The sequence below is a fragment of the Methanobrevibacter sp. YE315 genome, from assembly GCF_001548675.1.
Taxonomy (GTDB): Archaea; Methanobacteriota; Methanobacteria; order Methanobacteriales; family Methanobacteriaceae; genus Methanocatella.
The window spans coordinates 230,686-346,028 of the sequence record NZ_CP010834.1 but is presented as its reverse complement, the minus strand read 5'-3'; the positions used below and the strand labels follow the sequence as shown (position 1 = coordinate 346,028).

The 115,343-nt window shown below is 35.2% G+C and carries 77 protein-coding genes and 1 pseudogene (2 of these 78 only partly in view); 24 read left to right on the top strand and 54 right to left on the bottom strand.

Annotated features, from left to right (window positions below):
* Nucleotides 1-1,282: the 3' portion of a prephenate dehydrogenase gene (locus TL18_RS01415; protein ID WP_067040292.1), read on the top strand. It extends 26 nt beyond the left edge of the window; only the last 1,282 of its 1,308 coding nucleotides appear in the window; its start codon lies off the left edge, out of view; its stop codon occupies nucleotides 1,280-1,282.
* A gap of 313 nt (nucleotides 1,283-1,595) precedes the next feature.
* Nucleotides 1,596-3,794, top strand: coding sequence for a CDC48 family AAA ATPase (locus TL18_RS01410; protein WP_067040289.1), 2,199 nt, complete (start codon nucleotides 1,596-1,598; stop codon nucleotides 3,792-3,794).
* A 162-nt stretch (nucleotides 3,795-3,956) separates the two neighbouring features.
* Here TL18_RS01410 and TL18_RS01405 read toward each other — a convergent pair whose 3' ends face one another.
* Both TL18_RS01405 and TL18_RS01400 read right to left on the bottom strand, forming a co-directional pair.
* Nucleotides 3,957-4,613 carry a 3'-5' exonuclease gene (locus tag TL18_RS01405; protein WP_067040285.1) on the bottom strand — a complete coding sequence of 219 codons (657 nt, stop codon included), beginning with the start codon at nucleotides 4,611-4,613 and terminating at the stop codon, nucleotides 3,957-3,959.
* Nucleotides 4,614-4,622: 9 nt separating this feature from the next.
* The gene (locus TL18_RS01400) at nucleotides 4,623-5,477 is read right to left on the bottom strand and encodes a methanogenesis marker 8 protein (RefSeq protein WP_067040282.1); all 855 of its coding nucleotides are present in this window, start codon (nucleotides 5,475-5,477) and stop codon (nucleotides 4,623-4,625) included.
* Nucleotides 5,478-5,678: 201 nt separating this feature from the next.
* Between TL18_RS01400 and thiC the strand changes: the two genes are divergently transcribed.
* On the top strand, nucleotides 5,679-6,953 hold the full coding sequence (gene thiC, locus TL18_RS01395) for a phosphomethylpyrimidine synthase (RefSeq protein WP_067045314.1): 1,275 nt from the start codon (nucleotides 5,679-5,681) through the stop codon (nucleotides 6,951-6,953).
* Complete coding sequence (locus tag TL18_RS01390; protein WP_067040279.1) at nucleotides 6,953-8,611, top strand: ATP-dependent DNA ligase; 1,659 nt, start codon at nucleotides 6,953-6,955, stop codon at nucleotides 8,609-8,611. Before thiC ends, TL18_RS01390 begins: the two co-directional genes overlap by 1 nt.
* Here TL18_RS01390 and TL18_RS01385 read toward each other — a convergent pair.
* Nucleotides 8,608-9,240, bottom strand: coding sequence for a queuosine precursor transporter (locus tag TL18_RS01385; RefSeq protein ID WP_067040276.1), 633 nt, complete (start codon nucleotides 9,238-9,240; stop codon nucleotides 8,608-8,610). The two genes, TL18_RS01390 and TL18_RS01385, sit on opposite strands and share 4 nt — an antisense overlap.
* Nucleotides 9,241-9,324: 84 nt before the next feature.
* Here TL18_RS01385 and TL18_RS01380 point away from each other — a divergent pair, with 84 nt between their 5' ends.
* Nucleotides 9,325-9,723 carry an exodeoxyribonuclease VII large subunit gene (locus tag TL18_RS01380; protein ID WP_067040272.1) on the top strand — a complete coding sequence of 133 codons (399 nt, stop codon included), beginning with the start codon at nucleotides 9,325-9,327 and terminating at the stop codon, nucleotides 9,721-9,723.
* A 36-nt stretch (nucleotides 9,724-9,759) separates the two neighbouring features.
* Nucleotides 9,760-11,151: a phosphoglucosamine mutase gene (glmM, locus tag TL18_RS01375; RefSeq protein ID WP_067040269.1), complete on the top strand. Its 1,392-nt coding sequence runs from the start codon at nucleotides 9,760-9,762 to the stop codon at nucleotides 11,149-11,151.
* Nucleotides 11,152-11,323: 172 nt separating this feature from the next.
* Here the strand turns inward: glmM (TL18_RS01375) and TL18_RS01370 are convergent, their stop codons facing one another.
* From TL18_RS01370 to glmU, 5 genes are read right to left on the bottom strand one after another with little or no spacing between them, the layout of a single operon-like run.
* The gene (locus tag TL18_RS01370; RefSeq protein WP_067040266.1) at nucleotides 11,324-12,460 is read right to left on the bottom strand and encodes a tetratricopeptide repeat protein; all 1,137 of its coding nucleotides are present in this window, start codon (nucleotides 12,458-12,460) and stop codon (nucleotides 11,324-11,326) included.
* Nucleotides 12,461-12,473: 13 nt separating this feature from the next.
* On the bottom strand, nucleotides 12,474-13,178 hold the full coding sequence (locus TL18_RS01365) for an anaerobic ribonucleoside-triphosphate reductase activating protein (protein WP_067040263.1): 705 nt from the start codon (nucleotides 13,176-13,178) through the stop codon (nucleotides 12,474-12,476).
* Nucleotides 13,178-14,278 (bottom strand): histidinol-phosphate transaminase, encoded by a 1,101-nt coding sequence (hisC, locus tag TL18_RS01360; RefSeq protein WP_067040260.1) that lies wholly within the window; start codon nucleotides 14,276-14,278, stop codon nucleotides 13,178-13,180. The genes TL18_RS01365 and hisC overlap by 1 nt, the downstream gene beginning before the upstream one ends.
* A 3-nt stretch (nucleotides 14,279-14,281) precedes the next feature.
* Nucleotides 14,282-14,764: a gamma carbonic anhydrase family protein gene (locus TL18_RS01355; protein WP_067040257.1), complete on the bottom strand. Its 483-nt coding sequence runs from the start codon at nucleotides 14,762-14,764 to the stop codon at nucleotides 14,282-14,284.
* A 12-nt stretch (nucleotides 14,765-14,776) separates the two neighbouring features.
* Nucleotides 14,777-16,066 carry a bifunctional sugar-1-phosphate nucleotidylyltransferase/acetyltransferase gene (gene glmU / locus TL18_RS01350; RefSeq protein ID WP_082706312.1) on the bottom strand — a complete coding sequence of 430 codons (1,290 nt, stop codon included), beginning with the start codon at nucleotides 16,064-16,066 and terminating at the stop codon, nucleotides 14,777-14,779.
* Nucleotides 16,067-16,221: 155 nt separating this feature from the next.
* On the opposite strand from glmU, the gene TL18_RS01345 reads away from it, so the two are divergent.
* From TL18_RS01345 to TL18_RS01335, 3 genes are all read left to right on the top strand, one after another.
* Nucleotides 16,222-16,389 carry a rubredoxin gene (locus tag TL18_RS01345; RefSeq protein WP_067040251.1) on the top strand — a complete coding sequence of 56 codons (168 nt, stop codon included), beginning with the start codon at nucleotides 16,222-16,224 and terminating at the stop codon, nucleotides 16,387-16,389.
* A gap of 247 nt (nucleotides 16,390-16,636) precedes the next feature.
* Nucleotides 16,637-17,440: a DUF2207 family protein gene (locus TL18_RS01340; protein ID WP_067040249.1), complete on the top strand. Its 804-nt coding sequence runs from the start codon at nucleotides 16,637-16,639 to the stop codon at nucleotides 17,438-17,440.
* A 166-nt stretch (nucleotides 17,441-17,606) separates the two neighbouring features.
* Nucleotides 17,607-17,924, top strand: a complete 318-nt coding sequence (locus TL18_RS01335; RefSeq protein ID WP_067040246.1) for a TfoX/Sxy family protein — start codon at nucleotides 17,607-17,609, stop codon at nucleotides 17,922-17,924.
* Between the two features lie 236 nt (nucleotides 17,925-18,160).
* Here TL18_RS01335 and glmM (TL18_RS01330) read toward each other — a convergent pair whose 3' ends face one another.
* The 14 genes from glmM (TL18_RS01330) to TL18_RS01260 all read right to left on the bottom strand — a co-directional run bounded on the left by glmM (TL18_RS01330) (nucleotide 18,161) and on the right by TL18_RS01260 (nucleotide 72,513).
* Nucleotides 18,161-19,498, bottom strand: a complete 1,338-nt coding sequence (glmM, locus tag TL18_RS01330) for a phosphoglucosamine mutase (RefSeq protein ID WP_067040243.1) — start codon at nucleotides 19,496-19,498, stop codon at nucleotides 18,161-18,163.
* A gap of 8 nt (nucleotides 19,499-19,506) precedes the next feature.
* Entirely contained in the window at nucleotides 19,507-20,745 is a 1,239-nt protein-coding gene (locus TL18_RS01325) for a 2,3-bisphosphoglycerate-independent phosphoglycerate mutase (RefSeq protein WP_067040240.1), read from the bottom strand.
* A gap of 105 nt (nucleotides 20,746-20,850) precedes the next feature.
* Nucleotides 20,851-21,546, bottom strand: coding sequence for a TIGR00297 family protein (locus tag TL18_RS01320; protein WP_082706311.1), 696 nt, complete (start codon nucleotides 21,544-21,546; stop codon nucleotides 20,851-20,853).
* A 306-nt stretch (nucleotides 21,547-21,852) separates the two neighbouring features.
* A complete protein-coding gene (locus TL18_RS10895; RefSeq protein WP_067040237.1) occupies nucleotides 21,853-46,614 on the bottom strand; it encodes an Ig-like domain-containing protein in 24,762 nt (8,253 codons plus the stop codon).
* A gap of 538 nt (nucleotides 46,615-47,152) precedes the next feature.
* On the bottom strand, nucleotides 47,153-64,651 hold the full coding sequence (locus TL18_RS01310) for an Ig-like domain-containing protein (RefSeq protein ID WP_067040233.1): 17,499 nt from the start codon (nucleotides 64,649-64,651) through the stop codon (nucleotides 47,153-47,155).
* A 336-nt stretch (nucleotides 64,652-64,987) separates the two neighbouring features.
* Complete coding sequence (locus TL18_RS01305; RefSeq protein ID WP_067040230.1) at nucleotides 64,988-65,569, bottom strand: 30S ribosomal protein S3ae; 582 nt, start codon at nucleotides 65,567-65,569, stop codon at nucleotides 64,988-64,990.
* A 429-nt stretch (nucleotides 65,570-65,998) separates the two neighbouring features.
* Nucleotides 65,999-66,319: a NifB/NifX family molybdenum-iron cluster-binding protein gene (locus TL18_RS01300; protein WP_067040227.1), complete on the bottom strand. Its 321-nt coding sequence runs from the start codon at nucleotides 66,317-66,319 to the stop codon at nucleotides 65,999-66,001.
* Between the two features lie 14 nt (nucleotides 66,320-66,333).
* The gene (gene mtnP / locus TL18_RS01295; protein WP_067040224.1) at nucleotides 66,334-67,089 is read right to left on the bottom strand and encodes an S-methyl-5'-thioadenosine phosphorylase; all 756 of its coding nucleotides are present in this window, start codon (nucleotides 67,087-67,089) and stop codon (nucleotides 66,334-66,336) included.
* Nucleotides 67,090-67,093: 4 nt separating this feature from the next.
* Nucleotides 67,094-68,542, bottom strand: coding sequence for an RtcB family protein (locus TL18_RS01290; RefSeq protein ID WP_067040221.1), 1,449 nt, complete (start codon nucleotides 68,540-68,542; stop codon nucleotides 67,094-67,096).
* Nucleotides 68,543-68,630: 88 nt separating this feature from the next.
* Nucleotides 68,631-68,951 (bottom strand): hypothetical protein, encoded by a 321-nt coding sequence (locus TL18_RS01285; RefSeq protein WP_156064487.1) that lies wholly within the window; start codon nucleotides 68,949-68,951, stop codon nucleotides 68,631-68,633.
* A 34-nt stretch (nucleotides 68,952-68,985) separates the two neighbouring features.
* Nucleotides 68,986-69,399: an archease gene (locus TL18_RS01280; protein WP_067040216.1), complete on the bottom strand. Its 414-nt coding sequence runs from the start codon at nucleotides 69,397-69,399 to the stop codon at nucleotides 68,986-68,988.
* A 378-nt stretch (nucleotides 69,400-69,777) separates the two neighbouring features.
* Nucleotides 69,778-70,896 carry an ORC1-type DNA replication protein gene (locus TL18_RS01270; protein ID WP_067040210.1) on the bottom strand — a complete coding sequence of 373 codons (1,119 nt, stop codon included), beginning with the start codon at nucleotides 70,894-70,896 and terminating at the stop codon, nucleotides 69,778-69,780.
* 27 nt (nucleotides 70,897-70,923) lie between these two features.
* Complete coding sequence (locus TL18_RS01265; protein ID WP_067040208.1) at nucleotides 70,924-71,643, bottom strand: 6-hydroxymethylpterin diphosphokinase MptE-like protein; 720 nt, start codon at nucleotides 71,641-71,643, stop codon at nucleotides 70,924-70,926.
* Between the two features lie 201 nt (nucleotides 71,644-71,844).
* Nucleotides 71,845-72,513, bottom strand: a complete 669-nt coding sequence (locus TL18_RS01260; protein WP_067040205.1) for a YitT family protein — start codon at nucleotides 72,511-72,513, stop codon at nucleotides 71,845-71,847.
* Nucleotides 72,514-72,840: 327 nt separating this feature from the next.
* Between TL18_RS01260 and TL18_RS01255 the strand changes: the two genes are divergently transcribed.
* The 4 genes from TL18_RS01255 (at nucleotide 72,841) to TL18_RS01240 (ending at nucleotide 75,746) form a co-directional block, all read left to right on the top strand.
* Nucleotides 72,841-73,983 carry an alanine--glyoxylate aminotransferase family protein gene (locus TL18_RS01255; RefSeq protein ID WP_067040202.1) on the top strand — a complete coding sequence of 381 codons (1,143 nt, stop codon included), beginning with the start codon at nucleotides 72,841-72,843 and terminating at the stop codon, nucleotides 73,981-73,983.
* A 503-nt stretch (nucleotides 73,984-74,486) separates the two neighbouring features.
* Nucleotides 74,487-74,906: a GerW family sporulation protein gene (locus tag TL18_RS01250; RefSeq protein WP_067040200.1), complete on the top strand. Its 420-nt coding sequence runs from the start codon at nucleotides 74,487-74,489 to the stop codon at nucleotides 74,904-74,906.
* A gap of 131 nt (nucleotides 74,907-75,037) precedes the next feature.
* Nucleotides 75,038-75,502, top strand: a complete 465-nt coding sequence (locus tag TL18_RS10890) for a DUF2953 domain-containing protein (RefSeq protein WP_197031829.1) — start codon at nucleotides 75,038-75,040, stop codon at nucleotides 75,500-75,502.
* Entirely contained in the window at nucleotides 75,495-75,746 is a 252-nt protein-coding gene (locus TL18_RS01240; RefSeq protein ID WP_067040194.1) for a hypothetical protein, read from the top strand. The genes TL18_RS10890 and TL18_RS01240 overlap by 8 nt, the downstream gene beginning before the upstream one ends.
* Before the next feature lie 2 nt (nucleotides 75,747-75,748).
* Here TL18_RS01240 and TL18_RS01235 read toward each other — a convergent pair whose 3' ends face one another.
* Nucleotides 75,749-77,281: a thiamine pyrophosphate-binding protein gene (locus TL18_RS01235; protein ID WP_067040191.1), complete on the bottom strand. Its 1,533-nt coding sequence runs from the start codon at nucleotides 77,279-77,281 to the stop codon at nucleotides 75,749-75,751.
* A complete protein-coding gene (locus TL18_RS01230; protein WP_067040189.1) occupies nucleotides 77,278-77,736 on the bottom strand; it encodes a deoxyuridine 5'-triphosphate nucleotidohydrolase in 459 nt (152 codons plus the stop codon). The genes TL18_RS01235 and TL18_RS01230 overlap by 4 nt, the downstream gene beginning before the upstream one ends.
* A gap of 64 nt (nucleotides 77,737-77,800) precedes the next feature.
* Between TL18_RS01230 and dmpI the strand changes: the two genes are divergently transcribed.
* Nucleotides 77,801-77,989, top strand: a complete 189-nt coding sequence (dmpI, locus tag TL18_RS01225; RefSeq protein WP_067040186.1) for a 4-oxalocrotonate tautomerase DmpI — start codon at nucleotides 77,801-77,803, stop codon at nucleotides 77,987-77,989.
* Between the two features lie 14 nt (nucleotides 77,990-78,003).
* Here the strand turns inward: dmpI and TL18_RS01220 are convergent, their stop codons facing one another.
* The 3 genes from TL18_RS01220 to TL18_RS01210 form a co-directional block, all read right to left on the bottom strand.
* Entirely contained in the window at nucleotides 78,004-78,942 is a 939-nt protein-coding gene (locus TL18_RS01220) for a hypothetical protein (protein WP_156064483.1), read from the bottom strand.
* Between the two features lie 88 nt (nucleotides 78,943-79,030).
* The gene (locus TL18_RS01215) at nucleotides 79,031-82,606 is read right to left on the bottom strand and encodes an Ig-like domain-containing protein (RefSeq protein WP_231483622.1); all 3,576 of its coding nucleotides are present in this window, start codon (nucleotides 82,604-82,606) and stop codon (nucleotides 79,031-79,033) included.
* An 810-nt stretch (nucleotides 82,607-83,416) separates the two neighbouring features.
* A complete protein-coding gene (locus tag TL18_RS01210; RefSeq protein ID WP_067040177.1) occupies nucleotides 83,417-83,599 on the bottom strand; it encodes a MarR family transcriptional regulator in 183 nt (60 codons plus the stop codon).
* Nucleotides 83,600-83,739: 140 nt separating this feature from the next.
* On the opposite strand from TL18_RS01210, the gene TL18_RS01205 reads away from it, so the two are divergent.
* Entirely contained in the window at nucleotides 83,740-84,648 is a 909-nt protein-coding gene (locus TL18_RS01205; RefSeq protein ID WP_067040175.1) for a hypothetical protein, read from the top strand.
* Between the two features lie 49 nt (nucleotides 84,649-84,697).
* Here TL18_RS01205 and TL18_RS01200 read toward each other — a convergent pair whose 3' ends face one another.
* Nucleotides 84,698-85,123, bottom strand: a complete 426-nt coding sequence (locus TL18_RS01200; protein WP_067040172.1) for a hypothetical protein — start codon at nucleotides 85,121-85,123, stop codon at nucleotides 84,698-84,700.
* A 369-nt stretch (nucleotides 85,124-85,492) separates the two neighbouring features.
* Here TL18_RS01200 and TL18_RS01195 point away from each other — a divergent pair, with 369 nt between their 5' ends.
* Together TL18_RS01195 and TL18_RS01190 are read left to right on the top strand one after the other, a co-directional pair.
* A complete protein-coding gene (locus tag TL18_RS01195) occupies nucleotides 85,493-86,191 on the top strand; it encodes a hypothetical protein (protein ID WP_067040169.1) in 699 nt (232 codons plus the stop codon).
* 10 nt (nucleotides 86,192-86,201) lie between these two features.
* Nucleotides 86,202-86,417, top strand: coding sequence for a hypothetical protein (locus tag TL18_RS01190; protein WP_067040166.1), 216 nt, complete (start codon nucleotides 86,202-86,204; stop codon nucleotides 86,415-86,417).
* Nucleotides 86,418-86,584: 167 nt separating this feature from the next.
* On the opposite strand, the gene TL18_RS01185 is transcribed toward TL18_RS01190, so the two are convergent.
* A complete protein-coding gene (locus TL18_RS01185) occupies nucleotides 86,585-88,039 on the bottom strand; it encodes a sodium-dependent transporter (RefSeq protein WP_067040163.1) in 1,455 nt (484 codons plus the stop codon).
* Between the two features lie 50 nt (nucleotides 88,040-88,089).
* Between TL18_RS01185 and TL18_RS01180 the strand changes: the two genes are divergently transcribed.
* Nucleotides 88,090-88,467: a DUF4258 domain-containing protein gene (locus TL18_RS01180; protein WP_067040160.1), complete on the top strand. Its 378-nt coding sequence runs from the start codon at nucleotides 88,090-88,092 to the stop codon at nucleotides 88,465-88,467.
* Between the two features lie 42 nt (nucleotides 88,468-88,509).
* Here the strand turns inward: TL18_RS01180 and TL18_RS01175 are convergent, their stop codons facing one another.
* The 21 genes and pseudogenes from TL18_RS01175 to TL18_RS01080 all read right to left on the bottom strand — a co-directional run bounded on the left by TL18_RS01175 (nucleotide 88,510) and on the right by TL18_RS01080 (nucleotide 106,306).
* Nucleotides 88,510-89,568 (bottom strand): CapA family protein, encoded by a 1,059-nt coding sequence (locus tag TL18_RS01175; RefSeq protein ID WP_067040157.1) that lies wholly within the window; start codon nucleotides 89,566-89,568, stop codon nucleotides 88,510-88,512.
* A 3-nt stretch (nucleotides 89,569-89,571) separates the two neighbouring features.
* Nucleotides 89,572-91,092: a signal recognition particle-docking protein FtsY gene (gene ftsY / locus TL18_RS01170; RefSeq protein ID WP_067040155.1), complete on the bottom strand. Its 1,521-nt coding sequence runs from the start codon at nucleotides 91,090-91,092 to the stop codon at nucleotides 89,572-89,574.
* 177 nt (nucleotides 91,093-91,269) lie between these two features.
* Nucleotides 91,270-91,701: a prefoldin subunit alpha gene (gene pfdA / locus TL18_RS01165; RefSeq protein ID WP_067040152.1), complete on the bottom strand. Its 432-nt coding sequence runs from the start codon at nucleotides 91,699-91,701 to the stop codon at nucleotides 91,270-91,272.
* A gap of 19 nt (nucleotides 91,702-91,720) precedes the next feature.
* A complete protein-coding gene (rpl18a, locus tag TL18_RS01160; RefSeq protein WP_067040150.1) occupies nucleotides 91,721-91,945 on the bottom strand; it encodes a 50S ribosomal protein L18Ae in 225 nt (74 codons plus the stop codon).
* Nucleotides 91,946-91,969: 24 nt separating this feature from the next.
* The gene (locus tag TL18_RS01155) at nucleotides 91,970-92,644 is read right to left on the bottom strand and encodes a translation initiation factor IF-6 (protein WP_067040148.1); all 675 of its coding nucleotides are present in this window, start codon (nucleotides 92,642-92,644) and stop codon (nucleotides 91,970-91,972) included.
* A gap of 42 nt (nucleotides 92,645-92,686) precedes the next feature.
* On the bottom strand, nucleotides 92,687-92,932 hold the full coding sequence (locus tag TL18_RS01150; RefSeq protein ID WP_067040145.1) for a 50S ribosomal protein L31e: 246 nt from the start codon (nucleotides 92,930-92,932) through the stop codon (nucleotides 92,687-92,689).
* Between the two features lie 12 nt (nucleotides 92,933-92,944).
* Nucleotides 92,945-93,100, bottom strand: a complete 156-nt coding sequence (locus TL18_RS01145) for a 50S ribosomal protein L39e (protein WP_004032463.1) — start codon at nucleotides 93,098-93,100, stop codon at nucleotides 92,945-92,947.
* A gap of 26 nt (nucleotides 93,101-93,126) precedes the next feature.
* A complete protein-coding gene (locus tag TL18_RS01140; protein ID WP_067045309.1) occupies nucleotides 93,127-93,711 on the bottom strand; it encodes a hypothetical protein in 585 nt (194 codons plus the stop codon).
* Between the two features lie 5 nt (nucleotides 93,712-93,716).
* Nucleotides 93,717-94,073, bottom strand: a complete 357-nt coding sequence (locus TL18_RS01135) for a DNA-binding protein (RefSeq protein WP_067040142.1) — start codon at nucleotides 94,071-94,073, stop codon at nucleotides 93,717-93,719.
* A 328-nt stretch (nucleotides 94,074-94,401) separates the two neighbouring features.
* Nucleotides 94,402-94,836 (bottom strand): annotated as a pseudogene (locus tag TL18_RS01130) (30S ribosomal protein S19e); the annotation flags it as partial.
* A 96-nt stretch (nucleotides 94,837-94,932) separates the two neighbouring features.
* Complete coding sequence (locus TL18_RS01125) at nucleotides 94,933-95,190, bottom strand: YhbY family RNA-binding protein (RefSeq protein WP_067040139.1); 258 nt, start codon at nucleotides 95,188-95,190, stop codon at nucleotides 94,933-94,935.
* A complete protein-coding gene (locus TL18_RS01120) occupies nucleotides 95,159-95,524 on the bottom strand; it encodes a ribonuclease P protein component 4 (RefSeq protein ID WP_067040135.1) in 366 nt (121 codons plus the stop codon). The genes TL18_RS01125 and TL18_RS01120 overlap by 32 nt, the downstream gene beginning before the upstream one ends.
* Nucleotides 95,525-95,730: 206 nt before the next feature.
* Nucleotides 95,731-96,126 (bottom strand): type II toxin-antitoxin system VapC family toxin, encoded by a 396-nt coding sequence (locus tag TL18_RS01115; protein ID WP_067040132.1) that lies wholly within the window; start codon nucleotides 96,124-96,126, stop codon nucleotides 95,731-95,733.
* A 30-nt stretch (nucleotides 96,127-96,156) separates the two neighbouring features.
* A complete protein-coding gene (locus TL18_RS01110; protein ID WP_156064480.1) occupies nucleotides 96,157-96,396 on the bottom strand; it encodes a hypothetical protein in 240 nt (79 codons plus the stop codon).
* Nucleotides 96,397-96,782: 386 nt separating this feature from the next.
* Nucleotides 96,783-97,328, bottom strand: coding sequence for an adenylate kinase family protein (locus tag TL18_RS01105; RefSeq protein ID WP_067040126.1), 546 nt, complete (start codon nucleotides 97,326-97,328; stop codon nucleotides 96,783-96,785).
* Between the two features lie 18 nt (nucleotides 97,329-97,346).
* The gene (locus tag TL18_RS01100) at nucleotides 97,347-98,441 is read right to left on the bottom strand and encodes a GTP-binding protein (RefSeq protein WP_067040123.1); all 1,095 of its coding nucleotides are present in this window, start codon (nucleotides 98,439-98,441) and stop codon (nucleotides 97,347-97,349) included.
* Nucleotides 98,442-98,494: 53 nt separating this feature from the next.
* Nucleotides 98,495-101,194: an STT3 domain-containing protein gene (locus TL18_RS01095; RefSeq protein WP_067040121.1), complete on the bottom strand. Its 2,700-nt coding sequence runs from the start codon at nucleotides 101,192-101,194 to the stop codon at nucleotides 98,495-98,497.
* A 326-nt stretch (nucleotides 101,195-101,520) separates the two neighbouring features.
* A complete protein-coding gene (gene topA, locus TL18_RS01090) occupies nucleotides 101,521-103,677 on the bottom strand; it encodes a DNA topoisomerase I (RefSeq protein ID WP_067040117.1) in 2,157 nt (718 codons plus the stop codon).
* Nucleotides 103,678-103,795: 118 nt separating this feature from the next.
* A complete protein-coding gene (locus tag TL18_RS11060) occupies nucleotides 103,796-103,942 on the bottom strand; it encodes a hypothetical protein (RefSeq protein ID WP_197031828.1) in 147 nt (48 codons plus the stop codon).
* Nucleotides 103,943-103,981: 39 nt separating this feature from the next.
* Nucleotides 103,982-105,748, bottom strand: coding sequence for a phosphoserine phosphatase SerB (gene serB, locus TL18_RS01085; protein WP_067040114.1), 1,767 nt, complete (start codon nucleotides 105,746-105,748; stop codon nucleotides 103,982-103,984).
* A 12-nt stretch (nucleotides 105,749-105,760) separates the two neighbouring features.
* Nucleotides 105,761-106,306 (bottom strand): TATA-box-binding protein, encoded by a 546-nt coding sequence (locus tag TL18_RS01080; protein ID WP_067040110.1) that lies wholly within the window; start codon nucleotides 106,304-106,306, stop codon nucleotides 105,761-105,763.
* 507 nt (nucleotides 106,307-106,813) lie between these two features.
* Here TL18_RS01080 and TL18_RS01075 point away from each other — a divergent pair.
* From TL18_RS01075 to fen, 6 genes are read left to right on the top strand one after another with little or no spacing between them, the layout of a single operon-like run.
* On the top strand, nucleotides 106,814-107,770 hold the full coding sequence (locus TL18_RS01075; protein WP_067040107.1) for a glycosyltransferase family 2 protein: 957 nt from the start codon (nucleotides 106,814-106,816) through the stop codon (nucleotides 107,768-107,770).
* 15 nt (nucleotides 107,771-107,785) lie between these two features.
* A complete protein-coding gene (cyaB, locus tag TL18_RS01070; protein ID WP_067040104.1) occupies nucleotides 107,786-108,334 on the top strand; it encodes a class IV adenylate cyclase in 549 nt (182 codons plus the stop codon).
* Between the two features lie 50 nt (nucleotides 108,335-108,384).
* A complete protein-coding gene (locus tag TL18_RS01065) occupies nucleotides 108,385-109,554 on the top strand; it encodes a homocitrate synthase family protein (protein ID WP_067040101.1) in 1,170 nt (389 codons plus the stop codon).
* A gap of 6 nt (nucleotides 109,555-109,560) precedes the next feature.
* Nucleotides 109,561-110,814 carry a homoaconitase large subunit gene (gene hacA, locus TL18_RS01060; RefSeq protein ID WP_067040098.1) on the top strand — a complete coding sequence of 418 codons (1,254 nt, stop codon included), beginning with the start codon at nucleotides 109,561-109,563 and terminating at the stop codon, nucleotides 110,812-110,814.
* 9 nt (nucleotides 110,815-110,823) lie between these two features.
* Nucleotides 110,824-111,387, top strand: a complete 564-nt coding sequence (locus TL18_RS01055) for a chorismate lyase (protein WP_067040095.1) — start codon at nucleotides 110,824-110,826, stop codon at nucleotides 111,385-111,387.
* A gap of 9 nt (nucleotides 111,388-111,396) precedes the next feature.
* The gene (fen, locus tag TL18_RS01050; protein WP_067040092.1) at nucleotides 111,397-112,380 is read left to right on the top strand and encodes a flap endonuclease-1; all 984 of its coding nucleotides are present in this window, start codon (nucleotides 111,397-111,399) and stop codon (nucleotides 112,378-112,380) included.
* Between the two features lie 57 nt (nucleotides 112,381-112,437).
* Here fen and TL18_RS01045 read toward each other — a convergent pair whose 3' ends face one another.
* The 4 genes from TL18_RS01045 to TL18_RS01030 all read right to left on the bottom strand — a co-directional run.
* On the bottom strand, nucleotides 112,438-113,088 hold the full coding sequence (locus tag TL18_RS01045; protein WP_067040089.1) for a DUF2119 domain-containing protein: 651 nt from the start codon (nucleotides 113,086-113,088) through the stop codon (nucleotides 112,438-112,440).
* A gap of 21 nt (nucleotides 113,089-113,109) precedes the next feature.
* Nucleotides 113,110-114,360 (bottom strand): adenosylhomocysteinase, encoded by a 1,251-nt coding sequence (locus tag TL18_RS01040; RefSeq protein WP_067040087.1) that lies wholly within the window; start codon nucleotides 114,358-114,360, stop codon nucleotides 113,110-113,112.
* A gap of 137 nt (nucleotides 114,361-114,497) precedes the next feature.
* A complete protein-coding gene (locus TL18_RS01035) occupies nucleotides 114,498-114,881 on the bottom strand; it encodes a hypothetical protein (RefSeq protein WP_067040084.1) in 384 nt (127 codons plus the stop codon).
* 415 nt (nucleotides 114,882-115,296) lie between these two features.
* A protein-coding gene (locus TL18_RS01030; protein WP_067040081.1) for a hypothetical protein crosses the window boundary here: on the bottom strand, nucleotides 115,297-115,343 show its final stretch. The gene runs 340 nt beyond the window's last position; only the last 47 of its 387 coding nucleotides appear in the window; its start codon lies beyond the right edge, outside the window; the stop codon is at nucleotides 115,297-115,299.

Genomic DNA, 115,343 nt, shown 5'->3' with positions numbered 1-115,343 from the left:
TGGAGGTAGTGACGGTTTAGGTAAAACCCTCATCTACTATTTTAGAGACGAATTTAATGTATTTATAACCGGAAGAGACCATAAGAAAGGTAAAACAGTAGCGGAAGAGTTGAATGTTAACTATATTGAATCAAATGTTGATTTGGCAAATATCTGTGACATATTGGTAATTTCCGTGCCTATCAACCATGCTTCAGATGTCATACGGGAAGTTGCCCCGTTCATGAAAGAGGGGAGCCTGATGGTTGATGTGACTTCCGTTAAAGAGGAACCGTCTAAAACAATGGCAGAAGTACTGCCCGAAACTATCGAATACATCCCAACACACCCTATTTTTGGTCCTAGAACAACTGATTTGAACAACCAGGTTATTGTTCTTACACCAGACAAGAAAGGTAAATGGTATGATAAGGTTTATAGATACCTTGAAAGCAAAAATATGAGAATAATTGAGACTACAGCTCAAAAACATGATTATATGATGAGTATTGTCCAAGTTTTAACCCACTTTTCATTCATTTCAACAGCTTCAACAATCGAGAAACTGAAAGTCGATTTGTCTGAAACCGAAGATTATGAAAGTCCCATCTACAACCTCATGATAGATATGATTGCCCGTATTGTTGCTCAAAATCCATACTTAACATACTACATCCAATCCATGAACGATAACGGCCCGAAAATCAGAAATACTTTCGCCGATGCCGTGCTCGAACTAAGGGATATTATCAATAATAAGGATGATGAGAAGTTTGTTGAAATTGCAATTAAGGCAACAAAACATATGGGTGATATTAAAAACGCTTTAGGTAGAAGTGATAAAGCAATTAGTGCACTGAATTTTGAATTTAAATATCTAAACAATTCTATTGGTGAGGAAATTGGTCTAAAACATATTTATTCAGGAAAAATACATGTTGGAATCCTTGAAGATTTAGACAATAAAACCGCATACCTCAATACCGGCAAAGAAATCAAGCCGTTCCGTATAGCTAATATCAGAATCTTAACTAAAAATGAACTTCATAATTGGAAAGTGAAAAATCTGAAAAAGACCGAGTCCATCAGCTGCGTGTTTACAAAGAACGTTCAGGTTGAAACCATAATAAAAACCGTTCTGCATAACAACAACATTATCAGCTGTGAATTGACCGATGAGTACAATGGCCCTCAAATAGATGATGATTGCATCAGTTTAACTTTCAAAATCACTGCAATAAGTAAAGAAGACATTGAAGATGTGAAAAAGCTATTCACTGGCTTTGGCGGAATCATAAGATAAATTGTTTTATACAATACGAACTAATGTTAAAGTGTCATAAAGTAATTAAATTTTTAAATCGACTATAACACTTTAACTTTCACTTATTTTATAAAAAAATATTTAATATAAATTTTATAAATCAATTAGAAATATTTAATCCTTTTTAGATTAAATAAGCTTTTTTTAAGGATAATTTAAAAACTCACAAAACCGAAACGTTTATATAGTAAAACATACACAGTATATCTGTCAATAAACTTACAAAAAGTTAATAAAAGATTGACGCAAATAACAATTATTACATCACAGCCATAAAAAAGGAGATGATATCATGGCAAAAAATGAAATTACTCTAAAAGTTGCAGAAGCAATTTCCCAAAAAGATGTTGGTCAAGGAGTCGCAAGACTTGATCCAAACGTAATGGATGACTTGAACATCAAAGAAAGGGACTTAATAGAAATCGTAGGAGAAAAAAGAACTGCAGCTATCGCTCTTCCTTCCCAAACCGATATTGGACTTGGAGTTATCAGAATTGACGGATTAGTACGTAAAAACTCAGGAGCAACTATCGGTGGAGAAGTCACAGTTAAAAAAACTAAAGCAACAGAAGCTAAAAAAGTTGTTTTAGCTCCAATTGAAAATAACATCCGTGTACAAGGAGATGTACGTGGTTTATTTGCAGGCAAAGTAATGGTGCAAGGAGATATCATTGGATCACAAATTAGAGCCCCAAAACCAAGTATGAACATGAGTTTCGGCAGCCTGTTTGATGAATTAATGGACTTCACACCTACAATGAAAGAAATCAAATTCGCAGTAATATCAACCAACCCAAAAGACATTGTAATCGTTGGTCCAAATACTGAAGTACAACTCCATGAAAGCCCGGTTGATGTAAGCAAAATCGAAGGAGTAGGAAATCTTGTAGATGTAAGCTACGAAGATATCGGCGGTCTTAAAGATGAAGTTAAAAAAGTAAGGGAAATGATTGAAATTCCTCTTAAAAGACCGGAACTCTTTGAAAAATTAGGTATTGCACCTCCAAAAGGAGTATTGATGCACGGCCCACCAGGTACCGGAAAAACATTACTTGCAAAAGCAGTAGCTAGCGAAAGTGATGCTCACTTCATTGCAATAAACGGACCTGAAATCATGAGCAAATATGTGGGCGGATCTGAAGAAAACCTAAGAGAATATTTCGAAGAAGCAGAAGAAAATTCTCCTTCAATCATATTTATCGATGAACTCGATGCAATTGCACCAAAAAGAGAAGAAACCAATGGAGAAGTTGAAAGAAGAACCGTTGCTCAACTTCTAACATTGATGGATGGTCTTAAATCCCGTGGCCAAGTAGTAGTGATTGGTGCAACTAACAGACCAGATTCTCTCGACCCAGCACTCAGGAGACCTGGAAGATTCGACCGTGAAATAGAAATCGGAGTACCTGATTCTGAAGAAAGAAAAGAGGTACTTGAAATCCACACAAGAAACATGCCTCTTGCAGAAGACGTAGATTTGGACAAAATTGCAAATACAACTCATGGATTTGTAGGAGCAGATCTCGAATCATTATGTAAAGAAGCTGCAATGAGAGTTGTTAGAAGAATCTTGCCGGAAATCCAAAACGATGAAGAGATTCCTGAAGAAGTAATGAAAAAAATAGTGGTTACTGGTGACGATTTCAAATCAGCACAAAAAGAAATTCAACCTTCCGCTTTAAGAGAAGTTCTCGTGCAAATCCCAGATATCAAATGGGATGATGTAGGTGGCCTTGACGATGTCAAACAGGAACTTAAAGAAGCTGTTGAATGGCCATTAAAACACCCTGATACCTTCCAACGCTTAGGAATAAGGCCTCCAAAAGGAACCTTGCTTTATGGAATTCCAGGAACCGGAAAAACATTATTAGCAAAAGCAGTAGCTAGCGAAAGTGAAGCAAACTTCATCTCAGTAAAAGGACCTGAACTTCTATCAAAATGGGTCGGGGAATCTGAAAAAGGCGTCAGAGAAGTATTTAGAAAAGCGAAACAAGCAGCACCAACAGTGATCTTTTTCGACGAAATTGATGCAATAGCCAGTGCACGTAGCGGAAATGACGCTGACAGCGGTGTAACTAAAAGAGTTGTAAACCAACTATTAACCGAAATGGACGGTTTAGAAGAACTTGAAGACGTAGCAATCATTGCTGCCACCAACAGACCAGACATTTTAGATGCTGGACTTATGAGACCTGGAAGATTTGACAGACACATCCAAGTTAAAGAACCTGATGAAGAAGCAAGAATTTCAATCTTTAAAGTCCACACTAAAAATATGCCGTTAGCAAAAGATGTTGACCTCAAAAAATTGGCAAAACACACCGATGGATATGTTGGTGCTGACATTGAAGCAGTTTGCAGAGAAGCAGCAATGTTGACTTTAAGAGAAAACCTCGAAGCTAATGAAATTCCATATAAATACTTTAAAGAAGCAATCGATAAAGTGAAACCTGGAAATAACCAGGAAGAACAGTTAGTTCAATACATGTAGGAAGAAAGTCCACAATTTCTTCCTTCTCTCTGTTATCTCTTTAAAAGAATTCTGACCATATTTAGGGAAAGATACAGAAATCTTTCCCAACCTCCATCTTATATAATTTCTCCACAAATGGGAAGATATGGAATCTTCCCACAACCTCTATAAAATTTAATGTTACTTTCTTGGAAGAATATCACTCGGATTGACTATCCTATTATTAAAATACTGTTTTTTATACTCTATAAATGGGAATCTTACCCCTTCAACACCATATTTGGGGTTAAAACCAAATATATTAATATATTCAACCAGATCATCACGTTCATTCCTTAAGGCTATTGTCACATTGCGCAGTGCTTTTGTATCGCCAATAGCCCTGTGAAAATTAACTGGTTCAACACCGTAATATTCTACAGCATCTATTAGCTTATGAGGATACTTCTTTCTGTCTTTAAGTACAGTCAATGTATCCAGCCAATAAACATTTTTTACAATGTCAAAAGCGTCATCGGGAAAATGTCTTTGCAGCAGACTGAAGACAAATGACAAATCGAATTGACAGTTATGAGCAATCATCAATGTTCCTGGAGTTAATCTGTCTGCAATATCCTCTGCAACCCTTTTTTCATCCAATCCCTCATTTTTCAACATGTCGTTTGTAATGCTGGTGATTTGGGTGATTCTTGGATGAATTGCCTTTCCGATATTTACAAACTCATCATAACATTCAGTTATAACGCCGTCTTCAACCGTAAGCATGGCAAGTTCAATGATTTCACAGTCCCTACAGTTCAATCCGGAAGTTTCAGTATCAAAAAATATCACTTTCATATTAACACTTTAAATCAATTTATATGGCATATCATCTTTATTTCTTGGATAATCATTAGTGGTTAGGGGTTTTCCTATCTTTTTAAGTCTATTATCCAATAATTCGCGCCCATCTTCACTTGCACAGAATATTGGAACCTTCAAACCATAATAATATGGCTGATATTTATCAGCATAATCCGAAATAGCTTTTGATGCACATGCTGTTACGATATCTGCATTGTCAAAAAGCATTTTAACTTCATCGGGACTTGCACCTGTCGTATGGGCAACGAAAATATAGACATTTACATCATCATCAACAGGATAATTTCTAATTTCCTCAATCATCGGTGAAGGAAGTATTGTTATTGCAATATTCTTAAATCCTTTATCTAAAGCCAATTTCAGACCTTCCAACTGATTCAATTCTGCAGTTTCAGGATTCAACACTACACTGCCCTTATCTTCAAGATTTTTAATGACTTCAGGTATTGGTGTTGTGCTTATAAGACCTGATACTCTTGCCCCTACGCCCTGTACAACACGGGGATTTGTCATGATTACTGTTCCGGATCCTTCACATGCCCCTACAACACAATCGATATTGCCGTTTTCCATGTTAGTTTTAAGGATTTCAGATATTCCTACAGTCACCACATCATCCATTTCAATTATCCTTTGAGGTGTGCACATTCCGAAGTCCTTTATTCTGAAATTAATGTTTTTTCGTATGAATTCCTCATTTAATTCCTCCACCCCATGCATCGCATGAAACATTGGGCAGTATTTAACATCTGAAGAACCCACTTCTGTTATTTCTCCGTTTTCGATAACTACATGAACTTTTCCGAGTGCTTCAATTACATGTTTATCCTTAGCCATATAACCACCAGTGATATTAGTTTTTGTCAAAATGATAAAAAAAGATATTGGTAAAAAAAATTGGTCTTCTGTCCAAATGGCCCATTTTCTTGAAAAAGAAAGTAATTTTTTACTTTTAAACAGTATTTTTAAACAAAGAATAACTTCTATATATTAAGAAAAACAATAATATTAATGATTAGTCAATTGTGAGGGATGAATTTGACTCAAAAAAGCGAAGCTCGAAAAGGCAATATCACTCCCGAAATGGAGTTTGTTGCCGAATATGAAAATATAGACGTGAATAAAATAGCTAAATTAATCGATAAAGGATTAGTTGTAATTCCTAAAAATATAAACGGACATTCAAAACCTTGCGGTATTGGCGAAGGATTGAAAACCAAAATTAATGCAAATATAGGATCATCATCTAAAATTGATGATATTGAACTTGAAATAAATAAGGCGAAACTAGCACAGGAATATGGTGCCGATGCTTTAATGGACTTGTCAACTGGTTCTGACTTGAAATTATTTAGAAAAAAAATCATGGATGCGGTAGAAATTTGCATTGGAACCGTGCCAATCTATGAAGCCGGAGTTGTCACTTTAGGCAAGAATAAGGAAATAATCGACATGGACCCTGACGATATTTTCAAGGCCATTGAAAATCAGGCAAAAGAAGGAGTGGACTTTATGACACTCCATTGCGGAATTACCAAAGATCTGGTTCAAAAACTAAAAGATGCAAACAGAATGATGGGCATTGTAAGCCGTGGAGGAACATTCATGGCTTCTTGGATTAACCATAACGATATGGAAAACCCATTATACGAAAATTACGATTATCTACTTGAATTATCCTATGAATACGACATCACATTATCATTAGGTGATGGCTTAAGGCCCGGTTGTTTAGCGGACGCAAGCGACATCCCTCAAATTCAAGAGCTTGTAAACCTTGGAGGCCTTGTTAAAAGAGCCCAAGATGCCAATGTGCAGGTTATGGTGGAAGGCCCCGGCCATATGCCATTAAATCAAATCAAGGCAAATATGGAAATTCAAAAAACAGTTTGTCACGGAGCCCCCTTTTATGTTTTAGGACCTCTTGTAACTGACATTGCACCCGGCTATGACCACATTACCGGAGCAATAGGTGGAGCAATAGCTGCAACTGCAGGCGCTAATTTCCTGTGTTATGTCACCCCTGCCGAACACCTGTCCCTTCCTAGCTTGGAAGATGTTAAGGAAGGAGTCATCGCATCAAAAATTGCAGCGGAAGCTGCTGATGTGGCAAAAGGCTTAGACTCAGCATGGACTCGTGAAAAAGCCATGGCAAAAGCCCGCAGAGAATTCGATTGGGAAAAACAATTTGAATTGGCATTAGACAAATCCAAACCAAGAACCTACAGGGACAAATGTGAACTTGACGATAATGAAATGTGTGCAATGTGTGGAGAATATTGTGCAGTAAAAATAGCTAAAGGCGATTTTTAATGAAATACCAAGAATTAGTAGATGTCTACTCAGCTTTAGAGGCAACTACAAAAAGACTAGAGAAAACTGAAATAATAGCGGAATACCTGAAAAAATTGGATTCAGATACCATTGAAAAAGTAGGACTTCTAATTTTAGGTGCCGTATTTCCAGCTTGGAGTTCAGAAGAAATTGGAATTGGCGGAAAATTAGTGGAAAGAGCAGTTGCAGAAGCTGTTGGAACTACACCCTCCACAGTTGAAGATGCAGTTCGTGATGAAGGAGATATTGGGCTAGCATGCGTCAAATTATATGCTAAAAAATCCCAAATGACCTTTTTCTCACAGCCTTTAACAATCGACTTTGTCTTCAATAGCTTGCGCAAATTATCCACAATCAGCGGTTCAAGATCCACCAATCGTAAAATAGCAATCTTATTAGAGTTATTAAGTCAGGCAAGTGCAACAGAAGCCAAATACTTAACCCGTACCATTACTGAAGAATTAAGAATCGGTGTAGGGGACGGAGTGGTCCGGGATGCAATAGCACAGGCATTTGACATTGATAAGGCCATTGTTGAAAGAGCACAAATGCTTACAAACGATTTTTCAGTGGTTGCAAGAACCGCAAAAGAAGAAGGTAGTGCAGGTTTAGAAAAACTTAATCTAACCCCCGGAACACCTGTCAAGCCAATGCTGGCGCAGCTTGCACCCCCATTGAATGAGATTATTCCTGAAATGGGTATGGCAATCTGTGATACAAAATATGACGGCATCAGGCTGCAGGTTCATAGAAGCGGTGATGAAATCAACATATTTACCCGCAGGCTCGAAAACATCACACATGCCCTTCCAGAAATCGTTGAGCTATTTGATGAGCATTTACCTCATGAGGACTATATTGTGGAAGGTGAAGTGATAGCTACAAGAAACGGCAAGCCCCTGCCTTTCCAAAACATATTGCATCGTGTCAGAAGAAAATACAATGTTGAAGAAGCAATGGAAAATGTCCCATTAAAATTATACTTATTTGACGTGCTTTACTATAAAGTTCCAATGATTGACGAACCTTTAAAAACAAGAAGGGAAGTGTTGGAAGAAATTGTTGACGTTTCTGTCGATGAAATGAATCTAAGCAACATGATTATTGGAACAGAAGACAACATCCCCGAAATCCAAGAGTTGTTCGAAACATCAATACAGGAAGGTCATGAAGGAATAATGATAAAGGATTCCACCGCACCATATATTCCTGGACTTAGAGGCAAAAAAATGCTTAAATTCAAAGCGGAACCTGAAACCTTAGATATGGTTGTCATTGGAGGAACCTACGGTAAAGGTAAAAGAGGAGACTTTGTCGGGTCATACCTAGTGGCTTTAAGGGATGAAAATGATGATTTTAAAAGTGTGGCTTATGCCGCAACAGGTCTTGATGATGCCACTTTAGAATATCTGACCGGGAAAATGAAAGAAATTGAAATCTCAACAAAGGGAAAGGAAATTATTGTCGAGCCAAAAATAGTCCTGGAAATCGCATTTTCAGAAATCGTCGAATCTCCTGAATATGAAACCGGATACTCCTTGAGATTCCCTGTTGTTAAAAATATAAGAAAAGATAAAGGTCCGATGGATGCGGACACTGTTGAGAGGTTAATTTCCATGTACAATACTGGAAATTAAATCTCAGGCAATTTTTTAACATTGGTGATTACTATTCTTGTAATAGGATAAACAATAATCTCATATATTGTCTTGAACAATGCTTGAACTACAATCATCATCACCAATGCCTCCAAAGGCATTGTTCCAACAAATCCGATTATGATAAATATAATTGCATCCAAACCTTCGCCGAATAATGTTGATACGATGCATCTGAAAAATAGCTTGTCATCATCCCATTTTTTAAGATAAACCATTGTCTTTGCATTGACGATGGATCCGACCAGGTATGCTGCGAAGCTGGCAATCAATAATCTAAATGTTGACCCTAAAACAATGCTGAAAGCCTGTGAATTTTCAAAAAATGCCGGTGCCGGAAGCCAAATTGTAACATTATAACAGATGACAGCAATCAGATTCATGAAAAACCCAAGCAATATTACGCGACGGGCATTATCATAACCATAAACTTCAGCAAGCACATCATTAACAATGTAAATAATAGGAAATATCATTACGCCACAAGGCAATATGAATGAAAAGAAATCGAATGTCTTTCCTGCAATGATATTTGAAATAATCAGACATGCAGTGAAAACACCCGCCAACATTGCATATAATTCCGTTTTAGTCAAATTTTCAAACATGATTATACTATATTTTTAATTATAAATAAATTTTACAAGTTTAAATCCTATAAGCTATTTCTACTTTGAATATCAATTAAAAATATGGAAATTACAGATGATAAACTATTGAAAATAGCTTTAATAACCTCTCTTATTGGAATAATCGGACTAATCCTATTTACTCCAACGATTGAAGTTAAAAAAGTGGATATCTCAGATATCACAAGGTCCATGATTGACGAAAAGATATGTATTAATGGAGTTATAACCGACATTTCACAGTCAAGCTCAAAAAGCAATTATTTTTTAACCATCAACGATGGTGAAAGCCAAATAACCCTAATCATATTCGAAAAGCAGGTAGCTGAAATTCAATCAAAAAACTTGGATATTGAGGACTTTAAAGACCGTAAAGTTGAGGTTACAGGAACGGTCACGGAATACAAATCCAATTTAGAATTGATTTTATCCAGTGGAGACAGTTTAAGAATTATTGTCTAAGCATATATTTTTATTTAAAAAAATTCAAAAATAATAATGATAAACAAATTAGGGATTTTAAATATGTCTGATAAAAAAAGATTATTTGGAACATTTGGAGTTAGAAGAACAGCTAATGATGTTTTAACTCCTGAATTCGCATCTAGACTTGCGGCTTGTTATGGTTCACAGATTCAAGGAACAGTTGCTGTAGGAGGAGACACCAGAACCTCAACACCTATGCTAAAAGAAGCTGTAAAAGCAGGACTTTTATCTTCTGGTTGTGATGTTGTGGATTTAGGAATACTTCCAACACCAGGTGTTCAATTTGCGGTTCGTAAATATTACAACGGGGGAGTTATGATTACCGCTTCACATAATCCTCCAATGTATAACGGAATTAAATTTTTAGATGAGGATGGAATCGGAATTGCAGAAGATATGGAACTTGCAATTGAAAGATTATACTTCGATGAAGAACCTATCAGAGTCGAATATTCTAAAATCGGAGAAATATACAATAACGACAAAATAATCGAGGAATACGTTGATGAAGCAATATCTAAAGTGGATGCTGAAGCAATCAGAAACGCTAAATTAAAGGTTGTTCTAGACTGTGGATGTGGAGCAGGCTGTTATACCGCACCTTATCTAATTCAAAAGTTAGGCTGTGAATTAACAACACTGCATTGCCAAGCTGATGGATTTTTCCCGGGACGTGACCCTGAACCGATTGAAGAAAACTTAAGCGATTTAATAACTGTAGTAAAGGAATTGAATGCGGACATCGGTATTGCTCATGACGGAGATGCTGATAGAACCATCTGCATCGATGAGAATGGAAATTTCGTTTTGGGAGATAAGACATTTACCCTTGTTGAAAAGCAGATGCTTAAAGAGAATAACGGAGGCACTATCGTCACTACTGTTGCAACATCCCAAGCTATATATGATGTTGCAGAGGAATACAACGGGAATGTAATAGCTACTGCAGTTGGAGACCTGCTTGTAGCACGTAAACTTAAAGATGAAGATGGATTATTCGGTGGAGAAGAAAACGGAGGCTTGATTTTCCCGGACTTCGTTTATGGAAGAGATGCCGTGATGACCGTTGCCAAAATATTGGAAATCATTGCTAAAGAGAAAAAGACACTATCTGAACTGGTTTGTGAACTTCCGGTTTATTATGCCAAAAAGATGAAAATCGAATGTCCTGATGATCAAAAAGAGTTTGTTATGTCAAGCATTGCAGAAGAGATTCAAAAAACAACTGATTTCGAATTAGATCTTACTGACGGTGTTAAAATTCTAAAAGAAGATGGTTGGGTAATCATAAGACCATCTGGAACTGAACCGATATTCAGATGCTTTGCCGAGTCAGATTCCCAGCAGAAGGCTGATGAAATGACAGAATGGGGAATCAGTTTAATTAAAAAATATAAAAAATAAATGAATCAAAAACCATCACCGATTCATTGCCATTAAATTGAAAATAGAATGGATTAAAATTACTTTTGCAACTATGCTTTTGATTTAATCACAGTTATCTTTAAAATATTAATAGCTGCAACACCAATCATTAAAATAAAAATTGCAAACATATATGGAATGATAAAAATAGTTAAAAATATTCCAAACATTCTTCTTTTAAGAAAAATGCATCCTCATTATCAGGATTTCTAAGCAATACCATATTGAAACTATCAACAGCTTCTTCAAATTGACCTAATTCCATTAAAACAACACCTTTATTCAATAAAAAGTCAATATTATATTTTTCCAAAGATATTGCCTTATTAAAACATTCCAAAGCCTCATCAAGCTTTCCCAAATCAATATATGCATTGCCCATCCTATTGATTGCTGAAGCATCCATTTCAGAATCATCCAAACATACTTCAACTGCCTTATCGAAAGATTCGATAGCTTCCTCAAGCATTCCCATGTCAGTTAACAGATTGCCGCGGGAGTTCCACACTTCAGGATTTTCGCCGTCGATAACAATGAGCTTATCATAAACTTTTAAAGCATCATCATATCTGCCAAGCATTTCTAAAATAAAACCTCTCCAATACAACACTATCGGACTGCTTGGCCTGTAATTATATGCAATATTGCTGATTTTTAATGCCTCATTAATATTTCCGGAATTTAGAAGAGCAATAGCCTTGTTATTTAAGATATAAATGTTATCCGGCTCTATTTCCAAAGCCTTATCATAACATTCAATGGCTTCAATGAATTTTCCGAGCCTGGAGAGATTATCTCCCTGCTTGTTAAGCAGATAGACATCATGAGGGTCAAGCCTCAAAGCGGCGTCATAACACATTGTGGATTTATCGAACTTACCGCTGTCAAAAAGGATGTCTGCACGTTTAGTAATCATTGCCTTTTCATCAATCTTGTCGCCTTTCCAATCATCTATGTTGATTTTTTCAAAATATATAATCTGAAACTTTTCATTAGGATCAATTCTTCCGCCGTACATCTTTTTGAATTCTCTAAGCATGTCATCGGAATCTTTAAAACCCTCTTCACGGGCCAATTCGTCATTACCTAAAATTTCCTCAAATGAAATGTCTTCAATAGCTGTGACAAAAGCTTCAAAAATCTTCATTTTTTCTTTGGAAACCAAATTCCAATAGCAATAAAGTCTGTCTCCAACTTTAAGCGGTGTCTTCCATGCTTTACGTATAGTTCTGGTTTTCTTACCAGTGATAACATCAATATCATTGCTTGAAAATGATAAAATTGGCATTTATGACACTCCCTTAAATTATCTGTTCTCCGAATTCACCTGATTTGACCTTAACAATCCCGTCGAAATATGGTTTGATCTCTTCAGCTAACTTAACCAGATCATGAGGATTGGGAACCTCAACTTTTTCCAAAGCCGGATCCAAGACGTTCTTATTTCTAAATTGTTGAATAGTATATATATCAGCATTAATTTCATCGACTAAATTAATAATATCCTTTTTTGTATGCAATGTCGGAACAAAGGTTGTCCTAGCTTCCAAATGAACTCCTGCCTGATTAATCAATTCCATTGATTTTTTAACTTCAAAGCCCACATTGGCTCCGGTGATTTTCCTGTATTTTGAAAATGTGGTTTTAACATCCAAAGAAATGAAATCAAGCAAATCCAAATCCAATATCCTTTTCAGGTTATCCGGATAGATTCCGCTTGTATCAAGTTTTGTCTTCAATCCTATTTGACGCACATATTTTAAAATATCAATAACGGCATCCACCTGAACCAATGGCTCTCCGCCAGAAATTACAACCGCGTCTAAAAAATCAGCTGAGGAATCGATTTCATGTTTAACTTTTTCAAATGACCATTCTGTATTGTCATCCAAAAGTTCAACATTGTGGCAATATCTGCATGCCAATGGGCATTTTGACATGAAAATAACTAAAGACATATTTCCATGGAATTCAACAGAAGATATTACAGTTCCTCCAATATACATTAGCTTAAAACCTCTTTTAAAATATCAATGAATTTTTTGTCATCTTCAAGGGTGCAGATGCTAATCCTAATCCAATACTCATCCAAACCTTTAAATGAAGTACAATCCCTCACTATAATTCCTTTTTTCATGAGTTCCAAAGCCAATTCACTAGCTGTAAACCCAGTGTCCTTTACACGAATCAATATAAAGTTAGATTTAGACGGGAACGGATCTAATCCATCGATTTTTGACACTTCATCATATAGATACTGTCTTGATTCTATTCCTTTCCTGATTGATTCTTCAATGTAATCCTTATCCCTAAAAGTGTTGAGTGCAGCTGCAAAAGACAATCTTGTAAGAGAAAATACCGGTTTGATCCTGTGCATATACTCAATGATTTCCGCACATGCCAAGCCATAACCAATCCTCATTCCTGCAAGACCCAATACTTTAGACATTGTACGAATGATGAAAATATTATCAAATTCATTAATCAAATCCTTATTGGTAACTTCAGAATATTCAAAGTAAGCTTCATCAATAACAATTAGAACATCCTTGTTTTTGGAAGCGATTTCCTTTAATGTTTCTTTATCGATTAATGTGCCTGTAGGGTTGTTTGGACTGCACAGGAAAATCATTTTGGTCTTGTCACTAATGGCCTGATTGATTGAATCTACATCCAGCCCATTTTTTTCCAAATCCCATTTTGCATAGACAGGAATTGCACCGTATTGCTTTAATAAATATTCATAGTACATATAAGACGGTAAAGGAACAATGAACTCATCACCATTATCAATGAATGTCTTTGCTAAAACATCAATGATTTCATCAGCTCCATCCCCACCGATAATTACCTGCGAATCGTCAACTCCAGAATATTTGGCAATTTCTGAAACCAGCTCATGTAATTGTGATTCAGGATATCTGTTTATTGAATTAATCTCCTTTTTAATAGCTTCCAATGCTTTAGGAGAAGGACCCCATGGATTTTCATTGGATCCTAATTTAATAATATCCTCTTTTTTTAGATTGAAATCCTTTGCAATCTCATCTTGAGACCTTCCCGGAACATAGGAATCCATTTCATCTACAATTTTCCTTGCTTTCATGATTTAATCTTCCTTATACTGTTTAGAAAGTTTAACGTAATTATCTGCATTGTTCTGAATAAGTTCAACTTGTTCAGGAGTTAACTCTTTAATAGCTTTGGCCGGAACGCCTAAAATTAAACTTCCTTCGGGGAATTCTTTTCCTTCACTTACGACGGCCCCCGCACCTACAATTGAATTTTTAGAGATGTGTGCGCCGTTAAGAACTGTTGCATTCATCCCAATTAAAACATTGTCATCCAATTTGCATCCATGGACAACAGCACCATGACCAACAGAAACGTTTTTGCCTATTTCAACTGGAAATCCTTTAGTACAGTGTACGACACAATTATCCTGGACATTTGAATTGTCACCAATAGTTATTGAGTCTGTGTCCCCTCTAATTACGGCACCATGCCATACAGAGACATTTTCACCTAATTCAACATCACCTAATACCTGTGCGCCTGGGCATATTACAATAGAGTCTTTTTTATTTTCCATAATATCGCCGATTTATTTCTTTTTTGCATTTTTATCTTGTATAATATGATTCTGTTTTACCAATACTCTTGTATCGGAGGGTACATCATCATACAACAAAACCCCTGAACCTATAGTGGAATTGAATCCTACTTTTACACCCGGTGAAAAACTAGAATTGATTCCTGTTTTGACTGAATCGCCAATAATTGATCCGAGTTTGCGTCTTCCACTATCAATCATTTGATTTTTGATTTTGGTCTTTACAGACCTGTTATCGAAACGTAAGTTTGCAATGTTGGTTCCTGCAGCTATGTTACAATTGGAACCGATTACTGAGTCTCCGACATAACTCAAATGGCTTACATTTGTATTTTCCATAATAATGGAATTTTTAATTTCCACAGCATTTCCTACATGAACATTGTCTCCGAAGTAAGAATTGCCACGAATATAGGAGTTTGGTCCGATATCGCAATCTTTTCCTATGTAAACATTACCTTCAATGTATACTCCAGCCCTGATAATGCTGCCTTCATCTAAAAATATTTCACCATGAATGTGAGCTCCTTCTTCAATTTTTCCCTTAATTTCTGTTTTAAGCTCACTGATTAAAGCTTCATTAACTTCAATTAATTCCCATGGCCTTCCCACATCAATCCAATCTTTACTTGTTTTATGGCCAATTACTTTTTTGCCTTCCTTGATTTGCATACTTACTGAGTCGGTGATTTCATATTCGCCTCTTTCAGAGAGTTCTGTTCTTTTAATCTTTTCAAAAATATCCTTATTGAAAACATATATTCCCGCATTGACAAGATTGCTTGGAGCTTCCTCTTTTTTAGGCTTTTCGACAATGCTTTTTATGTTTCCGTCTTCAATTTCGACTACTCCGAAAGCGGACGGGTCGTCAACTTCAGTTAAAAGCATCAATGTATCCGGACACATATAATTGTATTTTTTGATGATTTCATTGATGATTTCATTGTCCAAAATAATATCACCATTCAATACAATCAAACTATCTTCAATAAAATCTTCCCCATAGGAAATTGCATTGGCTGTTCCTAAGAAATCTTTCTGTGTTTTATAAGTTATTCTAACACCAAAATCGCTACCGTCACCGAAGTAATCTCTAACCATCTCTTCTTTATAACGAACGATTAATAAAATATCCTTAATTCCATTATCTCTCAAGGATTCAATATTATATTGCATAATTGGTTTTCCAGCAACCGGCAACATGGTCTTAGGCTTTGTAAGTGTTAATGGCCTCATCCTAGACCCTTCACCGGCGCTTAAAATAATCGCTTTCACTTTAATTATCCCCTTGAAAATTTCTAATATTATTATATGTTTAACTCTCTTATTATTAATTAACTTTCCTAAAATTAAATGACTAATTATAAATAATAGTTGAAATATACTAGAACCATATTAGCTATGCTGATAAACAATAAAAAAAGGAGATTATTAAAATGACTGTATATGTTTGTTTACACTGTGAATACAGATTCGACACAGAAAAAGGTGACCCTTCATACAACATCCCTGCTGGAGCAACTCCTGCAGATATGCCAGATGACTGGGTATGCCCAGAATGTGCTGCTCTTGGAAAAGACGCATTCATTGTAGAAGAAGAATAGATTTCTTCTTCTCAAAATTTTTATTCTTCTTTTTTTTTACTTTTAGAAATTGATTAAAAACTTATTTTCAATTTAACCATCGTATAACCCTTGCCAAAATATCAACTTTATGGAATGTCATTTATTCTACATTTTAAGATGCAAGTTATCGCTTACATTCGAAAAACTATATAAATAAGATTGTAAAAATTAAATAATAGGCAAAATACATCAATATTCAAAAAAGAAAAACATTAAGGCGATTAAAATGTTAGGTTTAGGCAAAAAAAATTTAGACAACGAAGACGTAAAAAATCCTCCAAGCGATGATTCATATCCAATAATCAGCACATTATATTCAAAAAACAATAAAATAACCGTGAACACATTATCACTTACAATACTTGATTTAATCAACAAAAACCAAATCAAATGTGAAATTGACTTGAATGAATCGTATAATGTCGGCAAAAAGTTAACCCAAGACGATATGGAAGTCATGAAGAAGATAACCCTCAGGATAGCCAATAAAGGTGAATTGAAAACTTCCGAAACAATAGCCATCAATCTGCTTAAGACCATAAATAAGAATAAGAAATTCAACTTGAAGAACATGGCAAAGCAAAGCAACAATACTGCAAACGCAAACAAATTTGAAAAAGACTTTGTTGAATATGTTAAAGCCTTAAAAAATGAAAATGGCTACGACGATGGAAATTACAGGAATCTTTTGGAAAACGGCAAACTAACAAAAGAGGGAAAAGAAGCTAAAAAATCATGGAACAACTTCAAGGATTACCTGAAATCCGAAGAATTGACCGGAAAATATCCACCCGAATCAGCTGAAGAAAATTCCTCACAGATAATCTACGGATCATGCTTTGACATTGAAAAAGATGCGCTGAAACTGAGGGAAAATAATACAAATCTGACTGATTTTATCGATAAGGACGGATACAAATTATTGAATATAATATTCAACAATGCATTATCAAATGTCAGTAAAAAATCAAAAGGCACAGGAATATTTTACGGAGTAAACGATAAATACACCATACCTGGCGGAGGATAAACTCCTCCAATTGCCAATTGAAAAGAAAACCATCATCTCTAAAACAAAAATTATTTGGTGCAGACCAGTATTATACCAATTTTTAAATGACCATCTAAAACATTGCCCCAAGCTTATTAATTATTAAGATAATAAATTAAAATTGTTTTTAAAGGGGATTTGAATCATGACATCAAGTAAAGAATATCTGGATTACATATTAGATCAGTTGTCAGACCTAGACGACATATCTTATAGGGCAATGATGGGAGAATACATTATTTACTATCATGGCAAGATTGTCGGAGGCATCTACGATGACCGCTTCCTTGTCAAACCCGTAAAATCAGCAATAGAGATGATGCCCGATGCAAATAGGGAATTGCCCTATGAAGGTGCAAAAGAAATGCTGCTTGTCGATGACATAGAAAATAGGGAGTTTCTAAAAGAACTGATTGAAGCAATGTATGAAGAGCTTCCCGCTGCAAAGAAAAGGCGCAAATGACTTGAAATTACTGGAAACAAAAACTTCAAAAAAAAGAGAATTGGATAGTCTATTCCAATTTATTCAAAACCTATTCAAGACTTTATTTTCCAAAAAACATCGGAAATTAACTTTGGAAAACTCGATTTTATCGCACGTATTTTAGTCAAAAAACCCATTTATACCTTAAAACATTATATCAATGTTTAAAACAAGCTATATTTAAAAAAAAGTAATTTTGAAGATGAAAATCATCTTCATAAGTTTTCATTGATTATTTTTACACATGTCTCTTTAATCTCTTCTGCCCTTTCAGCGTCACGAGATTCTAAAGTTATTCTAATGTAATCTTCAGTTCCTGAAGGCCTTACCAAAACCCAGCTGTCATCTTCGAATGTTAATCTGACTCCATCAAGAGGATTGACTTCTACAATATCATCGAATGCATCAGTCAATAGCTCTTCCATGTTTTCCATCACTTTAACTTTAGCTTCTTTGGAGCAGGTTATTTTTTCACGGATATTCGGATAAGACGGAATCTGTTCCAATAGTTCAGATAGCTTGCCGTCCCTTGAAACGATTTCTGCCATTCTCAATCCTGAAAGAATTCCGTCAGGACACATGCAGAAGTCCGGGTGCAGCCAAGTTCCTGAAGGTTCTCCACCAAAGGCCGCATTTTCCTCGATAATCACTTCAGCAACATTCACATCACCTACAGGTGTTCTTAATACTCTTCCTTTTACGGATTCGTCCATACACAAACCTGCATCTACGGTTGTTACGATGTCTCCGTCGAACTCTTTTGAAATCAATGCTAAAAGTGAATCGAACGGTGATACATTACCTTTTTCATCAACGGTAATCATTCTGTCAGCATCTCCGTCATGGGCTACTCCCAAATCAGCGCCGATAGCTACAACTGTTTTCATTAGGGTCTGTAAGTTTTCTTCATTCGGTTCAGGGTTTCTTCCTGGGAAAAATCCGTCAGGCTGTGAATTTAAGGTTGTTACTTCGCATCCTGCTTTTCTGAATACTAAAGGTGATATTTCGCTTCCTGCACCGGATGCACAGTCAATGACCACTTTCAAGCCTTCTTTAATATCGACCATATTTACCAAATCATCGACATACTGGCCTTTGATTTCTTCGTTGACATTTAATTTTCCGACCTTATCCCATGACACTGAAATATAAGATTTATTTGCATAGATTTCTTCGATTTCGGCTTCTTGAACTGCGGTATATGCCATCCCATTTTTATTCCATAACTTAATTCCGTTGTACTGTGAAGGATTATGGGAAGCTGTTAGCATGATTCCCGCATCAGCACCTAATTTTTCGGTAGCATATCCGACTAAAGGGGTTGGAACCATACCTATTTTAATCACATTAACTCCGCTTTCAAGCAATCCTGCGCAAATAGCCTGGTCGAGCATTTCATTTGTTGTTCTTGTATCGTGACCTAAAACCACTGTACCATTGTTTCCCAAATAATAGGCTAATGATTTACCTACGTTCAATGCAAGTTCACAGGTCACTTCAGAACCTATCAATCCTCTTATTCCGGATGTTCCAAATAGTTTTTTCGCTGCCATATTCTCACCTATGCACCGAATTTATGAGCATAATTCATTAAGTCCATCATTATATTCATCACATCTGATCCTCTGATTCTGTTGAGTCCTCCTTTTGCACATGCCCTTTCGGAGAATTCACAAACATCATCAACCCTTACTTCAGGACCTCTGATTAATACAGGTACTGGGTCTCCAGAGTGGTTCATTACAGAAATTGGAGTTGAATGGTCAGCTGTTAAGTAGATATAAACATCCTCAAGTTTTATCAGTTCGCTCATGACTACTTCGTCAACTTTCTCTATGAATTCCTTTTTCTCTATGGTTTGGCCGTCGTGACCTGCTTCGTCAGCCCCGTCAATGTTTATCAGGAAAAAGTCATGGTCTGAATTTTTTACTTGGTCTATGATGGTATCTCTGATGTTATACAAGTTTGTGTCAATTCCGCCGGTCACATCTTCCATTTCAATAATGTCCATTCCTGCAAATCTTCCGATTCCCATGATAAGTCCGGTTTCTGCAATGCATGCTGAATTTATTTCATATTTGTCGTTTAACTGTTCGACAACCGGCACTTCTCCTGCACCACGAGGAATGACAACGTTCGCTGGCGGTTTGCCTTCTTCAATTCTTTTTAAGTTAACTGGGTGATCTTTAACCATTTCATAAGTTTTTTTGACTAATTTGTTCAAGATGTCTGCGGTTCTTGCCGCTTCAGGTGTGTCGTCTAAAGCCCTTACTTCTTTAGGCTTATTGCCTTCCACTTTAGGGTCTGCATCGCTTACTTTATCGGAGAGTCCTTCTCCCCTTAAAACTAAAACTGCCCTGTGGCCTGTGGATTCTTTGAAAATAATTTTAATGTCAGGATAGTCCTCTAAAACCATCTTATTCAATTCTTCAACTATCTCTTTAGTGCCTTCTTTGATTCTTCCGGCACGCCTGTCAGTTACAATAAAATCCTCATCTGCTGTTGAAAAGTTGCATCTGAATGCAATATCTCCCGGAAGCACTTCCAATCCGACACCATTTGCCTCAAACGGACCCCTTCCAGTATATACTTCATAAGGATTGTAGCCTAAAATAGATAAATGTGCGGTGTCACTTCCAGGGATGATTCCCGGAGCTATTGAATCCATAATACCTGTAATTCCTTCTTCAGCCATTTTATCCATATTTGGAGTATTAGCTGCTTCCAAAGGAGTTTTATTACCAAATTCTTTAATTGGACGGTCACCCATACCATCCATAATTAAAATAATTCCTTTCATAAATATCACCTAATAGATTATACTAATATAATTTTTATTTTTAGTAGTTATATAATTTATTTAAAAACTAGATTAAAATTCTAAATTGAACTTTAGAAAAAAAAGTTACATTAATAAGATTCCAACGAGAGCGCCAACAACTGTTGCAATCAAATTCACATGTTCGTTGGTCAACAAGTTCCTATTTTCAAAAAGAGCACCTAAAATACTGTCCATAAAGCAGCCCACAGTACCTGAAATTATAGAAACCAGGATTGCAGTCAAAGGATTTGGAATAATGCCTAAAAAGTAAGCGGCAATCCCGATAATTGCTGCACCGACCATACCTGCTGCAGTTCCCAATGTTGATACCGCCCCATTAGTTCCAGGATCCACCTTCTGCAATGTAGTAATCAAACGTGGCTGATATAAAACACCGATTTCAGAAGCTAGCGTATCTGCTGTTGCAGTTGCAATTGCACCTATAAACCCTCCTACAAGAGGGGAATAGAATCCTCCAAAAGCGGCCATAAAACAAGCGACAACACCGTTTGATATAACATTTTTAGAAGTCCTTCTGCCTTCAAACTCCCCTAAAGACATTTTATATTTTTTTGAATATTTTGTGGCGAACAATGACATTACAAGAAACAGGACAATTAACAGCAACCAGTTTGCCCCAGCCGAAAATATGATTACAATGCCCATTATAACCATTACGGCGGCACCAACCAAATCCAAAGATTTTCTTTTATAGGTTATTGCTGCTAAAATAAATAAGAGGATAACATAAATCCAATTAACCATCATTGATTCAACCATACTACCACAACATCCACTATTAATTATATGTTTAAAAGAATATAAAAGTATTAGTTAATTTTAATAAATATCTGACAAAGTTTTAACAAAGGACAACCACCCACCACAATCCAAAAACGGGTCAAAATTAGATTATCATTTAATTAAAAATACGAATGAAAATTTTAAATATAATCACATGACCTTAATAATTATCAAACATCCTTTTAATTAAATATAGGTATTAATTAGAAATAATGAAAAAATAATTTGGTAATCTACATGAATTGATATAATTTCTTAAAAAAAAGAAAAAATTAAGAAAAATTATTTCTTAAATCTTCTGATTTGAGTTGATCCGATAGCTAATATGACCAACAGCAATACGAATATTGGGTTACCTGTTGCATGTTTAGTCAAGTCAACAGCATTACCACTGTCCGCATCACTTCCATTCGGACTTGGACTTGGGCTTGGAGAGTCTTTGTTGTGAACTTGAATATCGGTTATTGTCTCATTGGCGTCGTATTTTTTATCACCGGAATATGATACGATAACTTTGTGGTCGCCTTCAGGCAAATCAGGAATGACAAATACCGCTTTACCGTCACTTACTTCTTCGGTGTACTCTTTACCTTCAATATTGATTGTGACTGTGCCGGTTGCATCACTTGGAAGATTTACAACAACTGTAGCGTCATCTCCTTGGTAGATATCGTCGCCAGTAGCTTGAATAGGTGTTGCGACTTTGGTTACTGTGAATTGGGTTGTTGTTGTGCTTGGCAAGTATTTTCCATCACCTTCATAAGTCACGGTTGCATCGTATTCTCCGCTTGGAAGTTCCGGAATGACAACTTTAGCTTTGCCGTTTACGATTGTTCCGTAGTATCCTACGCCATTAATGTCAACCAATACACGACCGGTTGCATCGCTAGGAACAATGACTGTAATAACCTCATCATTTCCAACACTAATGTTTTTACTGGAAGCTTCCACAGTTGATTCGCATTTGGATACAATGAACTGACCGGTTGTTGAATTTCCAACATAATTCTCATCACCATCATACATGACAGCAACAGTCTTATTACCCGCCTCTAATCCATCAACATTAAATACAGCCTTACCACCTTCAATTTCAGCAGTATAAGACTTACCATTGATTTCAATAGTTACAGTACCAGTAGCACCATCAGGAAGAGTTACGGTAACAACAGCAGTATCACCAACATTAATATCATCCACCTCAACACTAATCGGAGTATCATATTTCGGAATTGTTACTTTTGAGTCTTCCACTTGTGGCTCATGAGAACCGTCACCGGAGTAGATAACTTCAATGTCATGAGTTCCAGGAGTCTCGTTAGTCAAATCAATAACAGCCCTGCCGTTTTCAACAGGAGCGGTGTAAGTATTATTTCCAACATTAATGGTCACATTACCGGTAGCGCCGCATGGCAGATCCACAACGACTGTTCCGTTGCCTAAATCAGTGACATCCATATTTGTAGCTTTTCTTAATACTTTGAATGTTGTTTCATTAGTGCTTGGCAAGTATTTGTCATCACCATTGTATCTTGCACTTACAACGTATTCTCCTTTAGGCAATCCAGAAATAACTAATTTACCATTGCCTCCGCTTACGGCAACTGAATATTTATCACCAGCAGAACTGCTTAATGAACCATCATCTAAATTAAAGTTATAAGCTTCACCATCTATGAGAATAGTTACGGTTCCGGTTGCATCAGAAGGAACTGAAAGGGTAATAACCTCATTATCGCCAACATAAATGTCTTCTGCTTCTGGAATGACAAATGATTCTACTTTATCTACTTTGAAGGTAGTGCTGTTTGAGCTTGGCAAGTATTTATCATCACCAGGGTATGTTACAGTTACATTGTAAACACCGCTAGGTATACGAGGAATTTGCGCTGTACCTGTACCGTTGGTTACGTTTACATAGTATCCCACACCATCAATGTCAATCAATACTTGACCTGTAGCATCTTTTGGAACGGTTACTGTTACAGTCACATTATCTCCAACATTGCTGTCATCTATTGTAGCTGACACTTCAGATTCACATTTGGATACAGTGAAGTTAGCAGTTGTGTGGTTTGCGAGATATTTATCATCACCAGGATATTCAATAGCTATGGTTTTAGTTCCGTCAGTTAAAGCAGGAACTTCAAATACAGCTTTGCCGCCTTTAATCTCTTCAGTGTATTTCACACCATCAACTTCAATAGTCACATTACCAGTAGCATCTTCAGGAACATTAACTGTAATTACTGCGGTGTCTCCGACTTTGCAATCATCCACATCAACGGAAATTGGAGTTTCAACTTTAGGAATTGTTGCAGTTGAAGTGGTATTTGTACCTGTGTGGTTTTCGTCACCGGAGTAAATCACTTCAATGTCATGAGTTCCAGGAGTCTCATTATCCAATGTAATTGTAGCAACACCGTTTTCAACGGTAGCATTGTAAGTATTATTTCCAACTTTGATTGTTACATTTCCTGTAGCATTGTCAGGAACAACAACGACAACAGTGCCGTTACCTTGATCAATCACAATAAGCTCATCAGTTGGAGCTTTAGATACCTCTAAAATAGTAGAGCTGTTGCTTGGTGCATATTTATCATCGCCACTATAAATCACATCAACAGTATGATTGCCAGCTTCAAGGCCAGGAACAACTACGATAGCCTTACCGCCAGACACATTTGCCACATACGGTTTGCCATCAATTGTAACTGTTACATTACCTGTAGCATCACTTGGAACAGTCACTTCAATAACCGCATTATCACCATAAGTAATGTTATCAACTTTAACAGATACATCTGAAGGAAGATTACTAACATCAACAGAATCGGACACTACATCAGATTCCGTGTATTTGTCATCACCAGGATATCTGGCCTCAACATCATGACTTCCACCAGTTAAATTAAAGAGCACTAAACGTCCTTTACCATCAGTGACATTTACATAGTATCCTACACCATCCACATCAATAAGTACAGTTTTTGTTGCATCTTCAGGCACTTCAACATCAATAGTTAGAGTATCGCCATCTAAAGTTGGATTAACTTTGATTTCAGGAGTTACTTTGGATACAGTGAAGTTAGCGGTTGTGTGGTTTCCAAGATATGTGTCATCACCAGGATAGTCAACAGCAATAGTTTTATTTCCAGCAGTCAAGTTATCAATTTCAAATACTGCTTTACCGTTTTTAATCTCTTCAGTGTATTTTACACCATCAATTTCAATGGTTACATTACTTGTAGCGTTTTCAGGAACATTAACAGTGATTACTGCAGTATCACCAACTTTTATGTCATCCACATCAATAGACATTGGGGTTTCAACTTTAGGAATTGTTGCAGTTGAAGTGGTATTTGTACCTGTGTGGTTTTCGTCACCGGAGTAAATCACTTCAATGTCATGAGTTCCAGGAGTCTCATTATCCAATGTAATTGTAGCAACACCGTTTTCAACGGTAGCATTGTAAGTATTATTTCCAACTTTGATTGTTACATTTCCTGTAGCATTGTCAGGAACAACAACGACAACAGTGCCGTTACCTTGATCAATCACAATAAGCTCATCAGTTGGAGCTTTAGATACCTCTAAAATAGTAGAGCTGTTGCTTGGTGCATATTTATCATCACCATTATAAGTTACATCAACAGTATGATTGCCAGCTTCAAGGCCAGGAACAACTACAACAGCTTTTCCACCGGATACATTTGCATCATATGGTTTACCGTCAATTAAAACAGTTACATTACCTGTAGCATCCTCCGGAACAGTCACTTCAACGACTGCCACCTCACCATAAGTAATGTTATCAACTTTAACAGTGACATTTGAAGGAAGACCTCTGACTTCAACAGAATCATACACAACATCAGATTCAGTGTATTTATCGTCTCCAGGATATCTAGCATCAATATCATGGTTTCCGCCAGTTAAATTAGTGAGTTTCAATTGTCCTTTACCATCAGTGACATTTACATAGTATCCTACACCATCCACATCAATAAGTACAGTTTTTGTTGCATCTTCAGGCACTTCGACATCTATAGTTAGAGTATCGCCATCTAAAGTTGCATTCATTTTGATTTCAGGAGTTACTTTGGATACAGTGAAGTTAGCGGTTGTGTGGTTTCCTATGTAGTTATCATCGCAAATATAGTCAACAGCTACTGTTTTGTTTCCTGCAGTCAAGTTTTCAATTTCGAATGTTGCTTTGCCATCTTTAATCTCTTCAGTGTATTTTACACCATTAATTTCAATTGTGACATTACCTGTTGCATTGTCAGGAACTGTTACAATAATGTTTTCTTTGTCTCCGACTTTGATGTTCTCAACAGTGACGTCGATTGGAGTTGCAAGTTTAGGAATTGTTGCAGTTGAAGTGGTATTTGCGCCGGTGTGGTTTTTATCACCGGAATAGATTACTTCAATGTCATGAGTTCCAGGAGTCTCATTATCCAATGTAATTGTAGCAACACCGTTTTCAACGGTAGCATTGTAAGTATTATTTCCAACTTTGATTGTTACATTTCCTGTAGCATTGTCAGGAACAACAACGACAACAGTGCCGTTGCCTTGATCTATTACAATAAGGTCATCAGTTTGAAGTTTGGATACTTCAAGCTTAGTGGATGTGCTGTTTGGTGCATACTTCTCATCACCATTATAGGTTACATCAACTGTGTAATTGCCAGCTTCAAGGCCAGGAACAACTACAACAGCTTTTCCACCGGATACGTTTGCATAATATGGTTTACCGTCAATTTCAACAGTTACATTGCCTGTAGCATCCTCTGGAACAGTCACTTCAATGACTGCCACCTCACCATAGGTAATGTTATCGACTTTAGCAGTTATGTTTGAAGGAAGACCGCTGATTTTGAAGGAGTCGGATTTTACGCCAGATTCTGTGTAGTTGTCATCTCCAGGATATCTGACATCAACCTTATAATCTCCGCCAGTTAAATTAGTGAGTCTCAATTGACCTTTACCGCCAGTAAGGTTTACATAGTATCCTACACCATTCACATCAACAAACATTGGTTCTGTTGCATTTTCAGGTGCTGTGACATTTATGATTGCAGTATCGCCATTCAAAGTTACATTTAATCCTATTTCAGGAGTCAATTTAGTTACTTCAAATGTTGCAGAAGTCCAATTATGAGTAAAGAAATCATCACCGCCATAAATTACAACAACAGTATGGTTGCCGCTAGGCAATACAGGAGTTGTGAAGTTAGCAACACCGTTGATAAGTTTTCTGGTATAGTTTTTGCCATCAAGATTAATGGTCACATTACCTGTTGCAGAAGTATTGCTCATTGTAATGTTAATCACTTGAGTTTCACCGACAGGAATGGAAGTCTTGACATCAAGATCAATGGATATATCTAAAGCACTAGGAACCTCCTCTACCATAAATAAACCTGAAGCCAAAGCCTTAGTAAAGTTCTTGTCACCACCATAAACTATGACAAATTCTTGAAGGCCACTGCCTAATATAGGAGTTGTGAAGTTAACAGCACCATTTGTGAGGTTTTCAGTATGCCAAACACCACCAATATAAATGCTAACATTGCCTGTTGCAGTAGTATTGCTCAGTGTAATGTTAATGACTTGGGTTTCACCGGCAGGAATGATAGGCATGACTTCAAAATTAATAGTAGTATTCGCTTTATAGACAGTGAATTTGTCTTCTACTGTTGCCTTATTGAAGTTATTGTTGCCGTTATAAGTAACTTCAACAGAGTATTTGCCGGCAGGTAAATTGTAGACATTCAAAGTAGCATTACCCTCATAGTTGAAAGGTCCTTCATCTCCATACTGTGTTGCTCTTAAGACAATATCACGTTCACCATTCTCTAAAGAAATTGTCTCAGTTATTCCAGTGCCGTTTATCTTAATGGTCACAGTACCCTCAGCATTCACATGCACAATAATGTGTTCAACATCACCGTATACGATGTCTTCAACTTCAACGCTGATTGTCGGATCTGCTTTGAATACAGTGAAATTGGCTTCAGCACTTGTTGAATTGGTATTGCTATCTCCATTGTATATCACTTCAACAGTGTGATTGCCAGCCTCCAAAGAACATGTGAATACGGCTTTGCCATCTGTAATATTGGCGGTTCCATAATCTCCACCATCTATTCTGAAAGTCACATTACCGGTAGCGTCAATAAATGCAATAATTGTCTCATTTTCGCCATAGGTTACGTTTTGAGCAACAACATATATTTTAGCTGTTGCTTTTCCGACAGTGAATGTAGTTGAGTTTTCATTCGGCAGGAATCTGTCATCGCCGTTGTAGGTTACGTTAACTGTTTTATCACCAGCAGTCAGACCCGGAACAATAACACTAATTAGGCCATCAGTTACTCCAACAGTCTTATTATACTCATCGCCAATGACGATAGTCACATTTCCTGTAGCAGTAGTAATTACAGTAATGTTTACGGCCGCAACATCCCCAACAGTTATGTTGTCAACAGTAACTCTTATTGTTGAATGCATTTTGTTGACTTTAATTTCTTGAGTATTGTTGCTTTTTGAAAGGTATTGGTCATCACCAAGGTAAGTTACCTCTACAGGATAGGTTCCATTGAGCAATCCTTTAATTTCAACAGATCCTTTACCTTGAGTTAAGTTGATAGTGTAGTTTTGACCGTCAACTTTTACAACCACTTGTCCGGTTGCATTTTCAGGAAGTGTTACATTGACTTGAGCAACATCTCCAACATTGATGGCATCAGTAACATTAACGATTATATCATAGGAGTCACGTTTGTTTACAGTGAAATTAGCAGTAGTTGAGTTGAATCTGTACTTATCATCACCAGGATATGTAGCAACAACAGTCTTATTACCATAAGTAATGCCAGGTACATAGAATGTTGCATTTCCATTTACAGTGCTGTTAGTGAATTTCATACCATTAATTTCAATGGATACATCTTTAGTTACATCTTCAGGAACTGTAACAACGACTTTAACGGCATCTCCAACATAGATGCTGGTATCGTTGATTACAGTAATTGCAATAGGAGTATCAACTTTACTTACAGCAAATCTGGTTCCAACAGTCTTATTCGCATATTTATCATCACCGAAGTAAGCAGTAACAATGTAAACACCCTCTTTAGGAATGGAGATATTATCTAAAACAGCTTTGCCTCCAGCAATAGTAGCAGTGTAATTAGTTCCATTCAATTCAATGATGACTTTACCAGTAGCATCAGATGGAACATTTACAGTAATATTAGTATTATCACCAACTTTAATATCTGAAGCAGTGATGTTAATTAAGTAATCATCAGTCTGATTAGTAGTAAATTTATAAATGTCATAACCTTTTGTGAAGTTCTTATCACCAGCATAACTAGCATTAACAGTGTAATTGCCATAATCTAAAACATCAGTAATGACCACAGCAATGCCGTTGACCGGTTTTACGCTGTAATCCTTATCAACAGTTACAGTTATGTTATCGGATACTCTAGGATCAACTTTAACAATAATTGTCGCATTATTATCAGCAGTTGAAATCACACTGATAATCTCGACTCCAGGTGAAATTTGTCTAACTTCAAATGCTTTGCTGGTTTCATTCTTATTGTACTTAGCATCTCCAGAGTAATTAGCATAAACTGTGTAGTTATCTGCAGCCAAACCATCAACAATCCAATTTACAGTACCGTTCACAACAGGCAAGGTAATATCTTTAATGCCATCGATTCTGATTGTAATGTAACCAGTAGCATCATCCTCAACAGTGCCAGTGATATTAGCGGATTCACCATAGTTAATGTTTTCAACAGTAATATCTATTGTAGTATTTACTTTAGATACTGTGAAAGTAGTTTTGTTTTCTCCAATTGTGTAGTTGTCAAGCGCATCACCATAATATGTAATGGTTACACTATAGGTTCCATCAGCTAAACCATTGACCGGAATTTCAGCTACTCCGTCTGTAAATTCATTTATACCAACATATATAGGGCGTTCAGTGAAGTTTCCATCTAAGACAACATATCCTGTTGCATTCTTAGGAATGTTGATTGTGATTTTGCCTTCTTGAGCAGTGGTGACGTTTAAGGCAGTTACATTTACTTTAGGAGTTCTTTGACCAACATCAAATTCAACCATTGTTCTGTTTGCAGTGTAATTCTTATCTCCATCATAGAATACCCAAACGACTTTGTGTCCAACAGTTAAATTAGTTAAGTTCAATTGTGCAACACCATCTGTGATTGGTGCAGTATGATTTACTCCATTGATGTTGATTATCACATTTCCGGTAGCATTCTTAGCAAGGGTTACATTGATTGATTCTTTATCCCATACCAAAATATCATGGACATCGACGTCCAATGTAGTATTGGTTTGATAAACACTGAATGAAGCATCTTTAGTAATTGCATTGAAGTTTTCATTACCGTTGTAAGTTGCGGTTACAGGATATTCGCCAACGGCCAAGTTATAGATGTTCCATTTGGCTGTGCCTGTGTAATCTTCAGAATTGGCTGGAGCTTTGAGCACCCAAGTTTGTTCATCGCCAAGTACAATGGTTGTTGTATTTCCGGCAACTGTAATTGTTACGTTGCCTTCTGCATTTCCTTTGGCTTTTACAGTGACAATAACATGTTCAACATCTCCATATGGAATGTCTTGAACGCTTATTTCAAGCTCGACGTCTGCTTTGAATACTGTGAAGTTGGCTTTTGCGGAAGTTGAATTAGTATTGGCATCTCCGTTGTATATTACTTCGACAGTGTAGTTTCCTGCATTCAATCCTTCAATATCATAAATCACTTTGCCATCGACAATGTCAGGTGTGCCTTTAACTTCGCCATCCACCTTAATGGTTACATTGCCGGTAGCGTTTATGAATGCGATTATTGTCTCATTTTCGCCATAGGTAATGTTTTGAACAATAAGGCTGATTTCAGTAGTTGTTCTGCCGACAGTGAAGTTGGTTGAGTTTCCGCTTGGCAGGAATCTGTCATCACCGTTGTAGGTTACATTTACGGTTTTATCTCCAACAGTCAAGCCAGGGACAATGACGCTGATTACGCCATCGATTACACCAACAGTCTTATTGAATTCATCTCCGATAGTGACTGTTACATTACCTGTTGCATTAGTAATTACTGTAATGTTTACGGCCGCAACATCGCCAAGGGTAATGTTTTCAACTGTCACGTTAATGCTTGAAGGAACTTTGTTGACTTTAATTTCCTGAGTATTGTTGCTTCTTGGAAGGTATTGGTCATCTCCAAGGTAAGTTACCTCTACAGGGTAAGTTCCGTTGAGCAATCCTTTAATTTCAACTGACCCTTTACCTTGAGTCAAGTTGATTGTGTAGTTTTGACCGTCGACTTTTACAAGAACTTGTCCAGTAGAATTGGTTGGGAGAGTTACATTGACTTGAGCGACATCTCTAACATTGATAACTTCTGTAACATTGACTTTAACGTCCAATTCGCGTTTGTTGACAGTGAAGTTAGCGGTAGTTGAGTTGAATCTGTATTTGCCATCACCAGGATATGTAGCAACAACAGTCTTATTGCCGAATGTGATTTCAGGTATGTAGAATGTTGCATTACCATTGACAGTGCTGTTAGTGAATTTCATACCATTGATTTCGATGGTTACATCCTTGGTTGCATCTTCAGGAACAGTCACAATCACTTTAACAGTATCATTAACAAGAATACTGGTATCGTTGATTACAGTAATTGCGATAGGAGTGTCAACCTTGCTTACTGCAAATCTGGTTTCAACAGTCTTATTCGCATATTTATCATCACCGAAGTAAGCGGTTACATTGTAAACTCCCTCTTCAAGAGTGGATACATTATTTAATACGGCTTTGCCTCCAGCAATAGTAGCAGTGTAGTTAGTACCGTTCAGTTCAATGATGACTTTGCCGGTAGCATCACTAGGAACATTTACGGTAATATTAGTATTATCGCCAACATGGATATCGCTGGCAGTAATATTGATTAAGTAATCGTCAGTCTGATTAGTAGTGAATTTATAAATGTCATAGCCTTTGGTGAAGTTCTTATCACCAGCATAGCTAGCGTTAACAGTGTAATTGCCATAATCTAATATGTCTGTAGTGATTATTGCAATTCCATTGACAGGTTTTGCGCTATAATCCTTATTATCGACAGTCACAGTGACATTTTCAGATACTCTCGGATCAACTTTAACAATAATGGTTGCATTATTATCAGCAGTTGAAATCACATCAATAATCTCGATTCCAGGTGAAATCTGTCTAACCTCAAATGGTTTAGTGGTTTCATTCTTATTGTACTTAGCATCACCAGAGTAATTAGCAATGACTGTGTAGTTATCAGCAGCCAAACCATCAACAATCCAATTAACAGTACCGTTCACAACAGGCAAGGTAATTTCTTTAATGCCATCAATTCTGATTGTAATGTAGCCTGTAGCATCATCTTTAACAATCACAGTAATATTAGTTTTTTGACCATAGTCAATGCTTTCAACAGCAATACTGATAGTAGTATTGTCTTTTGGAATACCGAATGTAGTGCTGTTTTCACTAGGCAAGTACTGATTATCACCAATGTAAGTCACATTAACAGTGTGAGTAGTATTTCCTAATCCTTTAATAGAAATTGAACCATTACCATTAGTGGTATTTACAGTGTAATCAGTTCCATCAACACTAACAACCACATATCCAACAGCGTTAGCAGGAATAGTCACATTAATAACAACATCATCACCAACAAGACCTGCATCAACAGTAACATTAACTTGTGATTGACGTTTGTTAACAGTAAACTTAGCAGTAGTTGAATTGAATCTGTACTTATCATCACCAGGATAAGTTGCAACAACAGTCTTATTACCGAAAGTAATGCCAGGTACATAGAATGTAGCATTACCGTTTACAGTACTGTTAGTGAATTCCATACCGTCAATCTCAATAGTCACATCTTCAGCCACATCACTAGGAACAGTCACAACCACTTTAACAGTATCGTTAACATAGATGCTAGTTTCGTTAATTATAGTGATATTAATTGAAGGATATGTTTTGTTTACAGTGAACATGCTAGTGAAGTTAATATGTTTAAATTCTGTATCATTTACACTAGCAGTCACAGTGTAAATGCCTTCTTTAAGGTTTAAGCCTGTTATGTTGAATGTGGCTTTATTGCCTGAGAATGAAGTATTTCTGAATTTAGTTCCATTTACCCAAATGACCACATCATCAACATGGTCAGGAACTTCAACAGTGATAATCTCCTCATCACCAACAGTGATATTCATTCCATATACTGTAATTCCGTAAGTATTAACCTTTGAAGGGGTGAACTCTTGTTCAACTCTAGCGTCAGTGAAGTTTTCGTTGCCGCCGTATTCCACAATGATTGTGTAAGGCTTGTATTCATTGAGAACTTGGGTTTTGAATCCTTCATCAACGGAAACGTTAGGATATAGTACTCCATCAACAGTGACATTTACCACTTTTCCATGAATTTCATCATCAATGTAGATTCCTACAGTAGCATTTTCATAAACAGTTCCGCCGACTATAAAGATTAAGCCAGGATTTGCCTTTTTGACTTCGAATGAATTGTTAACTTTATCAGTGTTATTAATGTTATATTTACCGTCACCGGAGTAGTTAGCCCAAACAGTGTAGTTATTAGCTCCTAAGCCAGATACAATCCAGTTAACTTTACCCTCGACAATAGGTAAAGTGATATTTCTTGTATTGTTTACTCTGATTGTAATGTATCCTGTAGCTCCAGGAGTAATTGTTACTGTAATATTTGCAGACTCACCGTAAGTAATGTCACTGACTGAAATAGCCATTGTGGTATTTACTTTAGTCATTTCAAATGAGGTGCTGTTTGTGCTTGGTTCATATTGATCATCACCTAAGTAGGTAACATTGACACTGTAGTTTCCATTACCAAGACCAGGGATTTGAAGTGAACCTTCACCAGCATTATTTAATTTGATTGTGTAGTTTGTACCGTTTACATTTACAGTTACATATCCAGTAGCATTATCATAAGTTTTTACAGTGATTGTAGCATTATTTCCAACATCTGCACCAGTAGCGGTTACATTTATTTGTGAGTTACGTTTAATTACGTTGAATACTGTTGAGTTGAATCCTTCATAATATTTTCCGGTTTCTTTGGATACGACAGTAATTGTGTATTTGCCTTCAAGCAATGGAGTGAATTTACCGTCAGCACCAATTACAGTATCATCAACTTTGATTGTTATTTCACCATCAGTAATGTTGGTAGTTAATTCAATTGTGATTTCATCACCAACATAGACAGTTCCAATTTCAGATATGATTAAAGTAGCATTGGTTTTGAAAGCTTCAAATATTTCAGTTCTTTCAACGCTGTAATGAGTATCATTTTCAGTTGTATTTGCATAAATTGTGTAAATTCCAACTTCAGTTACATTGTATAAGATTTTACCGTCAGTAATTGTTTGTTTTACACCATTAATCCAAACGGTTAAGTTATATCCGTTGGATGAAACAGGAATTTCAACAGTTTGACCAACTTTTACATCACTAGGAACAGTTATTTCAATTACAGGAGTTATCTTATCAAGGACTTTGAAATCATTGCCTGTTTTGTTGGATACTTTGTGAGTTGAATTACCCGGGTAATATGCTTTAACTGTGTAGTTTCCAACAGGCAAGGTAAGGTTCAATACTGCAACACCATTATTAATATTAACAGTGTAGTTATAATTATTGACTTCAATTAATACTTTACCTTTGGTTACATTTACCATTGTTACTGTAATTGTTGTATTTTGACCTACATATACAGTTTCTGGAGTTGCAACAACAGTTAAGTCAGTGGATATTTTATCAACAGTGAAGTTACCGACTGTTCTTGCGGATGTGTAATTCTTATCACCGTTGTAAATAGCTACCACACTATTATTTCCAATGATTAAGTGATCTTTGGTTAATGTTGCATTTCTTCCGGAAGTGAGGTTAATTGTGTATTCTTTACCATTTACATAGAATGTCACATTTCCGGTTGTATTTCCGCTGACAGTGGCAACCACGTCTCCATTGACTTCGGTCAATGTGACTGTAGGAGTTGCTTGAGGGATGTTCGGACGGAATACTTGTGAAATTGCACTATAATTAGCGTCACCTCCATAATTAACTGTTGCCATGTGTGAACCTGCAGAGAGATTGTTTAAGCTTAAGGTTGCTTTGCCATCAACGATAGGAACAACATATGGAATGCCATCGATTTTTATGGTTAAATTCTCACCAGTGAAATCGGAAGGTATGTTTGTAATGTTGATTGTTGAAGTTTCACCGTATGGTCTGTAGTCCACTTCAGTTATGTTAACTTTCCAGGAAGTGTTTGGTTTTACCATGAAGTTTGTACCGTTTTCCTTAGGAGCGAATTTTGAGTCTCCATTATATGTTACGTTTACAACATGTTGGCCACCAGCCAATCCGCTGATGTTTGATAATACCGCTTCACCATTTGTAATGTTTACAGTTCCTACAGGTTTTCCATCGACATAGATTGTCACATTTCCGTTTGCGGATGGATCCACGATTACCCTAACGGTAGCATTCTGTCCGTATTCTATATCATCAGATATTACATGTAATTTATAATCGGTGGTCGGACTAACTGTAAATGAAGTTGTAGTGACATTTGCATTGAAGTCAGTGGTAGTTGGGTAATATGTCACTCTGACATCAGTATATTTTTTAGCGGCCAATCCGGTAATGTTGAATGTGGCAACACCTTCTCCATTGATATATTCAACAGATATTTTACCATCGATATTTATCGCAATGAAACCAGTAGCTCTCGGATCAACACTTACTTTGATTATTTCATCTTCGCCGAATGTAATGTTTGTTGGAGTTACTGTGATTGTAGTATTTAATTTGTCAACATTGAATACATTCATTGCATTTGCTTGAGTATAATTCTCATCACCATTATATGTGGCAAGCACATAATTTTCTCCGATTCTTAATTTGCCAATCAATGTTGCATTTCTTCCTGATGTTAAATCAACTGTATATTCCACATTATTTACACTGAATGTTACGTTACCAGTCACATTACCTGTGACTAAAGCAATTACATCAGTGCCATTTTGTATTAATGTAACTGTAGGAGTTGCTTTAGGAATATCTGGGAAGAATTTTTTAGTTTTATTAATGTAATTTGCATCTCCATCATATGTTACTGACGCACTGTGTTGGCCTGCTGAAAGATTGTTCAATGTCAAAGTAGCAACACCGCCATTTATAGGAACAACATAACTGACATTATCGATTTTTATAGTTACATTGTTTCCTAAAATATCAGAAGGTATGTTTCTAATTGTAAATGTTGAATTTTCACCATATGGTTTGTAGTCTCCAACAATGGTCATGTCCCAAGTGTTATTAGGATTTACCATGAATTTTGTACCGTTTTTGTCTTTAGGTGAATATTTTGAATCACCATTATATGTTACATTTACAACATGTTCTCCACCAACAGGTTTAACCACATTCAATATAGCAATACCATTTACGACAGTTACATTTTCGACAATGTTACCATCAACATAGAATGTCACGTTTCCAGTAGCGTCAGTTGGAACTAAAACCCTAATTGTAGCATTGTTTCCATAGGTAATGTTATCAACTATCACATCAATTACATAATCTGATTTTGGAACAACAACAAATGTGATGTTGGTTGAGTTTCCACTGAACCAGTCGTCACCACCATATTCCACGGTTTTGTTTATGTAATCGCCAGCAGCCAATCCGTAAATTTCAAAGGTTGCTGTACCGTTATGGAGTTCTTCAATGTGCACTTTACCATTAATGGTTAATTTTACATATCCTGTTGCAGTTTCATTTACTGTCACATTAACAACTAAAGGACTTCCGACATCAATAGGAGTTGATACGTTTGCAGTAATGTTTGTATTGTATTTTTTCACTACAAAACTTGTGAAATTCAATTGATAATTGTAGTAACTACCATTAGTGAATGCTATGGAAGCGGCCTGTGTACCTGGCTGAGTTATTATGTCCTTATACTGATCATAATCTAAGTATAGTAAGCTGGAACCGTTTTCATCAAGTTTTATGTAATTGAAAACTTCTTTACCATTGATCCATATGGTTGCATATCCTTCTTTAGTTTTAGTGGCATTGGAAGTTACATTTAATATGATTGTCTGACCATGGAAGATATCGGTAATATTAAGACCAATCCAAATATCATGTAACTGAATGTAGAATGTTTTTGTTACATTTTCTACACCTAAATGAACAGTATCTCCAGCATAACTTGCGGTAGCAGTATATTCACCTGCATTCAGACGTTCAAGGAACTGGGATGCATTACCAACAGTCCATGTGGTGAATGGATTGACGAGTTGTTCATTAACTGTTATATTTACGACATATTCCTTACCATCAACATTAATGGTTACATTTTGACCTTGAATTGTAAAGTTACTTTTTGCTTGAGGAGTTAATTTTGCCCAAACTCCAACTGAATAGTCATCAATGTTAGTAATGATTAATTCCAAATCAACAGGCATTTTTACATTCAATGTTCCATTATAAACTGTGTTCTGCCTTAAATTCACATCTGATGGAGCAAGCTTGAATGAACCTTGATATGTGCAGTTAAGAGTTATACAATTATATGGTAATATGTATGAGTGAGCAACATCATGGTAAACATCATTGGTAGTGTTCAATGAGTCTACAGAAATGATTGTGTTTTCATATTTTGAATCATCATAGATATGAGCCCAGAATGTGAAGTTTTCATTCCAGGTAACATTATAAGTTTCGTTATCCAGCAGTTCAGTGGTTGTTGGAGTCCAAATGGTTCCGTTATTTATTATTATATAATCATAGTTGCTGTCACCTAAAAGATATAGGTTTCCGTCATTCCATACTGCATAGCTTATCAATTGGTTATATCCATCTATTAAATAGTAAAGGTCCCTGTTTGGTTCAGGTCCTGTTATTGTATTATTATTTAAATATACAATGGCATCGTAATTAATCCAAATCGCATCTTTTCCATTGAATGAAGAATTAGCAACAGTAATATTTCCATTTTCAAGGAATAATGAGTCTCCATAATCTTTATAAGCTTCATATCCGTCAAAAGTGTTGTTTATTAAAGTCGCATTACCATTAATATACATTGAACCGCCAGTACCACGTGGGGAAATGGTATTGTTGAATACTGAATTTTTAATGGTAGTGTCGTTGATGCCCACTAAATAGATTGCACCACCGTCTGTGTGAGCTTCGGAATCTTCAACTTTAAGTAAATCAAATGTCAAGCCGGTTGAATTGATCCAAGAGATTGAACCTCCATTTAAGCTTGAATATGATTGATTAAATGTTAAATTGTATAAATTGGAAGCATTAGTATTTATAACTGAGATTACACCACCATTTGAATTGGACCTAATATTTGAGAATTGTGAATTTGATACATTTAGGTCTTTGGAATTCTCCCAGTGTATAGCTCCACCTTCACCATATGCTTTGAGTGTTGAATCAACATATCCTGCACCCATACCATAATCAAAAATACAGTGGTCGATTGTGGCATTATTTGCATTATGACCTGAAATTCCACCACCGCTTGTTAATGCCAATGTGTAAGTGAAGTTTGAATAGGTTATTTTGGCATTGTCACCGTATAAAGCTATTGCTCCACCATCACCTAATGCACGGGAACCTATGAAGGAAGTATTGAATATTGTAAGATTGGTTGAGTTTTGACCAGCATATATTGTACCACCATTTACTGCAAATGAATCTGTGAAAGTAACGTTTTCAATTAAACCGTTAGAACCTCCCCAGTCAATAGCTCCACCTTGACCATTTTTAACGTCAATTACATAGTTGTCTTCAAAGTTGGAGTTATATACAGTACAGTTTGTACTGTCTGCCCTTACATAAATTGCTCCACCTGAGGAAAATGCAGTATTGTTGATGAATGTGTAATTGTTAATGGTAACTCCATCTACACCTAACCAAGCAAGAGCTGCACCTGAAATATCCGCATGGTTTAAAATGAATGTATTGTTTCTACCATATCCTCCGGTAGCATTTTCTTCCCTAGCTAAAGCAGCACCATACTCACCAGCGTGATTTGATATGAATAGGGAATTAGTAAGACCCATCATAGTTGCATTACAGTCTATAGCACCACCGTTTTTTGTAGCACTATTTTCTCTAAAGATAATGTAATTTAAGGTGGAATTGGTTGAAACACCATTTAAGTAGATTCCACCACCATATGCAGCATTGTTTCTTGTGAAATTAAGATATTCGAAAGTTCCTGCGGAAGCAAGCCAGTCAATAGCACCACCGTGATTGCCTGCACGGTTATCTTCAAATACGGAATAACGAATAGTATTGTTGGTACCGTTACCTCCGGCATATACTGCACCACCATCATGTCCTGCAGTGTTTGATTTGAAAATGGTATTGTTGATAGCTAAAGCTTCAGCTTTCAATGCAAGAGCACCACCATCACCAACAGCATAATTTTCAGTGAAGTTGGAATCAAATACGCGAATGTTTTTGGAATTGGAACTCACATAGATCGCACCACCGGTATATGCGCCATTATTTGTGAAGTTAACATAGTCAATTGTTAAATTTTCACCTCTACAATCGATAGCACCACCATTGTGCCATTCAGTCATATTGGTTAAGTGGTTTCCTGTAAATGTACAATTCTCAATTATGTCATTATTACTACCTTCATCAATAAATATAGCTCCACCGCTTCTTTCCGCAGTGTTGTCAATGAAATGATAGTCGATAATATGGATATCTTTCACACCCATCCAGGCAAGACCTGCACCTGAAATTCCTGCATGGTTTCTTAAGAAGGTATTGTTTAGACCATGACCACCGGTAGCGTTGATTTCCCTACATAAAGCACCACCATACTCTCCAGCATAGTTTTCTTCAAATGTTATGTTGTAAATACCTATGTTGGATGCATTACAGTCTATAGCACCACCATTCTTGACAGCTCTATTTGAGCGGAATGTGTCGTTGATGAGAGTAGTATTAGCAGACCTTCCGTTGAAGTAAATACCTCCACCATATTCAGCAGCATTTTCAATGAATTCTGAATCGTGAATTTCGCCAACATATGCAACCCAATAGATAGCTCCACCATAATCGGTAGCGTTGTTTCCTTGGAAAATAGATCTGTGCACATTGTTTTCGGTACCTTCTCCACCAACATACAATGCACTGCCGTTTACAGCAAGGTTGTTATAGAATTCACTGTCATCAATATGTACCGCTGAGGCGTATACCATTAAAGCTCCACCACGTTCAGTAGCGACATTATCTCTCCATATTGTATAATCTATGTTTGCGTTACCTGAACTAGCACCTATGTATACTCCTCCACCTACTCTAGCATGGTTTGCTGTGAAGTTAGTGTTGTTAATTGTTGCATTAGCTCCGAAAATGGTCATTGCTCCACCAGTACCTAAAGCGGCATCGAGTTGTTCAGTGGAATTATAATAGAATTTTGTTACGGTAGGCAATACATCTGCAGTTGTGGCTTTAGAAGGATCACCTGTCCATTCAGTAGTGTACATCATTAGTGTGCCATCCCATGCAGTCCAAGTGAAGTAACCATCACCAGACCAATTGTCTGTTTTATCGGTCACGTAGTTATCTTCAAATCTACAGTCATTAACTGAACAGTTTTGGCTGTCGACACTTACGTAAATAGCTCCACCTGCAACATCAGCAGTGTTGTTGATGAATGTGTAATTTGTAATTGTAATACCGAAAGATCCCATCCATCCTAAAGCTGCACCTGCAACAATAGCATGGTTATTTTTGAAAACATTATTTTTACCGGCACCTGATTTTGCATTAGTTTCCCTACATAATGCTGCACCGAATTGCGCAATGTTGCCATCGAATAATGTGCCTTCAATATACATCATGGATGCGTTACAGTCTATAGCACCACCATCATATTTAGCCTGATTGCGCTCGAATGTACAGTTTATGATTGTACTTTCTTCTGACTCTACACCAAAGTATACTCCACCACCATAATCTGCACAGTTATCTGTAAATCTAGTATCGATAATGGTACCTGAAGAAGCGCCCCAATCAATAGCTCCACCAAGACCATTCATTGCATCTACATCACCTATTGCCTTATTTCCTTCGAAAACAGATGAATATACGTAATTATTAGTACCATTACCACCAACATATACTGCACCACCGTCTTTAGCAGTGTTATTGTAGAAGTTGGATTGGTTTATAGTAACGGCAGATGCTTCAATACTGATTGCACCACCTGTGGTGACCGCAACGTTGTCTATGAAAGTAGATTTGGTAATATTGATATGGCCAGAACCTTCACCTACATAAATTGCACCGCCCTCATATGCATGGTTGTTAGTGAAAACGGAATTATAGACTGTACCTTTCTCAGAATACCATTCAATAGCACCACCATGACCATCACTATTATTATCAACTGCATTGTCAGCAAATATACAATTCAATATTTCACAGTTTAGACTGCCTTCTCCAACATAAAGTGCTCCTCCACTGTAACCTGCATGGTTATTATAGAATTTATATCCGTCAATGGAGATGTGTGTTGCATTTATCCATGCAATTCCCGCACCGGCATATGTGGCATTGTTATCTTCGAAGGTGTTGTTTACACCACGACCGTTAGTAGAGTTGATTTCCCTACATAAAGCTCCACCGGTATGTGCAGAGTTTTCTCTAAATGTATTGTTATATAATTCCATTCTAGAAGCATTACAGTCAATAGCTCCACCATTGGTGACTGCAGTGTTTTGTTCAAATACTGTATTTATAATTTTACAATTTGGAGCGGAAGCATTGAAATAGATTCCTCCACCTATATTTGCATGGTTATCTTCAACATGTGAATCTATCAAAGTACCGTTTGCTCCGGCCCAGTATATGGCTCCTCCAATGTCACCGTCATGATACATTGGATCACCATATTTACCGCTGGCATTACCTCCCACCAATACAACATTTTCAATAGTGACATTTGGGGAAGTTATGTAGAATATTCTTGAATATCCCGCTGCATCAATAAGCCAGCCTTCACCACGAATTGTGAATGGGCGATCAATATGTGTTAAATTGATGCATCTGTCATCCATATTTTCAGTTATTCCCATGATTTCCGGAGTGAAAGTGAAAGTCCTGTTTAAAACAAGTTCACTGTCACCACGTTCAAGAGCATCCTCGATTAATTTTTGAAGGAGCTTGAACTCACCCATAACTTCACCGTGAGCTTTTGCTGTTGTAGAATTTTCTTTATACATATGAGCCAAGTCTTCAAATGAAGCAGTGATGTTATATGTTTGATTAATTATAAGATTACTGAAAGCTACATACAACATTCCATCCCTATAATGAGTATCATAGTTGGATGCATTAACAATTACAGAACTGATTAATTCATGAGTGGTTGCATTGGTTAAATTAACAACAAACCTAAGTTTATTAGTTCTCCAGTCTCTAGGACTATCCAGATAAACAGCAATGAATGGAGATTCCCTATCAGAGATAACTCTAAGGAGTAACTCATAATCCTCATTATCTTCAAATAATGATTTGGAAATAATTTCAACATTTGTACCGTTTGTTTTGACTGTGGTTCTGCCACCCTCTACTGGAATACCTATTCCGTCAAAGTTATTATAATCTCTGTAGTTATTAATTCCATTATTGGTGACGTATAAGACAGCACCACCATTATAAACAGCAAGGTTTTTGAGGAAAGTACAATTTATAATTTTAAGACCGCTATTTATAGTAGTTGTACCTCCATAATAAACAGCACCACCATTGCTGGCATATGAATTTGTAAATGTTGAATCTTGAATTTTTGCTCCTGTTACGCCTTCTGTGACATAAACAGCACCACCCTCTCCATCAGCAGTGTTTGCATCGAACATACAATTGTTAATGAATTGGACATTGGCAACATATATAGCACCACCTGATGCGACAGCACTATTATTGGTGAAATTACAATCATGAATATTCCAATTATCAATACCTTTGGCTCCTGAATATATTGCACCACCATGGGAAGCATTATTTCCTATGAAATCTGAGTAAGCTATATCAACATTAGCAGAAGTACTATAAGGAGTGTAAATAGCACCACCATCATTAACAGCAGTATTATAAGTGAAATTATTATTTGAAATTTTTATATTTCCTGCATTATTTGAATAAATAGCACCACCACTGTTTGCAGAGTTGCCTGAGAAATTACTATTTATAACAGAAGTAGGAGTTTGTGCACCAGAACCACCAGTAGGGATATATATAGCACCACCTAGATCTGCAGAGTTATTAATAAAGGACATGCCATCAATTGTAACACTACTTCTACTCCAGTATAATCCACCACCTAAAATTGCGGAGTTATTTATGAAAGTTAAATTAGTATATGGCATATCAGCACTATTAGAAATATACAGGCCTCCACCTCTATTTGTAGCCTCACAATTTACAAATGTGATATTATTCGCAGTAAACTTAACCCTAGTCCAGATACCTCCACCTTGGCCACAATCTTGACCACCAAAGGTAGCTTTATCGCCATCAAAAGTAGCATTGGTTATAGTGAGATCATTAACAGAATTGATGCAAACTCCTCCACCAAAGTTTGCAGTATTGTTTATGAATGAGGAATTTATGAATGACATTATTGTAGCACTTTTTATTAAAATTGCTCCACCACCAAGGTCATTATCATTAGTTATTTTATCACTATAAGCAGTATTATTTATGAATGTATTGTTGATTAAATGAATTCCTATAGTTCCACCGTTTTGCAAGTATAATGCACCCGCTTCCTTTTGAGACCAGCAATTTTGGAATACGCTGTTACTAATAGTTAAATTTTCACCAGGCCTTGCATACATTACCCCTCCTTGTATCCAAGTCTTAGGATTCAGATAATCAGAAGACATAACATAATTACCATCGAAAAGACATCCGTCAATGAAGATATGGGAACTTTTATCCCATAAAATAGCTCCACCGTCAGCTTTAGTCCTAGACTGCACTGAATTATTGAAGAACTTAGAATCTTTTATACCACAATATGACCCCCCTTCTGAAAAGTAGATAGCACCTCCACCTTTAGTAGTTGCACTGGACTCTGCAATAGCAGTGTTATTATCAAAAATGCAACCGGTTACATAATTGTATTTGGATCCAAGCCAGAAGAGAGCACCACCATCACCTCTAGCAAGATTGTTTGTAAAGTTGGAATCGGTAACATTAGAATCTGTACCTGTAGAATAGTAAGCACCACCCTGAAGGTAGGAATAACCATTATCCAATGAGGAGTTAATAACATTACAGTATTGGCCTTGCAGGTAAAGGATACCACCTTGATAAGCAGATGCCTTAGTGAAATTGGAACCTTCAATAGTAGCATAATTACCAATAATATATATTGCACCACCCTTATTGTCTGTAACGAAACTGGATGTGGTTTTTGCATTGGTGCCGTTGAATGATGAATTGATGACGGATGCATGTTGACCGTCAATGTATACCGCACCACCTGTTACAGCATAACTGTTAGTGATTGTGGAATTAATAATTGATGCATCATAACCTTGTAGATAAATAACTCCACCGTTTCTTGCAGTAGTCTGATCGAATGTGGAATTTATAATGTTGGTGTCGTGACCTTCAATATATATTGCACCTCCACCGTGAGCATAATTATTTTCTTTAGTATGAGTAACATTAGAATTACTGAATGTAGAATCGGTAATGTTAATATAATCACCTGAAGCGTAGATAGAACCACCATCTACAATTGCAGTGTTCTTATCAAATTTGGATTTTTCAACAACAGTATAATCACCGACAAGGTTGATTGCACCACCGCTAGCGTGAGCGCCATCCAAACCTAGAGCTTTATTGTTTGTGAAAGTGGAATTGTAAATCAAACCTCTTGCACCTTCCCAGAGGATTGCACCACCATCATCTCCAGCAGTGTTATCTGTGAAAGTGGAATTATATACTTTACAGTCTAAACCTTCAACATAAATTGCTCCACCATCTTCAGGCACGGTACATCTTAAAAATGTACAGTTATCAATTACAGTGCCGTTACCTATCACTTTTATTGCACCCGCCTGGTTAGGTGAAGAACAGTCAATAAATTCGGAGTGTGAAATAGTTGTATTTTGACCTGTCACGAATAGTGCACCACCATCGGTTTCTCCGAGTTTACCGCCCGGATTATAGAACACTTTTCCTAATATAAATTTGGATTCGGTGACTGTAATGTTGTCTCCAGTAAGACAGATTGTACCTCCTTTTGAAGTGGATCGTGTATTATCTGAAGGATCTATATGTGCTAAACCAGTACAGTTGTAACATGTTATGTTTTTAATAACACCTGAATAACCTTCCCAGTTGATTGCACCACCATCGTCTCCAGTGGAATCATTGTTGAATATTGAATCCGCAACAGTGAATATGTGTGAATTTTTTGCAATGTTGACTGCACCACCGTCACCTTCAGCAAAGTTATTATTGAATTCAGAACTTTGGATTGCGCAGTTGTATGAACCTACATCAAATGCAATAGCACCACCATTCATACCAGCATAGTTATTTGTGAATATAGAATTAGTAAATATAGTATTGGAACAATTGGTTAATACACCTTCTCTTACACTACCCTGTAGATATACTGCACCACCACGACCACCTGATTTAGTAGCAGCATTAAACATAGCTTTGTTGTCATCGAACCTACAATCATCTACAATACCATCAGAACCGGTCCACATTATAGCACCACCATAACCACCATAGGTCATATCACCAAAACTGTCTTCAGCTTCCTTAATACCTTTAGCAGTATTATTGGTAAAGGTGGATGATCTAACAGCACCGACTATACCTGACCAGAATACGGCTCCACCAGACCTATTAGCAACATTATCCTTAAATACAGAATTATTAATTAAACCATATCTAGCACCACGATACCAATCAATAGCACCACCATTAACACCAGCTTCATTACTAATAAATGTACAACCATCAAACCTAGTATTATTACAGATACCTTCACTACTACCTTGCAAGTAAACAGCACCACCATGATTAATAGCAGAGTTATCTTTAAATATACAATCAGATACGCTACCATCAGAACCTACCCACATGATAGCTCCACCATTACCACCATAGGTTAAATTACCATATGAGTCCTCAGACTCAATATTACCTAAAGCCTTATTGTTGGTGAAGACGGAATGTTCAATAATACCATTTTGACCAAACCAGTATATTGCACCACCACTGCGGTTAGCGACATTGCCAATAAATTCTGAATTAGTGACTTTACCATTATGAGCACCTTGAGCCCAGTGGATAGCACCACCATTGATTGCTGCAGTATTGTTGATAAAGTTACAATTGTCTACATTTAATATGCCTTGGGAAGTAATGGCCCCTCCATTACCATCACTATTTCCGTTGATAAATGTAATTCCTTGTAGTGTAACATTAGCTCCGCTAGCAATATTGAATACTCTTGCCTTATGGCTAGCATCAATTACAATGTTATTACCTTTAATGGTTATTGTTCCAGAAAGTGGTATACCGTCTTTAAGTGCGCTGTCTGAATCAACATAAGTATAATTCCTTGTCAATACAACAGTTCCTGTTGCGGAAATATCATTCTTCAAGTCTGTAAATGATCCTTCATCAGCGCCCAATAAATCATTCGATTCGGGAGTTGCTTGAATTGAAAGACCATTACTTTGTGTTAAAACATCTGCATCAGATGTCAATGTAACATTTAAATCAATGTCAGCAGATGAGACTGCCTGCATTGAGAAAATGAAACATATTATTAAACATAAAATTAATATCTTTTTATTCTTCATTTTGCATCCTCCCTCCACTTTTAAATTTAGATTTCATAAAGAAATCATGGAGAGTTTATAGTAATTTCTATATTAGTTCTTACTAATATAAACGTTTTACTTTTTGGATTTGTATTAAAAATATTAATATAAAATAAATTATATTTTAAACAATAAACATTAAATTGAATTATATTTTGAATAACATAACCTATTTAACAAAAAATCATTTAAAATTTAAAGACTTAGGTTAAACTAAACAAAATCTATGCAAAACATAGCAGATTATCAAATTACACTTAATTTTAAACAAAATGTTAAAAAAACATGGAAAATTATAAAAATATTAGAAAAATTTAATGAAAAATACACACATGAATCATATGAATAGAATGTACATAACCCCTGAAACACTTAAAAAATCTGGTGAAAGACAATTAAGTATATCCAATAGAAAATTAATCATCACGAATAGACAAGGTAAACTATCTAAAAAAAGCATTAATTAGTATATTGCTTCATTAAAAGCATTTGAAAATAAGAAAAAAAGTAGGAAAAATTATTTCCTAAACCTTCTGATTTGAATTGATCCGACAGCCAACATGATTAACAATAAGACAAGTATTGGATTACCTGTTGCATGTTTGGTTAAATCAACTGCACCTTCACCAGGTTTTGCAGCATCTCCCCCTTCTTGAGATGGGCTTGGAGAATCACTGTAATGAACCTCGATATCAGTTATGGTATCATTTGCTTCGTATTTTTTGTCACCGGAATATGATGCGGTAACTACATGATCTCCTTCAGTTAATCCAGGGATGACGAATTTTGCTTTTCCGTCTTTAACCTCTTCAGTATATTCTTTGCCATCAACAGTTATTGTAACAGTACCTGTTGCATCACTAGGGAGATTCACTACAACATTCGCATCTTCACCCTGATAGATTTCATCACCGGTAGCTGAGATAGGTGTTGAAACTTTTGCTACTGTGAATTGGGTTGTAGTTGTGCTTGGCAAGTATTTTCCATCACCTTCATAGGTTACATTTGCAGTGTATTTTCCGCTAGGAAGTTCTGGAATAACAACTTTAGCCTTACCGTTTACGATAGTTCCATAGTATCCCACACCATCTATATCGACAAGTACACGACCAGTCGCATCACTAGGAACAGTTACTGTAATAACTTCATCATTACCAACTTTAATATCTTTTCCGCTAGCAGATACAGTAGATGGACGTTTTGATACAGTGAACTGGCCGGTTGTTGAGTTTTCTACATAGTTTTTGTCACCATCATATTTGACTGCAACTGTCTTATCGCCAGCCTCAAGGCCATCTACATTGAATACGGCTTTACCATCTTTGGCTTCTGCAGTGTATGTTTTACCGTTGATTTCAATAGTTACAGTACCAGTAGCATCATCCGGAAGAGTTACTGTTACAACAGCAGTGTCTCCAACATAGCAATCATCCACATCAACGTTGATTGGAGTGTTGTATTTTGGAATTGTCACTTTTGAATCTTCCACTTGAGATCCATGAGTATCATCACCGGAATAGATAACTTCAACATCATAGGTTCCAGGAGTGTTGTTATCTAATGTAATGACTGCAGTACCATTAACAACTTCTGCAGTATAAGTCTCATTACCAACTTTAACAGTCACATTACCTGTAGCATTATCACCAACAACAACCACGACAGTACCATTACCTTGATCAATGACCTTCATGTCAGGAACTTCTTTAGCTTTCTCAACAGTCAAGTTACCAATAGTGTAATTAGAATTGTAATTATCATCACCATCATAAACAACAGCAATAGTGTGATCACCAGGAGCCAAGTCATCAACAGTAACAACGGCTTTACCATCCTTAATCACTGCAGGATAGTCTTTACCACCAACACTAACAGTAACATTACCAGTAGCATCATCAGGAACAGTAACTGTAATAACAACAGGTTCGCCCTCTTTAGCTTCACCAACTTCAACATCAATTGGAGCATCATATTTAGGAGCAGTTATCTCAGCTGTAGTGTTAGATGCCTCATGAGTATCATCACCTGAATAGATTACCTCAACTTCATGAGTACCAGGAGTTACATTGTCATCCAATTGAACAACAGCAGTACCGTTAACAACTTCTGCAGTATACTCCTTATCACCAACCTTAACAGTCACATTACCTGTAGCATTATCACCAACAACAACCACGACAGTACCATTACCTTGATCAATGACCTTCATGTCAGGAACTTCTTTAGCTTTCTCAACAGTCAAGTTACCAATAGTGTAATTAGAATTGTAATTATCATCACCATCATAAACAACAGCAATAGTGTGATCACCAGGAGCCAAGTCATCAACAGTAACAACAGCTTTACCATCCTTAATCACTGCAGGATAGTCTTTACCACCAACACTAACAGTAACATTACCAGTAGCATCATCAGGAACAGTAACAGTAATAACAACAGGCTCGCCATCTTTAGCTTCACCAACTTCAACATCAATTGGAGCATTATATTTAGGAGCAGTTATGTTTGCGAGTGTTGAAGTGCCATTGTGGGTATCATCACCGGAATAGATTACCTCAATTTCATGAGTACCCGGAGTTACATTACCATCCAATTGAACAACAGCAGTACCGTTAACAACAGTAGCATTATACTCCTTATCACCAACCTTAATGGTCACATTACCGGTAGCATTATCACCAACAACAACCACAACAGTACCATTACCTTGGTCAATCACTTTGATGTCATCAGTTTTTATTTTGGATACTGTGAATTTGGTTGTAGCATTGCTTGGTTCGTATTTTTTGCATCCAGCGAATATTGCATCAACAGTGTAATCGCCTGCTTCAAGGTCTGGAATCACTAATGTTCCTTTACCTCCTGAAACAAATACTGTGTAGTTTTTGCCGTCGACGCTGACAGTCACATTACCACATACATCTTCAGGAACTTCCACATTAATCACTGCCTTATCGCCAACAGTGATGTTTTCAGCAGTTACATTAATAGTTGAAGGAACTTTGGATACTTCAATAGTTGATGTTGTGTTGCTTAGCAAGTATTGGTCATCACCTAAGTATTTCACATTAATATCGTGAGTTCCACTGGAGAGTCCATCGACTTCTAAAGTTCCTTTTCCGTTTTCAACTTCAACCGCATAGGTTTTATTTGCAATTTCTACAATAACATATCCAGTTGTATTATCAGGAACAGTGATTTCAATTACAGCGGTTTCACCAACATTGATTGGTGTTGTGTTAGCTTCAACTGTTGAATTGCGTTTGTCTACAGTGAAACTGGCTGATGTGTGGTTTCCAGTGTAGTTGTTATCACCGATGTAGTCTACGTATACTGTTTTAGTTCCGGCAGTTAAGTTTTCAACATTGAAAGTTGCTTTGCCGTTTTCAATTGGGGCAGTGTATTCTTGACCATCGATTTCAATAGTCACATTTCCTTTTGCATCATCAGGAACGGTTACAACAATCTCTGCAGTATCGCCAACTTTGATGTCTGAAACTTCAACGCTGATTGGAGTTTCAAGTTTAGGAATAGTTACTCTTGAAGTTGCATTTCCACCATCGTGTGTATCATCACCGGAATATATCACTTCAACATCATAAGTTCCAGGAGTGTTGTTTTCTAATGTAATGACTGCAGTACCATTAACAACTTCTGCGATATAAGTCTCATTACCAACTTTAACAGTCACATTACCAGTAGCATTATCACCAACAACAATAGTGATAGTGCCGTTATTTTGATCAATAATTTTAATATCATCAGATTTAACTTTAGATACTTCTAATTTAGTTGAATTGGTGCTTGGCTCATATTTGTTATCACCATTGTAAACCACATCAACAGTGTAGTTTCCAGCTTCAAGACCAGGAACAACCAAAGTTGCTTTACCATCAGCAACAGGAACAACATGGTCCTCACCACCAACAGTAATTGTCACATTTCCGGTTGCATCTTTAGGAACACTGACCTCAATGACTGCATTTTCTCCAACAGTAATGTTTTCAACAGTCACATTAATGCTTGAATCTGAAACTTTTGAAGCTTTGAATGTGGTATTTGCACTTGCATTGGTGTATTTGTCATCACCTAAGTAAGTTGCAGATACATTATGGATTCCATCTTTTGAGACAGTTACTTCGATTGAACCTTTACCGTTTGTAAGATTTACATAATATCCTACGCCATCAACATCAACAAGTACAGGTCTGGTTACATCACTAGGAGCTGTTACTTCAATTAAAGTCTTATCTCCAACAGTAACATTAGTTGCATTAACTGTGATTTCAGGAGCAACTTTATTTACTGTGAAGTTAGCGGTTGTGTGGTTACCAGTGTAGTTATTGTCACCAACATAATCAACTGCAATAGTCTTGGTTCCTGCTGTTAAGTTTTCAATTTCAAATGTTGCTTTGCCGTTTTCAATTGGTGCTGTGTATTCCACACCATTGATTTCAATAGTTACATTTCCTTTTGCATCATCAGGAACATTTACAATTATTTTAGCTACATCTCCAACATTTGTATCGTTTACATCAACGCTGATTGGAGTTTCGAGTTTAGGAATAGTAACAGTTCCAGTTGTAGTTGATGGCTCATGATTGTCATCACCGGAGTAGATAACTTCAATGTCATGAATACCCGGAGTTTCATTCACTAAATCAATCACGGCAGTACCGTTAATGATTTCAGCAGTGTAATTATTGTCTCCAACTTTAATAGTTATGTTACCAGTAGCATTATCACCGACAACTACCATAACAGTACCGTTGCCTTGATCAATGACTTTAATGTCTGTATCATTAGCTTTGGATACTTCAAATTCAGCAGAGCTTGTAACCGGTTTGTATTTTCCATCACCGTTATAAGTTGCATTAATTGTGTAATTGCCAGCAGGTAATTTTGGAATAGTTAATGTACCGGTTCCACCAGATACCGGTACAGTATGAGTTTCATTATTAACGACGACTGTAATATTTCCAGTTGCATCCTCAGGAACAGTGAATGTGATTGTTTCACTTTCACCACATGTGATATTTTGAGGAGTGATTTCTAAGGTTGAGTTATTCTTACTTACATTGAATTTGTCTGAAGTAAAGTTGCGTAAGTATGTGTCATCACCCAAGTAAGTAGCGACCACATCATATTCTCCTGCAGGTAATGTATCAATTTCTAAGATTGCTTTACCATCACTTACATTAGCATAGTAATGTTGGCCATTAATGTCAATTAATACTTGACCGGTTGCATTTGCAGGAACTTCTACTGTAATAGTTTGTTTTCCTCCAACAGTGCTGTTTGAAATAGTCATGTTTATTGGAGCATCAAGTTTTGTAACTTCAAATGTTGCAGATGTCCAGTTACCGTTTAGATTGTTATCTCCTCCATATATCACGACAAGGGTATGATTTCCGCTTGTGAGTGCTTCAATAGTAAAGTTAGCAGTACCATTTGTGACAGGCACAGTATTGTTTACACCATTGACAATGACAATTACATTTCCTGTAGCATTAGTATTGTTGACTGTGATGTTGATTACTTGGCTTTCACCGATTTTCATTGTCGGTTCAACGTCAACGCTTACTGTTGTATTTACTTTATATACTTCGAAGTCCACGGTTGCGGTTGCCTTATTGTAGTTTTCATTACCATTGAAAATCGCTACAACAGGATAGTGTCCTGCATTTAAGCCTTCAACATTAACTGTAGCATTTCCTTTATAGTAAGGAACATTCCATCTGGATGCTCTTAAGGTAACCTCACCATTATCTAATGAAATTTCTTCAGCAGTTCTGTTATCAACTATAACAGTTACATTACCTTCAGCATTTACATGAACTATTATATGTTCAACATCACCATAGAATATGTCTTTAACATCAATGGTTATTATTGGATCTGCCTTTGCAACAGTGAAGTTGGCTTTAGCATTGCTACGTGTGTAGTTAGCATTTCCATTGTAGGTCACATTAACAGTGTAGTTATTTGCATTTAAGTAAGGAACATCAACAGTTACTAGGCCGTTAATTAAAGGTTTTTCTATAAATTCATAACCTCCGACTTCGATTGTAACATTACCCTCAGCATTTACATGAACAGTAATAGTTTCAACCTCACCGTAAGTAATGTTTTGAACAACAACGTTGATGTCTGGAGTAATTTGACTTACTTTGAATGAACCATTAGCGGTTGCAGCCTCATATTTATCGTTAGCAGGGAAGTATAATGTAATATTATAATCTCCAGCTGCAAGGTCATTTAATGTTAAGTTACCTTTACCATTTTTGATGAATGTTGTGTAATTTCTACCGTTTACTTCAACTTCCACTAAGCTGGTAATATCATCTTTAGTCTCAATAGTAATTAATTCAGCATTACCAAAGTCAATATCTGTTCCGTTGATTGTGAATTCAGGTTGATATTTTGATATGGTAAAGCTTGACTTTGTTGTATTGCCATAATATTTATCGTTTTCAACATACCTTGCAGTCACATTATGTTTACCTGCTTTAAGACCTGTTATGTTGAACTGTGCAACACCGTCTGTGATGTTTGCATAGTAGTGGTTGTCTTCTATGTCAAGCAAGATTTGACCTGTTGCGTTGTTTCCTACAGTCACGTTGATTTGCACGACATCTCCAAGGTTGGCTATGTCGATGCTTAAAGGAACATTGTTTTTGTCCACTCTGAATGATGAAGTGTCATTGGATGCATTATAATTTTTATCTCCATGGTAGAATGCATCTACGACATATACATCAGCACCCAAGTTAGGAATAATGATTGTAAGGTTATCGGCAGTTGTCTTATGTTCAATGCCGTTTACGAATACGCTGATGTTTCCTGTAGCGCCAGGAGTCAATTCCAGTTCGATTGTGACATTTTGACCTACAGTGATGTTTTGGATTTCCTTGATTGTGATTTCAGAAGCTACTTTGTATACTAAAAAGCTGTTGTTTCCTTTATGTATGAATGTTCTAGGTCCTGCATGCTCAATGTAGATTGCTGTTACATTGTATTGACCCGCATCTAATAGCGGTAATTTCCATTGAGCGGAACTGAAGTTGAACTGGGAAATGTAATGGTTAAAGATTACGCTTTCATTCCTGATTACTTCACCATCAGCATTGGTAATGATGACTGTTAAATTGTTGCCTGTTTGATCTCCATCCACATGGACATATACTATCTCATTATCAAATACTGATATATCATCTGAAACAATTTCAAGTACTTTTTCAGTATCATAAATTTCAAATACTGTGAAATTTTTACTTTCAAGGTATTTCCTGTTTTCAAGATATGTTGCATTTACAGTATAATTACCAATGGCAGGAGCTTTAAGGTGCAATATGCCTTCTCCACCATTGACATAAACAGTGTATGTTTTGTTTACATTTCTCATCTTATCCCATACGATTACGGTTACATTTCCAGTTATGTCGCTTGGACCATCGATGAATATGTCCACATCAGTGCCGTTAGCGATAATTCCTCCATCAGATACAGTTACATTGATGAATGAAGGAATTCTGTTAACGTTGAACTGTTTTGGAGCAGATACATTACTATTATACTTATCATTGCCCATGAATGTAGCAACAACAGTTATAGTATCATTATTAACCGGAGTGTACTCAAAAGTAGCAGCAGTAGCATTTGTAATATGTACAGTGTAGTTAGCACCATTAATTGTGAATACCACGACACCGGTAACTGACTCATTCAAGTTAGCAGTGAAGTTTACCGGACTGCCAACATAAATAGTTGCAGGCACAGTAGTATCATTAACAGTAATTGTCACATTGTTTTTAACTACTTTGATTGTAGTGGATGTAGTATATCCTGTGTAGTTTTGATCACCCTCTAAAACAGCAGTAATGGTATAATTACCTTCAGCTAATCCTTCTATGCAAATTTCATGATTTCCAGGGTTAGGTGAAAGAGGATTTTTATATTGATTTCCATTAATAAATATAATGAGAAGTCCAGTAGAGTTGGTTGTAGTGAATTTAATTTCTACATCTTCGCCAACTTTATAAGTTCCATTCCTATCTTTAGTAATAGTAATTAATGAGTTATTAGGTAAAACAGTGAATTCATCGTCAGCAGTAGCATTGCCATTATAATCATCGCTAGTGATGAACTCAGCAGTGGCCTCATAATCGCCGCCTGCTAAACCAGATAAGTCAACACGGGCAACACCGTTAGATACAGTGCCGTTAAAGACTTTGGTTTTATTAGTGCCTTTGAGCTTAACGGTGACTCTGACAGTGCCGTTAGCAGCATTGCTTACATTAATAACTGCAGTAGCATTATTAGGATAAGTCACATCAGCAATAGTCATATTAATGGAAGGAGCGACTCTTGAAACAGTGAATTCAACATCATTTAATGTCAATACATCATAATTGCTGTCACCATAGAAGACAACTGTAGCAGTTTTATCACCGGCAGGCAATTTATCAGCATAGATTAATGTTTGAACAGTGCCGTTGTACAATACTTTGTCTCCAACTTTTATTGAAACGTTTCCTTTGAAGTCATCAGTGACATTGATGATAAATGTAGTATTCTGCTCAACAGTGACATTTAAAGCAGTGCCATTAGCAACTAAAGTAGCATTATCTACAGTGAATCTTGTAGAGTTTTTGCTATCGCAATACTTATCGTCACCAACATAGGTTACATTGACTTCATGATCTCCGCTATTCAATCCGGTAGCATTTAATCCGCCTTTACCATTGATTATAGCAACATCATATTCTTTGCCATCAACAGTCAATTTAACAGTAGTATTTATAGTTTCATTCAACTCGACAGTAATGAGAGCATCATCACCATAAGTAACCGGAGTTTTAACGGTTACCTTGATATCAGTTGGAATTCTGTCAACTTCAAATACTTGAGGATCAGATACATTACTATTATACTCATCATTGCCAACGAAGGTAGCAACAACAGTCAGAGTAGCATTATTTACAGGAGTGTACTCATAAGCGGCAACATTAGAATCTGTAACATGTACAGTGTAGTTAGCGCCATTAATGGTAAATATCACATCACCAGTAACGGACTCATTCAAGTTAGCAGTGATTATTACCGGAGTACCAGCAACAATATCGGATGGGACAGTAGTATTATTGACACTAATTGTTATATCCTTTTTAATAACAGTAAAGTTAGCGGTTGTTGAGTTGAATCTGTATTTGTCATCACCAGGATAGGTTGCAACAACTGTCTTATTGCCGTAGGTTATTTCTGGTATGTAGAATGTTGCATTGCCGTTTACGGTTACGTTAGTGAATTTAATACCATTGATTTCAATAGTTACGTTTTCGGTTACGTCAGCAGGAACTGTTACAATGACTTTGACAGTGTCATTTACATAAATTCCGTCTTCATCAACAACAGTAATGTTGATTGAAGGATAGGTTTTTGATACAGTGAATATGTTATTGGCTACTTTGCTTGTGTAGTTAGCATCATTAACCGTAGCGTTAACTGTGTATACTCCTTCTTTAAGGCCAGTTATGTTGAATGTAGCTTCACCGTTTACGAATGAATCATTAGTGTATTTGGTACCGTTTACCCAAATGGATACATTTGTTACTCCAGTTGGAACAGTAACTGTTATTATTTCAGGGTCTCCGACTGTAATGTTCATTCCAGTAACATTTATTTCATAGTCAGAAATCTTAGCCGGTCTGAAAGTTAATGATTTTGTACTGTCAGTGAAGTTTTGGTTACCGTCATAAGTTACAGCCATGGTGTAGTTTTCATAGTTCAATGGACCATCGGTAGTGAATGTAACAACACCATTCATTATTTCTGATCTATATTCTTTGTCAAGACCTGTAATAGTTACATACTCACCATCGATTCTATCATTTATGAATATTGTTATGATAGCTTTTTCACCAGCAGTTGCGGATGGTGGGTAGATTTGTAAGTTAGGGTCTATCTTTTTAACTTCAAATTTGTCAGATTCAGTATTGTTAATATTGTAATCTTCATTTCCATTATAGGTTACATTAACTGTGTAATTGCCTGCAGCCAAGTCAGGCACTTCAAATACTGCTTTTCCATTAACAATTGTTTGTGTAATGTTTGTATTATCAGTATCATTGAGTTTGATTGTGATGTTTCCTTCAACACCTGCAGGAACAGTTACGGTAATGACTGCAGTTTCAGTGTAATTGATGTCATCAACGTCAATAGTTACTGTTGCATTCAATTTAGATACAGTGAACATAGTTTGATTACTGTTAACTGTGTAGTTATCAAGTCCTCCGCCGTAGTAGGTTACATTTACTGTGTAGTTTCCTACTTTCAAGTCTTTAGGATATACTACAGCCTGGCCTTCTGATACATATCTGATGTAGGTATCATCACCGACGACTTCAACTACGACATAACCGGTTGCATTGGTTGGAACTTTAATGGTTATGTTTCCGTTTTGACCTACAGTAATGTTTTGAGCAGTTACGTTGACAAACGGAGTTCTTTGGGTTACGTAAAACTCGGCCATTGCCCTGTTTCCGGTAAGGTTATTGTCTCCATCATAGAATACCCATACGACCTTATGTCCTATTGTTAAGTCAGAGGTGTTGAATCTTGCAATTCCATCTTTGATTTCAGCGGTGTGGTTTACACCATTAATGTTAATTGTTACGTTACCGGTAGCATTAGTTAGAATAGTTCCAGTAGCGTCTCTTATTGTAATATTTATATATTCTGTATCCCATACTGGGACGTCATGTACATCGACATCCAAAGTAGTGCCGATTTGCAATACGTTGAAGTCAGTGGATATTGTAGCATTTGTGAAGTTGGCATTGCCGCTGTAATTGGCAACGATTACATAGTTTCCAACAGCTAAATTGCCAAGAGTCCAATTGACTTTACCGCCAACAATCGGTAATGTAATGTTCTTATCGGTTCCGTTGATTCTGAGTGTGATTTCTCCAGTTACACCATCACCAACATGGATAGTTACGTTGGCGTTTTCACCATAGTTGATATCTTCAACAGTAATGTTGAGCATGTTTGCAACATTTATGTCCATTTCAGGAGTTGCTTTGAATACTGTGAATTTGGATCTTGCAACGCTACGTGAATAGTTCTTATCTCCACCGTAGGTCACTTCAACAGTGTAGTTGTCAGCACCGAATATTACTCCAGGTAATATTGCTTTACCGTCAACAAGATCTTGTGTATCAAATACGTAATAAGTGTCATTGACTTTGACTGTTACATTACCGGTAGCGCCATCTGGAAGCACTACTGTGATTATGGTTTCATTTCCATAAGTTACATTGTCAACATCAATTGTAATATTAGGTTCAATTTGAGTTACATAGAATACTGTGTAATTAGTAACATTATTATATTTATCATCACCCTCATAGTATAGAGTTACATTATATTCCCCGACAGGCAATTGTGGAAGTTCAATTGATACAGTACCGTTCTTGATTCTGCCGAAATATTCTTCTCCATTAACAATCGCTGAAACGACACCAGTAGTGTCATTTAAAAGGGTAATATTGATTATTTCATTTTGAATGATAGTAATGTTTGTAACATTTGCTGAAAGTGTAGTGTTATATTTATGTACAGTGAAATCAGCTTCACCCATAGCAGGTTCTAAAAGTTTACTACCTGGATAGAATGCGATTACCTTCTTAACTCCTGCAGTCAGATTAGATATGTTGAATGTAGCTGTTGCATTGTGAGTTCCATTAGTTAATGCTAAATTATAAGCTTTATTATCAAGATATATAGTTACATTACCCGGTACATCATATCCTTCCGGCGGAACGATTGTGACATTGATATAAATTGTATCATCCACCATAATGTCATACGCACTTACATTAAGGAAAACTGCAGCATATTCTTTTTGAGGCAAACTATAATTGGTTAAATTGACTGAACTGTTATAGTTATGGTCATCATGATATGTTGTCTTTATAGTGTAATTTCTAGGAAGCAAATCATGAACCACTGTAGAAGCAAAACCATTAACAATTCTAACATCTACATATCTAATAACGGTTGTTGGATCGCTTTCAGTATAAAACTCAACGGTTGCTGTTCCGTTAGCATCCCCATAGAATTTGTCATCCCAATCATCGAAGACTGTAAAATTCATGTAAAGATCATACCCAAGGTCATCGATTTGGACTGTTAAATTGGATTGTGCTTTAGTTATATTTAATGAAACTGTTGTGTTAACTTCATCGTAGTATGCGTCACCCCAGTATTTTAAGAATACTGTGTGATTGCCAACTTCAAAGAATGTATCTGCAGTAACATTAGTGAGAATGTTTTCCAAAGATCCTTTACCGTTTTCAATGGTCATGTTTCCTTTAAATACATCATCAATATAAACAGAGATGATACCTCTTGCACTTTGTAGAATATTACCGCTCGGACCAGTGAGGTTTGCAGTGACTGTTGTGTTTCTATGGAATATGGTGTCCAATGCAGAAGCGTCAATATTAACATCTTTGATTCTTGAAGTAGCCTCTGCAGGGGTATAGTAATCTTCATTTGGAATTCTTGCATTCACATAAATATCATCTAGTGAATATGGTACGGTTAGAATATCTGCAACATTCAAGTCGATTATACCATTTGCATCTGTTGCATAAACACCTTCATGTAATTTATTATTGTCCCCATCAAATATTTCAACTAGTACTGCTATACCTGCTTCAGGAACAGAACCAACAGTTACAGAAGATATAATGCCAGTTTGAACAGCTGTCTTACCAATGGTTATGTTATTATCGGTCCAATATGTAACATTATTACAAGATATATTAAATTGCTTTTCTGGTTTACTTCCATCATGTTTAACATACATTGAATTTAAGTGAGTATCCGCTCCTTCCATCTCTATGTGGATGCTGCCTGCATTTCTATTAAAAGTTAAGTCGAATTTGGTGGTATTTGCAGTATTATTAAGAAGTACAGCATCTTTTAATGTGAAAAATGATGATGCGGAAATTGCAGAACCTTTTTCTGCTTTATTTCCTATGAAAGTAGCACCATTCACTGTAAAAGTAGTGACCGAGTCATAGACACATAAAGCTCCACCCTTATTAGCAGTATTGTTTATAAATGTAATATTATAAAATTCTACATGATTTGCCTGTTTGACTTGAATCGCACCTCCACCATTACTGTTACTACCCTTTCCATAAGCAACATTATTTATAAATGTTGAATTCTCAAGTAAAACCATACGGCCGGCTAAATTACGATTAGATTGAATATACAATGCACCAGCTTCCTTAGATGAAGAACAATTCTCAAATAGACAATTCCTTATAACATAAAGACCATTTGGTCTTAAATACATAGCTCCTCCCTGAGCCCAAACTGCTGAAGCTCCAGTACCTCCTCCATCACCATCAGTAGTGACGAAATTACCTACAAAGGTACAATTTTCAACAAGTGCATTTGTACTTTTATCCCATAAGATAGCACCACCGTCTACTTTCTTTTTATTAATGGATTGAACTGAATTATAATAGAATTTGGAATTTTTAACAGTACCACTGTCTCCATTTTCAGACCAGTAAATAGCACCACCACCTCTTGTCAAATCTGCACTAGTAGTAAATCCATAAGCAGTGTTATTTGTGAATATACATCCATCAACGGTATTGTTTCTAGAGTTAGAATTACCATACCAATAAAGAGCTCCTCCATTCAATCTTACAAGGTTATCTGTAAAGTTAGAATTAGTTACCCTGGAGTGTGATCCAGTGGAATAAAGTGCACCTCCATTTTGGTATGCATAACCATCAGTAAATGAAGAACCGTTAACATTACAGTAATTACCTTCCAAGTAAATTATACCACCATCATATGCAGAGGAATTCTCAAATTCACAACCTTCAATAGTTGCATAATTACCTTCTACATAAATTGCACCACCTAAGTTAGTAGCAGTATAATCGTTTCCGTTTTTCGCAGAAGCGTTAGCGATTGATGAATTTACAATAGATGCATATACCCCTTGAATATATATTGCCCCTCCTGCTCTTGCAGTGGAGTCTGTGATATTGGAGTTTTTAACTACAGTGCGGTCACCAATAATATATATTGTACCACCATCTGAACCTTCAGCGATAGAGTTATTAAAGTTACATCCTTCAATATCCACATCATTTCCTGTGATGAATATTGTACCACCATAATTAGTATTCCTACCGTCATTATTACAGATACTGCCTGTGAAGTTAGAGTTTGATATATCTACATTATCACCAGTTAGAGAAATTGTACCTCCTTTACTGTGATGGCCTCCAGCACTGGTAGCACTGTTATTTTCAAAGATACTATCATCAATGGCACCATTATCCCCTTCCCAATTTATAGCTCCACCATCATCTCCTGCAACGTTGTCTGTGAATTTTGAAGCATTTATTTGACAATTGTCTCCAGAAATGAATAATGCTCCACCTTCAAGAGATGAGTAACTGTTAGTAACATTAATATTGTAAGCATAACCGTCATTACCTGACCAGTAAATTGAACCACCTTGTTCTGCTTTAGACTTGTCGATAGCAGCATTTATTATACGGGTGTTATTTCCAATAATTTGCATTGCTCCACCTGTATTGTTTTCTGCGCTACTATCAATACTTACTGAACAGTTGGAGAAGTAGATATTTGTTAAATTGGCATTGTTACCTGTGAGGAATAATCCTCCACCATCCAGAGATGAGTAACTGTTAGTAACATTAATATTGTAAGCATAACCGTCATTACCTGACCAGTAAATTGAACCACCGTTTTCTGCTTTAGAATTGTCGATAGTAGCATTTATTATACGGGTGTTATTTCCAATAATTTCCATTGCTCCACCCTTTGTCTTGTTTTGTGCGCTACCACCCATACTTGCTGAACAGTTGGCGAAGTAGATATTTGTTAAATTGACATTGTTACCTGTGAGGAATACTCCTCCTGCCTCTTCATTAGCGAAACTGTTTGTAACGACAAGTGTGTCAATAGACATGTCCGAACCTGTAATAATTATGGTACCTCCTTTTGAGTGGGAATTTTTCAGAGCATCGCTCTTACTGATACCGCTATTGTTGTTTGCAGTTATGTTATACATCTTACCGTGTTGACCTGTCCATAATATTGCTCCACCGTCGTCTCCTGCAATGTTACTATCCAATGTTGAATTGGCGAATAGACAGTCATTTCCTTCAATGTATACTGCACCACCCTCAAATCTAGCATAGTTATTGTTGAATGATGAATTTATAACTTGACCATTATTACCATTCCAGAATACGGATCCTCCATTACCTGTTGCTGCAGTGTTATTAACAAATTCAGAATTAGAAAGTGTTGAATCGTGAGAACCCTCATACCAATCTAACGCACCACCATTAACACCAGCATAATTATCATAGAACCTGCTGCCGTCAACAGTAATATTACTACAATCATGAACAACACCATCTTGCATACTACCTTGCATATAGATAGCACCACCATTCTGGGAAGCATTATTACGTCTAAAGGTACTGTTTAAAACCTTACCATTAGCACCAGTCCACATAATAGCACCACCATGACCACCATTAGTTTGCCTACCATAAGAGTCATTTCCAGAAACATTACCTAATGCAGTGTTATTCTCAAAAGTGGAATTGAAAATAGTACCATCATGACCGAACCAATATACAGCACCACCAGATCTTTTAGCAGTGTTATTAACAAATTCAGAATTAGAAAGTGTTGAATCGTGAGCGCCTTCATACCAATCTAACGCACCACCATTAAAACCAGCATAATTATCATAGAACCTGCTGCCGTCAACAGTAATATTACTACAATCATGAACAACACCATCTTGCATACTACCTTGCATATAGATAGCACCACCATTCTGGGAAGCATTATTACGTCTAAAGGTACTGTTTAAAACCTTACCATTAGCACCAGTCCACATAATAGCACCACCATGACCACCATTAGTTTGCCTACCATAAGAGTCATTTCCAGAAACATTACCTAATGCAGTGTTATTCTCAAAAGTGGAATTGAAAATAGTACCATCATGACCGAACCAATATACAGCACCACCAGATCTTTTAGCAGTGTTATTAACAAATTCAGAATTAGAAAGTGTTGAATCGTGAGCGCCTTCATACCAATCTAACGCACCACCATTAAAACCAGCATAATTATCATAGAACCTGCTGCCGTCAACAGTAATATTACTACAATCATGAACAACACCATCTCGCATACTACCTTGCATATAGATAGCACCACCATTCTGGGAAGCATTGTTCAAAGTGAAAGTAGTATTTGAAATGTTACCGTTAGAACCGGTCCACATAATAGCACCACCATGACCACCATTAGTAATCCTACCATAGGAGTCATTTCCTGAAACATTACCTAATGCAGTATTGTTTTTAAAGACAGAATTACATACAGTACCATTCTCACCAAACCAGTATATTGCACCACCAGAACGGTTAGCGACATTGTCAATGAAAGTACAATTATCTACTAAACCATCAGTTGCACCTTCATGCCAATCAATAGCACCACCATTAAAACCAGCAATATTACTAATGAAGTGACAATCCTTAAATGTAGTATTTATACAATTACCGTGACTACAGTTTTGTAAGTATACAGCACCACCACGACCACCAGTCTTATAAGCAATATTATACTTAGCCTCATTATCTACAAAGTTACAATTAACCACAGTACCATTTAGACCAGACCATATGATTGCACCACCATCACCTATATTACCATGATCATCCATAACTAAACCATTAGCAATATTATGAGTGAAATTGGAATTATATATATCACCATTATGACCACTCCAGAATATAGCACCACCATTAGATCCAGCTATATTATCGGTGAATATGGAGTTATATACATTACCATCATGTGCACCTTCATACCAATCTACTGCACCACCATTAACACCGGCAATATTACTAGTAAATATACAATCTGATATAGTTGTATTAGTACAGTTTTCTGTATAGTTACCATGTATGAATATTGCTCCACCACGGTTTTTAGCATAATTGTTATTAAAGTTACAATTATCCTTGATGATACCATGACTACCTACCCATAGTACAGCACCACCATCTCCACCACCGGTTACATTACCGATGTCATCTATTACATCACCAGTAGCCTTATTGTTAGTAAAGTTGGAATTACTAATAGTACCATTATGACCACTCCAATGTATAGCACCACCACTACGTTTAGCAGTGTTATTGGTAAATATGGAATCAATTACTTTACCATTAGTTGAACCTGCACGCCAATCTATCGCACCACCATTACGGCCCGCATTATTACCTGTGAAATCAGAACCTTTGATAGAGCTTTCGGTACTATGTTCTAAATATATTGCACCACCATGGCCACTTGCAGTATTGTTAATAAAAGTACAATTTTCAATATGTAATATACCTAGGGAATTAATTGCTCCTCCATCTCCAGTAGCATTAGCATTAATAAAAGTGATTCCTTTAAGTGTTACAGTAGCTCCGTCCATTATATCAAATATTCTTGCTTGATTATTTGCATCAATTACAATATTGCCTACACCTGTAATTGTTACTGTGCCTGAGATAGGTATTCCATTAACTAACTCACTATCAGAACTACTGAATGTATAATTTCTTGTTAATTGGACGTCTGAAACGCCAGTTATTTCATTTTTCAAATCTGTAAACGATCCTTCACCCTCACTTAACCTTTCATCATTATCTGGAAGTGATAATGAAGGATTGTTATTTTGACTAACAATTCCGTTTTCCGTCGACGTACCAATTGTATCATTTAAAGCATTCACACTCAAATCTGAGGTTATTGTTGAGCCAACTACTGCTGAATCATCAGCAACATCAACAGCCGCCACAGATTGAAGTGAAAAGAGAATGCATATTAATAAAATTATTATTATTATATTTTTTTTAATTCCCATAAAACATCACTTTTATTTTTTTTATTAATGCTTTCCATTTTAACGAAAAATTATGGAGAGCTTAACGTGATATTTATTTTAGATGATTATAATATATATATTTTTATATCAAATTAAAATACAGGAATAATTAAAAAAAATTTAGAAAGAATAATGATTTATGAAGAAGTGTTTAAAATGGATTTCTTAAAATTGTAAGTATTAATATAATTTTAGAATTATTAAAGAAAAATTAATAGATTTAAAGTTTAATTTAGAAAAACAGTGAAAAAAAGTGCAGTTATATATTATAATTATTAATATAGAACAAAAATAAAAAAAAGAAGTGAAAAGTAATTATTTAATTACTTTACTTTTGATGATTTCCACTCTTTTGAGAGGGTAGATTTTTTTAGCGTTGTGGTAAATTTCAGATGCTAATTTACCGTTTACAACAACTTTCACTAATTCATCAAATGACTTATCAGCTGCTGCTTCAACGAGTAAATCTTCAATAGTTTTTCTCATGTATCTTTGTTGGGAAGATTTAGCTCTTCTGATGGTTACTGCAAGCACTTGAAGTTTTAATTTGCGGCCATCTTTAGTTTTTACGATTGCTGAAGCATCTATTCTGGAAGTTCCTCTTCTGATCATACTTCTTACATAATCAGTAGTGGTTTTGTGACCGGTGAATTTAGTGTTTGCAACTTCACCTGCAACATTATCAATTTCAAATCTGAGTTTAATGTATTGTTTTGAGAAATCTCCGGTTAGTTCTCTCATGGTAACTTCTACGCCTCTTCCAATGAGAAGTTCCGGATCTTTTGCTGGAGTTTCTCCAATTTCTTTATCTTCAAAGTTCACTGGTGTTTTGATAGTATACCAGGATTTTTCTTTCCATGTATCACGTACTCTACGTCTTGCTTTTGATTTTGCCATTATATCAACCGTTTAAAATTATATTATTATATATGTAATAGTTTAGCGTATTGCCATAAAATTTATAAAATTGTCTCTAAATTAAGTATAACACATAAATTAAGCTGTAAAAATGATTTTAAAGAAGTATAGATTTACAATACTTAATTTGATTATTGTGAGCTATTCTCACCTTATTTAAAGAAAATATATTTAATTAAGTTTTATTTTATAAAACCCGCCCATAAAGGTTATTATTAGTTATTTTACTCATGATATATAAAGATTATCAAAAATTCAAAAATTGCATGAAAATTTTTAAATTAGAAAAAAAATATTTTTTTCTACAATATAACCAATATAATATTTAAATAAATATTTGAGCCTTAAATCAGAAAATAAGGTCAAAATATTCATTTTCAAAAAATGTTTACAATAGAATAATTGAAGTCAATTATTCATAAAATTATAATGATTAATATATCTTTGCAAGACTTCATCAATCGGACCTTCATCCATAACAAGCCTAATACCCGCATCTTCTGCTTTAATTTTCGATTTGAATCCATATTGAACAGCAATTAAAACATCACAGTCCCCACAAGCTTTGATAACTTTGCCACCCTGATGTTTTGCATCTTCAGCTATCTCGACTTCCCTCTTTTCAACAAAACTTAATTCATCATCATAATCATATACATATACTGATTTTCCCTTACCAAGGTGCAAATCCACATTTTCACCATCTGATGAAACTACAGCCAAACGCATTTTTATCCCTCAAACTATACTTCAGCACCATCCAACGCATGATGGCAGCTACAATCTTTTTCATCAATGTTTTTTATAAAATTATATATTAACTCAAGCAGCTCAACTTCCTTTTGTGAAACTATTTCAAAAACTTCATCAATTGTCAAGGCATTTTCAGAAATCCCTGATGCATAATTAGAGACTATGCATATTGAATTATAACACATTTCCCTTTCACGTGCCAGGGTAACTTCAGGAAGTCCGGTCATCCCGACAAGGTCCCCTCCAAGCATCTTGAACATTTTTATCTCGGCGGGAGTTTCAAATCTTGGACCTTCTGTACATACATAAGTTCCGCCCAGGATTACATCACCGGAAATGGCCAGAACATCTCTTAAATTCGGACAATACGGTTCGGTTACATCAATATGAACGACTTTATCCTCAAAAAATGTTTTAGCCCTATTCTGTGAGAAATCAAGAAAGTCATCAGGAACAACAAATGATCCCGGAGGCATTTCTTCATTCATGGAGCCAACTGAATTGGTCGCTATAATCTTTGTAACGCCCACATTTTTCAAAGCATCAATATTAGCTCTGAAATTGATTTTATGCGGCGGGATTGAATGGCCTTGAGCATGTCTAGGTATAAAAGCAACTTTTTTAGAACATATATCTAAAATTGAGATTTCAACATCCCCATAATCAGTTTTGACTAATTTTTTAGTGCATGAATCCGCCTTTTGAGTGATTTCATAGACACCGCTGCCGCCAATTATGCCAATCATGCAATCATCCTTTACAAACAGATAATGGTTTGACTTTAGCAACTAGTTTTGCGATGCCTGTTGAATCGGATACTCTGACTACACTGTCAACATCCTTATAAGCGCCAGGAGCTTCCTCTTCAATGACATGTTTGCTTGTGGCTTTGATTTTAATGCCTTTTGATGCCAATTCGTCTGTAATCTTGTCTGCATCATATTGCTTTTTGGCTTTAGATCTTGACAATACCCTTCCTGCACCGTGAGCGGTTGAACCGAAGGTCTCTTCCATTGCAACATCTGTTCCATGCAATACGTATGAAGCTGTTCCCATTGTTCCTGGAATCAGGACAGGCTGTCCTACGGCCCTGTATTTTTCAGGTACTTCTTCCCTTCCAGGTCCGAATGCGCGTGTTGCACCTTTTCTGTGAACTAAAACTTCCTCTTCGCGATTAAAGATTTTATGAGTTTCCATTTTTGCAATATTATGGGCCACATCATAAACAATATTCATTTCCATGTCCTTTGCGGATTTTCCTAAAACTTCCTCAAAGGTTTCACGAACCCAATGGGTCATCATTTGTCTGTTTGCCCATGCATAATTAGCAGCTGCCGCCATCGCCTGTATATAATTTTGAGCTTCTTTAGAATCAAGTGGAGCACATGCTAACTGCCTGTCATCAATGTTAATTTTGTATTTTTTATAAGCCTTATCCATCACCCTCAAATAATCAGAGCATATCTGGTGACCGCATCCTCTAGAGCCTGAATGAATCATAATAACAATCATTCCCTTTTCAAGCCCAAATACTTCCGCCACTTCTTCATTGTAAATTTCATCAACAATTTGAACTTCCAAAAAGTGATTTCCGGAACCAAGTGAGCCTAATTGAGGAATTCCTCTTTTTTTAGCTTTATCAGATACTATGCTTGAGTCAGCGTCAACCATTCTTCCGTTTTCTTCTAAAACTTCCAGATCTTCACTCCAACCGTAACCGTTTTCAACAGCCCATTCAGCACCATAATCAAGCACATCGTTGATTTCATTTTCTTTAAGCTTTATTTTACCTTTGCTTCCAACACCTGAAGGGATATTTTTAAACAGTTTTTCTGTAAGCTCATCCAATTTGCCTTCAATATCTTCAAGTGTCAAATTAGATTTAATCAATCTGACTCCACAGTTAATATCAAATCCGACTCCCCCCGGTGATACGATACCGTTTCTTAGTGCGAATGCAGCAACACCACCTATTGGGAATCCGTACCCAAAGTGAATGTCGGGAAGTCCGATTGAGTATCTTTGAACGCCCGGAAGACAAGCCACATTGACAATTTGCTCAACAGCCCCATCTTCCAATTCATCAATATATTCATCAGCTATATAAAGCCTTCCAGAAGCTCTCATTTTCTTATTGAAAGATCCTGGAATCTCATAAACATTATCTCTAACTTTTTTAATTTCATCTTTAATACTCATAAAAATCACAAAATTATTATGTATTAGTATTTATTAATGGTGTTTTAATAAGGTTTTGGTAAAAATTAGAAAGATTAAAAAAAATTATTCATTTTCTAAATAAAGCGGATATTCCTGCAATAAGCAAAAATATTGCACTCAACACGTTAATGTATGCAGATCCAACAATGACAAACATGGTTGCAACTATAAAACCAACACCTGCAACATCCGGTTTTGTTCTAACATAATAACTGGATACTATTCCTAAAAGGGAAGCCATAATAGCCACTAAACCTAAAAAAGGAGTGTGTATCTGTCCAAAATGTTCTAAAAATATTAAAAAAGAACCTGAAAATATTCCGATTACTGATCCTATAATTCCCATTATCATTTCAAAAGTTCTTGATACGGTCCTAGTTCTTTTCATAATAAAATGTATGTATTATATATTATATATAAGTTTATAAATCAACTATGGCCTGAAGTTCCACATGGCTGTTCTGTTTTATGTTCATTTTATGGAAGGTTATTGCTTTGATTTCTGTTTTTCTTTCATGCTTGTCCCAATCTATCCCTTCCCCTCTTATTGTGGCCTTGAGATGCAAACCTTCATCGATTTCAACATGAAACTCCGAAAACAACATGAATTCAACTTCATGGTAAAATAGAAGTTCTTCAAGAAAGTCATAAAGCAATGAAACTTTATCTTCTGAGGTTATTTCAAATGATATTTCATCTGTAGCATCAATATCATCCGTGTTTGATATTATATTAAAAATAGCCAATCCTGCATTTTCAAAAGCTTCATTTAAGTTTTTTCCATAAGCTTTAAAGCCTATATCTGCAGTTACTTCAAAATATTCGAATTTTTTCATGAATTTACCTCAAAAATATTACTTTTCAAATGCTCTCTTACTCTTTTTTTATATTAGTCTTTTAACAATTTTAAATATAGTGATTAAAATGTTCGGAAATAATGACACCACAATACAAGTAGATTTAAGGAAAAGAAGTAGTATAAAAGACGAAATTATGTACAGCAATTTAGATATTCAATCTTGCATGGTAATGCTTGCAGTTATAGCAGCGTTACTTTTATCTGTTATTTCTGTTGTAGCTGCTCAAAATCCATACATCATATAATGGATTTATTTGATTTTGAATACCAAACCCTTACTGCTACACATTAGATTGCAGGCTTACCATGCAAAAAATCTAATGTTAACAGAAACTAATTTCCCCCACAGGAAAAATTAGATGTTGTATTCATCGGGGTTAAAACGCAATATAATTTCACGGGAATTTCCCCTAACCCCTTTTCCTGTAAATTTGGTATCAATAAGCCTTACAAATTCAAGTTTATCCAATGTCCTATTAAAAGAAGCATAACTGGAGTTTGTTTTTTCTTTAAACATTTCAGCCAATTCACCAGCCTTACAAACTCCATCCCAATCAACAATCATTTTTAAGAGATCCCTTTCGACATCACTTAACAAACTTAATGTTTCACTGACATTAATGGAAACTAATGAGTCAACGGCTTCATCAAAATGTTCTTGAGTGATTTCACGGCTTGCTGAAGCTTCTGCAATATTGCCGCATGATTTTAAAAGATTAATGCCAATACGTAAATCGCCATTTTCATGAGTATACATTGCAACCTGCTCTAAAATGTCATCGCTTAGCACACCTGGGAAAAATCCTGCTTTTACCCTATCTCTTAAGATATCTTCAATTTCTGAGTAGGTGTAAAGCGGGAAGTTTATTTCTTGAGGAATAAATACGGTATTTACATTCTTGTCAAAAGCATATTTAAATTCCAAATCGGACAATATTGCAAAAATAGATGTCCTGACACCTGGATATAATTCATATGCCCTCAACATGTCATAAAATATTTTATTAGCATTGTTAGATTGGAATAGATAATTGACATCATCCAATGCGATGACAAGTGATTTTTCATTTTTTTGAAGATTTTGCATGATTTGGTCATAGATTCTGGAAAATGGAACTCCGGTTTCTGGTGGGAGATGTCCAAACATCTTTTTAAATATTTGTGAGAATATTCCAAAACGGGTAGTGTGGATTTGGCAATTAATATAAACGCAAACTACCTTTTCAGTATTCTTTTCAACAAGCTCAAAAACTTTCTTAATTGCTGTTGTTTTTCCTGTAGCAGGTGAACCTAAAACAATTGCGTTTGAAGGTTGACCGCCTCTCATAGCCGGCCTTATGGACATTGCCATAGCTTCCATTTGTGTATCTCTAAAATTATAGTTTGGAGGTACATAATCCGGATCAAAAGCATTTATATTTTGAAAAAGACTTTCATCATACATTAAAATATCTTCAATTCCCATGTTATCCACTTTATTTAAACTATTATAAAATTGTTATTATTCCAATAAATTGATTATTTCAACCGGTTCGTTTTCTTTTATCCAGTTAGTGAACTTTTCAGCATACATTAATTTTTTCTTCTTAAAATCATCTGCCTCTGCGGTTTTAACAGGCAAGTTAGGTCTTGAATATTGGGTTACGATATCCCCGAAATCCATTCCTGCCAGTGTGATTTCGGATGCTCCTAAGGCGACTGCCAAAAATAGCGCCCTATCCCCATCTGTGAATCCTCCAAAGTTGTAGAGGTTTCCTACTGGTTGCGCCTGTGTTGTTCCAAGCACATTATTGAAAAATGATGTTAAAGAAGCAATCTTATCAATATTGTCTCCATGAGCATGAATTACAATGTTTGCCCCCCTTATATTTGCCAGAAGTATATCGTCAATATTGCCATCCAAATCAGTGGCCACAATATCAGGAGACAGTCTTTCTTCGATTAATGCGGTTGTTGCACCATCTGCTGAGACTAAAACATAATTTTTTAAGTCATAATCCTCTTTTAACATTATAATGTGCTCTTTGAGGGATGGTCCTGCACCGAATACAATAAACTTATCTGAAAAGCCAACAATTTGTGATAAATCATCCAATGTAAGGCAACCTTCAGTTGACAAAATTTCATCCAATAATTTTGCTGATTCCTCATCGCCGCTTCTTGAAAACCCAAAATCATCAAGTATTTCCATATAATATTTTTCCCAAAGTCCAAATTCCATATTTAAACCTCACTGATTATAGTTTTATCCTTTAATTTATTAATAATTTTGTATTAAAAAATGATTTGGAACTGTGAAACTAAACTTATTTATAAGAAAAAACATTTAGAAATGATTTAACAAAAAATTAGATGGAATATTATGAATAGAAAATGATTTCGATGAATTTAAACGGGACAAAAATGAATCCATATATTGAAATCACATCTTTTTTAAGTCAACGTCCTCCCCTGTCAACATCTTATTTAACTTATGAATCAATTTAACTACATAACCGATAAATACCGCACCGATTACTGTTCCAATTCCCACGCTTCCAAAGTTTCCAAGAAAAACCAAACTCAAAATCAGGGAGGACAACACAACAGTAACATCAAAATATATTTTTATTTTAGGAAACGGATTGTCGGTTACGATTGCAATAGCTTGTATCGCCCCTTCAACGGATACTGGAACAATATTGGTCGGGACATAGAAAAATATGCCCAATGCTATCAGAAATACGGAAATTATGCACAATAAAAAAGCAACCCAGATATTACCGGCGGGAGGTACGAAACTCACTAGAGAAATTGAAAAGCTTGTGAATACCCCGAAAATAAGACTTACCGCTACCTGCAGGAAATGTTTTCTTTTGAAATTATTTCTTAAAAGGGCTAATTCAAGGCAAACCAAAAATATTTGAAACATGAATGTTGTAATTCCCAAATCCACATTCAATATCAGATTCAAAGCATAAGGAATTGATGCAACAGGCGTTGAGCCAAGCCCAGATTTAATTGAAAAAGCAACACCTAACGTGATTAAAAATAAGCCAAAAATATAATTAAATATACGCTTAAATGTTAATTCCTCACCGCTGAATTCCATAATTAATAATATTGTACAAATTCCTATATAAATTAAATTAATGAGAAAACCTTCCCTGATTTTGAATTTTTTATTAACAGTTATTCAATATCAGTAATTCAAATAGGATTATATTGACTTACACCACTGAAAAACATGCTGAAACTGTTCTAATTGAAAATAACTAATGAAATTATATTTTAAGGGGAATTTTCAGCAGAAAATCTCTCCCAGAACTCTTTATTTTCACCGGCAAAAGATTTTCCGATAATAATATATAAAAAGTAGTAAAATAAATATTAAATTAGGTTTAGAAATGCTAAATCTTTTCAATATGGAGGAAATTTAATGAATGATATTTTATTAATGCTTCCTGGACCAACAACTGTGGACCCTAGAGTGCTTAATGCAATGTCTAAAGCTGTTGTAAATCATAGAAGCGCTAAATATGGTGAAATTTTAACTGAAACTACTGAATTAATGAGTAAAGTTTTCCAAACTCCAAATAATTCTTATTTATTAACTGGATCTGGAACTGCTGCAATGGAAGCAGGTATTGCAAATACTGTAGCACCTGGAGAAAAAATGTTGAATGTTGTAGGTGGAAAATTCGGAGAACGTTTCATGAAAATAGCTCAGACTCATGGAATCGAATCCAAAGAGCTAGCAGTCGAATGGGGAACTGCTGTAACACCTGAAGCAATTGAAGAAGCATTAGAAGCTGATGAAGATATTAAAGCAGTTAGTGTAATCCACAATGAAACTTCCACTGGTGTAGCTGCACCTATTGAAGAAATCGGTAAAGTAATGAAAAACTACGATGCATTATACATTGTAGATACCGTATCATCCCTTGGAGGGGATTATGTAGACGTTGAAAAATTCGGCATTGATGTCTGTCTTACCGGATCTCAAAAATGTTTAGCAGCACCTCCTGGAATGGCTGCTATTACCTTAAGCGATGACGCTTGGGCTGCAGTCGATAAAGTAGAAACCAATACCTACTATTTAGACATGAAAGCTGTAAGAAAAAGTGGAGACAAAGTCCCACCTGAAACTCCATACACTCCATCCGTTTCACTTACCTATGCAATGAACGAAGCATTGAAAATGGTTATGGAAGAAGGACTTGAAAACAGGGTTGCACGTCACCACAAAGCAGCTAAAGCTAGTGTAGATGCAGTTAAAGCATTAGGTTTAGAATTATTTGCTGATGAAGCAGTGTCTTCCGCTACTGTAACTGCGGTTAAAATGCCTGAAGGAATTACTGATGCTGAATTCAGAGGTACTACCCGTGATAAGTATGGTGTAGAATTGGCTGGTGGACAAGACCACTTGAAAGGAAATATTTTCAGAATCGGACACATGGGAAATATCTCCTACAAAGAATTAACTCAAACCTTTGCCGCTATTGGTATGACCTTAAAAGGTTTAGGCGTAATTGAAGATGCTGGTGCTGGTGTATCATCCATCGCAGAATCATATTTATGATTCTATTTTTTTTCTTTTTTTAAAATTTTGAAATCATGTAATACTTTAAAAGTAACATATTTATTACACTATTTTTCTTATGTATAACTTATAAGTAAAATATTTCTTACATGAATTTTCTTATGTATAACTTATAAGTAATGTATTTTTTACATGGATTTTTTCTTAGTATAACTTATAAGCAATATATTTTTTACACCGATTTTGATTATAAGTTAGAAGTTACACTTGAAATGCACCTCTTGATTTTTGAATTATAACTTAGAAGAAAAAAGTTACACTTGAAATGCACCTCTTAAATAAGAAGTTATAAGGAAAAAGTTACACTTGAAACTTATGTCTTAATCATAAAAAAAGTAATACTTGAGAAATTCATCAAACCCGAATAACTTTTTTATCAAAAACAAAGATGACATCCTTAAAAAAACATTCCTAAAAACGGGATACTAAAAATATTTTAAATATTAACAACATAGATTATATATCAAATAGGATGTGAAACTATGGCAAATAATATTAAAACAACTGTTGAAGAATTACATAAACTTATTAATGTTGACAATGTAATCGGCGAACCGATTGAAACCGAAGATAAAATCTTAATTCCTGTAGTGAGAATGGGAGTTGGATTTGGAGCTGGCGAAAGCCTTTTTGGTAAAGAAGGAGGCAATGCAGCAGGTGCCGGAGCCGGTGTAGAACCTATTACAATGGTAATGATTCCTAAAAAAGGAACTGATGCCGAAGGTGTTCGCGTACTTAACTTAAGCAAAGGAAGTGAAACAAACAAGGCCCTATCAGATTTAGGTTTAGTCATAACTGACTTGGTTAAAAGTTATCTTGGATCACAAAATGACGAATACTACGACGAATCCGAATATATTGAACCTGAATTTACAACCACTGAAAGCGAAGAAGAAGAATAGGAAACTACTCTATGTTAAACATCCTAGGGATGATTATTCTAATAATCATCTTATTTATCATTATTTTACTGTATATTGGAGTTAAAATAACTCTAATATATGATAAAAAAGGCAGTAAACTAAAAGGATGTTTGAAAATACTTATTTTAAAAAAAATCAAAATTTACTCTATCACTTTCCCATCACAGGATAAAGACTATGAAGAAGAGGAAGAAGAAGATGATGAGGAAAGTGGCACTGACATAAAAGAAATCCTTAAATTAGCCAAACCTTGTTTTGAAGACTTCAAAACATTTTTGGAGTCATTTGTAAAATGCATAAAAATTAAAAAACTTAAAAATCACATTATTTTTGGCCTTGATTCCTATGCAGATACTGCACAATACATCGGATACATCTGGGGACTGTTAACTATCGTGAATAATGCTCATGAAAACGCAAGGCTAACTGCCGAACCCAGTTTCAATGGAAGTGTTCTTGATGCGGAAGGAATTAATGAGCTTGACATCAACCTGTTAAAACTGATCCCACCGGCATTAAGATTGATTTCAAAAAAGGAAGTTAGAACATTAATCAGAGGTGTTATGAATGGATGACATTAAAAAATTCATTGAAGACAAATTCAACATCGAAAAAATCAATGAATATGGCTTCCGCCAACTTTGTGGATTTACATTTGTGTTTCAGATTGACATCATTTCCATAAAAGGGATGATTTCATCAGCATCCATTATGCCTGTTGGAATAATTTATAAAGAAAATGGTGAATTTTACTTCGCACCCCTACATGATGCAGTTGAAATTGATGAAATTATTAAAGAATATGTGAAAACCCTCTGAAATTATTCCGGAAGGGGGATATTTTCACTTTCAACGACGACTTCCACAACAAACGGTCCGGTCAAATCCTTTTCCAACAACAATTCCAAATCTTTTATATTATCAACTCTAGCCCCATCAATTCCATAACTTGAAGCTAATTTTGCAAAGTCAGGATTATGCAATTTGACTTGGTAAGGTTCCATATCATAAAAGTCTTCCTGCCATTGGCGAATAATTCCAAACTCTGAATTATTCAAAATGAACATGACAATATCAAGATTGTTCTCTCTTATTGTTGCCAATTCCTGAATGTTCATCTGAACATCCCCATCGCCATTTATGACAATTACCTTTTCACCAGTTGCAATGCTTGCACCAATAGCTGCGGGCAGACCATAACCCATCGGCGCCATTGCCCCTGAAAACAACAATTGCCCAGGTCGTTTTGACCTTTTCAAAAGAGTAGTCCAAGTGGTATGGGACCCTGCATCTGAAGCGATAATGTTGTCGGCAAATTTATCCAGAATTCTTTTAATTGCAGCCTGCGGTTTTAAATCATCATCAAGACCTTCAATTTCAACACGGTTATCAATCTCTAAAATTTCATCTAGCCAATTGGTTTTGCTGAATCTTGTTTCAAGCAAAAAGTCTTCGACTTTTCCATGAATCGGATAGTCTCCTATTAAGACATCCTTGTTGATGTTTACATGAATCAGATTTTCAGGAATTTCTGGAAATGTTCTTTCAGACGCCTTAACGCCTAATGCAATTATGCAGTCTGAATTTTCAAATGCATATTTTGCGCGTGGTGTTGAGCGTATTCCCACCAATCCCAAGTTTAAGGGATTGTCCTCAGGGATAATTCCTTTACCATGAAATGTTGTAGTGACTGGAATCTGGTATTTTTCTGCAATCCTTTGGATGTTGTCCTTTTGGGTGATTGCACCTGCCCCCAAAATGAATAATGGCTTTTGGGAATTATTAATTAACTCCTGAGCTTTACTTAAATTGGATAAATCATCTTCACACAGATAACACAAGTCAAAATCATTGAACTCCTCTTGCAAAAGCACATCTTTTGACAAGTTAATGTGAATTGGTCCTTTTGGAATTGTCTTAAGCTCATAAATAGCTGCCCTTAAGACATACATCGCTTCGGTACCGTTCAATGGATTGTATGATGCTCTTGTTATGTGCTTGAATATATTAACTTGTGGAGTGGATTGGAAATAATCCGTATTTCTGTACTTTAACTCATTGTCCCCTGTTATAATCAGCATGGGAATGTTATCCTTGAATGCTGTAGCTACGGCCATTGTAAAATTCAGTGCCCCTGGGGACGCTGTTGAAATGCATACCCCGATTTTTCCGCTTGCCCGGTAATAACCGTCAGCCGCATGGGCCGCTGCCTGCTCGTGTCTTGTCAAGACATGGTTAATGCTGGATTTTGATAATGCTTTGTAAAGAGGCATAATTTGCTCGCCGGGAATTCCAAAAACATCAACAATACCTTCCTCTTCAAGGATTTGGACAAATCTGTCAGCTACATTCACTCTTCCACCTCCTGATAAGAACCGTCATATTCCCCTGAGCCTTCAACCGGAAATACGACAGCCTGTGCAATCCTGTCGCCTGATTTGATTTTATACTCATATTCGCCGTGATTGTAGATCATGAACATCAATGTTCCATAAAAACCAGGATCTCCAACCGCAGTTTGAACTGAAATAAATGACCTTAAAAGTGTTGAGCGAGGAAGATAAAGCATTGTATAACCTTTAGGTATCTTAACTTTCCTTTTAATGCTTGCAAGATATGCAGTATGTGGCTTTAAGGTGTAGATATCACCTTCAAGTTCCTTAATTTCCGGCAAGTTCTTTTCATTGTCAATGAGTGAGCCACCGCTTTGCTGTGTGTATATTTTATCCAATTCCAAATCAATTCCAGAAGGCTGCACCAAATCCGCAAAATCTGGAAACAACTTAACAAGTTCTTTTTCACCGAGCATTTTATCAAAACCTTTTAATAATTTATTTATACAACCTATCTAATAAATTTTAAATGGTGATAACATGCCTGTAATAACAATAGCTGGAAATGATGGAATAAGTGTCGAAAAGAAAAGAGAAATGGTTAAAAACGTATCTAAAGTTGTAGCTGACGCATATGATTTGCCTGTTGAAGCTATAACCGTACTGGTTCAAGCTTATCCAAAGGAAAGTATTGGAGTAGCCGGTGAACTTCTAAGCGATAGGGAATAGACAATATTCCTTATCTAATCCGTTTTTCTATAAACCTCATCATCAACCATTTCGATTAGATTCAATTCAATCAAATCATCAATGTTCTTTAAGATTTTTTTATCGAAATTTTTAGACTTGTACCTTATCATTGATTTTTTAATTTCATCCAAAGAAGTGTTTGAATCGATTGAATCATATACGCTCTGCTGAAATGGAGTTAAATTGAAAATAATATCATTTAACGGCGAAGATACATCTTCAAAAGACCACACATCATCTTTTGTCTTTACATCAAATTCTTCTTCCAATTCAGGGATTTTATCTTTTAACAAGTCCAGGTGCGGTTGACTGGCAAGCCCGAATTTGTGCTTTGAAATCCGGGATAGGAAATTTTCATATGATTTTTTTAAGTCAATTTCATCTTTTGAGTCATAGGAATCGATAACATAGACATTATCATCAATGACTTTTATGACTTTGTATGAGTCGGTCTCCTCATCGAATTCTATTTCGCCAAATTCATTGACGTTCCAATTGTTATCCAGAAGAAAGTTTCTAACAAACTGTGCATCAGCCAAATTATCATAATAGCCGAAAATATACTCGTCTGATGCGATTTGCTTTTTGATTACATAGGTATCAAAGACTTTTGTGATGTTCAGACCATATTTGGAATTGTTCGGGTTTCTGATTTTGTTTTTTGTGAGTTTTATTATGGTTTCAGAGTCCGGTTTGGATTTGAACTTAGCCAAAAGATGAAGCTTTTCGTCAATGACTGCCAAAACTAAATAATTATCATCTTTTTTGACTGTTTCTGGAATCTTATTCAAATCCCAATTTTTTTTTATCAATAAGTCCCTTATAAAAATGGCATCATCTAAAGCCGTGATTTTAGCATAGATTTTTGAATTCTTAACGATATTATAGGAGTTCCTATTATTTCTAATGTATTTTTCACCCATTATACTCATACTCAAAGTCTTTTATAATTAGTTTATTTTATATGGGATTTAAATGTATTTGGAAAAAAGAGAAAAAAATAGAGAATTTAATCTCTATTTAAACAGTTATTGTTTTTGCTCTGCTTTGTGAAGTATACTTATAGTTTCCACCGTAGGTTACTTTGATTGTGTGGCTTCCACTTGCTAAACCTGAAATGGCATATGTTGCAACACCATTTGTGATTTTTGCAGTGTATGTATTAACACCATCAACGATGATTTTCACATTTCCTGGAGCATCTTGAGCAATTTTGGCAGTTACAGTGGTTTTACCACTTTTTGTTACTGCGGTAAATGACAAGCCTGGAGAACCTTTGCTTACAGTTAATGTTGCAGTTTTTGTTTGAGAGTTGAAATAAGTACTACCCGCATAAACTGCAGTTACATCATAAGTTCCTGCTTTTAGACCAGTTACATTTAGAGTGGCCACACCATTTACGATTCTAACTCTTTCAGTTACTCCATTAACAGTGATTCTTATATTACCATTGACATTTTTTGCGGTTAAAACATTAATTTGAGCAGTATCCCCAACATTAATATTATTAACAGAAATTGCAGTAATTGGAGTTCCTTTAACAATATTTAAAGTAGTTTTAAAAGTTTGTGCATTATAATTAACATTGCCCGCATAATATACTGTTACTTCATAAGATCCAGTTTTAAGACCTGAAACTGTATAAGTAGCTTCACCATTTGTGATTTTAGTCCTTTCGGAAATTCCATTAACAGTAACTCTTACATTGCCCGGAACATCTTTAAATAAAGCAACAGAGATAACAGCATCTTCACCATAATCTGCATCAGGAGCATCAGCTGAAATAATAGGAGTTCCTTTAACAACTTTTAAAGTTGCTGTTTTTGTTTGAGCAACATAGTTAATATTACCTGCATATGTTACTTTTACGTCATGTGTGCCGGCTTTTAAACCTGTGAATGTTGCAGATGCTAATTTATTTACAATTTTAACTTTTTCAGTTACTCCATTTACAGTTATTCTTACATTTCCAGCCACATTTTTTGCTAAATTAACTGTTACTGTTGCATTTTCATTGTATGCAATATCATTTGCAACAATTGAGACTATTGGTGAATTTTTATTCACTTTAAGAGTAGTGTTAATTGAATCAGCAGCATATTTGTAGTTACCAAGATATGAAATCTCAACAGGATATAGGCCATAGTTTAATCCGGAAACTGTGTATGTTGCAACACCGTTTGTGATTTTTGCCTTTTGAGTATTACCATTTATGGTGATTTTTACATTTCCAGGAACATCACTGAATAAATTAACAGTGATGACTGCGTTTTTGCCGTATTGGGTTGTTACAGGAGGTGCTGAAATAAATGGGCTTGGTTTTGGAATATTAACAACAAGGCGAGCATTAATCGGGTCAATATATTTGCTAGTTAATGCAATAATATAGCTACCTGCATCAACGTCTAGTGTTACACTAGAACCTGATTCTGTAGCAAAAGAATCTATCAGCTTATTGCCTTCATAAACTTTAACATCAACAGGCAATCCGTTAACATCACTGCCATCCTTGTCAAGAATTCTTACTGGCACGGATATTGCCTCACCATAATCAACAGTAATGTCCGGACAGTATAAAACCGGTGATTCAGTGAACATGCAATTTTCAGAAGTACCATTATAAACAACACCGTATGGATTATCGCAATTTATGAATATTGAATCATGTGCATTACCATTAGCAATTGCACCGCCTCTTTTGGCTGCGGAACAATCTACAAAATAACAATTGGATGCATCACCTTGATACATCGCGCCTCCATATCCGCTGTTATCACTTTGTGCATTATTATTTACAAAATCACAATTGTTTGCATTAACATTGAATGCTGCACCACCGTTACGGCCTGCATTATTATTGTTAAAGATACAATTGTTTGTATTTGAGGTTTGCTTGTTGTAAGTAGCACCACCGTTACGGCCTGCAGAATTGCCAACGAAAATACAGTTATTCATATTGGAATTCAATAGGCTGTAAACAGCACCGCCATCATTTGCAGTAGCACTATTACTAGTAAAGTTACAATTGTTTAATGTGCCGCCACCATAAAAAGCACCACCGGATTCTGCTGCATTGTTGGTAAAATCACAATCAGTTAATTCATAAACACCATTGACTGAATAAATTGCGCCTGCAATATTTTCTGCAACATTATCATAAAAATTACAATCGTTTAAATTGCAATCCCCAATTGGTGAATAAATTGCACCACCGGTATTTTTTGCATAGTTATTAGTGAAGTTACAATTACTAATTAAATCATTGGTCATATTGCTAAAAACAGCACCACCATAACCATTAGCACCTTGAGCACGATTATTAATGAAATTAGAATTAATTATCTCTAAAGTAGTGCCGACACCTGCATAAACAGCACCGCCACTTATTTCTGCAGTATTATCCTCGAAATTACAGTTGATTATTGTGGAATCTTGTTTGATGTAGAGTCCACCACCATAGCTCTTATCACTTTGTGCATGATTATTGATAAAGTTACAATTATTAAAAGAACCTGAACCATAGAAAGCAGCACCACGAGCACCCTTATTATCCACATTATTGGAAATTGTATTATCAGTGAAATTACAATTGTTTAAATTAGCCCGATTGAAGCTGTAGACACCAGCACCTTCTATTGCAGTGTTACCAACAAAATTACAACCGGTCAAATCACATGAACCGCTGCTTGCTGAATAAACAGCACCACCATATTTTGCGTCATTGTTGTTGAAGTTACAATTATTTAAATTTATATATTTTTCAGCATAAATTGCACCACCAAAGCCCTTTCCGGCTGCAGTGTTGCCAACAAAATTACAACCGGCCAAATCACCTGTGCTTTTTAAATAAATGGCACCACCATAATTTCCTTTATTGTTGGTAAAAGTACAATTTCTTACATTAATATGATTGACAGCAAAAATAGAACCGCCATAACCTATACTGGATGATAATACCTGATTATTAATAAAATTGGAATTGATTATATTGCAAGAATCGGCACTATTTAAATAGATGACCCCTCCACGTTCTTCCGCAGCATTATCCATAAAAATACAGTTGGTTATGGTACAAGAACCTACACTACTTGATGTAATAACTCCCCCATTCTGGAAAGCTCGACCATTTTTAATTGTCAGATTATTCAAGACAACATTGGTTGTTTTAATAAAGAATGCCGGTGTTAACCCTTTTAAATCAATTGTATGCCCATTACCATTAATTGTAATGCATTTGTTAATTTGTATTCCATTAGTTGTATTTTCAAAAGCTTGATCTGAGGTGATATCATTTTCAAAATAAATGACATCACCATCAACAGCAGGTCTTATGAAATTAGATAGTTCAGTCATTGTAGTTCCATAAAAGTGAGAGTCAACAGTGGAACTTCCACCAGAATATGAATTTCCATCCTCCTCTAAAATTTCCCCACTGGAGTCTCCAGCCAAACATAAAAGCTCACCAGAGCCTTCCTGTGTTATTTCAATTTCATCGACAGAGTCAATTGCAAGAACATTATCTGTCGTGTCAATATCCTCGGCTGCACTGACAGCCCCAATTGCGAAAATAGCTAGTAAAAAAATACCAACTATCATGACTTTATTAGATTTCAAAATAATAACATCTCCCTAAATGTTAATATATAATTGATTATCTATTAGCCACGCCTATATATAAATTATTAAAATAAGGCAATTTTCCAATTTACCACTTATTTTAAAAAAATAAAAAAATAATGAAAAACTCGTGATTCTGATAAAATTACCATGATTTTTACTCATAGGTGAGAGGTGCATTTCAAGTGTAAAGCATGAAAATTAATGTATTTTTTGAAAACAAAAATATAAAATTGAATCATCTCTAATAAAGCTTTAATCATTGAAATTATAAATTTTAAAGCATTATTCGACAAAATAAGAATAGCCATTTTTTTAAACTAAAAATATGGAAAAAATAAAGACTTACTAGGAGGCTATTTTTTTACAATAAAAGATAATCAGAGCCCCCTTATCCATAAAAACTATAAACTGCAGATATTTTAATGTGGATTATCTGATCTTTAAATTATAAAATAAAACACCCCATATGAAAGACAGTTATCCGAAAATGATGAATTTTTAAAAAATCGAAAAAATGTATGCCTTCTTAAAACTTAAAAATGAAAAGTTGCTGAAACTCCCTTTTTAAGGATGTATCATATAGTCAATTGAACTTCATTTAAAAAAAGATATTTAAAATAAATAAAATTAAATCTAAATTTCAAAAGCATGAAATTTCAAACATAAATAATGAAAAAGCTGAAAAAATAAAAAATGAAGGAAAGATATGCATTTTCTAGAAAAAAATTCCATTCAAGAAACTCATTATAAAACTTTTATTCAAAAAATAGAAAAAAGTAAAAGATATTATTTTTCAGCGAGTGTCCAATAACATCTTTTTGGAGAAACTATAGTTTCATCCTTTTTTAATTCTTTCATGATTTTATCTACTTCTTTTTTCTCAACACCAGAAAGTTCACTTACCTTTTTAGCGTTTAAAGGGTCTTCGGAATTTCTGAATGCTTCAATCACTTTTTCTTTGTCATCCATTTTTTTCACCTAATAATTTTTGTGCCAATTAACTTCAAAAAGAATAATTGAAATTTTATTTTACACAATTCATTATTTGTCTATCTTAATAATTAAATAATATATATTAGACCGACCATAATATCAAGTAGGTGTATAAAATGAATTCAAAAACAATTATTATCGCAGCAATTGCAGTTATCTTACTGGTCTTGGGAGGGATTGTCATTGCACAAAACACCACACCTAAAGAAAATGTAACTGCATATGATGTTAATCTAAAAAACGCTGATTTTAAATATTTTGATATAAAGGTTCCTGAAGGTTCAAATTTCACAATTAAAAATATTATGAATGAAAGCGATAAAGGAATGGTCTATTGGAAAAATAGCGGCAATTATACTAAAGAGGTTGAAGGCATAATAATTAATAAGAATATGACTGATAAATTAATTCCTATAAGCATGGATTTAATCAATAAAAACGGTACAGAAAAGGTATACCATTCAAATGGAGGCTATCAAATTGTTAAAACAATAAATAATACTGATTTGATTCTTATTGGTTCCGATCTCCATGTCTTAAATGAAATGATTGACTCTGTTAAAATCAAAAACACAGACAATATTACCTCACCTAAAGCTAAGGAAAATACAACACCTGTCAAAAAGGTAATAAAAACAGTTGAAAAGCCAAAACCAAAACCAGAACCGAAAAAAACTGAGGATACACGTAAAAAGACTAGTGGTCAGATTTACATTGGTGGAGGTATCTTCAAAACCGGATCAGGCCTAGACGATAAGACCAATGCTAAAATTTACATTGATGGAGGGCACCCTGGTGAATCCATTATAATTAAAATCAAATATTATCGTGACGGCAATAGCTTAAACGTTGGAAATATGGTTACAGCAACTATCGGTGATGATGGATATGTGAATATTAACAGTGCAGATGCATATACTCATTATCCTGACAAAGCATATATCGAATTATATGATTTAGACGGTAATCTGCAGTGCACTCAAACTGTAACTTTAAATCCTGACAGCAGTACTCAGTTCTTCTAGAGTACTCCTTTTTTTCTTTTTTTAAAAAAAATAAGTAGAATGAATTGAATCATCCTAAAAAGTCTTCAATAGCTTTTTCATCATTAGCTGATAGAACAACTAAGTCACCATTTTTAGCAAAGCTAAATGAGGTGAAATTACCATCCATATTATAGAAGCCTGAAACGTTTTTTATGGTTTTTTGCTGTCCGCCGACGAGTTGTACAATTTCATCGGTAACATTATAGATTCCATAATCGCTAACAAGCACTGCAATCTCACTGTTTCCTTTTTCAAATACTTTTGCATTCATGGTGTAATTAATTCTGCCAACTTGATTTTCCGAATTTACAATTTCCTGTGTCACGTTTTCTTTGTAGCCATCCGGAACAGTGAAATTCAATCCCCCGATAGTTACTTCAGCTGCGGACACAGCACCTACGGCCAAAATAGCCAAAATAGTTAAAGATAAAATAACTACTATTTTTTTATTCATTTCAAAACCCCCAAAAAACTGTTAATTAATATTATGTTCCTACCTAAAATAAAAAGTTATGCTAAAAATAGTATTCAATGCAATTTTAAATGTTGAAAAACGGAAAATGTCAACTACGTTTATCTTGAAAATTATTATAAATTGATAAAAGAATTTTTAGGCATGTAAAAATAAGTTAAAATTTAAATAATACCTGAAATCATATATTTATTTGTAACACACTCCCGTGTTATACTAAAATTATTTTTAGTTTAAGGTCTAAAGGTTTATCCTTTAGACTTAACAACCCCTATTTTTTTATTAACAATTTTTTTACTTGCCGGCAAATTTTATAAGTTATTATGAAATAATATTAACTTAGTGATTGAAATGAGTGATTTTTTTAAATTTGAAGATGGCGCCAAAGATTTTCCCTATTATAATCACAATCCGAGAATTTCAAAAACAGCATGGATTGTATTGTTAATCTGTGTTTTTATCTCATTTTTATTAAATATCATTGTAAGTATCCAATATCCGTTTATTGGATCTTTAATTTTCTGTTTTGGAATTTTAATCCCATTACTTTACTTTTCAAATTGGGATTATTCTTTAATATTCACAAAACCGACAAAAAAAGAGATAGGCTTGGCAGTTCTTCTTTTTATAGGTTACATCATATACTCAGTTGTTATGGGAGAAATAATAACACTAGCGGGTCTGGAAAGTAGTGTGGTCGATGATGCGTTTGTTGTTAATGTGGAAATGACCATATCCTTAATATTTTCAATGATGGGAGAAGAATTATTGAAATTCATTCCGCTCATGATTATTATGAGGCTTGTTTACAAATACACTTCAAATCGTAAATTGGCAATGGTTGTATCGGCAATTATGATCATGATTGGATTTGGACTGCTCCATTATGATGGATTTACAATTACAATAGCTTCCGCATTGTTAATTCAGGGCTTAGGAACCATATTTGAAATTTATGGTTATTATAAAACTAAAAACCTATTTGTTCCCTACATGTCTCATCTTTTTACAGATGCATTTATTTTTATTCTACTATTATTAGGAGTTTAGAGGTGAAAAAATGGAAAATGATGCCTTGGTAAATGGAGTATTATCCTTTATACTTCCAGGACTTGGTCAGGCGATTAATGGATATAAAAAAAGAGCCATAATCTTTTTTATAGTAATGCTTGTGATTCATGCATTAATCTATTATTTTGCCAACAACATTTTTGGAAGTGCGATTAGTACATTATACCATTTATATGCAGGTTACGATGCATACAAAACTTATTGAATCATGCAGATAACATGATTTAATATATCTTCTTTTATTTTATAAACTTGAATTCTAAAAAACAGCCCAATAATTTTAATGGAATACCATCTAAAAATGATTAAATCCCTCGTGCAATTAATTATATGTCATATTTTTTCAATGAAATAATGGAAAATAGGGAAAAGTTATTTAGTAATATAATTAATTTTGGACAATAGAACTGAAAGAACCGCTATCACAATAACTATTACTGAATCAATAAGCAATTCTAAGCCATTTGATGTTGAAAACAATTTTACAATACCAATTAACCAGATAATGATTAAAAAAGCAGGCAATAAGTATTTGATTATAAACATCCATATTTTACCGACTTTAAATGAAGAACACTTATTCAATGCAGGTAAAAATTTATCAACACCATAGAACCATGCAAATATAATACATTGTACGGCAATTAAAAGCAATATTCCAAATTCATTTACAAAAGTGTCAATGATTTGAACAAGATAACTGCCTATTCCGCATGTTAGCAATAGTGAAATTGCGCAACCAACAATTGACAGCAGGGTTGCAGTTTTTTTCCTTGACCAGCCAAATTTTTCAGTGGCTGAGCTTAACATCGGTTCGAAAAATCCTAATGCAGAAGTTATTCCTGCAAATAGAATTGCTAAAAAGAATAACGGTGCTAAAACGTGACCAATAGGACCCATTACATTGAAAATCATTGGGAAAACAACAAATACCAAACCAGTACCTTCAGTAATTAACTGAACCATTGGCATACCAAATGAATAGGACATATGTCCAAGAATTGAAAATACGCCAAATGCAGTACATATTTCAAATAATGAGTTTGATGCAACAACAATCAAGACATTATCAATTAATTTGGAGTCATCAGGCAAATAGCTTGCATATGTGGTTGCGATGGCCTGACCCATACTCAATGAAAATATAATTTGGGCAAATGCCGCAAGCCAGATGTTTATGTCCAATAACTTGCTCCAGTCAGGAGTTAAAAGAGTGCTAATTCCTATGCTTGCTCCCGGCAAGGTTAACGCATAAACAATGATGACTGCCATTATAACAAATAAGGCCGGAATGAGGAATTTTGAAACTTTACCGATACCTTCATCAATATTCTTTTGTGAAATAAACCATAAAATAAACCACAATACTAAAACTGCAATAGTTGTAGGTATTAAAAGATAACCCGCATCAGCAAGGTTTGAACTTCCACCTACCTCATTTACAAAGAATGCTGCAGTATCTGTTCCCCAGTTGAATTTAAAACTGCTCATAAGATATACAAAGTCCCAACCTAAAATAACCATGTAATAGACTGTAACTAGAAATACAAATAAAACCAACATCCAGGCAATTAACTCGAATTGGGGTTTAATCTCCCGCAAAATATTTGAAAACGATTCCTTAAATGAGAAACCAACACCATATTCCAATATTAAAAAAGGAACTCCCATTATAGCAATTGCTACAAAGTATGGGATGAAAAATGATCCACCACCATTAGAATAAAGTACATAACTAAATCTCCAAATATTACCCAGACCAACAGCGGCTCCCACCATTGCAAAAATAAAAGCCAATGTTGAATCCCATTGCACCCTTTGACTCATACTTAAATTTTTGTAAAACAATATATAATAAGTTTTACATATTAATTTTGATGAACGTATTTGACAAATTTATAATGGGTGAAACATCAGGCATAAATTGGTGTTTTGAAAACAGACATTTCATTGAAAGATTGCAGGATAATGGAATATCAAGGCAATATATCATAGATTGCATAATGAATGAAGAACCAATTAGCTGGGAGCATATAGACAGCAATACATATGCAGTCGTATTTCCGGCCCCAATTAACAAAGACTACAAAGAAATCAGAGTATTGATGGGTTGTAGCGGCAATTCAATTGACCTTATAACAATTATGAGAAACAATGAAACAACAACCAATCGCCAGAAAAGGCAATACCAATCAGAAAAAGAGAAAAATATAGAAAAAAAGAGATTGAAAGCACTTTCAAAAAGAAAATGGTAAGTGATTATTGAAATCACTTATACGAAATTAATCTGTTAAACCTCACTTGTCAGACAAAGTGAAATTAAGTCTACCTACACCATTTGTAATATCCAATTCCTCGCAGTTAGGAGTTAATCCACTTAAAAGATTATAACCATCTTCAGTACCCATGTGAATCGGCAAGTAATTGGAAATATGGATTGGATAAACATTACAGTTACATGTATCATTTACTAAATTCAACTGAACAAAGTAAGCTGTATGTGTATCTTCATTAGATTGGTCGAAAATGAAGTTTCCTAAACTGTAAAATATTGGTCTGTCCTTATACATCTCAATTCCTTGAGTTACATGAGGATGGGAACCAATAACCACATCTGCCCCATAATCGATTAATTCATGTGCCATCTTAACTTGATCTTCATTTGGAGAGTGGGAATATTCGTTTCCGAAATGTAAATATGCCACAATTAAATCCGAATCATTATGTTCAGAAATTTGTTTTTGTGCATCCTGGGAACTGTATGCGGAATATCCCGGTGAAGAGCCGTTAGCATAAGGCATGACATCATAGCTATATTCGGAAAAATCATTTGAATCCATATAATTCAATACAGTTATTTTTCTTCCGTTGATTACTTCAGTGTATGCTTTGTGAGCATCTGCTTCTGTTTCACCGGCACCCATTGGAGTTATTCCGGCATCTTTCAGATTGGAAATAGTGTCTCTCATACCTGAAATTCCATAATCACATGCATGATTATTTGCCAGAGCTGCAACAGTATTATTATTGGCTTTGGCTAATGGAACATAACTTGGGTCGCATTTTAAAGGAACATCACCCTTCACAGCATCTTCCGATGATGTGGCCGCATTTTCAAAGTTAATCAGCAATAAATCTGCAGTTGAAACTACATCAGTCACTCCTCTAAATGGACTGGAATCAAAGTCTAAAACCGCAGGCATATTTCGAGCAAACATAACATCACCTGTAACTACAACAGAAGCATTTCCCTTAGGTTCAGTGACCATCTCTTTAAATTCACCGATTAATGTAGCTCCTGTAGCAACTACAAGCAGAATTAATAGAATTATGAGTAAAATATGCTTAAGTTTCATGACCTAATCCTCCACAGCTGCCAATTCCTCTTCATCCACATCACTGAATAGTTGATTCAACATCCATTCAGCATCATATTCTTTAATATCATCATATCCTTGGCCTACACCTAAAAACATGATTGGTTTTTTAATTACATAACCAATTGAAAGTGATGCACCGCCTTTACTGTCTGCATCAGCTTTAGTTAAAATTACACCGTCAATATCAATAGCTTCATTGAATTTTTTAGCCTGTTCGGTTGCATCATTACCTGTTAATGCATCACCTACAAATATGACTAAATCAGGTTTTGAAACTCTCTTAATCTTTTTCATTTCATCCATAAGATTGGTATTAGTCTGCATTCTACCTGCAGTATCAATTAAAACTAACTCTTTTCCTTGAGCTTTTGCATGTTCCACAGCGTCATATGCAACAGCCGCAGGATCTGAACCTTTTTGGTGTTTAATGATTTTAACTCCAACATTATCAGCGTGATAGGTAACCTGTTCAATAGCTCCTGCCCTGAAAGTATCTGAAGCGGCAATTACAGGAGTGTAACCTTTTTTAAGATAGTAATTAGCTAATTTACCGATGGTTGTTGTTTTACCGGTACCGTTGATTCCAACAAACATTACAACAAGAGGTTCGCCGGCGGCCTTTTTCTCTTCAATCATTTCAGTCATTGATTTTCCTGGAATATCAATGATTTCAGCTACTGCATCTCTCAATGCATAGAATGTGTATTCTGTGATATCATTGCTTCTTTTGATTTTTTTACCGACGAGGTTTTCTTTTACATTCTCAACAACTTCGGTTGCAACTTCCATTGCAACATCTCCTTGAAGGAGTTCCATTTCAAGTTCGAATAATATATCTTCAACATGTTTTTCTGAAATGGTTTTTTCTGTTACGAATGAGAAAATTCCTCCACTGGCTTCGCCGTCAGCAGATTCTTTTTTAGATCTAGACCAGAAATGAGATTTTTCCTCTTTTTCCTCTTCATCTTCATCTTCATCTTCATCTTCATCAGATTTATCCTTGCTGCGACTCCAGAAATGAGATTTCTTCTCTTCAACAACCTCTTCTTCTTCATCATCATCTAAATCTTCATCATCTTCCTCTTCTTCCTCATCAGATTTATCCTTGCTGCGACTCCAGAAGCGAGATTTCTTCTCTTCAACAACCTCTTCTTCTTCATCATCATCTAAATCTTCATCATCTTCCTCTTCTTCCTCATCAGATTTATCCTTGCTGCGACTCCAGAAGCGAGATTTCTTCTCTTCGACTTTTTCTTCAGCTTCTTCTGTTTCAGTGCCTATGCTTTCTTCAATTTCTTCATCGACCTCTTCGTCATCAGCTTCAGGAAGTAGATTAGATTCATCTTCTTCAACATCTTCTTTTTTCCTCCCGAATGAGAAAAATGAAAATCTTTTACCAGATTCCTCTTGAAGATTGTTTTCTTTTTCTGCTTCTTCAATAAGCTCCTCTTCCAACTTTTCACTTGTACGTGAAAATTTCTTTTTCAATGATTCGAACAAAATTAATCCAACCTTTTAGTTAGTTTAAAAATTTAATTATGTATATCTATATTTTTCATATTATTTAAAAAAGAGCTAAAAAATGCAATTTAATACAATTTTTTGTTACAGTCCAAACATGAAAATAACTATTTAAAAATAAAAAAAATAAAAAAAGATAAGAATTGTAAAGTATTTCTACATTTGGGTTATATTGCCTTGTGCTGCTGCCGCGATTTGTTCAGCTTGAGCTTGAAGACTTCCAACAATATCACTGCATTGTTGTAAGTTAGCTAACATTTTATCTAAGCTATCTTTCAAGTCCTCTTTTTGTCCAGCGATTATTTCACGAGCACCGTCAGCATCTTTCTTAACGGCAAGGCCTGCACCAATACTTACAATAATCTCATCAGTACTTTTAAGTTCTCCTTTAATAAAAGAACCAGCACCTACAGGTACAAAAGCTTCAACAGATTCTTGACCTTCGATATCATCTAAAGTGTTGGATAATGCATCAACTTCAGCAATGGAAGCTTGGATTAATTCAATTTGTTGTTGGATTAATTCTGCTTGTTGTCTGTATGCATTGATTTCATTAAGAAGACTGTTTAATCTTTGTTGATCTTCCATATTAACACCCTCGACGTGTTTATAAAATTTCTTTTACGATTGGGTCAAGAACATCTTCAGGAGCGATTTCTTCGATTTCTTCGATAGAAATTTGGTTCCTGTTAATACCATGTTTACTTCCGAAACGTTCGTAGATTTTCTCTTCGATTTCAGCTTCACAAGTAGCTTTGTATTCTTTAGTAAATTTATGATATTCATCGCCCATTACAAAAGTACCTTTAACTCTGTAAATTTTTGTTATCATATAAAATCCCTCATGATATATTAATTAAAAATCATCATCTAAAAAGCCTAATGCTTCTTCAACTCTAGCCATTTCAGGACCAGTACTATCTTTAGCAACGATTGCACCATTTGAATTAGCAATGGAACAAGCACCAACTAAAGGAATTCCTTTTCCAACAGTACCGATATCCCCTTCTACACCAAATACTTCTTGAGCAAGTCTAACTTCAGATTGAACAGCTTTTGAACTTATTAAAAATCCTTTATTTGTAACTTGGATTAAAGAACCAATAATGTCGCTTCCAATCATGGAAGTTGCTTTGACATTTACGTCTAAAGTCTCTTCAATAATGTTGATTGCATCTTCAGATAAAAATGGGCTGACAATAGCTCCATTGTCGTTGGCTGCAATGATATTTCCTAATGCAGTGTAACGACCTGGAACAGTAGCTACATTTAAACCTAAATCTTCAAACTGTTTAATTTCTCTATCTAAAACATGTGGGGAAACAACTAAACCATTTGAATTAGCTACAGCTAAAGATCCAATAAGGCTGCTTCCAGAAATAGAAGATTTAACAGCGTCAACTTCTAATGTTTCCTTAATAATTTCCACCTTTTCATCAATAAGGTTATAAGGAACAATAGCTAAATCATCTGTTGCTAGAATAAATACTCCTAAATTTGGATTTCCTACAATATCTACTCTTTTTAACATATTGTTACCTCACATTACTCAATTTTTGGTATGGTATCAAAGCTATTCTGCTAAAGTAGCTGTAACAACACCATCTTCATCTTTAACTGCTTTTACGGTAATTTTGGAAGGTATTTTTTGGATACCTCTTTCCCAGATAGCATGATTGATAGATTCATCAATTTTAACTTCTTCAGCTTTCATGTGTTTGGTTAAGAAGTTTCTTATTTCTCTGATAGCTCTAGGAGCTCTAATGGTCCTTTTGATATCTTTTACATTTCTAAGTGGAATTGTGTAAACTCTTTCCATAATAACCCCTCATTATAATTTAAGACTGTTTCTTCTCCAATGTCTAGGTTTTGGTCTGTATCTAAGTTTACGATTAGTTTTAGCATAAGCCCAGATTGGAATTCTCCTATTTTGTTTGTTTGCTTTTGCCATTCTTAATTTTTTAGCTAATGGTTTATTTCTACTCATTTTCTCACCTGTAATACATATAATAATTATTTTTTATATCCAATAACACGAGTTTGATAATGTTCCGGGAATATATCCAATGAGTTTCCTCCCTTTTCATCAATCAAAGTCCTTATTTCAACCTCAAAATCAGAACTGTTGTCCTTATTTGATTTTTCATGTGAGATTTCAAATAGATTTGAAGTTATTAGTTTGACGGACTTGTGTCCGAAACTGTCAAGGTTGATGTATTGAACATCTTTCCTATCTTCAAGACTTCTTATTTGATTGACTGTTAATTTTGGAGTTCTGTCATCTCTTCTTGTCCCATCTGCAATAATATCATAATCATCTGCTATTTTTTCAACAGTCTGCGCATGAATGAATTTGATTCCATCGTTTGGAAATCCGTCATCCATAATCATCTCGCATGTCTTGTCTAGAATGTCATAATCCATTTTTAAGACATTATGTTTAAAGCCTAATGCTTCAGCAGATTTGCCGGCTGGAATATAGGAATCATAAACACCAAAGTTTGCGGTACATAATTCAACGTCAAGGCCTAATCTTTTAAGCATTACTGCCACAAAAGATGAATCTTTGCCTCCACTATATAATACGCCAGCTTTCATTGACATTATTTCCTTGTAATTTTAATTTCTCTTTTCTGACCAGCTATTTGTCTTAACAATACTTTGAGCTGTTCATCAGTTACTTTACCTCTTAAACTACCTGCTTGAGCAGATTGAATCAATTGAAGTTCAATTTGATTAACAAGTTCAGGTTTTGTTAGTTTAAGATTAGCTAATCTATTACGAGCTTCAGGAGTCATAATTTGAACTAAGATTTGTTTTTTCTGAGCTTCAAATTGTGCCTGAGCCTCTTGCTGTTGTGCTTGTGCCATAGCTTGTTGTTGAGCTTGGTTTTGCATAGCAGCTTGCTGAGCCTGTAATTCAGCCATTCTTTTTTGACGAATTTCATCTAACTCGCTCATATCAAACTCTCCCTAATAATCCTGTTAAAAATATTATTTAATGTTTTCTCCTTAATGATTTTACTAGTGAGTCTACAGCAGCACTTAAATCTTCTTTGTGTAATGAAGCGAATGATTCATCTACGGATTTTGAATGTTTACTTTCAATTTCATCCTTAAATTCGTTGAATGCTTTTGATAAATGTTCACGTTCAGCATCGATTTTTGAAATGACTCCGATTAATTCTTCTTTATCTGAATCTTCAATTTTGGAATTTTCATTTATAGCTGAAGTTAATTTATCAAGCAAATGAGGACGGGAATCATCACTAGATCCACTTTGATTATCGAATTTTTCAAGATCAGGAATGTCTTTAATGATTTCACCAGACATTTTATCTAAGAATGATCTTCCTGCTGGAGTAACAACTCTTCCACCTTCAACTTTTTCCACATATCCTGCATCTTCGAGTTGGTGTAAAGCAGTTCTGACAATAGATCCGCTACCTTTTCTAAATACTTCAGGACGTACACCACGGTCTTTTTTACCACCGTAAAAAGTTCTTAAACTCATAACTCCTACAGGACCATCGATGTAAACTCTTCTGATAATAGAAGCAGTCCTTATAAACCACCAATCAGCATTTTCTGGTTTTCTTTCTTTGTGAACACCAGTTTTAACAAAATTGGACCATGCAGGGGAATTGATCTTATCATTGTTTTTAAATTCTTCTGCGACTTTTTTAATTAATAAATCTGCAGGTACATCAAATACAGTAGTCATATTAATTCTCCAATATTTTATTAAATAATTGTAGCTTAATCCACTGTAAATTTAAGACCTAAAAAAATAGGGCCTGTAACTCTAAATTTATAATGTTTAAGGCTTTTTCTTATAAATAACAGCAACATGTCCTCTAACATCGATAAGTTTTGATTTTGTTTGAGTGACAATGTCATCTATATATTTATCTTTATCTCTAGCGATATTTTTTGCAAATTTAAGTTTAACAATTTCATTAGCTTCAAGTTGGCGTTTGATTTCTTCAATAACATTTTCATTAACGCCGTTTTTACCAATGTTAATTGTCATAGCGGAAAGAGCTCTATTCATCATTTCTTTTTTTGATTGACTCATATTTAGCTCTCCTTTTATTTTTCTTTTCCTTATGATAAGGAATCTTCATTACATGGCCACATTCACCACATAAAATGTTAACTTCCGAGTTAACTAGCCGGACGGTGCAATTATGACCAGGGTAAAGGAACTTCCCACATTTCTTACAATACCTTCTTGACCATTCTTCGGGGACTTTGGTATTGTATTTAGTAGATAATTTCAAAGCAAGCTCTGCATAGCGATGAGATCGTTCGGGATGGGTGATGAATTCCATCTCAGCACGTTCAAAAAGAATATTCATTCTTTCAATCGCAATATTAATCATCCACTTTGGTCGTTTTCCTCTACTCAAAAATATCCTCCTTTATGTAGGATATAATATTCATGATTGGATTAAAATGATTTGCGCAATTTAAAACAAAAACCATAGTTAAAAATTTTAACCTTAGGTTAATATGAATATTAAGAATAATTATGTTTATCACTATTTATAAAGGTTATGGATTTATAGGATTTTTAAATTAAAAATAAATTCATACGAAAAAAAATAAATTAACCTTAAACCCCTCCAATTCTTTGTATGCCTCTGATTTTGTCAAAATCCGAATCAAAAGATGCAATTCTTGTAATTCCATGTTTCTGCATTGATTCTAAAATGGTACAATCTGAAAAATTGATACCACCATCATAATATTTGAACAAATTAATTGCTATTTGATAATCATCAAAAGTTAAAAAATGAAAAATGTTACAACTCAATAAATATTTTACTAACTCTCCAACATCACCATGAAAATTATACTTATTCAAACTATTTAATACCTCAATTAAAACAGTTATATTAGTTATTTTAGCTTCATTTTTCAAATTTGATTTAATATCATTAGAAATATTACAGTAACGGTCGTTTTTAATAATTAATCCAATAATATAAGAAGTATCTAAGAAAATCATGATTCAACTCCCTGTGGTGTTTAATGAATATTATTCCCAACCGACATCTCCCAAACGGCTAAGTTTTTCTAAAATATCATCACCATCCGGATTGTCATGTTCAAGCATGCTATAAAGTTTTTGACAATCAATTGTGCTGGGAATTCTCTCAACAGTTCTCAAATAATCAAAAAGTATTGCATGTATCAGTTTTTCAGGATTACAATGGATTTTTCTACATCTATCATTCATCTTTAACATTATCTCATCAGGTATATTTACTGACTGCATATTATCGACCCCATTTTCATAATTTAAGCCATTTATGATATATTTTTTAATCAAATCTTCTTTTTGAGATTTATTTTTCGATGCTTGCATTTTTAAACCATTTAATAGATTATCATCAATATCAAAACTTATTTTAACGATAATATCACAACCTTATCAAAGTTTTATTGTTCAAAAGCTATTAAATATTTAAATACACAAACACTTTTGAACTAAACTAGCTAGAAAAGTCAAATAAATATATGAAACAAATTATATTTAAATATTTTTAAACTACAAAAAAGCACAAGTACGTATTGATAAAAATAATAAAAATTATAGTGATTTATAAAAATTGGGGCGATTTAAGAAAATTGTTTTAAGTGTAAAAAATTGATGTAAAAAAACTAGGCATTTGAAATCAGCCATTCCATGAAATCGACTTCACCGACGGGAAACTCAACTTTTCCGTTGATTATATCTGAAATAACATTGACGATCTCTTCAATGGACAATTCGCTGACATCAATTTCAGAAATCTTATCGCCGTACTCCTCAAAAGCTTCTGCAGTACAAACGCCCATTGCTTCAGCTTCAAGGTTTTCACGGATTTTTGACTCGGAATAATTGCGTGCTTCGAGTCTTTCACGTAGAATATCAGGATGCACCCTTAAGACAATTACTTTATCTGCTCCAGAGCACAAATGCGCTAAATGCCCTTCAAAAATAGTTAATTCATTGCTTTTTGAAATAATGTCTGAAACCTTTTCGTTTAATGCATCAATATCAATGACTTTATATCCTTTGACATCGTCAATACCTAAAACAAAATCATTATCAATTGCCAAATCATTGATTTTAATTAATTTACAGTTTAATTTTGAAGATAAAACTTCACTGACAGTTGTCTTTCCTGTACAAGGAGTTCCTGTTATAAAAATAGCTTGGCTCATAAAAATCAAAAAAAAGAATTATTTTTTCAAAATAATTCTTAAAACATCTTCATCTTCAAGTACATGGTCGGGACCGACTTTTTGACCTGGGAATTTAACTGATGTTCCCCAAACTTTCGCATGCCTGAAGTTTTTAACAAATTCCCTATGGAGTTTGCCGCATGCATCTATTACGGTAGAACCTTTCTTGATAACCAACGGATCTTCCATGTCCGCCTTTCTTCCTTGAGGTTTTAAATAAACCCTTACCAGATCCAGATTATCAAAGATTATATCTTTAAGCTCTTCAATATTTGTTTTTTTATCAGCGGAAATTGGAATGAATTCCGGAATGTATTTCTTAAGCTCTTCAATGTATGCCTCATCGACAAGATCCACCTTATTTAATAAAACCAACAATGGAACATATGTTTTATTTCTATCGAGTACGTCAATAAATTGGTCCATAGTTACATCGTCACGGAAAAGCACATCTGCATTATGCATACCGTACTCATTAATGATTGACCTTATTGTCTTTTCATCCAAATGAGTAAGCGGACAGGTTGAAGAAACTTTAACTCCACCAAGTTTTTTTCTGTTAACTGTAACATCAGGAGGTCTTTCGTTAGGCCTAATACCAATATTTCTTAATTCAGTTAAAATAACATCCAAATGTTGTGGATTTAAGGTATCCAAAACAACTAAAATCAAATCAGCAGTTCGGGCTACAGATAGGATTTCTTTACCTCTTCCTTTACCGCTGCTTGCTCCGGTAATAATTCCTGGAATATCGAATACCTGAATTTTTGCATTTTTGTGTTCCATTACTCCTGGAACAATGTCTAATGTAGTAAATTGATAAGCTCCAACTTTACTTTCAGCATTGGTAATTTCATTTAAGAGAGTAGATTTACCAACAGAAGGAAATCCTACAAGCACTACAGTAGCATCACCGCTTTTTTTAACGTGGAAACCTTGTCCTTTAGACCCGCCACTGCTTCTTTGTAAAGATTCCTCTTTTAATTTAGATAATTTTGCTTTGAGTTTACCAATGTGGTGTGAGGTAGCTTTATTATATGGTGTCTTTTGAATCTCTTCCTCAATGTCTTTTATTTTCTCTTCTATCCCCATTAAATCACCATATTACAAAAATAAAAAAAAGAAAGATTAGGAAAAAACCTAATCTAACTACCTTTGCCAGCTGCAGTTTTATCAAAGTTTACTTTAAACAGTAGTACACCACTATCTGAATGGACATTTTCAAATATTTCTTGACCCGCACCGCCTAAAAGATATAGTCTAGTGAACATTGAATTAGTCAAGTTATTGCTCATCAATATCGGTGTGTACATATTATCTTGGCCAATCAAGAACATAGTGTAATTTGCATCTTTTACATCACCAACAGATTCGTTTTTCATTAAACGCCCATCTTCAACAACCATGAGATTAGATATGTTTAATGGGTTATATGGGGTATCGTTTATCATAATCTGTTTTCCGGTTTCTGTATAAACCGCTTCGGTGTGTGCAGTAGTAGTATTATTACCAGTGCCTCTTTCAACGATTGCATTAATGGTTGTTCCTTGTTCTTTATACAATGCTAACTTACCGGACTGTCCTGGTTTAACTTCTAGCTGTTCTGTTGGAATATGATAATTGTAGTTTGTGGAATCTTGTTTTTCAAAGTCCCATTCACCGAAGTAGGTCCACCAACCTGCTTTTTGAAGCATATCTGAAGATGCTACAAATATTACCGGACGTGGATTTGAAGGGTGAGTGTATTGAATTACATCTTTAGCTTGGCTACTTGACAAGTGATATTTGTTTACCAATGTTTTTTGAGCATCGGAAGATGTTTTCGGTAAAATATCAATAAGGATATCTGTTGATTTACCAGTATCATTGGTAATGTTTACTAAAGCATCAACAGCCTTATCTCCTGATGTATCAAGCATTCTGAAAATACCTGCAGACAATTCCAGATTGTCGGTAGTCATCGCCTGACCTAACCAGAACGCACGGTCACCTGACTGAGAACCCCCATCGAATGTTACTTGTTTATCAGCAGCAATCTCAAAGAGGTAACCGAAGTCCCACCAGGATGTGATTACAGTATCGTCGCTCTGAGTTTCATTAATCCATTGCATTGAATTCCACATCGGGTCGCTTGTACCCGGAACAACATATTCTGAAGTTTGGTAAGCACCACATACGACAGGTGATGTCAATGCAAGTACAATCGCTATAACGGCAACATACTTTTTAATTGGAATATTTTTACTGGATGCTGAATTGGATTTGAGAACATAAGTTGTAACAGCACCTGCAGCTACAATTATTGCAAATATTGCTATTCCCCAAACTAGATTAATCTTAGACAATGGAACAGCAGTTAAAAATGCTGCCAAAGCGATGATTACTAATAGCCACCTGTCATCAGTTAATTTATTTTTAATATAATCTATAGCAAATCCTACAAAAATACCTGTTAAAAGAGCAAATGGCAATGCAAGAGTAGTAATAAATCTTGAACCTCTAGTTACCGCAAGTGCAGTACCAATTACCCATACAACAAATAATGATGCATATAATATAGTTAAACGTTTATCTGATAAGATTTCATCAATTGAACTGAATTTAACTCCAGACAAATCAAGGTTAAATTTGAATTTATCATCAAGCTTTTTGGATGAAGATTCCCTTTTGGATTTATGCGGTTTTTTACTGGAAGAGGAAGTGGAATCTCTTTTTTCAGGTCTGAATTTAAGAGCTTTTGAAACAAAAGTGTATAATACAGATAAACCTGCTAACAAGACAGCCATACCACCTATACCGTTAACTGCACCATTTGTGTTAGCTAAAAACATGGATTCCATACCTTTACCAAGCATTGATGGAATTTGCATCTCTGCAACAGAAACGAGAACGTTCGGGAACCCACTAACAACCCTAGAAGCGGATTGCAAGGAAAGTAATGATAATAAACTTCCGAAAATACCGGTTACACCACTTAATCCTTTGAAAATTGCAAGACCTGCAAATCCGATTACACCTAAAATAATAATGGATTTCAAGTCAATTTGGTGAACAAACCATTGCAATTTGCTAGAGTACTCATTCGGACTATCTTCTCCAACATTAAAGAAGTAACAAGCAATTAAATATACAATTGAGAATACGCCCATGAGACCTACGTAAAATATGTAACCAGTCCATGATTGTGAGAATAATCCCACTGAAACAATTGATAAAATTGCAAATAAAATCTTGAATACAATATTTTCTGAACGTATACTCTCTACAAAGAAGAATATGAAGAATAATGCCCAAATGTAGTAGAACATATCTGTATCGAAAAATCCTGGGAATGTGTGCGCAAAGTAGTTTGGAGCTAGTACTATAAGCAACGTTGCGACTATTGCCCCATAATCATTTGTCAATCTTCTTGAAAAGATATACGCCGGAATTACTGCGAAAGTAGATATGATTGCACCTGTCCAAAATGCCACCTCTTTAACAGAGTAATTTCCAAGGTACTTATTGGCCATATCATGAAGGAATGATGTGACTTGCACAATTCCAAGCTCATAATTAACTTCCATTCCATCTGGAGCGAGCCTATGCATATCCCATTCGCTACCATTTATCATTTTGTCTCCGACAAAACCATGATCAACATAATCTTCAGTCAACCTCAAGTTATAATATGAATCCATTTCACTGAAATAAGGAAGACCTGAAGAATCAGTATAATATCCTTTAGCATCGTCAGGAATTGCATTTAAATCTGCGGCCGGCATTTTAATAGCAAAAACAACGGCTAACAAGATTAAAATGATAATTACTGACTTAGTTATTGTCATCGCTGTTTCTTTATTCATATAAATCCTCATTAAATTTATTGAAGAATATTGTTTCAATAATAATTATCAAAACAATAAATTAATCGTTACATTAAATTTTTCTAAACAAAATAAAAATATTGAAATTGTAATTAATATAAAATATTTTTATTAGATTATAGATTTATTTTTCAACATTATTAAGTATTTTGCATATCCTAAACAAAACAAAATGATAAAAAATTTAAAAAATTATTTCAATAATATGAAAATGAGTTCGGTTTCTTAACAATCCTTAAAAAAAAATTGTAAGATAATATATAATTGAATAAAGATAAAATTGATTTTAAAAAGATTTGAAATGATTAATCCAACTTGCTTTCAAGTTCCTCAACAGAGCAAGTGAACCTGCATTTCGGAAATCCTTTACAACCAATAAATTCACCATAACGTCCAGAACGTTTAAGAAGCGGTTTGCCACACTCAGGACAAAGACCAACCTCTTCAGGATTATGGACTTTGGTTTTATCCTTGCCACAATTAGGATCAAGACACGCACGCTGACGAGGTTTTCCAAAAGAAATAATTGGAAGGCCACATTTTTCACAAGTCTTTTTCAAGAAATGAGTGCCTTTAGGAATGGAATAGACTGTTGTACAATCAGGATAATTGGAACATCCTACAAAATAGCTTTTGGTTTTAGGGGAATATCTTTTAACAAGATTTCCGCCACATGCCTGACAGGTTCCAACAATGTTGCTTTCCTGATAAGATTCATATAATTTAGTGCCGATTTCCTTATAATTCTTATCAATATCGCCTAAAATGACAGTAACTTCCTTTTTACCATCCTTTATAATTTCCTGGCGAGTTGAAGTATTGTTATCGATACCTTCGAGCTTGTTTTCAAAGGCTCGTGTGAGTTCTTCGGAAGTCAAATCCTTACAGTAGGTGCTCAAAGTATCAATCATGTTTTCTCCTAACTGATTCACTTCGATTTGCTGAGTACCTGTTATGTATTTACGGTCATAGAGTTTATCAATGATATCTGCACGGGTAGCTTTAGTTCCGAGTTCTCTTTTTTCAAGCTCTTTAATTAAAGAAGCCTGATTATATCTTGCAGGAGGTTTTGTCTCTTTTTCATCAGCAATCAAATCTAAAACTTTAATCAAATCCCCCTCCTTGATATCCGGGAACTCTTCATCATCGATTTTTCTATATGGGTAATGTTCCATCCAGCCTTTATGAGTTACTCTTCTACGTCTGAAACGGAATTTTTCACCTTCAATGTCCAAAGTGGTGCTCATTGTTTCAAATTTGGCTGCTTCGAAAAACACTGAAATGAATCTGTAAACGATGAGCTGATAAATCTTTTTATCATCTCTAGACAAACCTTGAGGCAATATTCCTGTAGGGTGAATCGCAGGGTGAGCAGCATCATCCTTTTTACCATTATTAGGTTTCAGTTTGGATGGAAGCTGTGAAATATGCTTCCTGAATTCGCCGTCATGACTCAATTGAGCAAAAATAGATTTGAAATCAAGGCTTTCAGGCAATTTTTGAGATGAAGTACGTGGATAAGAAGTATAACCTGATGTATAAAGGTTTTGCGCAATGGTTTGTGTTTTTTTAGGAGAAAATCCAAAAACATTATACGCTTCAGACTGAAGACCACCTAAATTAAATGGAACTGGCGGCTTAGTGGATGAATTTGATAAGGTAATCTTATCAACCAATGCATCTTTTCCCTGACATTTTGCCATAATCTCATCGGCCCTTGACTTATCAAAAATCTTGCCGTCAACATGGTCGACTTCAATTTTGCCTTCGATAATTGCTTTGATTAGCCAGTAAGGTTCGGGAACGAAATTTTTAATTTCCTTTTCTCGATCAACCAAAATGGATAATGTAGGTGTTTGAACACGGCCTGCTGATAGTTTTAAAAATCTGTATTTGGCTCTGCTGACAGATTTCATTAAAGCCTTGGAGATATTTACACCGAAGTAATAGTCCAAGACATGCCTTGCGATTCCTGTATCTACCTGGTTCATGTCCAGGTCTATTCTGTTCTCGTATGCTTCAACCAAATCCTTTTTGGTTAAGGTTGAAAATTTCATACGGGAAATTTTGCTTAAATTATCCTGGCCGCAAGCATATTTTAAGGCATTGTATCCTATTAAGGTTCCTTCAGTATCATAATCGCATGCATGAATGTATGAATCGGCATTCTTACCGATTTTCTTGATAGCCCTAACATAATCTTTTGTAAAACCGCTGCCTTTTTTATTGACTTCATAGGCTGGAGCCCAATGAAGATCGAAATAAACTTTGTCTTTTGGATTATCGGGAGTCAACGAATACAAATGTCCAACAGCAGAAACGACTGTAATGTCTTTTGAATCCCTTTTAAGTTCCCAATATTTCACTTTTTTATTATATATTTTCTTTTTTGCACTTGGAGAAAGTGCTTTAGCTATCTTTTCAGCAGATGTCGGTTTTTCGCATACTATTACTTCATGCATTTTATACTTCCCTCACGATATTAAAAAATGATATGAATAAAATTTTAAAGAATATCTAATATAAAAATATTTCTATGAAAAAAAGCATTTTAAAAAATTAGAAAAATAGTCTGAAATCTTAAAGATCTTCATTATAAAAACGATAAAAGTCAGCGCAGAAATCACAGATTGGAAATTTATCATAGCGATAGTATCCTAGCTCTGCTTTGTTCATATCGAATTTTTTACCGCAAATAAAGCAGGTTTCAATTTTTTCCTCTGACATGCTAAAACCTAAAAAATAAAAAAAGTTAGGTTAAAAAAATTAACCTATATTATATTTTTGCAAGAGTAAAATCTCTTCAGTAGAAACTTTTCCACCTTGTTTGAATTTTTCAAAGATCTCTTCAGCTCTTTCTTTTTCTTCACGGTTTTTATTACCGCCAGAAGGTTTGTTATCGTTTTTCCTCTTTTTAGGTTTGTTGGAACCTAATTTTTTGTTGATAACATGGATATCGCTTAAGATAGCTTTGAACTCTTCATGTTTAGCAGATGCGTTTTTACGTGCTTCGATGAATTTTTTGTGAGCTTCATCAGCTGCGGTTCTGATGTCATCTGTTTTTCTGAAGTAGGTAAGCATTTCTTCGTGAGCTGCTTGAGCTTGTTCGGAAAGAGTAATAACTTTTTCGTGTTCTTCTTCAGATAATTTTTTGAGTTCTTGAGCCTCATTTTTAACGGATTCATCTTCATGAATTTCCATTAATTGTTTTCTGAGATCGTTTGCATTTTTAACAAGCTGATTTTCTTTTTTGATGTCTAAAACGCGAGTTTCAATGATTTTATCAATCTTTTTGATTTCATTTTCTATCTTGATTTTGTCGCGTTTACCTGAAGACCATTCTAAACTTTTAATTTTATTATTTGCATCATTACGAGCTTTTTTAGCTTCTTCAACTTGTTTGTTGATTTCATTACGCTCGTTTCTGTATTCAATAGCTTTGTTTAAGTTTTCTTTTAAAGATGCGTTTAATTCATCTCTAATTTTACGTTGTTCTTTAGCTATTTTGTTATATTCTTCTCTTTCATCAGCAACTTTGGAGATTTCAGCTTCTTTTTCATCTTTTTGTTTTCTTACACCTTCCATAGTGTCAGCGAGAACAAAATTGGATTCAGGAAGACCTTTATCAGCTTTTTTAGGTTTTGCTTCTTTAGCTTTAGCTTCTTCTTCAACTTCTTCAGCCTCTTCAGCCGCTTCTTCAGTTTCAGCTTCAGTTTCTTCAACTTCTTCTTCAACTTCTTCAGCCTCTTCGGCTACTTCTTCAGTTTCAGCTTCAGTTTCTTCAACTTCTTCTTCAGCTTCTTCAGCCTCTTCGGCTACTTCTTCAGTTTCAGCTTCAGCTTCAGCTTCTTGAGCTACTTCTTCTTCTACAGTTTCAGTTTCAGTTTCAGCATCATCAGTGGTTAATTGATTAAGGATTTCACATAAGACTTTGCACAAGTCTTTTTCTTCTACTACTACATCAGCAATTTCTTTTACAGAATCTTTTGCATTGAAAGCAATTCCGCAACCTGCTGATTCAATCATGGAAATGTCGTTAGCGCCATCTCCAACAGCAACTACTTCATCTAAAGTAATTCCTGCTTTTTCAACATGGTCTTTTAATACATCTAATTTAGTACCAGATACTAAAGGACCAGTCACTTCACCAGTTAATTTACCATCTTCGACTGTGAAACTATTAGTATAAACTGTGTCAACTCCAAGTTTATCTTTAATTTTATCAGCCACTACATCAAAACTACCACTAATGATAGCTACATCTACATCTTTATCTTTTAGACAATTGATGGTTTTGCAAGCTCCAGGCATTAATGGAAGATCTTCAGCAACTTTTTCGATGTCTTCAATAGAAGTACCTTCGAGAAGTTGTACTCTGTCTTTAATAGAAGTTTCAAAGTCTATTTCCCCTTGCATAGCTTTTTCAGTAATTGCAGCTATGTCATCTTCAACATTTGCTAATTTTCCTATCTCATCTATTGCTTCACCATCAATAATAACGTTATCTAAGTCAAATACTACAAGTTTAATCAATAATACCACCAATTATATTAAATCTAGCTCACTTAATCTATCGTAAGCTCTTTCGACGCCTAATTTAGCGTCGCTTTTGGTTTTAGCACCGGTACATACGACCTTACCAGAACCAAATAATAATAAAACCACTTTAGGGTCAGATAATCTGTATACTAAACCTGGGAATTGTTCAGGTTCATATTCAGTATCTTCAAGTTCTAAAGCTACTGCTTCTAAGTTTAATGTGGACTCTAAGTTTGCAGATGCCACAATGTTTTGAATTTTAATATCGAATTCATGAGGAATTTCAGTATCAATAGTCCTCATCAAATCTACAGTTTTTTTGATTGCTAATTTAGAATCATCTATAGATTTTGCTCCAGTACAAACAAGCTTACCAGAGCTAAAGATTAATGCTGCGGTTTTAGGATCTTTAAGTTTAAATACTAATCCCGGAAACTGTTCACGATTAAAATTAACCCCTTCTAAAGCTTGGGACACTTCAGTAAGAACAATGTCTTTACCAATGCTTGCAGAAGCAACAATGTTTTCAATTTTTATATCAACATCGGTCAATTTAAAACCTCCAATTAATTATTAAAAGTAGAATAGTAAAATTTAAGAAAACAAAAAATTAGTTAAATTTTTACTAATAAAATATTTAATTTAAATAGTATATAAATGTATGTTTATTTAAAGAAAATTTAAAAAATTTTGAAAAAAGACAAATAAAATAACTTTAATTTTGATAATTTCTTTAAATACTAAGCATATTAACCTATTAAAAAAAATCATGAAAATAATCTGAAAAAATAAAAAGCATTTATAAGTAAAATGAAAATACTTGATTTTAAAAAAAGAAAAATCAAATAAACATTTTTCAAAAATCACTTAAAAAAAACAACACAAAAATCTTAATGAAAAATATTGAAATATTACAACCAACCTTTAAATAAAAAACATGAAAATTTAAAGTAAAAATAAAATTCAGCAAATTACTATAACCTTTAAAGAGAATAATAAAATTCTACATATTATTTATATAATGGATTCTAAACTTAATAGCAGTTAGGAGAAAATTCAATGGAAAAAATAAGTATAGTCATACCATGCTACAATATGGAAAAATTAGTTGCCAAATGCATCTCATCCATAAAAAATCAAAGCTACACAAATTTCGAAGCGATATTTGTAGATGATGGCAGTCAGGATTCCACAGAAAAAGTTATTAAAGAAAATATAAAAGATGATGAACGAATGAAATATGTTTATAAGGAAAATGGGGGTCTTTCATCTGCTAGAAACTTTGGTTTGGAAATCTCAACTGGGAAATACATTTGTTTTATAGACAGTGACGATTATATTGACAAGGACTATCTTATGGAACTGTATAACAATTTAATCGAAAATGACTCTGATATTTCAATTTGTTATTTTTATAGAGTTTATGATAAAAAAACAGAATTAAACAAAGTGAAAGAAGGATTTTATAATCTTGTCAGGTTTCCTGCTGCATGGAATAAATTATACAAAACTTCATTGTTTAAAGAAAACGACATTTCATTCCCTCTTGGAAAATGGTATGAAGACTTGGGAACATTCCCCAAGTTATTAATGAAATCTAAAAAAATTTCAATTGTCAAAAAACCTTTATATTACTACATTCAACACTCATCATCAATTATGCACACTTATGACGATAGGATCTATCAGATTTACGACATAACAGAAACCAATGAGGATTTTGCCAAAAAAAATGACATATTCAATAAATATTATGACGAACTTGAATACATTAATGTCTATCACATCCTGGTCGGGACAGTTTACAGAAGCAGTTTCAGAGATGATTTTAATGCAGATACCATAAAAGAAATGGTAAATTACGTTAATGAGAAATATCCGAATTGGCATGAAAACAAGGGAATAAAGCAACTCCCCCTATTTTACAGAATATACCTAAAAGCGCTTCACCATAATCAGTATGGATTGATTATATTCCTATTAAAAACATTAAATAGCAAAATAAATGTAAGTTAATTAACAGTTGATAACATGATAGAAGTTGAAGTGAAAGCTAAAATCAATAGTTTTGAAGAGATGGAAGAGAAACTGGCTGAAATCGGGGCGACAAAAACTAAAAAAGAGTTTCAGGAAGATATCTACTTCAATAGCCCTGTAGTTGATTTTGCAAAAACCGATGAAGCATTAAGAATCAGGACAACAAAAGAAAACGATGAAGAAAATATTTTCATAACCTACAAGGGGCCGAAAATCAACAAAGAGGCAAAAACCAGAAAGGAAATCGAAATGGGTATTGAAAATGCTCAGGAATGCTCAGACATTTTTGAAGCCATCGGCTTTAAAAAAGTTAGGGCCGTTAGAAAAAACAGACAATATTATTCTTATGAAGACTTTGAGATATCATTAGATGATGTTGAAGGACTTGACCCATATATGGAGATTGAAATAGGTTTAAACGATGGTGAAGATTATACTGAAGCTCAAAATTCTATTTTTGAACTTTTTGAAAAATTAGGCATCACAGATGGCTTTGAGAGAACTTCCTATCTGGAACTTTTAGAAACTTTTAATATAAACTAAATATCAATAATATTTATATACTAAATTTATTTTTTAAAGAAGTGATTATATTGCAATATTTTATAAGTCATTATAACAAAGAATCTGAATTGACATTCCCAGATGACATAACAATTTATGACACAACATTAAGGGACGGTGAACAGACCCCTGGCGTTTGTTTTAGCTTTGATGATAAAATGGAGATTGCAAGAAAACTGGATCAATTCAAAATACACCAGATTGAAGCAGGATTTCCAATTGTTTCCGAAAAAGAAAAGGAAACAGTTAAGGCAATTGCCAATGAAGGGCTTGATGCTACAATTCTTGGATTAACCAGAACAAAACCGGGAGATATTGACGCTGCACTTGATTGTGATGTTGACGGTATAATTACATTTGTTGGAACATCCGACATCCATTTAGACCACAAAATGCACATTACAAGGCAGGATGCAATCAACTTATGTGAAACTGCAGTGGATTATGCTAAAGACCACGGTTTGTTTGTTGCATTTTCAGCAGAAGACGCTACAAGAACCGACATCGAATTTTTAAAACGTATTTATGGAAAAGCTCAAGAATGCGGTGCCGACAGAGTCCACATTGCCGATACAACCGGAGCAATTACCCCTCAAGGAATTGACTATCTAGTAAGAGAGCTTGTCAAAGATATCAAAATTGACCTTGCCGTTCACCTTCACAATGATTTCGGATTGGCTGTTATCAACTCCATTACAGGTGTTTTAGCAGGTGCAAAAGCTGTTTCAACAACAGTCAATGGTATCGGCGAAAGGGCAGGTAATGCATCTTTAGAAGAACTTATTATGGCAATGAAAATCCTATATGGAAAAGACTACGGATTTAAAACAAAATACATCAAAGAATTATCCGACCTTGTATCAAATGCAAGCGGCCTTCCAATCCCATACAATAAACCTATTGTTGGAAATAATGTATTCAGACACGAATCCGGAATCCATGTTGATGCTGTTATTGAAGAGCCGTTATGCTACGAACCATATCTTCCAGAATTGGTTGGCCAAAAAAGGCAGCTTGTCTTAGGTAAGCATTCAGGATGCAGAGCCGTTAGAGCCAAATTGAATGAATGCGAACTTGATGTCAGTGATGAAGAGCTTATCGAAATCGTAAAACAAGTTAAAAAATCAAGGGAAGAAGGAAAATACATCAACGACCAAGTATTCAAGGATATTGTTAAAAAAATCAGTAAAAAGGAATAGATTAAGATGAATATTACTGAAAAGATATTATCTGCAAAAGCAGGTCACGAAGTAACACCCGGTGAAATAATCGAGATTCCGGTTGACCTTGCAATGTCACACGACGGAACATCCCCACCAGCCATTAAAACCTTTGAAAAAGTATCTGATAAAGTATGGGATCCTGAAAAAATAGCCATTATTTTTGATCACAACATCCCTGCAAATACAATCGGTTCGGCTGAATTTCAAAAGGTCTGTCGTGACTTCATCAAAACTCAAAACATTACCAAAAACTTCATTCATGGCGAAGGTATCTGCCACCAGGTTGTTCCTGAAATGGGATTGGTTGAGCCTGGAATGGTTGTTGTCGGTGCTGATTCCCATACATGCACTTATGGTGCATTCGGAGCATTTTCAACAGGTATGGGTGCAACTGACCTTGCAATGGTTTGGGCAACCGGCAAAACATGGTTTATGGTTCCTGAAGCTATAAGAATGGAAGTTGAAGGTGAATTGAATTCATATATAGCGCCAAAAGACATTATTCTAAACATCATCGGCGAAATTGGAATAGCCGGAGCAACCTATAAGACTGCGGAATTCTGCGGTGAAACCATAGAGAACATGGGCGTTGAAGGAAGAGCAACCATGTGCAATATGGCTATTGAAATGGGTGCTAAAAATGGAATAATGGAACCTAATCGCGAAGTTATCGATTATATTTGCCAAAGAACTGGCAAAAACGAATCTGAATTAAATATTGTAAAATCAGATGATGATGCAACTTACGCTCAGGAAATGCACTTTGACATTAATGATATGGAACCCCAAATCGCATGCCCAAATGATGTGGATAACGTTAAGGCAATATCCAAAATAGAAGGCACATCAATCGACCAATGCCTGATTGGTTCATGTACCAACGGCAGGCTTTCCGATTTAAAGGAAGCTGCAGAAATATTGGAAGGGGAAAAAATCAATGATTCCATTAGACTAATCATCCTGCCGGCTTCAAGAGAAATCTACAAGCAAGCAATGCATCTCGGTTATATTGACACGTTCATTGATGCCGGCGCCATTATCTGTAATCCTGGATGCGGTCCATGTCTTGGAGGACATATGGGAGTTTTATCCGAAGGAGAATCCTGTATTTCCACTACCAACAGAAACTTTAAAGGAAGAATGGGAGACCCTGCTTCTTCAGTATACTTGGCAAATTCAAAAGTGGTAGCTGCCTCAGCAATTACAGGAGTTATTACAAATCCTAAAGACTTATAAGTGATTCAAATGGTAAACGATAAAAACGAAGCAAACAAAAGACTCATTGAAAAAATGAATGACCTCGAAAAAGATTATGGTCAGACATTTTCAAATACCCAAAAAATTCTTTTAACAACTGACGGGTCCATTACCGCAATTCTGGATGTTTTGTATGGTAAAATTACTTTAGATACCCTGGACCAACATCTTGAAAATGCAGATGCTGAACATGCAAAACTGGTGAATGTTGAAGAGGGTGAGGAAATCAACTTCAGAGAAGTTATAATGCATAAGGAAGACCAACCTTTGATATATGCCATCTCACATGTTCCATTAGGCAGATGCTCCAAGGAAGTTTGTGCCGATTTGCTCAGAGCGGACATACCAATCGGCAGAATCTTAAAAAACTACCATATTGAATCCAGAAGAGAAGTGAAAAACATTTTCATTGAAAAGCCAAACGACACATTAAAAGAATTGTTTAACACAGATGAAGACTTCCTGGCTCGTGATTATGTTATCATCAACAACGGCGAAATTTTAATGTGGATTAAAGAGATGTTCCCGGTAAGCTATTTTGCAGAAATCTAGGTGTTGAAAATGGGTGTGAAATTAAAGGATATAATTGAACCTAAATCTATCAGCTTTAAAGATTTGGAAGGAAGAACTGTATCTATAGATGCATTTAACACTCTATACCAGTTCCTATCCACAATCAGACAAAGGGACGGCAGGCCCTTAACCGACGAAAACGGCAACATTACTTCTCACTTAAGCGGAATATTATACAGAAACTCTTCAATGATTGAAAAGGACATTAAGCCAATTTATATTTTTGACGGAAAAGCACCCGAACTCAAAAGCGAAACCCAGGCTAAAAGAAGAGAAGTCAGGGATGAAGCGGAAAAAATCTATAAGGATGCACTTGCCTCTGGAGATACTGAAAAAGCAAGAAAATTCGCAATGCGATCCAGCAAACTATCACCTGAGATAATTGAATCTTCTAAAAAACTATTAACATTGATGGGAATTCCTTATGTTGATGCTAAAGGGGAAGGTGAAGCTCAAGCAGCATATCTGGTATCAAAAGGAGATGCATATGCTGTGGCATCACAAGATTACGATTGCCTATTATTTGGAGCCAAAAGGGTTGTCAGAAACCTGGCAGTGAATTCCAATCTTGGAAATCTTGAATACTATGAACTGGACAGGGTTTTAAGAGAATTAAAGATAACAAGAGAAGAACTGATTGACATGGGAATATTAATTGGAACCGATTTTTGTGAAGGTTTAAAAGGTGTAGGTGCAAAAACCGCACTTAAACTAGCGCATAAAGGCCAATTAAAAGAAAAAATCGCCGAGCTTCAAAAGGAATCAACCCATGATTTGGATGAAGTAAGAGAGATTTTCCTAAACCACAACGTAAATACAGACTATAAAATTAAATGGGAAAAACCAAAGCAAGACAAAATAATTGAATTTTTATGCTATGAGCACGGATTTTCCGAAGACCGTGTAATCAAAGCATCAGATAAACTTAAAAATTTAAGTTCAAGTCAGGGAAGCCTTGACGCATGGTTTTAAAAAAAGTTTTTAGAAGAGATAATCTTCTAAAATCAAATTATTTTTCTTAAGAAACAATTAATATGGTGGGAAATCCTTGCCAAAAACTTTTTCAGCATATCTCATCGCCAAATGAACTTGGTCGGCATGATGAATCATCATTTCCTTTTCGAAATTCTCTCTTGAAGGAGAAATTAAAATCAGATTAAGCAGATCTTCATAAGTCTCAATGGCCAATTCTTTATTGAAATTATATTTTTCAATAATTTCCGGAGTTAATTTTTCAATGCAGGGAAATTCAAGTGTTTTGCAAACTGTTTCTGTTGAAAAATAAGTCATTCTGATTAACGGGGATACGGATGACACCAGAATATGATTTCCCAATTTAATGAGTGGTGGAATGCCTGTTTTTTTATACCTCTCAATAGAGGTTAATCTCTCATAATTCTTAAGATTATAACAATGAAGCTCAGTGTAAAAATCCGGCTGAAGATATTCGATTAAATCTAAAATTTTCAAGCCGATTCCGGATTCGTAAAATTCCTTTTTAATTGTTGAAACATAGGGTGTTCTATCAAAGTTATAGAAATAGAACTGTCCAGGCGACAAATCCTCTTCTTTGATTTTTTTCATGAATCTTATTGAGGTTAAGCCTTCATTGCCATGAACCCCGCCAACGAACAGCTTTGTTGGTCCATCACCATTATCAATGTATCTAAAATAAGACATAAAAATAAAGAAAGGAAGGAATTAGGTTCCTTCTTGCCAATTTGCCATGTAAGCTTTTTGTTTATCTGTTAATGAATCGATTTCAATTCCCATAGCTTTCAATTTCATGGTCGCTACATTGTAGTCGATTTCATCAGGGGCTTTGGTTACGCCAACAGGCAAATCGTTTTCCAGGATGTGTTTTGCGGATAATGCCTGTACTGCAAAACTCATGTCCATGATTTCAGCTGGGTGTCCTTGTCCGCGTGCTGCAGATAAGTTTACCAAACGGCCATCTGCTAAAAGATAAAGTTTGCGTCCGTCTTTGGTTGTGAATTCTTCAATGCTTTCACGCACTTCTTTTACTTCTGTTGAAATTGCTTCTAAGTCTGGTCTGTTGATTTCAACATTGAAGTGTCCTGAGTTTGCAAGCATACATCCATCTTTCATGTATTTGAAGTCGTCTCCACAGATAATGTCAGCATTACCTGTTACTGTAATGATTAAATCTGATTGTTTTACTGCTTCACGGATAGTCATTACACGGTAACCGTCCATTCTTGCTTCCAATGCTCTGATTGGATCCACTTCAGTTACGATAACATCAGCTCCAAGACCTGCTGCCCTTAAAGCTAGTCCGCGGCCGCACCAACCGTATCCGCATACGGTTACTGTTTTTCCTGCAATAACCATGTTGGTAGTTCCCATGATTGCATCGAAACTTGATTGACCAGTTCCGTAACGGTTGTCAAATAAGTATTTGGTATAAGCGTCATTTACAGCGATTACCGGGAATTTTAATGCGCCGTCAGCGTGCATTGCCTGTAATCTGTGAACACCAGTTGTGGTTTCTTCACATGCCCCTTTAATATGTTTTAACAATTCGGTTCTCTCATTATGTAAAACCATAATCATGTCTGCTCCGTCATCAATGATTATGTCAGGTTTGTGATCCAAGACCATATTAATTGTCTGGTAGTATTCTTCATCGTCCTGTTCTCTCCAACCGTAGACGTTTAATCCTAAATCAGCCGCTCCTGCAACTGCATCGTCATGTGTTGAAAGAGGATTGCATCCGGTCATCGCGACTTCTGCTCCACCGGCCATCAATGTTAAACCTAAATTAATTGTTTTAGGTTCCAAATGTAAACATGACCCGATAGTTATCCCTTTAAAAGGTTGGGTTTCCAAATATTCTTGTTTAATATGTTCCAAAACAGGCATGTGTTTTTGAACCCATTCAATTTTTCTAACTCCTTCAGGAGCTAGTGACATGTCTTTAACTTTACTCATAAATATTCACCATAAAAATTATAATAATATATTCTATCGTTTTGTAAGCTTTTAAAGTTAATGATTTAATTAAATTAAAAAAAAGTTGTCAAGTCAATTAAAAAAAAATGTAATAAAGATAGGTATGGCGGAGCCACCTAACTTCTTTTAATGCTGTATACCCCAACGAGAGCAGATACTGCTAATAATGCTAATATTGGGTTAGCTGTAGCATTTTTTTGTAATGTTCCAACAGCTGCTGTTGCATTTAGAGTGCTGTTGTTTGTTGTGTTTGTTGCGTTAGGGTTGAATGGGTGTTGTTCATCGTGGTTTGCATCTGGTGGGATAATGAATTTTGCAGGAGCGATGTCAGTGTCGTTAGTTACGTTGGTGGTGTTGGTGGTGTTTGTTGCGTTTAGGTCAATTTTGAGGTTTTCGTCTGTCATTACTTGATCTACATGTTCAGCAGCACATGCGGCACCTGCTGAAATGAGAACTAAAAATATTGCCGTTATTGATAAAATTTTGCCGTTGGTTTTCATTTTTTATTCCTCCGATATTATTAAATATAAGATTTATTTGAGTTCGAATAATCTGGAAAAATTAATTCATTTTTCCAAATTAATTGTCCTCGTACAGTTTAATTATATAAACAAGACAATATATAAAGCTTTTCGAGTGTAAGTGCCCACTTGCATCGATAAATACAAAAAAAACAAATAAATAACAAATATTATCAAAAAATAAACAACATAAAAGAGTCTTTAATATTTAAAAAGCTTTAAAGAAATTTAACTTTCAAAATTATGGATTCAAAATCTGGAAAGAATCATTAGCCTAAAAATCCCCTGAATTTTTTAAAGAGGATGCAAGATCATTAATGTTAAAAGAAGTTATTGAATCAAATTAAAGAAATGTAAAAAAAGAATAAAAAAAAGATAGGTAGGGTGAATCTACCTAACTTCTTTTAATGCTGTATGCACCGATGATAGCAGATACTGCTA

Coding starts and splice junctions, on each gene's coding strand:
- TL18_RS01410 (WP_067040289.1), top strand. CDS start 1,596: ATGGCAAAAAATGAAATTACTCTAAAAGTTGCAGAAGCAATTTCCCAA.
- TL18_RS01405 (WP_067040285.1), bottom strand. CDS start 4,613: ATGAAAGTGATATTTTTTGATACTGAAACTTCCGGATTGAACTGTAGG.
- TL18_RS01400 (WP_067040282.1), bottom strand. CDS start 5,477: ATGGCTAAGGATAAACATGTAATTGAAGCACTCGGAAAAGTTCATGTA.
- TL18_RS01390 (WP_067040279.1), top strand. CDS start 6,953: ATGAAATACCAAGAATTAGTAGATGTCTACTCAGCTTTAGAGGCAACT.
- TL18_RS01385 (WP_067040276.1), bottom strand. CDS start 9,240: ATGTTTGAAAATTTGACTAAAACGGAATTATATGCAATGTTGGCGGGT.
- TL18_RS01380 (WP_067040272.1), top strand. CDS start 9,325: ATGGAAATTACAGATGATAAACTATTGAAAATAGCTTTAATAACCTCT.
- glmM (WP_067040269.1), top strand. CDS start 9,760: ATGATAAACAAATTAGGGATTTTAAATATGTCTGATAAAAAAAGATTA.
- TL18_RS01370 (WP_067040266.1), bottom strand. CDS start 12,460: ATGCCAATTTTATCATTTTCAAGCAATGATATTGATGTTATCACTGGT.
- TL18_RS01365 (WP_067040263.1), bottom strand. CDS start 13,178: ATGTATATTGGAGGAACTGTAATATCTTCTGTTGAATTCCATGGAAAT.
- hisC (WP_067040260.1), bottom strand. CDS start 14,278: ATGAAAGCAAGGAAAATTGTAGATGAAATGGATTCCTATGTTCCGGGA.
- TL18_RS01355 (WP_067040257.1), bottom strand. CDS start 14,764: ATGGAAAATAAAAAAGACTCTATTGTAATATGCCCAGGCGCACAGGTA.
- TL18_RS01345 (WP_067040251.1), top strand. CDS start 16,222: ATGACTGTATATGTTTGTTTACACTGTGAATACAGATTCGACACAGAA.
- TL18_RS01340 (WP_067040249.1), top strand. CDS start 16,637: ATGTTAGGTTTAGGCAAAAAAAATTTAGACAACGAAGACGTAAAAAAT.
- TL18_RS01335 (WP_067040246.1), top strand. CDS start 17,607: ATGACATCAAGTAAAGAATATCTGGATTACATATTAGATCAGTTGTCA.
- glmM (WP_067040243.1), bottom strand. CDS start 19,498: ATGGCAGCGAAAAAACTATTTGGAACATCCGGAATAAGAGGATTGATA.
- TL18_RS01325 (WP_067040240.1), bottom strand. CDS start 20,745: ATGAAAGGAATTATTTTAATTATGGATGGTATGGGTGACCGTCCAATT.
- TL18_RS01320 (WP_082706311.1), bottom strand. CDS start 21,546: ATGGTTGAATCAATGATGGTTAATTGGATTTATGTTATCCTCTTATTT.
- TL18_RS10895 (WP_067040237.1), bottom strand. CDS start 46,614: ATGAAGAATAAAAAGATATTAATTTTATGTTTAATAATATGTTTCATT.
- TL18_RS01310 (WP_067040233.1), bottom strand. CDS start 64,651: ATGGGAATTAAAAAAAATATAATAATAATAATTTTATTAATATGCATT.
- TL18_RS01305 (WP_067040230.1), bottom strand. CDS start 65,569: ATGGCAAAATCAAAAGCAAGACGTAGAGTACGTGATACATGGAAAGAA.
- TL18_RS01300 (WP_067040227.1), bottom strand. CDS start 66,319: ATGCGTTTGGCTGTAGTTTCATCAGATGGTGAAAATGTGGATTTGCAC.
- mtnP (WP_067040224.1), bottom strand. CDS start 67,089: ATGATTGGCATAATTGGCGGCAGCGGTGTCTATGAAATCACTCAAAAG.
- TL18_RS01290 (WP_067040221.1), bottom strand. CDS start 68,542: ATGAGTATTAAAGATGAAATTAAAAAAGTTAGAGATAATGTTTATGAG.
- TL18_RS01285 (WP_156064487.1), bottom strand. CDS start 68,951: ATGAAAAGAACTAGGACCGTATCAAGAACTTTTGAAATGATAATGGGA.
- TL18_RS01280 (WP_067040216.1), bottom strand. CDS start 69,399: ATGAAAAAATTCGAATATTTTGAAGTAACTGCAGATATAGGCTTTAAA.
- TL18_RS01265 (WP_067040208.1), bottom strand. CDS start 71,643: ATGGAATTTGGACTTTGGGAAAAATATTATATGGAAATACTTGATGAT.
- TL18_RS01260 (WP_067040205.1), bottom strand. CDS start 72,513: ATGGAATTCAGCGGTGAGGAATTAACATTTAAGCGTATATTTAATTAT.
- TL18_RS01255 (WP_067040202.1), top strand. CDS start 72,841: ATGAATGATATTTTATTAATGCTTCCTGGACCAACAACTGTGGACCCT.
- TL18_RS01250 (WP_067040200.1), top strand. CDS start 74,487: ATGGCAAATAATATTAAAACAACTGTTGAAGAATTACATAAACTTATT.
- TL18_RS01240 (WP_067040194.1), top strand. CDS start 75,495: ATGGATGACATTAAAAAATTCATTGAAGACAAATTCAACATCGAAAAA.
- TL18_RS01230 (WP_067040189.1), bottom strand. CDS start 77,736: ATGCTCGGTGAAAAAGAACTTGTTAAGTTGTTTCCAGATTTTGCGGAT.
- dmpI (WP_067040186.1), top strand. CDS start 77,801: ATGCCTGTAATAACAATAGCTGGAAATGATGGAATAAGTGTCGAAAAG.
- TL18_RS01220 (WP_156064483.1), bottom strand. CDS start 78,942: ATGAGTATAATGGGTGAAAAATACATTAGAAATAATAGGAACTCCTAT.
- TL18_RS01215 (WP_231483622.1), bottom strand. CDS start 82,606: ATGATAGTTGGTATTTTTTTACTAGCTATTTTCGCAATTGGGGCTGTC.
- TL18_RS01210 (WP_067040177.1), bottom strand. CDS start 83,599: ATGGATGACAAAGAAAAAGTGATTGAAGCATTCAGAAATTCCGAAGAC.
- TL18_RS01205 (WP_067040175.1), top strand. CDS start 83,740: ATGAATTCAAAAACAATTATTATCGCAGCAATTGCAGTTATCTTACTG.
- TL18_RS01200 (WP_067040172.1), bottom strand. CDS start 85,123: ATGAATAAAAAAATAGTAGTTATTTTATCTTTAACTATTTTGGCTATT.
- TL18_RS01195 (WP_067040169.1), top strand. CDS start 85,493: ATGAGTGATTTTTTTAAATTTGAAGATGGCGCCAAAGATTTTCCCTAT.
- TL18_RS01190 (WP_067040166.1), top strand. CDS start 86,202: ATGGAAAATGATGCCTTGGTAAATGGAGTATTATCCTTTATACTTCCA.
- TL18_RS01185 (WP_067040163.1), bottom strand. CDS start 88,039: ATGAGTCAAAGGGTGCAATGGGATTCAACATTGGCTTTTATTTTTGCA.
- TL18_RS01180 (WP_067040160.1), top strand. CDS start 88,090: ATGAACGTATTTGACAAATTTATAATGGGTGAAACATCAGGCATAAAT.
- TL18_RS01175 (WP_067040157.1), bottom strand. CDS start 89,568: ATGAAACTTAAGCATATTTTACTCATAATTCTATTAATTCTGCTTGTA.
- pfdA (WP_067040152.1), bottom strand. CDS start 91,701: ATGGAAGATCAACAAAGATTAAACAGTCTTCTTAATGAAATCAATGCA.
- rpl18a (WP_067040150.1), bottom strand. CDS start 91,945: ATGATAACAAAAATTTACAGAGTTAAAGGTACTTTTGTAATGGGCGAT.
- TL18_RS01155 (WP_067040148.1), bottom strand. CDS start 92,644: ATGTTAAAAAGAGTAGATATTGTAGGAAATCCAAATTTAGGAGTATTT.
- TL18_RS01150 (WP_067040145.1), bottom strand. CDS start 92,932: ATGGAAAGAGTTTACACAATTCCACTTAGAAATGTAAAAGATATCAAA.
- TL18_RS01145 (WP_004032463.1), bottom strand. CDS start 93,100: ATGAGTAGAAATAAACCATTAGCTAAAAAATTAAGAATGGCAAAAGCA.
- TL18_RS01140 (WP_067045309.1), bottom strand. CDS start 93,711: ATGAAAGCTGGCGTATTATATAGTGGAGGCAAAGATTCATCTTTTGTG.
- TL18_RS01135 (WP_067040142.1), bottom strand. CDS start 94,073: ATGAGCGAGTTAGATGAAATTCGTCAAAAAAGAATGGCTGAATTACAG.
- TL18_RS01125 (WP_067040139.1), bottom strand. CDS start 95,190: ATGAGTCAATCAAAAAAAGAAATGATGAATAGAGCTCTTTCCGCTATG.
- TL18_RS01115 (WP_067040132.1), bottom strand. CDS start 96,126: ATGATTTTCTTAGATACTTCTTATATTATTGGATTAATTATTAAAAAC.
- TL18_RS01110 (WP_156064480.1), bottom strand. CDS start 96,396: ATGCAGTCAGTAAATATACCTGATGAGATAATGTTAAAGATGAATGAT.
- TL18_RS01105 (WP_067040126.1), bottom strand. CDS start 97,328: ATGAGCCAAGCTATTTTTATAACAGGAACTCCTTGTACAGGAAAGACA.
- TL18_RS01100 (WP_067040123.1), bottom strand. CDS start 98,441: ATGGGGATAGAAGAGAAAATAAAAGACATTGAGGAAGAGATTCAAAAG.
- TL18_RS01095 (WP_067040121.1), bottom strand. CDS start 101,194: ATGAATAAAGAAACAGCGATGACAATAACTAAGTCAGTAATTATCATT.
- topA (WP_067040117.1), bottom strand. CDS start 103,677: ATGCATGAAGTAATAGTATGCGAAAAACCGACATCTGCTGAAAAGATA.
- TL18_RS11060 (WP_197031828.1), bottom strand. CDS start 103,942: ATGTCAGAGGAAAAAATTGAAACCTGCTTTATTTGCGGTAAAAAATTC.
- TL18_RS01075 (WP_067040107.1), top strand. CDS start 106,814: ATGGAAAAAATAAGTATAGTCATACCATGCTACAATATGGAAAAATTA.
- cyaB (WP_067040104.1), top strand. CDS start 107,786: ATGATAGAAGTTGAAGTGAAAGCTAAAATCAATAGTTTTGAAGAGATG.
- hacA (WP_067040098.1), top strand. CDS start 109,561: ATGAATATTACTGAAAAGATATTATCTGCAAAAGCAGGTCACGAAGTA.
- TL18_RS01055 (WP_067040095.1), top strand. CDS start 110,824: ATGGTAAACGATAAAAACGAAGCAAACAAAAGACTCATTGAAAAAATG.
- fen (WP_067040092.1), top strand. CDS start 111,397: ATGGGTGTGAAATTAAAGGATATAATTGAACCTAAATCTATCAGCTTT.
- TL18_RS01045 (WP_067040089.1), bottom strand. CDS start 113,088: ATGTCTTATTTTAGATACATTGATAATGGTGATGGACCAACAAAGCTG.
- TL18_RS01040 (WP_067040087.1), bottom strand. CDS start 114,360: ATGAGTAAAGTTAAAGACATGTCACTAGCTCCTGAAGGAGTTAGAAAA.
- TL18_RS01035 (WP_067040084.1), bottom strand. CDS start 114,881: ATGAAAACCAACGGCAAAATTTTATCAATAACGGCAATATTTTTAGTT.